Here is a 113,420-nt window from a genome sequence, read left to right as displayed (position 1 = left end):
AGATGTGGTCGAAACGGCACCGGTGTCCACTCCGACCAAAAATCGAAAGAGAAATCAACAGAAGGCGCCTCTTCCGGAGAAGAAACCTCCGTTTATGCCGGCCGCCGACCTGCCGGTGCCGGCACCGGGCGACGACCTGGACGTTTTCCTCGGCTATACCGGGGAGGGAGAGATAGTGCGCTGGTCGCCCGGGAAGCTGAATAACGGGCATATGATCATCCTCGGCGGTTCGGGTGCCGGGAAGACCGAGACGATCCGGTGCATCGCCGGGGAACTGAACGCACGGCAGATGCCGGTTGTGCTGCTCGATTTCCACGGCGATATGGCGGCAACTTCGGGAGCGCTCCGGTCGTACAAGATCAAAGAGGGCAGCGCATACTACTTCAACCCGCTCGAACTCGACACCGATATCGACGAGATCACTCCGCTCCGCGCAACCTCAGACTTCGTCGACGCCATCTCGATCAACTTCCCGACCCTCGGCATCCAGCAGCGGCGCAAGATCAAGAATATCATCAAAGACTGCTACCGGATGGGCGGCATCACCGCAGACCCAGAAACCTGGTCGCGCAGGCTTGACTTCGACGATATCGAACGGGAGATCATGGACTGCGAGGACGAGGCGATACCGGCATACCTTGAGGATATCTTCGATTACAAACTCTTCTCGGGCGACGAGAAGATCTCAATCCCCACCATCCTCTCCGGCGGCGTGACCCATATCAACCTCAACGCCCTCCCCGAGAGCCTCCGGTACCTCTTCGCCGATCTCTTCCTCCGGCGGATCTACTACACCCTCCAGGCCACGGGGGAGATCCCGCGGGGAACGAAAGACGAGAAGGAGAAGTTCCGCCTCTTCGTCATCGTCGATGAGGCAAAACTCCTGGTGAGCCAGAAGAGCGGCTCGAAGACGACGGTCAAGGCCGTCCTGAACAAGTACGCCACCGAGATGCGGAAGTTCGGTGTCTCGCTCATCCTCGCCTCGCAGCTGATAGCACACTTCAACGAGGAGATCCTGGCCAACATTGCCGTGAAATTCTGCATGCGGGCGGAGAATAAGAAACAGGCACAGGAGAACGCCAAGTTCTTCGAGGTGGGCGAGGCCGACCTCATGAACTTCCAGCCGGGAGAAGGGATCCTGATCATCGGCTCCGAGAGGTTGAATGTCCGGATTGTTCCGGCTTCTGAGCGGCACCTGTAGACAGGGCAATACTTATCTGCAGGGATGAACACCCCCCCTGGTACGACCGGAGAGACGATGCCGATGGCAGACGAGGATACACTGAAGGAGTACCACGAGAAGCGAAACTTCGCGCGTACGCCCGAACCCGTTCCCGGAGAGGAAGAGGCAGGCAGGCGCCCCATCTTTGTGATCCAGAAGCATGACGCCAGCACCCTGCATTACGACCTCCGCCTGGAGGTTGAGGGCGTGCTCAAATCCTGGGCGGTTCCGAAGGGGCCGTCGACCGATCCGAAGGAGAAGCACCTGGCCGTTCCCACCGAAGACCACCCACTGGAGTATGCCGGGTTCGAGGGCGTCATCCCGGAAGGGGAATACGGAGGCGGCACCGTCCTCGTCTGGGACACCGGAACATACCGCAACATCACCGAGAAGAGCGGGAAGGAGATACCGGCTGCCGAGGCGATCGCAGGCGGCCATATCGCAGTCCGGCTCGAAGGCGAGAAGCTCCGGGGAGGATACGCCCTCACCCGCTTCAGAACCGGGAAGAGTGAAGCCTGGCTGCTCGTCAAGATAAACGACGAAGCGGCGAATCCGCACAGGAACCCCGTCACCACCGAACCGCGATCCGTCCTGACCGGCCGATCGCTCGAAGAGATCGCGGCGGGCAGGCAGGCATGACGCAAAATAGGTGTCGCCCGGACCGGGACGGGGACAGGGAGCGGTCTCCTGAGATCCCGCCCGAGATGGGGGAGTACATCTGCCCTGTTTGCGGTAGGATCTTCTCCACGCATGCCGAGCTCCACCGGCATGTCCAGAGGGAGCACCGCGACCGGCCGAGACTTGCGTAGCCGTTCGCTGCTGGCACTCCCCGAGGGCTGGATAGTCTACAAGAACCGCGTTGTGTACCAGGATATCCGCTCACCGGACGGTTTGCAACACCAGAGAGTGCGGGAGGGGTTGCGGCACGCCACCGTGTTTCCATATGAGGGTTTCTCCCGCTCCATCCGGCAGAGGGAAATCAACCCAAAAATAGATGCCCGAACCGGAACCGGTAGTCATCGGGCGCATCCGACCGTGCGGGGGAACAAAACCCGGTGCAGTCTTAAGACAAGGATAGAGCCACTCGAAATCGCCGGATTCCAGGGAGACAGGTCACCCGCCGCCGGGATACGGATCGTTTTCACAAGCCGCAGAACACTCGAAAAAGACCGATGAGGTCATCGCTGGCACAGAAAAGGCATAGCTGTAAATTTGCATAATTTGTATGAAATTTTAGATGTATAACGCACACTCAACGGCAAAGAAAACGCGGAAAGTCATTTTTTGTAAAATAGGCCAATATTTAGCCATCAATTCCTCGAGCCAGACGGGATACACAGAGGTATTGCGAAATTACGGGATTAAAATCATTTCCTCAACAAAAAAATTTAAAACCTGAACCGATAACAACTACTTAGATCATTTCGATCGGATGGATTCCTCCTGTAGGTGAAAAGTACTATGGAAAGCAATGTTATGGTAAACAGTGCCGCGGCAAGAAGCTCTCCGGCAACAACGTTGAACGATCAGGAGATCATCGCCGAGTACCGGCAGCGCGGCAGCTGGGGTCTCTACATGAGCGTCGACCTGAAGGACTGCGACCCCGCAGCGATCAGAGATGCAGAGAAGATCCACCAGTTCGTCGTCGAACTCTGCGACTTCATCGACATGAAACGCTTCGGCGAGCCGCAGATCATCCACTTCGGCCCGAACGAGAGGGTGGCCGGGTACTCCATGACCCAGCTGATTGAGACCTCGTGCATCACCGCACACTTCGCAAACGAGACGGATGCGGCATACATCGACATCTTCAGCTGCAAAGAGTACGGACCAGCAAAGACCGCTGAGTTCTGCAAGACCTTTTTCGACGCAAAGTCGGTCACCTACAACGTGTTATTCAGAGACTAGCCGTTCCCGAATTCTCACCCGGATTTAAAAAACAGAATCACTTATTGAGAGCAAAGCCTCTCTCTGTCCGGCGTGAAGGATGGATCCGTCGGATCCGTCCGATCGCATTCTCCTTTCCGGAACAGTACCGATAAGCCGGGACGGATGGCTCCTTGAAAGGAATAAAAAAAGTGTGTATTTAGGGAGTCTCGTACGGGTTCCTGAGTGCCTTCGGAGTCCCGTCCGCCTTGAGACCGAACGATTTGCGCTCGTCGACGTGCTTCTGGTTCTTCGTGATCTTCTCGGTTGCGAGCTTCTTCACGAGGTCGAGACCGGGCTTGACACCTTCCATGTCTTTGGTCTCGAAGAGGCCGGCCGCCATTGCGCCGTCCCAGACCGCGTTACCCTTGTTCGAGCGGACGAAGACGGTGCTCCATCCATCGGGGCTTCCGACGGAACCGGTCGAGATGTCGGCGAGGTTGGCGACGTAGTCGAGGCAGACGTGACACCCGGGCTGTACATACTTGTGGATGTACTTCAGGGGCATCTGGCTGACTGCACCGCGCTCGGTGTAAACCGTGAACTTGCCCTTGCCGATGTCCATCTTCTTCACGGACTCCATCTTCTGGTTGCAGTGGTCCTCGACGATCGCCTCGAGTGCCTGGTAGGAGAGGTTCTCCATACAGTAGATACCGAGGACGAGGGCGATCTTATCGTCGACGTCACGCATCCCGATCGGGTAGAGCTGGGCCTTCCGGGTCGCCTGCACCTGGCAGGGCGTCCCGACGATACCGACACGGTCAAGACCGTAGGAGCGGGTGGCCTCCTTGATCAGCTGCAGGTTCGGGCTGATGGTGTACCGGGTTCCGGCAGCTGCCAGGAGCTCGGCCTTCGTGGTCACGACCATGGGCTCCGGCTTCCAGGGCTCGTCGCTCGGGCCTGCAACGATGGCACCGTCGATGATGCCTTCCTCGAGTGCATAGGCGAAGAGCGTGGTAACAATACCTCCGTCCTGGGCCTTCTTCTGGATGTCCTTGTCTGCCGCACGCGCGGATATGACGGACTTGTAGTTGCCGAGTACGTCCATTTTGGTCACCTCACTTCATAGCTCCGTTGATGGCATCGATGATGCCCTCATAGTTGTTCATGACGTCGAAGTTGAACCAGCTCCGGGGGCACTGCGAGTAGCAGGCGCCGCACTTGATACAGAGGTCCCGGTTCACGTTCGGCTTGCCGTACTCCATCGTGATGGCACGGACGGGGCAGGTACCGGCACAGGTACCGCATCCCATGCAGAGACCCTGGTTGATGACGTCGTACATCAGGTCGCAGCCGCAGGCCTCGTTGCCACGCTGTGCGAGCTGCATCAGCGGCGTCAGGTACGCGGTTGCGAGCGCCTTCTGCTCGTCGTTGCCCTTCAGGAGCAGGTAGGCCATGACGGCGATGTTCCTGATTGCCTGGGGGCACGGGGGACAGGACGGCAGGTACAGGTCGACGTCCACCACTTCGCTGATGGGGACGAAGGCTTCCTGTCCGGGCTGGTTCCACTGACCACCGCGGCAGAACCGGGTGATATTGCCGTATGCCGCACAGGCACCGTAGGCAACCAGGACCGCCGATTTTGCTCTGGCTTCTTTGAGTTCCTCTACCGAGATCTCGTCGTTCAGACAGCACGATCCCTCAACAAGGCACACGTCCATCTCAGGGACGTGGCGCACATCGACCAGCGTCAGGGCATAGACCAGATCCGCATAGTCGTCGAGCAGCTTGAAGAGACCCTCGTAGTTGTCTGCCAACGTCACGAGACATCCCGTACATCCGCTCAGGTGTAATTCACCAATGGTAATCTTATCTGCCACAGGCTTCTCCTCCTTAAGTTCCATTTCCACCTTTTCTTCGACACTTACATCAGAGGGCTTCATTGCAGGTTTCGTCTGCGGCGGACTCGCCGTCTGCACCGGCTCCGGTTTCCCCGGGTCCTTCTGCTCCGGCTCGTCGCTGGATTGCCCCAAGATGATCCTTTTGATGGTTGATAGCAGCCCCATAATTAACCCCAATTTCTTCGAGTACAATACGTACCGTTTTGGGAATGGCCCTTTCAACCTCCTCAGTGAGCCCTAACTCATACTCATGGCTAACGCGCTTCGGCTGGCACCCGACGATCGTGATGTCAATAACGTCCTTTAATCGCTGCAGCGGCTCGGACAGGTCCCACGAATGGGCGTCACGATACGTCCCGGGCGGCAGATGCTCCGGCTTGAGCTTGGTGATGTCACCGGGGTTCGCACCGAAGTCGGTAGTGTCCACGATGATGAGCTTCTTCACCGGAATCTCCGCATCCTCCATCAGAGTAAAAAGGAAATGCGGAGCACCGAGCCCCGCATCGATCACCTTGATATTGTCGGGCAGTTGCAGCTTCTGGAGCTCCTCCACTACAGCAGGTCCGAATCCGTCGTCTCCGAAGAGCGGGTTTCCACACCCTGCAATCACGATCTCGCGGAATAGCATGCGCGTAACACTCACTGAATGAGTTTCTGGGCCACTATCCTCTTGTCCTCGTCGACCACCAGCATGTGTGTGGCACACGACACGCAGGGGTCATATGCACGCATTATGACCTCGGCAAGCCGCCAGGGCGCACCGGTCAGTGCACGGCTGCAGGTGGGGAAGTTCCAGGTCGTCGGGACGAGCAGCGAGAAGTACTCGAGGCGGCCGTCTCTGACCTGGGCAAGGTGAACGTCCGTTCCGCGGGGAGCCTCGTTTGCCGCCCATCCGAGCGAACCGTCACCCTGCGGGATGTTGTCCGCAACGACCTTTCCGGAGGTGTTCAGCGCCTCGCAGGCCTCGATCATGCCATATGCGCAGTCGGGGAGCTCCATCTGCCGGGCGATCTGCAGACCCATGGCACCCTTCTTGTCGTAGTTCCTGAACTGGACCAGACGGGCACGGGGTCCGACCTCGACGGGCTGGCCGTCATAGAGCGGAACGCCGGTGCAGGCCTGCATCTGTGGCCAGGTCTTCGTACCGACTGCCGTGGTACCGCCGATGGGGTAGTTCGGATCCTCCTCACTGACTTCCATCTCTCCCATGTACCAGTCCCAGGGGCGCACTTCGGTGAAGCGCTCGGGGTACCAGGTGGGGTTGTCGTCAAGGCTGGAGCTGCCGTACATCGGGGCGGTGGCCATGTAGCCCTGGTCGTGGTAGCCGAGGTCGTCGGGGACAGGCACCTGGGCACCGCCGACTTCTACGTAGTCGCGGTTCTGGAAATCATTGAAGACCGCGATCATGAACTCCATCTGCTCCTGAGCAAGCACCCGTGCTTCCTTGGCAAGGTCGTAGATCTTGGCCTTGGCGCGGGGGGTGATGTTCATGTACATACCGCCGACGCGGGGGTTGCTCGGGTGGATTGCCTCGCCGCCGACGATCTCGCCGACCGTCTGGCCGATCTCACGGAGCCGCTGGATGCGCAGCGCAACGCTCCTCACGGGCTCTTCCTTGGTGAACGGGTTGATCTTGGTCTCCGTCCCGGGGATGTACATGTCCGGCAGGGACAGGATATTGTGGATCGCGTGGCTGTGCAGCCTGTTGGCACACTGCAGGATGTAGCGCAGCAGTTTCGCGTCCTCAGGGATCTCACACCCGATCGAGGCCTCCATGGCCTCGGTTGCTGCGAGCGTGTGGGCAATCGGACAGATACCACAGACCCGAGATGCAATCTTCGGGACCTGCTCCATCGTCTTGCCGAGCGCGAGCTTCTCAACGCCCCGTACGGGGGTGATACTAAGCCAGTCTCCACGCTCGATGATGCCTTCATCATTGACTTTCAGGACGAGCTTAGAATGGCCCTCGTGTCTTGTAGTTGGGGAAATCTCTACAACTTTCGACAATTATATCGCCTCATTCCGATATTTTGGTGTTCACATTGCTATGCCGGTGTTACCACACAAATCTGTACAGTAAAACGTACGAGGTACGTCAAAAATCATTATGAAGAATACAGAGTTTATACCTTTCGTTTTATGACAAAAGGAAATAGCAAAATAGGCCGGAATAGTGTTACGAATTAGTAAAATACAAATTCGTAATATAAAATATGTTTTATATTTTGAGCGATATTAAACAATATCCCCCAGTTCTCCGACGAGCTCGGCGATCGTGGCCTTGCGCTCTGCGTATGCATCATGCTGGTGAATACTCTCTTCATTCGTCTGTTTTATCGTAACGACGGAGTCCCCGGCGAGGTTGCGGAACTGCGCGATGACCTTCTTGGCCATCTCGCGGACGCAGTCTTCCACGAACCGCGGGTTCTTGTGCGCCTCCATGACGACGTAGCTCTCGTCCCCGCGCTTGAGGAGTTCGTATATCCGCGCGCTCATCGAGTCTTTCAGGATCTTGATGATCTTTTCGAGGCTGACGTGCTGATCGTCGTCGGTCTCGATGGCAAGGAACCCTTTTCCCCGCTGGTTGTGGGACGCCATCGGGACCTCCGCCAGGAACCGCTGGATCGTCTCCTCCTCAACCCCGAGCCCGGCAAGGACATGCGTGGCATGATCCTTCATGATGTTCTGGGCACAGGGGCAGGCGGTCATCCCGGTCACTTCTGCGCCGATACTCTTCCTGATGATGGGAGACTCGTCGTTTCGCTGAGCTACGGCGCTCGCGTGGACGTTCACCACTTCCTGGCAGCTCGTCTCGCTCACCGGAGTCTCACGGCGGACCATAAACTGGCTCACCATCAGCACCTCCGTCCGCTCCGCATACTCATGACGATCAAGCAGCCGCCGGGCAACGACGCTGCAGAGGTTTTCGATCTCCTCTACCTCACCGTCGGTTGCCTGCTGCAACACCTCGTCGATAACCTCGAAGTTCCGTGAGAGGTTCGCACCCTTCAGGCTTCCCGGCAGGTCAACGAAAACATCAAACGTAGATATGAATATGACCGGCCGTTTACCGGGACGTGCAACTTCGACGAGTTTTTTGACGTTTTTCACGCCCACCCGTGTCAGGTTGATCCGCACATCCGGGCAGGTCGATTGAACATCCGGTAATTCCATTGCAAATCCTCAATAGATTATCGATAAACAGGTTCACAACTATGAACCTTAAAATAATCTATTAAGAAAATCGACCCTTGTCTCATATAATATTTATCAACCCTGGCGCCGATATGATTCTGATGTCGTATGGTACAGAAATACTACGAATCTGATGCAGATCCCCGCGTTCTTGAGGGGAAGACCGTAGCCGTCGTCGGCTATGGGTCCCAGGGCAGGGGTCAGGCACTGAACCTGCGCGACTCCGGCCATCGCGTCGTCATCGGCCTCCGGCCGGGTGGCAGCTGGCAGAAGGCATCCGAGGACGGGTTTGACGTCTACACCGTAGCTGAAGCAGTGAAGCTCGCGGATGTCATTCAGATTCTGCTTCCTGACGAGCATCAGGGCGCGGTATATCGTACCGAGATCCTGCCGAACCTCGTCGAGGACAACTGCCTGATGTTCTCCCACGGGTTCAACATCCATTACGGCCAGATCGTGCCCCCGCCGGACGTCGATGTCATCATGGTCGCGCCGAAAGGGCCCGGGCACATGGTCCGGCGGACCTACGAAGAGGGGAAGGGCGTTCCGGCGCTCATCGCCATACACCAGAACTACACCGGCAAAGCCAAGGAGATCGCACTTGCCTATGCGCAGGGGATCGGGGCGACCCGGGCAGTCGTGCTGGAGACGACGTTTGCCGAGGAGACCGAGACCGATCTCTTCGGGGAGCAGGCGGTGCTCTGCGGCGGCGTGACCTCGCTGATCAAGGCAGGATTTGAGACGCTCGTCAACGCCGGCTACGCCCCCGAAATGGCGTACCTGGAGGTTCTGCACGAACTCAAGCTGATCGTCGACCTCATTTATGAGGGTGGGTTCACCGGGATGCGGGAGTCGATCAGCAACACCGCCCAGTACGGTGACCTGACCCGCGGCCCCCGCGTCATCGGCCCCGAGGTCTACATGGCCATGGAGGAGGTGCTCGAGGAGATCCAGAATGGCGAGTTCGCCCGCGAATGGATGCTCGAGAACCTGGTGAACCGTCCGGTCTTCAACGCCCTTACGCGGGCGGACGAGGAGCACCTCATCGAGCAGGTCGGCGAGGAGATCCGCGATCTCATGCCCCAGTTCAGGAAATAACCCCCATCTTTTTCCCGGTCGATACCGGTATATACTCTCCGGGACTACCACAGGACATGTCCGTCTGCATTGTCTACCATTCCGAAACCGGGAACACGCGCACCGTAGCCGCGCGGGTCGCCCGGGAAACCGGCGGCAACCTCATCGAAGTAAAAGACCTCGCAGGCTACTCAAAGGCAGGAATGTACCTCAAAGGTGCTCCGAAGGCCATGCGGGGCGAGAAAGCCGATATCGAGCCTGCCGTCATCGACGTCTCCGGCTACGACACCATCGTCATCGGCAGCCCGGTCTGGGCGTTCAACCCGACACCGGCGATCAACGCCGCCGTCGCCGCCCTGCAGGGTATCGAAGGAAAGAGAACGGTCGTCTTCTGCACCTCCGGCGGGATGCCCGGCAGGACGCTGGAGACGGTGCAGGCGATGCTTACAGAGCGGGGCGCCATCGTGCGCGGAGCGGTCTCGTTTACGGAGCGGGATGTCCAGAAGACCGAGATGGTGAACGCCCTTGTCGACCTCGTCCGGCCGCGGCCGGTCAGCAGCGTATAAACGGCAGAACCATCTTCCTGCAACACAAGATGAGATGAGCATATGAAGGAGAAACTCGTCATCGAATGGAGATACCCGGAAGACCGGCCAGGGACGCTCGCGGTGCGCTGCGGCAATGCCGGAGCGGTGCTCCGCGGCACCCTGGCCGAGATCGCCACGCTTCTCGAGATGGAGGGGATCGCCGTGAGCATCTTCGAGACGCCCGTCCCGGCAGGGGGTAGCCCGGGCGTCCTCTTCAACGGAATCCCGCTCGAAGACCTCACCGCCGGAATGGAGGTTCCCGCAGCCCCCGAATCCCCCTGCGCCTCCTGTGCCGGGTGCGAGGACGAAGGGGCGTGCCTGGAGGCGCTCGAAGGGGCAACGGCGGTGCCGCCCGACCTCATCGGACGGGCTGCGCTCAAGGCGCTTGAGACAGAATAGAATAGAATAGAGAGATACGAAAGACATTTTTTGTGAGCGGCTGAAAACGCCTGCTGCTCATTTTCCAGACACTGCGGAATGTCGATCGGGGCTATCGAGGGATTCTCTGAACAGTGGGCCTTGGGGGCGGGGACAGGGGAGGGGGCCGGCCCCCTCCCCTCAAAACCCCTCCTCCGCATGCGATTGCCCCCACGGCACACTGGATCCGGGTGCCACAACGGTCAAAACTTTCCAACAGGTAGGCGCATGGACCCCATACCAGACCCATGCCCGGCGAGAACCCTCTCTGGCCGAACCAGAGCAAAAAAGAAAACGCGGGATCAGTAACGCATGATCCGGGTCGTGGTCGCGAGCGCGGTCTCGAGCTCCTCCGGCGTGATGGCAAAACTCGTCCCGTCCCAGGCGACGGTGAGGGCATCGCCGCCGACCTTGCCGATGACACGGTGCTGCTCGACGCCGGCGAGGGCGGACTCGTCGCGGCAGGCAACCAGGAACCGGCCGTAGGTCTCGGCGAAGAGCTCCTCCAGCGGATCGCCGGCGAGCTCGACCCGTGACTGCGGTGCGAGTTTCGCCAGCGCCGCCAGGAGACCGCCGCGTGAGAGGTCGGTGGCGGCGGTGACCACCCCGCTCCTGCCGAGGTCGCGGACGACCGCCACGACCGCAGGATCGGCGAGGGCAGGCGCCATGCCGCCGCAACCGGTCACGGCATCGAGCACCGAACCGCCGAATTCGGGTCGCGTAGCGCCGATGAGCATCAGCAGGTCGCCCTCCTCCGCCGGTTTCCAGCGGCGGACCTCGTCGCTCTTCCCCGCCATCCCGATCGAGGGCGTGGGCTTGATCTGCGTATTGAACTCGTCGCTCTCGTTGTAAAGCGAGACATTGCCCCCGACGATCGGGATGCCCATCGTCCGCGCCATATCCCCGAGTCCGAGGACTGACTGCTCGAGCTGCCAGGAGATCTCGGGGTGCACCGGGCTTGCGAAGTTTAAGCAGTTGACGATGCAGAGCGGCTCGGCGCCGACACAGGCAAGATTGCTCGCGTTCTCGATGACCGTGTTCGCGGTGCCCTCGTAGGGTTTCAGGTAGATGTGGCGGGGGTTGCAGCCTGAGGAGAGGACAAGCGCCGCATCCTCCAGGCGGAGCACCGCGGCATCGCGGCTGTGGGAGACCGTCTGGAGCTGCACGTCCTTGTCGTACTGCTCGGTGACCCAGGTCTTCTCCGCCACGTCGGGGTGGGCGAGCACCCGCAGGGCGAGCTCTTTGACCGGGGTCGCCGGACGGACAAACGCCGTCTCCGCCTGGTAAGGGCGCCGCTCCCAGGGACAGAGCGGGGCGCCGGAGACGAGGAGGTCGATCGGGATGTCCGCGACCGTCTCGCCGTGGAAGGTCACGACGTAGCGGGGTTCGGCGATGACCTCACCGATATCACTCCACGAAAGATCGTACTTCTCGGCGATCGCCCCCATCAGAGCAACATCCTCAGGCTCCACCTCAAGCAGCATCCGCTCCTGCGACTCGGCGAGCATGATCTCGCGGGCGGTCATCCCGGTCTCCCGGAGATGCACGCGGTCGGCGTGGATGACGGCGCCGAAAGTGCTCGCCATCTCGCTCGACGCCCCGGCAAGCCCGGCGGCACCGAGGTCGCGGCACGAGAGCACCTTCCCGATCTCCGCCATCTCGAGGATCGCCTCGATCAGCAGTTTCTCGGTGAAGGGATCGCCGACCTGCACGCTCGGCCTATCCTCCGCCTCGGCATCCTCGGCAAGATCGCGGGATGCGAACGACGCTCCGCCAAGGCCGTCACGGCCCGTCGACGACCCGACGAGGACGAGACGGGTGCCCGGCTTCTTTACCCGGGCGGTCAGGAAGCGGTCAGGATGGACGGTGCCGACACAGACGACGTTGACGAGCGGGTTTCCCGCGTAGCAGGGGTCGAACCCGAGATCGCCGCCGACGACCGGGACACCGATGCAGTTGCCGTAGTCACCGATGCCGCTGACCACGTGCTCGAAGAGGTAACGGTTCTTCTCCGCATCGAGTGTCCCGAAGTAGAGCGGATCCATCAGGGCTATCGGACGGGCTCCCATGGAAAGGACGTCGCGGACGATGCCGCCGACGCCCGTGGCGGCTCCGTCGAAGGGATCGACGTAGCTCGGATGGTTGTGGCTCTCCATCCCGATAGCAATGGCACAGGTATCACTGAACCGCACGATGGCAGCATCGTCCCCGGGCCCGAGCAGCACGGCCGGCCCCTCGGTCGGCAGCGTCTTGAGGAGGGGGCGCGTGGAACGGTAACTGCAGTGTTCACTCCAGAGATTGTCGAAGCAGGCGACTTCAACGTCGGTCAGATCGCGCTGAAGGGTTCTTCGCAGCAGTTCAAGGTCCTGAACCGATACCATGTAAAAAAGGTGAGGCTGCTATCTACATAAGCATGTTCACGAGCTCGTGCAGGCAACCATTTATTGTTGCAGCAGCGCCCATGTATACCTATGACCGCCTCATACGAAGACCTTCTGAAGAAGGCATATACCAATATCACCGAACCGACCGAGTCGGAGGAGCGGTTCACCATTCCGACGCCGCGCGTCTTTATCGAGGGCAAAACGACGCTGCTGGAAAACTTCGCCGAGATTGCGAGCACGCTCCGGCGCGACCAGGACCACCTTATGAAGCACCTCCTCTCCGAACTCGGGACTGCAGGCAAGATCGACGGGAACCGTGCAATCTTCAACGGCAAGTTCGAGCAGGAGCAGATCAACACGATCATCAAGGGCTACGTGGACGACTATGTCATCTGCTCCGAGTGCGGCAAGCCCGATACCCGCCTCGTGAAGGACGCCCGGATCCTCATGCTCAGGTGCGACGCCTGCGGCGGCCATAGACCCGTGCGGAAGCGGAAGGCAACCGTCGAGGCATCCGAGTCGTCGAAACTGACCGAAGGCGCCGTTCTCGACGTCACGATCCAGTTCCTCTCAAAGCGCGGCGACGGTGTGGTGAAGATCGATCGCTACACGATGTATGTTGCAAACGCAAAACCGGGCCAGACTGTCAAGGTCAGGATAACGCGGGTCGCAGGCTCGATCGTCTTCACCGAGCGTGCGGACTAAAAAAAACGATACTTTTTTCAGGGATTTTTCCCGTCTTCAGCATTTCCGGATCTCCACCCACCATCCTGCCTCCTCCTCGCGGATGCGGGATGCGGCGACACCGCTCTTTTCGAGTTCCTGGAAAAGAAGGGAATGCGGCAGGCTGCCGCTCCGGCGCTGCACGTCCTCGTCCCAGTGCGGGTTTCGCCTGCGCATCTCCGCAAAGATTTCATCGCGGAGCGGCGCAGATCCGAAGCTCCCACCGACGTAGGCGACGCCGCCGGGGCGGAGCACCCGCTCAATCTCGCGGAACGCGCAGGATCGGTCGCCCCAGAAGAAGACGGAGCCGCGGCTGACGGCAAGCGCGATGCTGTCCGCCTTGAGCGGCATCCGGTGCACATCGGCCAGAACCGGACAGATGCGGGTGGAGAGTCCTTCTTCTGCGGCGTTCCGCCGACAGATCGCCGCCATCGCGGGGTCGCTGTCGAGGGCGATGCAGGAGAGATTGCTTTTCCGTGCAAGAGCGAAGCCGAGCAGGCCCGGGCCGCTCCCTATGTCAAGAGCCAGCCCGTCCCGTGCCCCCGACCACCCAAGCAGACGGTCCGCAATGACCGGGTATATCGGTGCGAAGACCTCCCGTGCGATCCGGTTGAAGCCTTCGGGACTCCCGCCCATCGTCGCTCTTACTCGGTAGCCACGGTCTCGAGCTCGTGGAGCAGCCCGGTGGCGTAGCCGGAGAGGCGTTTTGCGGCGTCGACCACCGCATCGAGCGGCGCACGGTCGCCCTTCGTGGTGACGACGAGCTCGGGGTCGGAGAACTTGAACTGCTGCTTATACTGCGCTACGTCCACGGCAGGATCTTTCAGCAACTCATCGGTCAGAACGTTCATATAGGTATTGCCTTCGCCTTCGAAGAGAATCCGGGTCTTATTCTCCGAAAGTTCCAGTACTTTGATCTTGACGGCCATATCCTCCTAGGTATGGGAGCAGGAATGGCATATAAGTATGGGTGAGCACGCCGGCTACCACCGGAAGCATTCCATATCGTGACCTGCGTTCGGCATCCCGAACGGAACAAGATGGCTCATATGCACGATGCGGTAGTCCCGGGCGCCGGCCGACTCGGCGAGTTCGACGGCGTCGGCATAGTTCATGTGTTTGTGGATGGTGTAGCTTTCAGGAGCGATGCCGTCGACGAGGAGGAGATCTGCACCGCAGAGGAGGTCGAAGCTTTTTTCAGGAATATCCTTGCGGGTGTCGGATGTGTAGGCGATCACGACACCGTCGTGCTCCATCCGGATGCCGCAAGTATACACCGGCGGATGGTTCACGACAAAAAAGGTGCAGGTAACCCCGAAGAGGTCGAAGGGGACGTACGGCTCGACGGGGTGGGGCGTGAGGGGGAGGAAGTGGAGATGCTGCATGCAGTACTCCGCCACCGGCGGGGGGGCGTAGGCAGGCGGCATCTCCTGCACCCGGTAAAACTCGCCGTAACCGATGAAATGGTCATAGTGGCCGTGCGTCCAGACGACCGCGTCGATGTGAGGAGAGCAGCACCGCAGGAGCTGCTGCCGGAGGTCCGGCGAGGAATCAATGAGGATGTGCCTGCCACCAACCTCGAGGAGGAGAGATGTCCGCAGCCTGCTCTCGCCCGACGCCACGGCCTGGCTGCAGGTCTCACAGTCACACCCGATCTTCGGCGTCCCGATGGCATCTCCGGTACCGAGCAGCGTGAGCATCATGCGTACGCCGAACCCGCACCCCTGATGACGTTGCGCTCCTCGACCCGCAGCAGCCCGAGCTCGACATCTTCAGGCTCGATCCGGTGGCGGCCGCTCATCAGCGCCGATATGATGGCCTCCTTCATCATCATACGGAGGTCCGATCCCGAGAAGCCCTCCGTCCGGGCGGCGATGTCCGCAAAGTCGCAGTCGCAGTCGACGGCAGAGCCGACTTTTACCAGGATCTCCCGCCGCATCTCCTCGTCAGGCAGCGGAAACTCGACAATCTCATCGAACCGCCGCCACGCCGCCTCGTCAAGCAGGCGCGGGTGGTTTGTCGCCCCGATGAGAAGGACACCGTTCCTGACGAAACTGATCTGGTCGATGTTCTTGAGGAGCATATTGACCGCCCGCTTCATGGCGCCGTGATCGTCTGATACACGGGTCTTTGCAACGAAGTCGAACTCGTCGATGAAGAGGATGCAGGGCGAGATCTTCTTGGCGAGCTCGAATATCCGGTCGATGTTCTTCGAGGTCTCACCGAGATACTGGGAGGTCACCATGGCGAGCCTGACCTCGAGGACCGGCATGTGGAGTTCACGCGACATGGCAAGCGCAAGGCTCGTCTTCCCGGTGCCGGGGGGGCCGACGAAGAGGAGTCTGCCGAACTCATAGATGCCGCGGGCTTTCAAGAAATCCCGGTGTTCGAGCGCGATACCGATCTTTTCGACGATCTCCGCCTGCCGGTGAGTACAGACCAGCTTCTCGAGCGAGAACTCGACCTCGTCGGGGGCGCTGATGATGATCAGGTCGCGGGCCTCCCGCATCTCTTCGCTCTCGCCGATCACCCGCGACACTTTTGCATCCAGGTATTCCTTGGTATCCTCGAACCGGGGATTGCGTGCCCGCACCTCGGAATACGTGACCGGGACGGAGTCGACGTTCTCAAGGAAGTAGGCGAGGACCGGGTTCTTCCCGACAAGAGGCATTCCCCCTTTCTTGAGGAACCAGGCCGCCGCCGGTTCGAGCGATGTAATGGAGAAGCGCTGCCCGAACTCCTCGTAGCCGACGAACGGATTCTTCCGTACTGCCGGGAAGGCTTCACCGCCGTCGAAGACTCTTCGAAGCGCCCCCTCACTCACGAGCAGGGGACGTTTCACATCCGGATTGCCCCCGCTGCCGGCGCCGAAAAGCGCCCGGCTCTCCGGATTCAGATCATTTATATCGAGATCCTGATGTGCATTGAAGATCTCCGCTGTGAGGAGGAACTCCATGATCTTCAGGACGTCGCTGTTACCCTCTTGTCCGGACATGGCAATGAACGTACCTATAGGGTCGCGGGATCGATAAGCATATCTACCGGGTTGTGACGACGCACCCGTCCCCGGTGACGATCATGGTATGCTCGGCCTGCGAGACGAACGAGGCCGGCATGTCATGCAGGACAGGATACGGCTGCAGCGTCTGCGAACGGAGGAGTGTGGCAAGCCCGATGTCGACCTTGTCCCCCTGCACCCAGCGGCGGGCGAACGGCAGGCCGCGGGACTTCCTTGCCACATCGAGGATGCGTTTTGCCGAGGGGAGCCTCGCGGGCTTCGTCGAGACCTGCCGGAATATCTCGGCCCGTGAACGTTCGGCGACCCGCCCGCTCCCGGTCGTGGCGAACGGCTCGATGGCAAGCACCATCCCCTCCTCGATAACCGCCCCGCCGACGATGCCGACGTTCGGGATGTTGGAGCCGGCGTGCAGGTCGTAACGGCCGAGGCCATGGCCGGTCAGGTTCGAGACAGGCCGGTACCCCCGTACCTCAATCTCGCGCTGGATCGCCGCCCCGATCTCCCCTGCGGTGATCCCCGGACGCACGGTTGCGATCGCCGCCTCAAGAGCGCTGCGCGACGCCGCAACAAGCGAGGCATGATCCCCGAGATCGACCGTCATTGCCGTATCGGCGATATAGCCGTCGAGGTGCACCCCGAGATCGATCTTCACCAGGTCACCGCGGGAGAAGATCCGGTCGTCACCGGGCATGGCGGTATCGTGCGCGGCGTCCTCGTTGAGGGAGACATTGAACGGGAAGGCGAGCTGTCCCCCTTCGTCAACCACCATCGCCTCGATGGTCTCCACGAATTCAAGAATGCTTCCTCCCTCGCGCACCATATCGGCACCGCGGCGGAGCACCTTCGCTGCGAGCGCTCCCGCGCTCATGTACTGGTCATAGATTTCGTCATTCATAGTTGGAGCTCCATTGGATAGCGTGTAAACCGGTCAAAACCGCCTGGGGAGACTGCGCCCATATCCTCGAGGCGGACGCCGCCGATCCCGGTGTAGTAGAGACCCGGCTCGACCGTCACCACGTTGCCGGCTGCAAGCGCCTCGCCCGTCAGCCCGAGGAAGGGCTGCTCGTGGACGTCGAGCCCGACGCCGTGACCGAGGGAGTGGACGAACCCCTGCGTGTCGGTCGCATACCCGCGTTCCCGGAAGAAGTCCACGACCTCCTGGTAGAGGTCGGCACCGCTCACGCCGGGCATGATGCGTTGCGATGCCATCTGCTGGGCGTCCCGCACCGCCTCGTACATCTCGCGGATCTCCGGCGACGGCTCTCCCTTCACGACGGTCCGGGTCATATCGGCGTGATACCCGGTCTGTTCGTCCTGCGGAAAGATATCGATGATGATCGGTTCTCCTGCGGCGAGCGGGCCGCTTCCCACGTGATGGGGAAGTGCGGTGTCGGCGCCGCACGCAACGATAGTGTCCGTCCCCCTGCACCCATGATCCAGCAGCAGCCTGTGCATCCCGGCACGGACGGCCTCGGAGGTGAGCGGGGCGTCACCGTGATAGAGGATGCCGCCTTTCGATCTCGCATTCCGGATCAGTGTCAGGGCGTGGTCCATCGCCGCCTCAGTCGCCCGCTGGACGGAGCGGATTGCTTCGATCTCATCGGCCGATTTGACTGCGCGCATCGACTCGACCGTGCCCGCATCGAGCAGGACAGGCGCGAACGACTCGATCTCGCGTGCCAGCCCCAGTGGGAACTGTTCCGGAACCAGCACCGCCCCTCCTGCCTGGGCGGCGATCATATGGGCGGTCGCCCGCAGCCTGCTCTCCCCCGCCGTGATATACTCAAAGAACCCGGCGGCGGACCGGGTGACGACCGCGGCGGCCGATTCGCGCACCGCCCGCTCGTACTCCATCTGCGGCACAATCAGGCGCCCTCGCTCACCGGGCTTTTTGATGAAGACGACCGGGTCCGTGATCTGCAGCCGTGTCAGGTAGCGCGTGTTCGCATCCGCCGAGGAGCCATACGCCACGTATGCGCACGCCCCTGCTTCTCTGATCGCCATATCCAGCATAGTCATCCCATCCTCTCTCCCGGTAAAACCACAAGTACTTTTACCATCATGCTCAAGTATGAATAATGGATGAGGCAACCAAGCAGGTTTTTAAAGGGAAGTTTGTCGTCCTGACGGTCATTCTGAATATCATCATCCTCTGTGCTGCGATGGCGGCCTTCGTGCTCTTCAGATACTCGTCAAGCACCACAGCCGTTGCCATCGCCGTCGTGCTGATAGCCATCGCACTGGTCTCATCGTTGTCGTTCCGGAAACGCTACGCCGCAACGAAACTCTGGCTGGACGAGCACGCATAAGGATAACAGAATTTTCGGAACAGGAACGAGGAACAGCGAGTATGGAACGGCGAGTATGCTTGAGAAACTGAAGGCCGAGATAGAGCGGGTGACCCGGCACCTCCAGGTGATACGGGCGGTCGCCGAGCACCAGCCCATCGGCATCATGAAACTATCGGACGTCCTTGACCTCCCCTACCACCGCGTCCGCTACTCGCTGCGGATCCTGGAGCAGGAAGGATATATCCGCGCCTCGCCGGCGGGCGCGGTAGCCACGGCACGCGCTGACGAACTGATCCGGGCTCTGGACGGCCAGGTCGACGAGCTGATCGAGCTCCTGCAGACGCTGAAACGGGAAAATTCCCGCAATCTTTAATAGCCTTCATGCCGACCTTGTTAGAGCACTCCGGTGTGCCGCCATAACTCAGTTGGTAGAGTGGCTGGCTGTTAACCAGCATGTCACAGGTTCGAGTCCTGTTGGCGGCGTCTTCCTTTTTTACATTCATACCAGTGACCAATTGTATTTCTGTTGGAGACCCCACGGTATACAGTTTGATACACGTTCCCTGCCCGTAACCCGTCCGGCATGTCGGGGACGAGGGAACGATCCTTGTCTACTTCCAAAATAAGGCTAAACTGCCACCCTTTTCAGGGTTTCCAACGAACTGCCGCGGGATTGGGCACGTAAACATTGCTGAACGGGGGGGCGTGCCAAACGATCTTCCACAGCATCTCCGGCCGGACGACCTGCTCGCCCCTCCCGCCGGCTTTAAAAAATAGGAGATTTATGCCTTCCCGAGCCAGGCGTCGACCTGGTCGTGATTCCCGGCGATCCAGGCAGCAGCGGCCTCATCTTCAGGGATGCCCTGCTCGATGGCGTACATCACTTCGCACATGTCATCGGCGGTCCAGTGGAACCGCTCGAGGATGGCGTAAGCTTCGGGCTTATCCTCCTGCAGGCCCAGGCGTGCGAGGGTTGCGATGTACTCTTCACCGCCGTAGACACCCTTCGGGTCGTCGAGGTACTTCAGGTCCCAGCGGGCGAACTTCCAGTGCGGCGTCCACCCGGTCACGACGACCCACTCCTCCTTGTCGATGGCAGACGAGAGAGTCGTGAGCATGCCGACCTCACTACCGGCGATGACCGTATAGTCGAGACCGTACTCCTCGATTGCGTCCTCGCTCTGCCCCATGATGCCGGCACCCGGCTCGATGCCGATGATCTGTCCGTCGAACTTGTCTTTGACGCTGTTCAGCTCATCGATCGAGTCGATGGTGACGTACGACGGGACAACAAGGCCGCAGCGCGTGCCTTCCATGTTGTAGCGGACGAAATCCATCTGACCCTCGTACTCGTTCATGTAGCTCCCGTGGCATGAGGGGACCCATGCATCGATGAAGCAGTCGACGTTGCCGCCGGCGACAGCCTGGAAGGCGAGACCGACGTCAACCTGCTTGAGCTCGACATCGTACCCGGCCTCCTCAAGGACCTGCTTCATGACGTTCGCGCTGGAGATAGCCGTTCCCCACGGGGTGTAGACCATCTCAATGGTTTTGGGTTCGTCACTTCCGTCTCCAGTCCCAGGACTGGTAGTTCCAGTGCATCCGGCACCGACTGTGCAGAGCACAACCAGAATGCCAACAATGCAAAAAAGACCTATACTCTTCAAATTCATGTAAAACACCGATTATTCCGTTTTCCGGCGTCCGGTGACACGCCAGAGTATGGACATATCTGCGTTTTTATTGAGACTATATATAGATTCGGACTCATGGCTATGCATCAAAATATGTTTCCGGCAAATAGGAGAGATATAGAGATTTGGAAAGAGAAAACAGCTCCAATAGAGAACTTCCTTTCCCAGGGTCGATTTATTCCAGTACCCTGCACAATGCGTCGATTTCGTCCTACGCCACTGCAGAGAAGTTGCAACCGGCCCGCATGATCCAGGTCGGAGCAGGGCACAGGAACCCGGCAGAGCGGAGCACATGCAACCGGGAAACGGAAGTCCGGGCAGACTCGCGGTGCCAGAGATGCCGGGGCCGCGGACGCTCAAAAATTTTTTATCCATTAACAGCAATCTGTATATGCATCGGGATTTTCGGGAAACGCAGAGCGCTTGTGCCGTTTCCACACAGACGTCCGGATTCTATCACATTTGGGCCCGTAGCTTAGTCCGGTCAGAGCGCCCGGCTCATAACCGGGCGGTCGTGGGTTCGAATCCCTCCGGGCCCACTGGCTTTTCCATCCGCATCACCGCTTCATTGTCGGCGACCGTACTCACTGCATCGTTCCACGCAGGCATCCCGGAGACGCATATCCCGGAGCGGAGCGCCGGGGAAGAGACCTACAGGAAATCTTACATACAGCGGCGGCGCATTACAAACATACGTCCATGACCGAGCGGAACCTCTCGCCTCCGGTTCGTTTTATCATCGTCGGAGCGGCAATCGTGATCATCCTGGCCGGCATCCGGGCCGCAACGCCGATCCTCGGCCCGCTCCTCCTGGCCGTCTTTCTTGCCATGATCACCACCCCACTCCTCCGGTGGCTGGTACGCCACGGTGTCCCGCCCCTCGCAGCGCTGGGAGTGATCCTCACGGGGCTCATTGCCGGCTTCCTTCTTGTAAGCGCATTCGTCGGGGCGGCACTCGTCCAGATTGTCAACGCGCTGCCCACCTACCAGGAGCAGCTGAACATCCAGCTCGCGCTCCTCGAATTGTTTCTGGCAGACTACGGGGTCGAACCTGCATCAATCCAGATATTCGACCTCATCGACCGGGGAATGCTGATCCAGCAACTGGCCGCCTTTGCAGGCAGTTTCGGCGGTGCTCTCTTCGATGCCATTCTGATCGTCATCGCCACGGGGTTCCTGCTGCTGGAGGCCTCCCATTTTACCGCCGATATCGAGCGCCGGTTCGGGACGGACAGCAGGATGCTGGAGCGGATCAGGCAGTCGAGCAGGCTCCTCATCGACTATATGATCGTCAGGACGAAGGTGAACCTGATCACCGGTGCGGGCGTCGCGGCGCTGCTCTATGTGCTGGGCGTGGACTTCGCCCTTCTCTGGGGACTTCTCACGTTTATTCTGAGTTATATCCCCTACATCGGCCTTGCCCTGGCGGCACTCCCGGCCACGGTGCTGGCGTGGCTGGAACTCGGGCTCCCCGGGGTTGTGATTGTCCTTGTCGGCGTGACGATCGTCAACGCACTCGCAGAGAATGTCCTCTTCCCCCAGATGGCCGGCCAGGGTCTCGATCTCTCCCCCTTTGTCGTCCTCTTCTCCGTCGTCTTCTGGGGGTTCATACTCGGCGGGGCGGGCGTCTTTCTGGCCGTGCCGCTCACCCTGGCGGTGAAGATGGTGCTCGAGGTCTGGGAAGAAACCCGGTGGCTGGCCGCACTGATGAGCTCCGGGAACAGCAAAGAGAGAGCGTCACAGAACTGACCGTCCGGCGGGACTCCGGTATGCAAGGCCGGTATGACCCGCAACCTATTTCTTCCCGCACTGATAGGGTGAAGAGCATGTTCGAGCGGATGGCCGGAGCCTCCGGGAGGATTGTCGGATATCGGATCAGCGGCGTGCTGACCGGGGAAGAAGCGAAGGCAATACTCATCCCGGAACTCGGCCGGGTTGCCACCACCTACGGCTACGCCCATCTGCTGCTGCACCTTGACCGGCTCGAAGGGGAGACACCCGAAGCATTCATTGAGGAGTTGAAGAACTTGCCCTTGATCAGGAAGATCAGGCGGATTGCCGTCGTCGGGGATTCGACCGCGGAAGCGCTGGCAGCCGCCATCTCCGATATGCTCCTGTCGCGCATCGACACCCGGATCCGGCATTTCCGAACCGGCGAGCTTCAAGAAGCATGGGACTGGCTGCACGAAGGAGGCGTCACTCCCTGATAGTCCGGGAGAGGGATCCGATGGAGCCGGCGGGAGAGAAAACCGTACGAGTCTACTTCCTTCTGGCACTTGTCCTGTTTTTTGCGGGCATCTTCACGCTGGTCGCAGCCTCATCTCCGCAAAAGGCCGATGACCGGTTCGACGACGCGCTCCTCGAACTCGATCAGGCACTCGTCGAGCTGGAGCATCTTGAGCAGAGAAACACGAGTACGGCGCCCTGGGAAGCGCGGGAGAAGGTCTCCGCTGCCGTTGAACACCTGCGGCGCACGGCCGAAGAGAAAGAGGTGGAGATCGATGAGATCGAGACGACCTACGCCGCCCTCGACCGAAGACTCGCGGCTCTCCCCGACGGCGCAAGCGCCCCTGAAGCAGCCGGAGCAATCGCCGATGAGGTTCATGCACTGCGGGTTGCATGGCACCGGCAGTATGCCAGCCCGTCCATACCTATATGACCCTCAGAGCACGAGTGGACGGGTATGATTGAACTGCTGTATGCGAGTGTCGGGAACATCATCGGCTTTCGGATCAGCGATCGCCTCACCGATCACGATTTCTCCGGGATTTTCCTGCCCTCCCTCAGACGGCTGCACGACGAATACGGCACGATTCACCTGCTGATCGAGATTGCGGGCTTTGAAGGCGAATCGCTGTCGCGGGCTCTGCAGGATCCGGCAGCGATGGCAGCCCTCGAATTTGTCCGGAGAGTGGCCGTCGTCGGCGATGAAAGCCGGGCAATCTGGATGAGCAGTCTGGTGCAGTCCTTCATCGGTGGAGGCGACACAGAGATTCGGCTCTTTTCCGACGAACAGGATGAAGAGGCGTGGAAATGGGTGAGTCTGGGAGGAGAGCACACCGTGACGACAGCAGCATCGTCAGGACGGCGTTAAGGGAGGAGAACGCCGGGAGATCCGGATTCCCCGGCAACACCCGAAATGCTTATCCCCCATCGTGCCAGGGTGTCGTCCATGATCGAGGTACTGCCGGAAAGTTCGGACGATGTCATCGGGTTTGCATTCGACGGCAGGATGACCCGGGATGAGTACAACAATGTCCTGCTCCCGCCGCTTGACCGGGCGGTCAGGGAGCACGGCAACGCCCGCATTCTCTTTCAGATCGTCAATTTTCGCGGGTGGATGCCGCATGGCGCGTGGGAAGACCTGAAGAACTGGCCGCATATCACCAGAGTCGACCGTATTGCCGTCGTCGGCGGAGAACGGTGGCAGGAGTGGATGAACCGGCTGCCGGGGCTCTTCGTCGGCTTTATCAGGACCGACGTCCGCTATTTCCCGGAGACACGCCTCGACGATGCATGGACGTGGCTGCGCCGGGAGGCGGGAGGGAGATGAGAGGGACGATCGAACCCTTTTTCTTCCCGGGGGCAGACCGGATGATCCGTGAGACAGCCCGACATCGATCCCTTCCGTGAAGCTATCCTCTTTGAAAAACCCGACCCGGAGCAGATGCGCACTGAAGGGTTTCTGCCTGCCGATCTCCACGTCCACACAAACCACTCGGACTCGCCGACGCGGGTGCGTGACGCGCTCAAGCTCGCTGCCCGACAGGGGATCGGGCTCGCCATCACCGATCACAACCAGATCAGCGGCGTGCTCGAGGCGGAGCGGCTGAAGACCGGCGTCCCCGTCGTACCCGGGATCGAGATCAGCGCCGGGGACGGGCCGCATATCCTCCTCTACTTCTTCTCAATCTCCGATCTCACTGAGTTTTACCGCCGCTATGTGGAGAGGAATAAACAGACGAGTCCGTACATCGGGATCCGCCTGAACACGGAGGAGATCCTCGCGGCGCGCGAGGGCTACCCGTGTGTCGCGGCGGAGGCGCATCCCTGCGGATATGCCTTCCTGAACCGGGGAGTCGGGCGGTGCATCGCAACGGGCTGCACGCAAGAGGATATCTTCTCCCGACTCGACGCACTCGAGGTGATCTGCGGCGGGATGGCCCGAGCCCACAACCTGAGAGCAGCGGCTCTCGCCCGGCGGCACGATCTCGGGCGGACGGGGGGCACCGACAGTCACCTCCTGCACGAACTCGGGGGTGTCGTCACCTGCGCCCGCGCCGGGACGGTCGAGGAGTTTCTCGAGGCCATTCTCGGGCGCAGGACGGTCGTTATCGGGCAGGAAAAGCACTTTTTTGCAAAAGCAGTGATGGGAGCTGCAGTTCTCCCGCAGCACCTCCCCTATACCGCACCCATTCTGCGGGCACGCGCCGAGCAGCACCTCCCGGCAATCCGGCGGCGGTTCCGCCTTTGGTGACACCCCGTCATCCGAGCGGCGAGAAAAGCCGGGATATCGACTCTTTAAACCGTACCCGGCGGGAACGCGCACGGTAGCGTTCGGCCGTAATCTCGGTGCAGACAGTGAGATCCTGCTCGAACCGCCGCTTCATCTCACTGCCGACGGATGAATCGTAAAAGACGGCGTTCGCCTCGAAGTTCAGCCGGAAACTCCGCACGTCCCAGTTCGCACTGCCGACGGAGCCCGCTTTTCCGTCGATCACGATCGTCTTGGCATGGATGAACCCGTTGTCGTAGGTATACGCCCGCACGCCGGAGTCGAGCAGGTCGCCGATGAAGGAGAGGGTCGCCCAGTAGACGAAGGGATGGTCGGGTTTGCAGGGGACCATCACCCGCACGTCGACACCGGAAAGAGCGGAGAGACGCAGGGCGTCGGATACGCTGTCGTCCGGGATGAAGTAGGGTGTCTGGATGTAGACCGACTCGCGGGCGGAGTTGATCAGCTTGAGGTAGCCCTCTTTGATGGGGTTCCACCGCGTGTCGGGGCCGCCGGAGACTATCTGAACCGGAGTGGCGCCGAGCCCTTCGATCTCCGGGAAGTACTGCCCGGTCGCCTCCAGTTCCTCTTCCGTCGCGAAGTGCCAGTCCAGGAAGAACCGGAGCTGCAGCAGGTAGACCGCCGCGCCGGCGATCCGTATCGCGGTATCGCGCCAGTACCCCATCGCCCCTATGCCCAGATACTCGTCGCCGATATTGAACCCGCCGATGAACCCGACCGTTCCGTCGATGATGGCGATCTTGCGGTGGTTGCGGTAGTTGAGCCGGTAGATCGAGGGGAAGAAGACGCCGATCTTCCCGCCGGCATCGGTCAGTTCGTGAAAGGCCTCCTTCGACCCGCCACCTGCCCGCGTCCCCAACGCATCGAAGAGCAGCCGGACCTCGACGCCCTCACGCGCCTTCTCCGCGAGGGCGCCGACGATCGCTCGCCCGAGGTCGTCGTTGTTGATGATGAAATACTCCAGGTGAATGTGATGGCGTGCTCCCCGTATCGCCGCAAAGAGCGCGTCGAACATCTCTCTTCCGTCGGTGTAGAGGTCGACCTGGTTATATTCAGTCAAAAATGCCCGGTTGCTCTGGAGCAGGGCAAAGATGGTGTCACGGTAGGGCTCCGCATCCGGGTTCGAGAACCGGTATGTCCGGTCAACCAGGTCTCGATGCTGCTCTTCGAAGATCGCCCGCAGGATCCGATCGTCCTTCTCCTTGACGGCGAACATCTTCTGCCGGGTGTAGTTCTGGCCGAAGATCAGGTAGAGCAGAAACCCGATCGGTGGCAGGAAGAAGAGCACCATCAGCCACGCAAGCGCTGCCGTGGGATTTTTCCGCTCAACGAAGACGATAATGATGGCAAAGAGTATGTTGAGTACCAGGATGATACCAAGGACGATTTCAAGCTCGATCTCCATACCAACGACTCCTTGCCGCGGCCGTCACGCTCCGGGACGCGAAAAGGGCATTCTTCGAGCATCAGGCTGCATTACAACCTCTCTTCCCCGGGAGATATAGGTATCTTTCGGGCGGCAGGGGTAATTATATATTCCTATGTATGGATTGTGCCAGCATACTCGCGCGTATCCGCCATGTGCCAATCCTCCCGGGGGTTGACCGGATGGGAGGATACCTGCGGGAGGTACTATGAGCGACCTTGTTGTTATTGCGTATGATGATGAATCCACGGCCTATACGGTTCGGGATAAACTAGCAGACCTGACAAAGGAGCACGTTATCGAGCTTGAGGATCTGGTCGTCGTCGTCCACCACAAAGACGGAAAGACCGAGATAAAACAGAGCACCGATCTGGTCGGCCTCGGAGCGCTCTCCGGCGCCTTCTGGGGGCTGCTGATCGGGCTCATCTTCTTCATGCCGATCTTCGGCCTGGCGATAGGGGCGATCGCCGGCGCCATCGGGGCCCGTCTCTCCGACTACGGCATCGACGACAAATTCATCAAGGAAGTGGCCGAGAACGTCCAGCCCGGGAGTTCGGCCATCTTTCTGCTGATCAAGAAGATGACGCCGGACAAGGTGGTCGACGCCATCAAGGAGTACCACGGCACCGTCATCAAGACATCACTCTCGGGCGAGGAGGAGGAGCGCCTCCGGGAGGCGTTCGGCACCGGGCTGCCGGCAAAGGCAGAAGTGCCGCCCCCCTCCCCGTAGTCATTTTTTCGGGCAACAGGGTGGTGGCGGGCTTGCACCGCACCGGGAACCACACCGGCAGGAGGGAATCCACCTCCCTGCCGGAGCGAAAGCTCACGGAATTCGCCGAGGAGGACATCGTCGACTATCTCAGAGAGTGCAGGCTGCAGAGTCTCTTAGAGCTCGGTAGCAGCCTCCCGCAAGCACTCCCCCAGGCAGGTGGCGGGATCCGGGCTCGGACGATGTCAGTCGCCTCCTCGTGAAGCACGGTTCCATTTGCCCGGTCCGTCTGCCCTTCGGGAATTCGGGAGCGGAGGTGTTAATCCCGCACGATCCATGCCGCCACTTCCTTCTCATGGTCGACATAATGCTCACCGCTGACATCGATCACCACCCGATCGATGGTTCCACCCGTAAAGGCGAAGGGTGCGGAGTAGTCCGGCGATACCGGCGATCCGCTATCCCGGCCGACACAGAGACCGTCGCCGGTGAGGGCGAAGAATCCCGGCTGAGTCTTGATCCGTCCCTCTCCCACCTTCTTCATGTCTATGTAGAGCGTAAGGGTGCCTAGAGCGCTCTTCGTCTCCGTATCCTCTCCGTCCCTGGCAAATTCCGCGGTGAAGACGTGCCGGCCGGTTGGCACGGTGCCATTCGAGGAGAACTTCTGGATCGCGTCCCCGAGCCAGTTGTAGACGTAGTGAAGCCGCCCGTCGGCGATGTAGAGGCTGTGGCCGCCGCCGACACCTCCGTGGGCGAACAGCACCCCCTGCGCCTCCGGCCCGTCGATGACGGCACCAGCCGCGATCGTATACGATCGCCCCCGGATACTGACGGCCACCGACTCAGGAACCTCGGCGGTCCCCGGATAGTAGACGTAACGGTTCCTGGGTCCGGACGGCTGGGGACGCGGTGTCGAAATGATCTCCAGTGCGCTGCGGTCATCAAGCGGCATGCCGTTGTAGACCCCTGCATAGTAGAACCAGAGCCCCTTGAGGAGCTCAAGCATGTCTTTCTTCTCGTCTGCAAGGTTCCGCATCTGGGCTCTATCCTCCTTCAGGTTGTAGAGCTCCCAGACGTCATGTGCGTAGTTGCCCCACCCGGAGATGGGCGGGTGGACGGTGTTTGCCAGCCAGCCCTGGTGGTAGACCGCCCTCTGGCCGAGCATCGCGTAGAACTGGATCTCCCTTCCTGGCGCATCGGGATCGCCGAAGCTTGCCTTGAAACTCTCCCCCTCGATCGGGCTCTGGGTATAGCCCTTCAGCACCTTCGGCGGCTCAATGCCCAGCAGGTCGTAGAGCGTCGGGACGATATCGACGGCGTGGATATACTGGTGGCGTAGCTCTCCGCGGGCACCGATGCCGCGGGGCCACGCAACCAGGCACATATCCGCGATCCCGCCCTCGTACCCGGCAAACCGTTTCCAGTACGGGAACGGAGTGTCGAATGCCCACGCCCAGCCGCTGCAGTAGTGGTTGTACGCCCCGGGGCCGCCGAGCTCGTCGATGTGCGGCAGGTTCGCCTCGACCGTATCGGGGACGTTATTGAAGAACTTGCTCTCGTTGAAGGAACCGCTGGGACCGCCCTCGGCACTGCCGCCGTTGTCGGATACAACGACGATTATGGTATTCTCAAGCTGCCCGGACCCTTCGAGATAGTCGAGGATCCGCCCGATCTGGGCATCGGTATACGTGACGAAGCCGGCATACACCTCTGCCATGCGGATAAAAAGCCTCTTTTCATCTTCGTTCAGCGATTCCCAGGGAGGTACGAAATCGAGAGGAGGCCATGGCTGGCCGTCCGGCCCGGTCGTGGCCGGCTCGCCGTGAGGGTTGATGGGCGATAGATCGGTGTTCTCCGGTAATAGTCCCATCTTCTTCTGGTTCTCCAGGATCTGCTCCCGTATCTTCTCGTAGCCCATATCGAACCGGCCTCTGTACCTGTCTGCCCACTCCTTGAAGACGTGGTGCGGCGCATGGGCGCACCCCGGACAGAAGTACATGAACCAGGGCTTCTCGGGAGCGATCACCTTCGAGTCGCGGATAAACTCGACTGCTCTGTCGGCGATATCCTTCGAGAAATGGTAGCCCTCATCCGGGCGGTAAGGCTGATCCATGGGGTGGTTGTCGTAGACGATGTCGGGGTACCACTGGTTGGTCTCCCCGCCGAGGAAACCGTAGTAACGCTCGAATCCCCGCCCGAGCGGCCAGCGCCCCTTCCACGAGGACATATCGGTCTCCTCTCCCGGAGTCAGGTGCCACTTGCCGATGGCGTACGTGTTCCAGCCCCGTTCGTTCAGCACCTCCGAGATAAACCCGTTCTCAAAGGGGATCCGGGCGGAAAGCCCTGGAAAACCCGCTGAAGCCTCAGTGATGCAGGCCATGTTGTTGCTGGTTGCGTTGCGGCCGGTGAGCAGGCTGGAGCGGGTCGGCGAACAGAGCGCCGTGGTATGGAAGTTGCTGTACCGTATGCCCATATCAGCGATACGCTGCATCGTGGGCGTCTCGATAGGTCCGCCGAATACGTCCATTGCCCCGTAGCCCACATCATCCCAGACGATCATCAGGACGTTGGGGGCACCTTCCGGTGCCTGCGGCTGCAGGTAGGGGTCCCAGTCAGGCACCGAATCCCGGATATCGAGATTGACCGTGCCCTTCCATGTATCAGACATCTTAAACCCTCCACTGCGCAGGATTACGAACGCCGTGTTAAGAGGTGTCACGGATAAATTCCTTTCGGTGCCGGAAAACCGCTCCAGAACCGGGGGATGTAGCGACCCTTCGGGGGAGATGGTGTTGCCGGAAGACCCGTCAATGAAATGCGCCGATAGACCGGGAACGACATCAAGAGTAAAAGGCAGAAACTGTGTCCGGGTCTAGTACCCCGGCACCCCGACTGCCGCCGTCGTCGTTTCGGCCGGTATCGTCTCCATCGGTGTCGCTTCGGGGGTCATCACGGAAGTCGTTTCGGCCGGTATCGTTTCGGTCGGCGTTACCGTCGGCGTCTCGTTCCCCGCCGGGGAAACACACCCTGTCACCAGAACCGCCGCTGCCATGATCATCAGCAGGATCACCAGGATCAATCTCTTCACCATCAGTACACCCTCCTGAAGTTGAGGATGAAGGCACCGGCTGTCGGCAGATACTATAAAAGTAACGCCGGAGCCAGACACTCGTCAGAAACCTTCTTTTAAGCCAATTCACCTATTTTCGCACCAGAGAAAGGAATCGTCGGGTATCCTCCACCAGTCGAGGCGCTGCTTGAGAGCCCTGCCCTCAACGGCACCGGCCGTGGCGATGCGGTCATGATCCCGGCAGACAGGGTGAGGTAAACAATCGATACTGCCGGTCACGAGGTACGGCCATTATCTGGAAAGTATTATAAAAACCGATCCCTATGACTGAACCGGTTGAGGCGGGAGAGGCGTGATATCACCGCACAGCCCGCATCACAACCTATGGAGGAGGAATATGTTTCGCATGGGAGCCCGGAGGACCGCACGGAGAACCGCCCGCCGCACATCACGCCGCTTCATGCGCCGTACCATACGGCGGACAGTCCTCGTAGGCGGGATGGTCGCGCTCGCTGTCGGCGGAACCGCCGCCGCGATCAAACTCTCACAGAGGGATGTCGACCGCATCGAGCAGCATACGGGCAAAAAGGCCGAAGACCTCTCCGAGCAGGAGCTCGACACGGCGATGGACGACCTCGGCATTGAGGAGCAGGAGCTGACTGATCGGGACGTGGCCGCAATCGAGGCAGGTATGGCAGAAGAACAGGCGCCGCAGCCTGCCAGAGCGCCCACGGCACCCCCTCCGCCCGGGGCTGTGCCCGCCGAACCGTCCTACATCGACGAACTGGAGCAGCTTGCCGGGCTTCGAGATAAAGGGATCATCACCGAGGAAGAGTTCCGGGCCAAGAAGAAACAGCTCCTTGGATTGTAGATCCGGAGATTGTAGCATGGGTACCCCTCCCCCGAAATCGACCGTATCTCCTGCGAGAAGAAGGTGACCATGCCCGCTCCATCCCATCTTGCATCCCTCACCCGGGTCGTCGTCATCACTGCCGTCGTCGTCACCGGCATGCACCTCGGCGCCGCGATCGCAAGCCCGGTACTCGTCGGATTTATTCTGGCGGTCATCGTTACACCGATAGTGCACCGCCTGGAAGAGCGCGGACTGCCCAGTTTGGCAGCAGTGCTGGCGATGACCGGTGTTATCGCCGGGATCGGTCTGCTGCTGGTCGCCGTCTTTAGCCTGTCGCTGATCGAACTCGACAGCGCCCTGCCCGCCTACCATAACCTGCTGCAGGCGCAGCTGGAGACACTGCAGGCATGGCTTGCGGAGATCGGGCTCATGACCTCTCTGGAGCTGCCCGGTGCAGCTGCAGAGCCTCTGCTCATCCCTTCGCTCGGAGAGATCCTCGCCGGACTCTCCATTCTGGTCATCGATTTTCTGGTCATCCTGATCGTAGCCGTCTTCATGCTCCTCGAGGTGGCCTCCATCCGGGGCAAACTCGAAAAAAGCCTCGGAACGGACGCCAGGACAGAACTCAACAGGTCTGCAATCAATCTGGTCGCATACGCAGCTCTCCGCACGAAAAGCGGCCTTGCAACCGGCATCGGAATCGCGATTCTCCTGCTGCTCCTCGGGATCGACGCCCCGGCGCTCTGGGCGGTGCTGATCGTCGTGCTCGGCTATATTCCCTACTTCGGCCGGCCTATCGCTTCAGTACCCCCGATCGGGCTTGCCTGGCTCCAGCACGGCCTTCCGGGAGCGCTCGCCGTTGCCGGCGGCATCTTCGCCTTCGACTTCGCAGCCCGCCGCCTGCTCCTGCCGTACCCTGCCGAACAGGCGCTCCGAATCTCTCCGCTGGTGATCATCCTCTCGGTCCTCGCCTGGGGGCTGGTGCTCGGCGTCCCGGGACTGTTTCTGGGCGCTCCCCTGGCACTGCTCATAAAGGCGGTACTATCGAGCTCGGAGGAGACACGCTGGCTCGCGATACTGATGGAGCCGTCCGACGATATCGAAGTTACTGGAGAACGATCAGAATGACAGATAGGCAGCATACACCCAAAAATATAATACACTGATAATAACAATGCAACCCGACGAAACCTGCTATCAAATCCAGAATATATCCGATACAGATCGCCTATGAGGTGATTGGACTGCTGATGGAGCGGATCTAATGCATGCCCGGACCGGTTGGCCGGTGCGGGAACAGGGAGCCCGGAACAGCCGGGCCCGTGCAGTAGAAAGAACACTCCTCCTAGCGCTCCTGCTCGGAGTACTGGTGGGCGCGGTGAGTGCCCAGACACAGGAAAATGCCGGAATTCAGGAGCTGACCGGGCGAATAGAACCGGATCAGGTTATCTTTTTTGATCTTCCCGGTCTGCAGGCGGAAGAGACCCTCTTCATCTACGCCAACGGAACCGGCGGAAACCTCGACCCGTTCCTGGCTCTCCCGAACACGAGCCTGACCCGGGGAGAGGCACGCCGGGAGTTCGATCTGGAGGTCAACCGGTCCATCGCCGAAGGACGTGATCCGCTCCTGGTGATCCCGGAAATTGCCGACCGGTACTTCCTTGCATGGGACGACGACTCCGGAGCGGGTTACGACGCAACAGTTCGGTATACGATCCCTGCCGACGGTGATTACCGGCTGCTCCTGTTCAGCTCCCCGGCAAAGGAGAATACGTTCGGCACCTACCGCCTGCTGGTCGGTATCGATGCGCCGCAGGTTCTGAGCGGCCAGGCAGAGCCGACCGGTGCCGCTATCGCCGTACTGGACAGAGGTGCATCAGAGGTAGGCATGGCCGTGCAGGAAGTCGACGGGACGCTGACGGCGAACAGGACGTCGACATTCTACACCGTAAATCCCGTCACCGGGGGCGATACCTTCTACGCCTTCATCGAGGCGACGTCCGGGAACCTTATTCCGGTCATCGTGTTGCGGGACTTTGGCGGTAAACCTCTGAGCGCAGCCGTTCCGGCCGGAGATGGCAGTACCGCCACCCTCGAGTACACCTTCGACGACGACAGCGAAGGCAATGAGATCGAGGTCTTCAGCCGCAGCCTGAACGGCGCCAATACGACGGGCGACTACCGGCTGCTGGTCGGGCTCAACGTGCCTGCCGTGCTGGCGGGCGATGCCGCACCGATGGGCTCCCGGGTCCTAGAGGAGCCCATCCGGGTGATGGTCGGGTTCGAACTCGACCAGATCACGGCGGTCGACCAGCAGGCCGAGAACTTCGGCGTGGTCGGCAACATCTGGATGCGGTGGACCGACCCGGCACTGGCGTTCAGCCCGGACGAATGCAACTGCCAGTTCAAGGTCTACCGGAGCATCGACGAGTTCGTGACTGCAGAAGGGCAACGGTGGCCCGAGTTCACCCTCTTCAACCAGCAGGAACGGCGCTGGACGCAGAATCAATACATCACGGTCCGCCCCGACGGCACCGCCACCTACTACGAGCGTTTCTGGACGCTCCTGCAGGCACCGGACTTCAACTTCAGGAACTACCCGTTCGATACCCAGGACTTCTACGTAAGGGTTGACTCGCTCTACCCCGAAGAGTTCTACGTCTACGTACCCTGGGAGGAGAAGACTGCTGTGGGAGGACAGCTCGGTGAGGAGGAGTGGTACATCACTTCATATGATACCAACATAAGCAGCGTCCAGATAAACACGCAGAACTCCCGTTACTCCTTCCACTTCGAGGCGGCCCGCCACCTGACCTTCTACATCCTCCGGATCCTGGTGCCCATCCTGATCATCATCCTGCTGACGTATATCACGTTCCTCCTCAAGGACTACGGGAAACGGGCCGATATCGCCAGCGCCAACCTGCTCCTCTTCATTGCATTCAACTTCACCATCGCCGACGATCTGCCGCGCCTCGGATACCTCACATTCCTGGACACCATCCTCGTTACCACTTTCACGATTACCGGTGCGACGGTTGCCTATAACCTGTATTTGAGATGGCTGGCTACGGAGAGGCAGAAGGAAATTGCAGAGCGTATCGACCGGTTCATGGTCTGGTCCTATCCGCTCGCCTATATAACCGCCCTCACCGCCATCGCCCTGCTCTTCCCGTAAATGCGCAAGGCGATGCTGCACCCTTTTATGCTTCCGCAGCGCATGCAGTGGCATGTACTGCCCGGTATGCGGAGGGAGCTGCATCGAAGACGCTCCGTCGCTGCTCACAGAGGCACCGCGGATCTTCACCCCCTGCCCCGACTGCATGGGGCTCACCTTTGACAAACGCGCACCTCCACCCGATCTCGCCCCGGCAGAACCGTGCCCCTCGTGCGGGAAACGATTCATCGACGAGGTCTTCGCCCATATCTACCGGATCATGAACGAGGAAGGGGATCTCTCCGGGACCGAACCGCTCGCCGCGGCGGGAACCCCCCTCATCCACCCCGGGTACGCCCTGCAGCAGCCACCATACCTCCCGGTGCGATCGCTGGTGCTCCTCTCTCGTGCTATCACGAAAAAGAGCGCAGACCGGCTCGTCGCCGAGGTGCCGGAGGTGCGGGGCGTGGTACAGACCGGGGACGGCGTGCCCGGCATTACCGACCCTGACCGCGACAGTGCCGGAAGGACACACACACTGCTTGCCGGGTGTGACGTGCGCGCCGACATATTCTCGACGCGCGCAGGGCCGGTCGTGATCTACAAGCAGCAGTCGACCATCCACATTGAGTTTTCCCGCGGCCATGATCCGAAGATCCGTGCCCTGGACGGGGCTATCCGCCAGAAAAACCCCAAAACGCTCGTTGACGCCTGCTCCGGCGCCGGAACGCTCGGAATTGCGGCGGCAGCAGCCGGTGTCCCCCACGTCATCTGCAACGACGCCTGGTATGCAGCCGCTTTCTGGACGGCCTGCAACATCGTAGTAAACCGGGACACGCTCGCGATCGATGCAGTGCGCATCCTGCGAAGATACGACGACCTGCGGCAGCGGCCGGTCGCCGGGGAACCGCTCCTGGTCGCGGAGGCGGCCGGAGCCCGGCAGGTGGAGGTCTACCACGGAGATCTGCGGATGCTCGCCCCCCTGCTGCAGAGACGAGCGGATCTCGCCGTCCTTGACCTCTTCGAGAAGAGCGAGACCGGGAAGGTCAAAGAGATGGCCACGATGTGGACGAAGGTGGTAGGCGGAGAGGTTTTTATCCCGTAGGCCCCATGATATACGGGGACTAGCCCGGGTGGCTCGGCGTCACCTGTAACCCGAAACCGCCGTTACGCGGGAGGCGAAGTCTGAGGAAGGCTGTGGTGGCCTGCCGGAGCCGGTGCGTCCTGACGGAGAAACCTCGTCCTATGAGGTCGGCGGACAGGCACCAACACTCCGGAGGGAGCAGCGACCTGTTGCCACGGGGACCGGTTCAGGCCCGGAAGGGAGCAGACTCACCGTGGACGTTCGGCGCCCATAGGGTTGCGGGGCGGAGGAAGGAAGCCCCGGTAAAAGCAGGTGCGCGCTGTCGACCGAGGACGTGTCCCCAACGGCGATTTCTATGGCAAAGGTTACGATTATCGGAGCGACAGGCAACGTCGGTTCATTTGCGGCACACACTATTTCTGAGATCCCCCACGTCACCGAGATGCTGCTGATGGGACGACCCGGACGGGAAAATTTCCTTGAAGGATGCTGTCGCGATATGTCCGACTCATTCGCAGCGCGGGGCACGCAGATGCGCCTTGCGCACAGCACACGACTTGTGGACGTGGAAGGATCGGACATCATCATCTGTACATCGGGTGCACCGCGGCAGGCTGGACAGGACAGAAACGATCTGGCGGTCGCCAACGCACGGGTGGTGGCAGAAACCGCGGAAATCGTCGGCGAACGGGCACCGGATGCCCTTCTTCTCATGGTGACCAACCCCGTCGACGTCATGACGGCCGTTGCCCTCAAATACTCGGAGCTCGAACCCTGGCAGGTCTTCGGACTCGGCACGCACCTCGATTCGATGCGCCTCAAAGCGCTTATCGCCGGTTACTTCAAGGTGCACGTCAGTGAAGTCCATACCCGTATCATCGGAGAGCATGGCGAGAGTATGGTGCCGCTCTGGTCGGCGACGACAATCGGCGGTATTCAGATCTGCAATCTGCCGACATTTTCGGGAATCCCGCACCGCGAGATGATGGAGACGGTGCGGTCGAGCGGCCAGTTCATCATCAAGAACAAGGGTGCAACGGTGTATGGTCCCGGAGAGGCGATCGCCACTCTGGTCCGGACGATCCTCGGTGATGAGAACCGCATACTGACGGTCTCGGGGTACATCAAGAGCGAAGTCCACGGCATCGGCGATGCCTGTATCGGCGTGCCTGCACGGCTCAACCGAAAAGGCGTATTCCCCGTACCGATCAGGCTTGAAGAGCAGGAGGTTGCAGGCTTTAAGGCATCAGTCGACAAGATCCGCTCGCTCACGGCCGAAGTTCTGGAAAGACTGGAAAACGACTGTTAGCCGCCGTTGCGCAAAAAAAATAGAACGTACAGGCCGCTCTCACATCAGGGTCAGCTCGATGATCTCGGCACTGCCGACGCCATCAAGTTCCCGGAGCGACTTCTCAACCTCGTCGGGCGCCCCTTCCTTATCGGGTACGACCACAACGGCCTTCAGAGCAACGAGACCGAAGCCAATCGGTTCTTCCTTGAGATCTTTTACCGGTACCGCATCGTTGATCGCTGCCTTCAGTGCCTCACGGTCAACCTCGGGCGATTCAGGCATGATTTTGAGAATAATAGCGACGTCTCCCATCTCATGGCCCCCGGAATCCACACTTCCGGCATTCGTACGCGATACTCTGTTCTCTGCAGCGGTAGCACCTGCTGACGACAGATGAACACTCAGGACACTTGAACTGCGTGGCACCGGTCTCTGCCAGCGTGCCGTTGCAGGATGTGCATCGATCTGTTGCTATCATCGTTTCTTCCTCGAACGGTACCCTATCATATTTCCCCCGAACCAATTAAAATCTCGTGTCAATGACGGTTCCCCGTACCGGCAGCCCTGCAAGAGCGTCCCGTATCCGTTCGTCGATCCGCCCGTTCACCACGGTCGTCCGGACGCCGTGCTCGAGGACGAAGGGAATCAGGGTGGGGTCGACCTCGTCACAGGGGCAGGGTGCATCGACCCGTTCGATGAGCGTCCGGTGGCGATGGATCCCGTCCACCGACTTGAGGAGGACAAGCTCGGTGCCAAGGCGTGCGGCAACCCATGCCGCAATGGTGTCGGAGGTGACGTCCCACGAGTGCGGGAGGGGGTCGAGGTCGCGCAGGGCGCAGTAGGGGAGCAGCACCGTCACCATCGCGGGGTGGGCGATCACCGCGGTTGCGGGGATGCCGTGCGAGGCCAGATACCAGCCGTACTGCTCCATGGCGGCTATCGCCATCCAGTGCCCCGCCGTATCCGAGAGGTTGAGGCGGCGCACGAAATCCGCAAACCGCCCGCCACCCGGGATCAGCAGGACAGCCCTTCCTGTCGCCCGGATCGCACCGATGACGGCGTCGGTGCGATCGAAGAGACTCCCGCCGACCTTGACGACGAGAGGCATGGAGAGCGTGGACATATCGCCAGCTTATAAAACGGACAGCAACATAATCTCTCCGCATGGAACGGATCGGCGTCGCTCTCCTCCTCTGCTGCATCCTCGCCATAGCCGGGAGCGCCCTTGAGATCGTCGAGTTCTGCCCCGACCCCTACCAGAAGGGAGACCCGGACGAATACCTGGTGCTCGAGGGGCACGGGCCGCTCGACGGTTTCGTGGTCTCGGACGGCGAAGGCGGGTTCCGGTTCCCGGACGGGTCCAGGATCGACGGCAGGCTGACGGTTGCCCGAAGCGCCGTTGCATACGCCGAAAGCCACGGCGCCCTCCCCGATTATGAGTTCTTTGATTATTCTCCAGACGTTCCCGAGGTGCGCAGGAGCGGTGACCTCCGGATGGCGAACCGTGCCGACGAGCTCTTGCTCTACCAGGGGACCACCCTCCTCCAGCAGGTTGCCTGGCCGGATGACGTCGCATCGCGCGAAGGCCAGATCCACTACCTCGAAGGAGGAGTCTGGGACGCCCGCCCGCTCTTCATCGGCCAGTCACGCTTCCGGCCGGCTGTCTTCGAGGGCGTCCGCATCACGGCGTTCGTCGCACCCGACTGCGCGCGTGAGATCTTCGTGCAGGCCGTCTCATCGGCAGAGAGCGAGATTCTGGTCAACGTCTACGAGTTCACCGACCCGGGTCTTGCAGAAGAGCTCGTCCGCGCACGGCAGGCGGGGGTGAACGTCACGGTTCTCCTCGAAGGCGGACCTGTCGGCGGAATATCTCCGGAAGGCAGATTCGTCGCAGGACTCCTCGCAAGAGGCGGCATTCCGGTTCTCCAGATGACCACCACCGAACGAGCGCACGCAGCCTATCGGTTCGACCATGCGAAGTACATGGTGATCGACGGCGCACGCGTCCTCATCGGGAGCGAGAACTACAAGCCGAGCGGTTTTCCGGCTGCGGGAACGCGAGGCAACCGTGGATGGGGGACGTACCTGGAGGATCCGGCTCTTGCCGCCTATTTCCGCGAGGTCTTCCTGCATGACTCCAGCGGTGGCGACATCGCCCCACTTGCAGGAACTGCTGCGGAGGTCGGGGATCCCAGGCAGGTTCCCTACACCGTTGAGTTCGAACCGGTCCACAGGGGCGGCGTCAGGGTCACACCGGTGCTCTCACCCGACACAAGCTTCCTGATCACCGATCTGCTGGAGGGGGCGACGAGAAACATCGCAATCGAACAGGCGTACATCACGAACGAGACGGCGTACGAGCTCAACCCGTACCTGGCGGCAGCGATCAACGCCTCACGCCGCGGCGTCGAGGTGCGGGTGATCCTCGACTCCGCCTGGTTCAACACGGAAGGCGACGCCGACAACGACGAGATGGTGGGGGTCATCAACCGGATAGCGGCCGCCGAAGGACTGCCGCTCGAAGCACGCCTCGCCGACTGCGACGGCAACAACCTGGAGAAGATTCACACAAAAGGAGTCGTTGTTGACGAACGTGCGGTGCTGATCAGCAGCATCAACTGGAATGCGAACTCACCGGGTTTCAACCGCGAAGCTGGCGTAATCATCGAAGATGCTGCCGTTGCCGCGTACTTTACCAGCATCTTCCGGGACGACTGGGAGGCCGCCACAACGAGAGGCAGGACAGAAAACGGCATAGGATCCGATCCGGCGAAGGCTGCAGCAGCCTTCTGTATCATCATAGGTCTTGCAGCGCTCTACTGGTATCGCCACCGGCGGTGAACGCCGTTATTTTCTCTCGAAACCCGCCATCCGGCAGACATCGCAGATGGTGATCGTACCGGTTCCGGAATCAACGGCGCTCACCCACCTCTCAATGACCGCATCGAGATCCCCGGAGAAATCCGCCTTCGTATTCCCGCGCTTCCGGCTCATATATTGGGATATCGCTGCCCGGCTGATTCCGAGGCGCTTCGAGACTTCGCTCTGGCTGATACCCCGCTCGTGAACGAGGCGATAGACCATCTCAGCCCGCATCTTCGGGAGCAGCCTCCTGACGAGACTGTCACAGCGCATGATATCGCATGACGGTTCACTCATGTCGTCTGCACCATCCGCGAGGTTTTGTATTCGTACAGGATCTGCCGTGCGTCCCGGAAGTTGAACTTCTCCACGATCATACCGTTGTCCTTCAGTTTCTTCAGGGCATAGCGAACGGTTCGGGGAGCCAGATTGCTCAGGCTGACAAGTTCTTTGTGGGTCATGGCGCCTCCATCCGTCAGCAGGACGAGAATCTTCTGTGATGAGGGAGGAAGGTTCACTTCATCCATGGAGTACCCGTTAACAGTGTTAACATATCAAACTGCCGATACTCTATTGTCACGTTCTGCATATACTCTACCATATGCTTGAGCGACAGGAGCGGAAGGCGCTCTTCCTGCTCATAGGCGTGGTTGCAGTCGTGCTGGCAGCACACCTGCTCCTCGATGCATTTGCAAAGCCAATAGCAGCCTCCCCATACTCCGAGGCTGCAGAAGACGGAGCGCTGGTTATTCTCGAGGGGCCGATCGAAACCATGACCGTCACCAAGACCGGCGGACACCTGCTGCTCACGGTTGCGGGTGTTCCGATCTTCGTCCCGGCAGACGTCGCAGGCGGCATCGATGTACGGCAGGGCGATCTGATTACGCTGTATGGGACCCTGCAGACCTATCAGGGGAAAAAAGAGATCGTCGTACATTCACCCGGGGATATCCGCATCCTGGAGTGAATTACTTCTGCTCGGAATAGAAGATGTCGGCTGTGTTGCCCTGTCCAAACCGGGGCTTTCGCGATGGCGGTTTCCCGGTGCTCTGCTCGCGGGGCTGCTCGCTATCGACCGGCGCTTTCTCAGAATGTTCATCTTTTTTTCCCCCCGAGCGGCGCCCCTCAACCCCCGTGCCCCCGGCGAGGTCACCGTCAATGATCTTCTCACGCGGCATACAGGGAGAATCATCGCCGGGAGTATATATGCATGCGCAATCACTCCGTCCTGCGTTTGAACCGCGACACGGTGCAGCATGGAACGAAGGACTGATAGGGCACAAGATTGAACCTGTAATCAGGTGAACCGCGGATGACCGGTTTCTTCGGAGGCGCTTCGGACGACGAACGGATCTTTCTGGTACTTGCCGCCGCCGATCACCTGAAACAGAAGAATACCGATCTCGTTCGGGATCTCACCGCGAAGGGTTTTACGGTTCTCGTCATCACCACCAACCAGCCATCGGCGATTCTCAGGCGGTCTTATGAACAGAACGGCATCGATCCGACACGGGTTTTCTTCATCGACGCGATCACGAAATATGCACTCGGTTCGGTACCGGAGGGTATCGAGCGGACGACCTTCATCAGCAACCCCGCCAATCTGACGGACATGGGCATTGCACTGACCGGCATGCTCCGTGATCTCCAGGGTGAGGAGACCTGCATCCTCTTCGATTCGATCAGCACCATGCTCATCTATCTTCCGTCGGTCAACATCTCAAAATTCATCCACTTTGTTACCAACAAGCTCAGGCTGCTGGACGTGGCCGGGATCTTTCTGGCCGTGGAAGAGGGGCTGGATCCGGTCATGCTCTCCCAGCTTACCACCTTCGCCGATCGGGTCATCCGGTGACAAAAACCCCGAATACAGGAGAGCAACTGATCAAATCCATATTTTGGCGATGTTTTGGAAGATACTTCTTTATTACAGAGTTTCTCACTGAGCAAGTTTTAAATATACGGACATGCAATCTCCATGTGAGACCCACGATGGAGAGAATACCTGATCCCTGCCGAATAATCCAGGCAATCCCTGATCCGATGGTTGTACTGAATGCGCAAGGCATGATACTGTACGCGAACCAGGCGTTCTCATCGCTGTTTCCGGAGCCTTCCGGAAACGATCTCCGGGGACGGTCTATCTTCACCGTAACGGCCGGCCTCTCCGCGGAGGGCTGCATACAGTCTCTCCTGGAGCAGGTATGGAAAACCGGACATGCAGAGAGCAGGCTGCCCCCGATCGGAGCACGGTATGGAAAGGCAACCGGCAGCCTGCTGGTAGGCGGAGAGCGTGCCGCGTTGCTGATGCTCCACGAGTATGCCGATTCCCGGGAGGCAGAGGAGATGGTCTCGTGCCGGGACCGGCAGGTTCAGATCATCAGCCGGATCATCGCCGCCGCCACGTCGTCCATGACGCTCGACGAGATTCTCAGCACCAGTCTTGAAGAAACCCTGACAATGCTCGACTTTGACGCCGGTGCAGTCTACCTCATCAATACGGCTACGGGCATGGCGGATCTCAAAGCGTTCTCAGGCATCCATAACCTGTACTTCACCGGGGTACAGGTGCTTGACCCTGCCGAGCCGCTGATCCGCGACGTGCTGGTCGACGGAAAGGCGCAGTACTTCGAGCAGTATATGGATGTCGACCATGACCATGGAGAGGATGGGATCTTCTCCCTCGCAAAGGTTCCGATCACGATAGGGGATGACGTTCTCGGCGTCATCTGTATCGCAAGCAGTAACCGGTACCGGTTCTCGCCTCTTGAAAAAGAGATTCTCGAAGCGATCGGGAGGAAGATCGGAGGCGCCGTCAGGCGAGGACTCCTCCAGGACCAGATCCATGAGAAGCACAGCGCCCTCATCGGGTATATCACCGAGACGACAAACCGGGTGATCATTCCGGCGGAGCTCCTGCAGGGCAATCTCATTGCGATCCGCCAGCGGTTCGCGGATATCCCGGATCTCCCCGACGATCTGCTCACGGAGCTCTGTATCCAGATCCGGATCGCCGAGCAGATCCTCAGAAACCTTCACGACCTGAACACAGCGATCGTCGAGGAGCGGACGGAGATCCCCTCCATCTTCCGCGATTTTCTCCTGCGAGAGGGGCATGCCGGGTAACGTCAGCGCCCGATGAGTTCTTCCTCGTCTTCACGCCACATGGGGTCTACAAGACAGAGGAAGATGAGATCAGAAGCAGCCGTGCTCTCGATCCACTGCACTGCTCCGGGCGGAATGTAGATCGCCTGTCCCGGGCGGACGGAGGCCGTTTCACCGTCGATATGCATGCACCCCTCCCCGTCAAGGATGTAATAGACCTCCGACGCCGTCTTCAGCCGGTGAGGGAACGTTCTCTCTCCCGCCGGCACTCTGGCGTGGGCAATACTGTAGCGCATGCCAGTAGGCGCCGCCTCCCGGCCGGGGTGCAGCAATTCGCAGAGGAGGGAGTTATCCATCACCCGCTCGTGCACTCCATCGCGGATATCCCGGATCAGCATAGCAGAAATGTCTGCGCCGGGCGGTTAAAAGTGGAACGATACGCATCTTCCCGGATTGCGCCTGCACCGAAAACCAGAAGAGCACCCGATGATATCGTGAAACGGCACACACTCCCACCGGAGGCTCCCGCAGAGGAGGAGTACCTCTCGCTCCCCTCGGTTCCGCTGATGACCGCCCTGATCCTCTAGGGTATCAGCGTCGCCATGGAGGATGCGGGGGGGCGGGGCGCGATCGCAGGCTGCCCGATCGCGTTCCCGCATACCGTCTCGGTAGCCGGGGATGCGATCTCCTCCGGACAGGGCGGCGCAGAACCGCCACCCTGCTTGGGACGCTCATTCCGTCGCTCTTCCTGGCGGTAGATTCCCGGTAGAACCCGGCAGGTATCGGCGCGTATATCATCGGGTCGGCGATCGCCGCACTCAGTCCCGGCATTCCGCCGGTGAACGGGATCGTGGCCGCGTTCGTCACCTACGCCGTCCTCGACCGGGTAGTCCGGCACCGGTCACATGAACCGTTCGAACCGCTCCCGGGGCACCCGGCAGATCGGGCAGATCTCGGGTGGGGCGTTTCTGGCACAGAGATAGCCGCAGACCCGGCAGCGCCAGACCGGATAGGCAAGAGTGGAGGGAGCCGCTGACGTGCTCTCCCGTTCCTCGCGCATCTTCTTCCGTTCAGGCCGCGGCGGCCGGCGTTCCGGCACCGGTTCGGCCTCCCGCTTCCCGGTCTTCACATCCGCCGAGACATAGAGGGCACAGTAGCAGGCACCGTACTCGGCAAGGTCGGGGTCGCGGTAGTCGCATGGACAGATGATATCGAGGTCGTCTTCACGCCTCCCGGTGGCGAGCCGGCACGGGCAGGCGATGTAGCCGTACCGGTCCCGGTTGACGAGCAGACCGCACACCAGCCCGCGGGTGAACTCCCGGTCAGGGTTGAGATGGTATCCGCCCGCCTCCGCCTCGGCATCGAGTTCGGTGTAGAGGCGATCGACTTCTTCATCCGGAATGTCATTTGGCATGGAGCGCCTCCCGGATCGCATCCTCCTGGAACCCCACGATCACGTGTTCATCGTTGATGACCAGGGTCGGAAACGACCCCCGTGGATTCCACCGTTCCACCTCCTCGAGCGCCTGATCGAACTCAGCGGGATCGACCCGGTCGACATACAGGTACGAGAACTCGACACCGAGATCGGTGAGGAGCTGTTTGGTCTTTGCACACCAGCCGCAGGTGCTCAGAGCGTAGAGCACGACCCTGCCGCGGTCTTCTCCGGGAACGTGAACGACATCCATGTCAGCGCTGCCTCCGCACGCTACAGTCATGCCGAAAGTCCATTAACCTTTCCGTAGCGCAGAAGGCCGGGCGTCACCAGGAGACGTGCTGCCCGAGCCCCCGCTCCCGGGCGCACCGGACCGCCCGGTGCGCTGCGGCGGCATCCTGGACGGCGATCCCGACCGATTTGAAGAGGGTGATCTCGTTCGGCCGCGTCCTCGCCGAGATCGGCATGGATCTTCTCCGCAGTCATACGGCCATCACGGATGGGGACGATGAGGTCCCCAGCCTCCGCGAGTGCGGCGGCGCGGCCATCGACGACCACCGTCGCCCGGAGAACGGTCTCCTGCGGGATCTCCTGCATATTCGGCATATAGGAGCCGATCCCGTTGATGTGCACTCCGGGCGCGATATCCCGGTCAGGGAAGACCGGTGTCATCGAGGTCGTCGCCGTGCAGATGATATCCGCTCCCCGCACCGCTTCAGCAGGACGCTCTGCAGCAACAATATCATCAGGAACGAGCCCAAAACCGGCCATATCATCGATGAATGCATCCGTGTGCTCTCAGGCCGGGGCGTAGACCCTGACCTCGTCGATTGCGCGGACGGTGCAGACAGCCTCTGCCTGCGTCCGTGCCTGCACCCCGGCACCGATGATGGCAAGGATGCTGCTCTCGGGACGGGCAAGGTACTCGGTCGCCAGACCCGACGCCGCACCGGTCCGGATGGCGGTGAGAGCGCTCCCCTCGATCAATGCCTGCGGGCGCCCGTCGGTACCGTCCACCAGCAGCACCGCTGCGTGGATGGTAGGCATCCCCGCCTCGCGATTCTGCGGAAAGACCGAGACCGCCTTCAACGCAACCGGTTCGGCCTCGTCGGCATCCAGGTATGCCGGCATGAAGAGGATGACGCCACCGTGACGAGGGATTTCCAGGCGTGTCCTGAGGGGGGCGGTGGCTTTTCCCGACGAGAGTGCGCCGAAAGCCTCCTTCATCGCAGCGATCGCTTCCCGCATGGGCAGGGCTTTTCGGAGATCGTCGGCACTGAGGAGGATCACGCCCTGTCCCACCCGCTACGATCGTTCTCCTGAGACGATATGGCCAAAGCATCAGCCGTATTCAGGGCGATACAAAGCTCCGATACCCCGTTTCCGTCCCGGCTCGCGAGACCGGCTCCACATCGCAGAAACTCCCGCCGGTACAGGCGGAGCCGCTCCCCGGTCTTCGTTCCCGGAAGAGCACAACCCGGATACGCGATGCCGAGCAGGACAGAGCAGCCACTCAGAGAGGTCGTGAGCCTGATATCCGTCACTCCCGCAGAGACCAGATCCTCGAGAACGCCGGTTAGGGCATCGGAGAGACGCTCCGCGTCGGTCATCACCGGCAGAGGGGACTCACACAGCGAGACATCGAGGCAGGTCTCCTCAAAGAGCGGGAGATACGCCAGGCGCGCAACAAGCGCCTCCCGGTAGGCGTCGTCGTCGTCGGCAGCCTCGATGAAGGCTTCATCCGAGAGCGGCGGCACGTGCAGGCCTTTCACCAGATCGGAGATCAGGGTGTTCAGGTCGACAGACCGGCACCGGCCTTCCGACGGGTAGCAGCAGACGGTATCCATGAAGTCGGAGAGCAGCCGGTCGGCACGTCGCAGGAGGGAGGCGTCGACGACATGATCGAGCCGGTCCTGCGCAAAGACCTGGCCGATCCGCTGGATAATCTGCACCGCTTTGAGCACGAGCTGTAACTCGATCTTCTTTCCTTCGGAGAATTCACCGGCGAACCGGCCGAAGTCGACCAGGAACTCATCGATCCGGTCGGCCTCGATCAGGTTCTGGTAGCGCTGCCCCTCTTCTGCTTCGCCGAGTTCTTCAAGCGCGTACGCCAGGGAGTAGAGACGACCGGCGATGACAGAGAACAGTCGGTTCGCCTCAGCAAGCAGGTCGATCGCCTCTTCGCGGGATCTCCGGAGACGTTCCGGATCGAATACTCCGATGCCGGCCATCGCCGCCGCTTCCCGCTGCAGTTTCGGGAGCATCTCCGCCACCGCAGCAGCAGGCACCGCCCTGCCGTGGCCGGAGCAGCAGAGGCAGATCGGTTCGCTTTCGAGCAGCCACCGCACGCCTTCGAGCGAAGCGGAGAGCGCGGACGGATCCCATCCGGCAATCCCGGCAATGCCAGGAGCGGTCGCGAAGAGCAGGTCACCGATGAAGAGACACTCACCGATGCGGATACAGATGCTGTCGGGAGTGTGCCCCGGCACATGATAGACCTCGAGCCTCTCGCCGCTCCCGAGCAGAACCGTCTGGCAGGAGAACGAGAGATCGCCCGCGGTCCCGGGAACCTTCATCGAGAGCACGGCTCTCCCTCCCCCCGCGAGCTCGACGGTGCGGATACCGCCGTGCGCCCTGTCGGCGGCGTTGAGCAGGTGCAGATCAACCGCAAGCGGCTTGATCTCCCAGTGGAAGAGATCGGAGACCGTCAGGGCTTTATCGGCAGACGCAAGCGCCCGGGCGCCGTCCTCCTGAGCGGCTATCGTCAAAGGCGCGACCGCCCGCAGTGCCTCGTCCCGTATAATCGCAAAGCAGTGATCGAGATGGCAGTGGGTAATGACGAGCAGAACCGGCCGCGGCAATGTCACCGTCTCATCCCGCACCCTTTCTACGATCTCTGCCATCTGTGCGGAATCGGCACCGGTGTCGATGATCAGAATCTCGGAGGCTGTCCGGATGATGTATGCATTCGAGCAGGATACGTCGGGTCTGCGCGTCAGAGGGTATATCTCGGCGCCGGCCGCACCCGGGATCGGCTGCCACTGCTGGTCGTGAAGCACTCCTTCTCCTCTCCATGCCTGCCGGAAAGCAGGTTTCAGGGAGAATCTTCGGCGTAGTCTCTTAAAAAGCATGAGGAAGCACCGCCAACAGGTACGTTATGAGCAGCGAGAGTGGTGCGGGGATGTGCAGAAGTGAGAAAGAGATCCAGGACGACAGCCTGATTGATGCCGTACTTGCGGAGGCGCTCGTCTGCAGGCTCGGACTTGTGGACGGGGGGAACCCCTACGTCGTCCCCATGTGCTTTGTCCGCGTGGGAGACGCCATCTACCTGCACGCCGCCCGAGAGGAGAGGAAGATCGATATCCTGAAGCAGAACGATGCCGTCTGCTTCGAGGTCGAAGCGGATGTGGCGCTCGTCCCCGCCGATGCTGCCTGCGGATGGGGGATGCGCTACCGGAGCGTCATCGGATTCGGAAGAGCAGCCTCCGTCGACGACCCACAGAAGAAGGTAGCCGCCCTCGACCGTCTGATGGAGAAGTACTCAGGAAGGGGCGGGTGGACGTATCCTGACAAGACCGTCCGCCAGACGACGATCATCAGGATCGGTATCGAGCGGATGACCGGCAAGCAGTCGGGCTTCTAAGGAGAATTTATATCGAGGCAGGCCGGAAGAGAGCCGCATCGCAGGGAGTGATACCATGAAACCAAACGGAACCGCTATAGCAGCCGGTCTTCTGATCCTCTGCTTCGGCGCGTGCGGCATCGTGGCCGCACAGTCTCTCGCCGTGGAGGAGCCCGGAACGGTCAGCGCCGGAGAGCCGATCACGATCAGCGGGACGACAAACCTCGCACCCGGGAACCAGCTGCTCGTCAGCGTGATACCGACGGAGTTCCTCCCGCTGGAGCAGAACCAGACGACGGAACCGGCCGGAATATCCGGTACGGTGACGGTGGAGCCGGGCGAGCCCGCCAATACCTGGTCGTTCACCATAAACCCCGGACAGCTTGAGCCGGGCAACTACCTTGTGACCGTCGAATGGATCGAAGGTGACGCCACCGCAACGACGACGCTGTTTGTGGAGGCAGCAGGCCCGTCTCCGACGGTCACCACAGCGACGCCGACGCCCACGACAAACGCCACGACGGCCACGCCGTCCCCGACGCCCACGGAAGCGGCTCCGACCGTGCCGGTACTCGCGGTTCTGACAGCCATTCTTGCGGCGGCGCTGCTATTGCGGCGGTAGGAGAAGATTTTTGCGCTAGCGGCGGTCGACGATCCGTTTCGGCCGCCCCGCCGCCCGGTGCAGTTCGAGCCCGCCGGGAGGCGTAAAGTGGAAGAGGATCTGTAGCGCCCCGTCGGCGTAGGCCTCCCGTAGACCCGGCACCCGGGACAGAAAAGTTGCAGTACATCGATCCTCGATCCCCTCCCGGTCGCAGGCCTCAGGATTGCAGCACTCCATGCTCACCCGAAGAACCGTCTCGCCGATCTCCTCACCGCCGTAGATAAACGCTTCGTACTCCCCGGTGAGGTCGTCCATATTCTCCCGCTGGAAGACGGCACCCTCCACGTCTACGCGGTTAAAAGACTGTCCTGCAACCTGAAACGTTTCGGCCTCACGCCGGGGATACCAGATCCGCATATGGGTTCTGCCGCAGCGGCAGCGCTCCCGGGAGAGGACGACGGAGGTGTCCTCGGTATCATAGTTGATGAGGAGCGTCCCCATCCTCCCGCCGACCGGCAGGAGCGTGGTGAAGACGAGTCTGCCCCACTCCCCATCGGCAACGAACCGCTCCAGTGCCGGATCATAGAGATCGAAGTGCACCAGATCTTCCGGGACATGGAGGCCGTCCCGGCAGGCGCACTCGCCGCACATCCCGCCTTCGGTGCTCCCGTAGGTGTTGTAGACGGGAACGCCCCAGACTTCGGCGAGGTACGCCCGCGACTCCTGCGCAAAACTTTCCCCACCGACCACCAGACGGGTGATGCCGGACTCCTGCGGGTCGAGACCGTCGGCCTCCATCCTCCGCGCCAGCCGGAGGAGTTTGAAGACGCTCCCAACGATGGCCGTCGGCCGGTAAACCCGGATCACCCGCACCGGAAACGTGCATCTGCCCTCCGGAATGATTGTCATCCCGAGGTCCCGGGCAGCGAGGGTCATGGTGTTGGCACCGACGTTCATCCCGTAGGAGGCGCAGACGGCCACCCGATCGCCGGCGGAGAAATCCTGTGCTACAAAAAAACGGGCGTATTTCTCGGCGTACCGCTCCCAGTCTTCCCAGGTGAGAAAGAAGGTCTTGGGCATCCCGCTCGTCCCGCTCGTCTCGTGGATTGTGTAGACGCTCTCGCAGGGGACGCTCTTGAAGCCGAACTCTGACGTTGCCGGGGGCTGGTTCTGCCGGAGCGTCTCGGCCGAGACGACCGGGAGATCCAGCAGGTCTTCATGGGTGCGCACCCGCTCCGGCCGGATGCGGTGCTCGCGGAACCACCGCCGGTAGAACGGGGAGTGCCTGGCAGCGTAGGCGACGGTATAGCGCACCCGCTCATCGATGAGGGCGTCGAGGTCGGCACGATCCAGGGTCTCGACCGAGGGACTGTGGTAGTGGTCTTCGCCGGGCATGCTCGCTACCGTATCTCCGGCGTGATCCGGGAAGAAGGTAACGGATCTCTCAGCACCGAACCGGCACCCGCACCAGGAAGACAAGCAGGTTGCAGACGAGTGGCCTTGGATGCAGGCTTTGCATCGTTCCGATCAGCCACCGAAGGCCGAATGACCGACGAACCTGCCGAGATTGCCGACTGCAGCCGTCGCCTGCGAGAGGAAAAGCGCCGGAGGCGTCCAGAAGGGGGCGAAGGTGCTGGAGATGCCGAACGGCGCGACCAGACGACCATAACCGCACACCCGGCGACGTAGGGGACATGGTCACGAGGCTCGACCTCCATGGCGGTCATCGTGGCGGAGAGCAACCTGAGGAAACCAGAACCCGGGGCCGGAGAGCCCGATGACGAGCGTGCAGTAGATCGCCGGGAGGTGCCAGACCCGTCGGTCGGCGAGCATCTCCCCGGCATGTTCGGCGGTCAGAGTTCGCACAGTCGAGGTATGCAACACTCTAGAGGATGAAGAGAGAAGGGAGCAGCCGCCAGGCAACTTTCCGGGTGCATTGCTGCTCTACCGTCGGATTCACGCCGCCGATACCGATCATCTCCCCAAATATCGCATATGGCCACCGTTTCCTTCCCGGCGAACGGAGCAGTGCTCCAGAAAAAGGATCAGGGAGTGAGCGCCCAGGCGGGCAGGTCGACCGAGATGCCGAGCGCCCACATGGCGACAGTGAAGAGGAAGATCGTCCAGATTGCGACTCCCGTAATGTCCAGCACCCAGCCCGAACGTATCAGGTCGTCGGAACCGACGTAGCCGCTACCGTAGGCGATGGCGTTCGGGGGAGTTGCCACCGGGAGCATGAACGCCAGCGACGAACAGACCGCTGCAGTGATCATCAGGATGTAGGGATTTACCCCCATGCTGACGGCGGTCACCGCCATGATCGGCATCAGGACGGCAGCCATCGCGGTATTCGATGCGATCTCGGTCGCAAACGAAACACCGAGAGCTACGATGAGGAGGACGAGGATCAATGGGAGGCCGTGGAAGACGGTGAGCCATCCGACGATCTCGGCGGCAAGCCCACTCTGGATGAAGGCGTTGGAGAGGGCAATACCGCCGCCGAAGAGGATCAGAATGCCCCACGGGATCTTCACCGCCCACTTCCAGTCCATGGTGAAGATCCCCTTCTTCGCGTTGACGGGAAGGACGAAGAGGAGGAACGCACCTGCAATCGCGATGGTGGAATCGTGGATGCCGGGGAAGAGCATGTCAAGACCGGGAATCGTAATATCCCCGATATGTTTCGTCTTCGCAAAGATCCATGCAAGTGCAGTCAGGACGAAGACGATCAGCGTCCAGACTTCGCCCGTCGACATGTTCCCCATCTTTTCGAGCTCGGTCGAGATGATGCCCTTCGCTTCGGGAAGGGTTTTGGTCATCCCCCGGTACGGGACGTAGGTAAGCCAGAGCCAGGCCACGATGAGGAAGACGGCGGCGAAAGGAACACCGAATTTCATCCAGGAGAAGAAGTCGATCGTGGGAGCGTCAGGAAAGAGCGTCTCAACCTGTGCGAGAAAGATGCCGTTTGGCGGCGTGCCGATGAGCGTCGCGATGCCGCCGATGCTCGCTGCATAGGGGATGGAGATGATGAGGCACTTCGCGAGCGAGCCCTGCTCTTCGGTGAGGTTCTCGAGTTTCTTGTTCGTCTCGGGGATGATGGTCAGGATGATGGCGACGGCGATCGGGATCATCATCATGGCGGTGGCGGTATTCGAGATCCACATAGAGAGGAACGCGGTGGCCAGCATGAACCCGAGGATCAACCGTTTCGGACTCGTCCCGACAAGCCTGATGATCTGCAGGGCGATCCGCCGGTGCAGTCCCCAGCGCTGCATGGACATGGCGATGATAAAGCCGCCGAGGAAGAGGAAGATAACCTTATCCCCGTAGGATGTCGCTACCTCGGTGGGTGAGAGAACGCCGAGCAGCGGGAAGAGGGCCAGCGGAAGCAGTGCGGTAGCCTCGAGCGGTATCACCGCCGTTACCCAGAGAAGCACCATCAGGGCGGTTACCGCCGTTACGTAGCGTGCCTCCACCGGCATCACGGACGGATCGATCGGTGCGAGCAATATGACCAAAAAAACCAGTATTGACGCAATCAGGAGGGCTACTTTGTTCATCCGGAGAAATTGCGCTGGAAAATTATTTAAGCATACGGAAACGCAGTAGAGGCCTATAATCCTGATCGGGCGCTTTTTCTGACGACTCTTCAGCGGAAAAAGTGTTTTTGCGCCTGTAAAACAGAATCGGGATCCGACCGGCGCCGGGGCTTCGGGAACATCTCGGAATCCCGCCCCCTTTCACCGTCATTTCTGTCGTTCCAGGAGCGAAAGCAATATTTTCCGATGAGTATATATCAACACAGAATGAATCCTGAACTATGTCTGCAGAGACCGCATGCAGAATACCGGGGCGCAGGATACTGCCGGCGGTGCTTCTTCTATGTGTACTGGCACTCGCCGTCTGTACCGCTCCGGCAGGGGCTCGCAGCCCGACCATCCACGACATCCAGCCCTACGACACGGTATTCGTGTACGAGCAGAACCTCGATCTTACGGCACTCCGGAACGCAACGACCGACAACCCCGTTACGACGCTGCGGAAATACCAGGACGACAACCCAGGCCGCGCACTCGTCAATGATGTCAACGTTCCTGACGATACCGACTTCGACCTCCTCCCCATCGAGGTAGGGGATGAATATGGGGTCTACTTCGCATTCAACCCGACCGACGGCAACACCAAGCAGATCCTGATACGGGAGCCCACGGTCTTCCTTGATGTGGTGCTGGCAAACCCGTACCATGCGGATTCGGTCGACGGACTGACCATCTCCCCAAGTACCATGCTCGCGTTCAAGATCATATCGCCCGATGTCGGCGCTTTTTACCATACCGGCAATACCTATCCCGCAACAGTTGATCTGGTGATCACCTCACCCGGCGGCGGTCAGAGCACAATCATCGGCGGGCGCGACATGAGCGGCCTGAACCTCACCGGATCGCAGGTCTACACCGACGATCCCGGGATGCCGGGGGCCGTCTCCCTGAGTGCGCTGAAGCAGGGTTCCTACTCGGTGCAGGCCCGGTGGAACACACCGCAGGAGTTCGCCGATTTCGCCGAGGACTCAAACAGCATAACCTTCAACGTCGGCAACCGCGTCGGCATCAACACGGGAACACCGACACCGACACCGGCAGAGACCACAGCAACACCGACACCCACGGCAACCGCGACCGCACCGCCGACAACCCTGCCGACGACCGCGGCAACGACGGCTCCGACAACCGTGCCTGCCACGGAGACGACACCTGCGACAACACCGACACAGACACCGCTCTCACTCTTCACGGTTCTCGGAGCCTGTGCCGTCGTGGTCTTCATAGCCGGCAGGCGAGACTGAAAAGAGATCAAAGGTGCGGCAGACAGACCGGCACTCTGCCGTAACCAAGCACCGTTCCTTTTTCCTGTGGTTACCGGCAGCAGCCGCGGCAGCTCCGGCCGGACTGGAGATCATCGATCCGTTCCAGGGCCGCCCGCGCCCACTTCACGACACCGCCGTCGCTCCCGTCTGCAGCTGCGGCGAGAAGAGCATTGCGTGCGGCCGGATCCCCGATCAGCCCGAGCGTGTATGCCGCCCACATCCGCGTTCTGGGATCGGCGTCGCCCAGCGCACGTATTACCTCGCCAACGACCGGCGTTCCGATGCGGGCGAGGGCGGCTGCCGCCGCCATCCGCTCATCGCTTTCCCCGCTCCGCAGAACCGCAATCAGGTCCCGGGCTGCATCCTCACCGTACACGATACGACCTGTCAGTCTGCATCGTTAACGTGGATCCTTCGTCCTTTCCCGGGCTCCGTCTCGACAAAGACCTCCTCCAGGTTCATATAGATCGGAAAGACCTCGTGAACCCCTGCAAGGGTAAAGACCTTATATACGTCGGGATTCGGTGCGCAGAGAGCCATTTCACCGTCTTCCTTCTTCAGCCCCTTGAACTTGCCCAGCAGTACCCGAAGGCCGCTGCTGCTCATGTACACCACCTTTTCGAGATTAACAAAGACTTTCTTCTTGCCCCGGGAGATGGCACCCGCCAGGGCCTCGTCAAGGCCTTCAGCAGAGGAGGCGTCTATCCGCCCTTCAACCGTGACGACCGCGGCATCGTCTTTTTCCTGTACTGTTACGTCCATGCTTCCGCTCCTCCGTATCCGAAACGCTTCTTGCGTGTTCCGGAGAGGTATACCATCACTTGGTATCGAGACGATAAATATACACCTCTCTCCTGACGCTGCGGGCGGAATAGTTTCGAGATACTTCGTAGTTAAAGAAATATACTTACCTGCAAAGCGACAATGTCTCTTCTGTCGATACATATGACAATTCGAAAAAGCGTCTACCTTATCACAGGGCTGCTGGTGGCCGGTGCCATGCTGACGTGCGGCTGCCTCGGCCAGGAGGCGGCGAATCAGGAACAGGAGATCGTCGCAAAGAACGGAACGATAACCTACGTCGACCTCGAAGGCGGATTCTACGGCATCGTCGCCGAAGACGGGACCCGGTACCTCCCGCTGAACCTTTCAGAAGAGTACCGGGTCGATGGCATGAACGTCACCTTCGTAGGCAGTCTCCGTGAGGATACCGTCACCATCCAGCAGTGGGGAACACCGATCGAGATCGCTGCAATCGAGCAGACCGATGAGCGGACGGTCATCGCCGGAAACGGGACGGTCACCTACGTCGACCTTGAGGGCGGATTCTACGGTATCGTCGCCGATGACGGCGCCCGGTACCTGCCGCTGAACCTCGCGGAGGAGTATGCGGCCGATGGGAAGCGGGTTTCCTTCACCGCCGAGGTGCAGCAGGACGTCGTGACCATCCAGCAGTGGGGCGTTCCGGTGAAGATCCTGACGATCGAAGAGACGACCGCCACCGCTCCGGCTATGCCCGGAGCGGGTGTGAGCGGAATTGCGAACCCTGCCGCAGTCTACTGCCAGGAGCAGGGGTATGCCTACGAGATCCGCGCGAACCCTGACGGCAGCGAGTACGGTGTCTGCATCTTCGAGAACGGCACCGAGATGGACGCCTGGGAGTTCTACTACCAGAACCACTAAAACTTTTTTAAAAAAGGATTATCGCCCGCCGGCGCCGCCGCCACCAAAGCCACCGCCGCCGCCGAACGAGCCTCCACCACCGAATCCCCCGCCGCCACCGCCGCCTGGCGGTGCGTAGGTTGCGATCGGGACGAAGATGAACGGCATACGCGAGTAGAGGGGCACCCCGGCGTCGGGCAGCGGGACGTTCAGATTGCGCATCGCCTGCTCAACCCGGTCTCCGACACCGAGAGCAGTGCCGTAGACCAGCCATTCGCCCCACATCGAGAGATCGTCAGGTGAGTACTGCCGCATCAGAGCAAGATCTGAGAGGAAACGGGAAAAAGCGTCCCACTGCAGTTTTTCCCGGTAGTGATCATCCTTCCAGTGCCCAAAGAGCGTCGACGGGAAGAGGCCGGCTATCGCTGCCTGGACGCCTGCGACAAAGTAGAGGGCCGCGGCAGGGACCAGCAGGTACGCTGCATCGGGTGCGATGAGGAGGGCGAGGATCGCAAGGCCGCAGGGGATCGCTCCGAGGAAGATCAGGGGAAGCACGGTCTGCCGGCCGTCGACGATGTAGCGCAGGGCGATACTCATGTCCACATGCCGTGTCAGTGCCGAGAACGTCTGCTGATAGGCCTGCATCCTGTGCTGTGAGCCGGGAACCCGCCGAGCGGTTGCGGCAAAATCGCGGAGAGCATCGGTGTCCACCGTATGATCATCCGCGATGTTCTGCAGGAAGGTGAGCACCCGCTGCTCGTAGCGGTCGCCTGACGTGCCGTCGAGGACCTGAACGGTCACACCCCCGCCCGGCTTTTCCTCAACCCGGATCTTCTGCTGCCGGTGCAGGTCAAGGATGGTCGCGTAAAATCCGTTCTCATCGAACTCAACGGCGTCGCCCTTGAAGAGGAGGGTCACCTGCCAGGGCTTGAGGCTGGAATCGGGCACAAAACTTAGGTACTCGGGCACGACGAACGATTTTTCCCGGCCGTAACGGTAGTAGACGGCGAGAAGGAGGAAGGGCACCACCAGCACCAGCACGAGGGCGACCGTGTGCAGAACCGCTGCCGCGGTGTACTGCAGATGCGCCCACCGGTTGGCATCTGCCGTCTTCTGCTGCACATCCTCAACGAAGACCGGGAAGCCGTCAATACCCTCGAGGAACACCTTATCAACGACCATCTCGACATTGACCGGAACATCCGCCGGAACGCTGCCCGTAATGACGATCCGATTGCCGATGCGCTCCTGCGTCAGCGTGGGGGGGTTCGTGTAGATCTCCTCGACAAAGACGGCAGGAATGTTGATCCGGACGTTTTCGTAGGGGACGTGATCCTCCACGAGCAGCAGGTTCAGGTGTGCCCAATCATCGTCGTACTCGATCGGCGGGTGAACGACAAACCGGTAGGTGGCGGTGTACGTGCCGGCCGGGAAATACCCGGGATCGTAGGCGCCGACCTCGCTTTCAAAGGCGAGATCCCGGATTGCCGCGATCTCTCCGGGGCTGGCCATCCCGTCACCGATCCGCACCTCCCCGTTGTAGTTCTTCACATAGCCGATCGTCCCTTCGGGAACGTCGATACTCCCGAAGGCGATGTAGGGGCGGTTCAGGGGTTCGAACGCAAGCGGGGCCGCCCAGTAGCGAAAGAGCATCCGGTACTCGCCCGACTGCCGGACATCGTAGGTGTACTCCTCGACAAGCGTCCCGTCCGCGGAAAAGACGGCGTCGTATTCCTGCACCACGAGGTCGCCCTCGAAGAGCGCAGGAAGGGCGCTTGCTCCTGCGACCGCCAGGATACCGATCGCCAGGGTGATCCCGAAGAGAAGGATTATCTGCTGCTTTTCACTCAGAGACATGGTCGTTTAGAACTCAATCGTCGGTGGCCGGGAGATCTCCTCTTCAAACTCAAGGTACTGCAGTTTCTGAAAGCCGAGTATCCCGGCAATGAAGTTCGAGGGGATGGTATCGGTCATGGTGTTGTACTGCTGGGAGATGTTGTTGTAGGTGTAACGCTGGCGTCCGATCTCATCTTCAACGCTCCGGACGGCTCTCATCAGTTCCTGCACCGTCTGCGAGGTCTTCAGGTCGGGGTAATTCTCGGCGACGGCGATCAGCCTGCCGAGAATGGAACGCGATTCCCGCTCCACCTCATTCAGGTCTCCGGGGCCCGCGGCCGCCACGCTGCTCCGCATCGCGGTCACCTTCTCGAACGTCTCTTTCTCAAAGGCGGCATAGCTCTTCACCGATCCCAGGAGCTGCTCGATCATGTCCAGCCGCTTCTTCATCGCGACCTTCACCTGGCCGAGCGTCGCCTCCGCCGAGTTCTTGAGCGAGAAGAATCGGTTATAGATGCCGACGAATATAGCCGCGATGCCGATGACGATCAGCACCACGACGACGATGATAATGAGAGTCAGAAAGTCCACCATAGATCTTCACCGTATACAATATCTGCTCTCTGCCTCTATTAAGGGGCACCTCTTCCGGACGTACCAGAGAGAAGGGAAAAATATGTTTGTGTCCGGGATCTTTGGACAATTCTTTCAGATATTTCCCGGTTCAGGATATCCGACTCTTCCAAACGAACCGCGGGGCGCGAATGCCCCGGGGATCAGGTCGGGCCGATACGCCCCGGGCACCCGGCCGGTCGTTGCGTAGAGGTAGAGGGCGGCAACCAAGACGCCGTGCATGCTCGCCGCCGGGATGGCAAGGACGATCACCAGCAGCGCCACGAGGATCCCGACAGCGAGGAACCCGATGAACCCCGTCAGGGCGAGCAGAGCCGTCAGCAGGAACCCGGCAAATCCGACGGCAAGGAAGACGAGGCCGATGCCGGCCTGCCCGAGGACAGTCTCGCCCCAGGTATTCTTAAAGCGGTTCCAGGATCGTCCGATCGCCTCGAGCGGTCCTGCGTCCTCGAAGATCAGCACCGGAACTACGAAGAAGGTAGCCAGGCTCCATGCAGCACCGGCGATGGCAACGGCGATCTGGCCGGAGCAGCCCCTGCCGCCCGGCGATGAGCCGGAGGATCAAGCCCACGGCGGCGGCGATGACCGCCCGGACGAAGATGCTGCCGACGGGGGAGACGGCATTTCCGATGCCGTCTAGCAAATGTCGGGTCGTTCCCCTGGAGCCGCCGGGCGGCGCAGGTGATCCGGCCGGTGTTGAAGAAGATGACGATGAAGCAGGAGAGGGCAATAGTACAGGAAGAGGAGGACGTAAAAGACGTAGCCGGGCACAGCCGCTCCGGTATCGACGATACCTGCCGCAGAGAGCAGGACGGCGAAGAATACAAGCAGGAGAATCGTGACCACGCCGGAGAGTACGGGAAAGAGGAGCGGGAAAGGCTCATCCTGCAGATAAAAGGGAGACCTTCCCGAAAAAGAAGTTCCTGATGCCGCACCGCGAACGGCGGCCGGCCGGGTCGGCTACTCCCGGACCTCTTCGCCGGAACTGACCATCGCCACGACCTTTCCCTCGGCGTCGCGGAGCAGGGTGTTGTGCCAGAGGACCAACCGCTCTTCGCCGCTCTTCGTCAGCACCGGACCCGTCTCGGAGGGTGGGGGTTCGCTGTTTCCGGCCATCAGCCGTGCAAAGTTCTCCGCGAGCCTTTTGCGGAGCCGCTCGGGAACGATCAGATCGAACCATCCCTTCCCGACTATCTCGTCTTCAGCGTAGCCGAGGATCCGGCAGCCCTTCCGATTTATCATATCGATCCTGCCGTCGGCGTTGATCACGGCAATCATCACGCCCGCTACATCGAGGTAGCCCTGCGCCCGGTCACGCTGCGCGACAAGGAGATCTTCGGCGGTCTTCCGTTCGGTGACGTCGTCGGCGATCCCAAGGATGTACTTCGGATCTGCACGGGAATTGAAGATGGGAACCTTTCTCACCCGAAGAATACGATCGCTTCCGTCGTCCAGACGGATTACCTTCTCGGAGAACTTTCTCAAGGGTGCGTTCTTGATGGCCTCGAGGTCGTCGTTCGCGAGGAATTCCGCCATCTCTTTCGGGAAGATCTCGGCGGCCTGCCTGCCGGTCATTGCATCATCCGCCCTGCCGAGCAGCTCCTCCGCCGAACGGTTGAAGAAGATGAAGGTCTGATTTTTGGTTTCTTTGACGAAGACCATGCTGGGGATGTTGTTCACCATGGAATAGAGGAACGATTTCCACTGCTTCACCCGCTTCAGAGCGCGTTTCCGGTCGGTGATATCACGGCATACGAACCGGTAGCCGGCATACTCGCCGATCATATCGACCACCGGTGTTCCGTTCGCCTCGAGAAGGACCCTATTACCGTCTTTGTGAAGCATGGCACACTCAAAGAGGGTCGCGGACGGATGCGCAGCGTTCAGCGACCGGAGATGCGCCCGCATACGCTCCGCTTCATCCACCTCCATAAAGTCGCAGATCGTTCGCCCCACCATCTCCTCGGGTGCATGCCCGAGGAGGTCCCTGCTCCTGGGGCTGACATAGGTAAAAACGCCCTCGTCGTTCACGTTCCAGATGAGGTCGTTGATATTCTCCACAAGCGCGCGGAACATATTTTCGCTCTCCCGCAGCGCTTCTTCCGCCCGTTTCTTCTCGGTAATATCTTCAAGAATGATGGTGACTCCGGGCGAACCGTCGTTGAAGACGGTCGGGAGGATCTTGATCCTGAAGAAGAAGACGGCAGTCTGACGCACGAAACGGAGTTCTTCCACAAAGTCCGCGCCGTTCATGGCATCGGCAATCCGGGTCCGGATCAGCGGGTGGTCGAATGCTGCGAGCGGGGAACCCGCCATCTCTCTCCCGAGGAGATCCACGCAGGCCACCCCTGCAAATGCGCATGCGGCATCGTTCGCCTGTACAATCCGGAGATCACGGTCAAGTACGATCACCATATCCGATGAAAAATTGAGCATGGCGGAGATGGGCACCCTCTGCGAGAGAAAGAAGACTTTCGCTTTTCCGTAGATCCGCATCTCCACCTGACCCGATATCAGCAGAATGTCAAGGTAGCGGGAGACGGTATTTCTATTGGTGCCGACAGCCGCGGCGATGTCGGTCACCGACATACCCCGTGGATTCGCCTTGAGGGCATCGATGATCGGAGAGAACTCGTCAGAATAGGGATCCATCCAATAATGTACTTTCACGTGGAGATTTATTAGTGCTTTGCTCATTGCATGCAAAGGTGATAGCGACCATGATGCCGACATTGCAGTGCTTATTGCCATGCAATAAACGAAACGTATATATATCGATCTGATCAATACTTGATCCCCAGAGTCAGAAGAGATATGGGGAATCTCTACCGACACAACATCCGCGGCATGACCGCGGTCTGGTCTGGTACGACGGATTGGAACGGCACGCCGTCCGTCGTAGAATACAATCACATCCATGTCAGGCTTCTGCCCCATCCGCTCCACAGCCTCATGGCGGAGGCGGGGCAGTAACACCTCTCAAAACCCTCTACCAGCATGCGTATGCAGACCCGGGGAAGGGCGGGCGGCACAACCGTCCTTCCCCGTGCATCCATGGTTATTACACACCTGTCACAAAACGTCCTCGGAGACCGCCGCACCCGACGGGGTGCGGCAGGCCTATTTTTCCTCTCCGTTTTTCATGCAACGAGTGCATCCATCGATATCTTGCCCGCCCCATACTATAATCGTTCAATTTAATCCACAATTTCCGATATTCAAGAAGAAGATAGGCCTGCTCTTTTAGGTATATTTATCCCATGGAAACGGCAAGTCCTAATTACTGACCCCCGCCGTCACAGGGACCTACCCATGATCACCGTACTGCATGTTGACGACGAGCCCGCACTCCTGGACATCACCCGGCTGTTTCTGGAGCGCAAAAGCGATATCTCCGTTACTATCGTGACGTCTGCCGAAGAGGCACTCACGACGCTGCAGCATCAGCGGTTCGACGCCATCGTTTCGGACTATGAGATGCCCCGGATGAACGGCATCGAGTTTCTCAAACGCCTCAAAGCAGAAGGAAACGATACGCCGTTCATCATCTTCACCGGAAGGGGACGCGAGCACGTCATTATCGAAGCGCTCAACAACGGCGCATCGTTTTACCTCCAGAAGGGAGGAGATCCGAAGTCTCAGTTTGCCGAACTGAAGCATATGATCGAGCAGGCCGTCGAACGCAAAAGGATGGACGAAGCTTTGCGGGCGAGCGAAGAACGGTACCGCGCCGTTGTGGAGAGCCAGACCGAACTGATCTGCAGGTTCCGCCCCGACGGGATGCTCGTCTTTGCAAACGATGCCTTCTGCCATTATTACGGCAGGCCGAAATGCAGCGAGCTCGTCGGAACCCGGTTCTTTCCCGCGATCCCGAAGGACGAGCACGATCTCATCAGGGAACACTTTTCGTCACTGACCCCGGCAAACCCGGTCGGAAACGTGGAGCACCGGGTTATCATGCCGGACGGCACAATCCGCTGGCAGCAATGGAGCGACCGGGCGCTCTTCGATGACGAAAGACGGGTCATCGAGTACCAGTCGGTCGGACGGGACGTCACCGACCGGAAACGTGCCGAAGAGGCGCTGAAAGACTCCGAGACCAGGTTCAAGGTTCTTGCGGAAAAATCGCTCGTCGGCGTGTATATCGTCAGAAACGGGATATTCACCTATGTCAACCCCCGGTTTGCACATATCTTCGGATACCGGGTGGACGAGATGGTAGGCGTGAGGGGTTTCGACGACCTCGCACTTGCGGACGATCTTGCAGTCGTCCGGGACATGCTGCAGAAGATGCGAACGGGAGCGGAGGGGTTCCCTCACTTCGAGTTCCGTGGCGTCAGGAAAGACGGGGAGACGATAACGGCAGAGGTATACGGATCGGAGACAGCCATTCAGGGCTCGCAGGATATCATCGGCACGCTTCTCGACATCTCGGACCGCAAGAAGATGGAGGTCTCCCTCAAGGAGAAGGTCAACTACGTCCAGGCGCTGATGGACACCATCCCCGCCCCCGTCTTCTACCGCGACACAGACGGCATCTACCAGGACTGCAACCGGGCGTTCGAGGAACTCGTCGGCCTGCCGAAAGAGGAGATCCTCGGCAAGACCATCTGGGACTTCTTCCCGAGGTTCTACGCAGACCACTACAAGTACAAGGACGACCTGATCATCGAGCAGCCGCACGTCCAGCGCTACGAGTTCGAACTCCAGAACACCAGGGGAGAAAAATACGATGTTCTCTTCTCAAAGACCGCGCTCTTCCGGGCGGACGGAAGCGTCGCCGGCATCGTCGGCGTGATCGTGGACATCTCAGACCGCAAGAAGATGGAGGTCTCTCTCAAGGAGAAGGTCAACTACGTCCAGGCACTGATGGACACCATCCCCGCCCCCGTCTTCTACCGCGACACGGACGGCATATACCAGGACTGCAACCGGGCGTTCGAGGAACTCGTCGGGCTTCGGAAAGATGAGATCCTCGGCAAGACGATCCACTACTTCTTCCCGAAGGAGTACGCCGACGTCTACAAGGAGAAAGACGACCTCATCATCCACCATCCGCACATTCAGCGCTATGAGTTCGGGATCACCGATGCACACGGCAGCGTGCACGACGTCCTCTTCTCAAAGACCGCACTCTTCAAGGCGGACGGGGCAATCGCCGGGATCGTCGGCGCCATCCTCGACATCTCGGACCGCAAGAAGATGGAGGTCTCCCTCAAGGAGAAGGTCAACTACGTCCAGGCGCTGATGGACACCATCCCCGCCCCCGTCTTCTACCGCGACACGGACGGCATCTACCAGGACTGCAACCGGGCGTTCGAGGAACTCGTCGGCCTGCCGAAAGAGGAGATCCTCGGCAAGACCATCTGGGACTTCTTCCCGAGGTTCTACGCAGACCACTACAAGTACAAGGACGACCTGATCATCGAGCAGCCGCACGTCCAGCGCTACGAGTACGAACTCCAGAACACCAGGGGAGAAAAATACGATGTTCTCTTCTCAAAGACCGCGCTCTTCCGGGCGGACGGAAGCGTCGCCGGCATCGTCGGCGTGATCCTGGACATCTCGGACCGCAAGAAGATGGAGAAAGCACTTCGGGAGAGTGAAGAAAACTTCCGGATGCTCGCCGATTTTACCTACGACTGGGAGGCGTGGCTCGGGCCCGAGGGCAGCTACCTCTACGTCTCCCCCTCCTGCGAACGGATCACCGGGTATGCCGCCGAAGCGTTCCTCGCCGATCCCCATCTGACCGAGAAGATCTGCCACCCGGCAGACCGGGAGGCGGTCGCGCATCACTACGCCGAGACCTGGAGAAGCAGCAGCGGGGTGCACCACCTGGACTTCCGGATCGTCACCCGGGGAGGTGAACTGCGGTGGATCAGTCACTACTGCCAACCGGTCTACCGTGAAGACGGTACCTGGATCGGCCGTCGGGAGAACCGCCGCGACATCACCGAGCGCAAACGCGTGGAGGAGGCGCTGCAGCAGGCGAACCGGAAACTCAATCTCCTCTCCAGCGTCACCCGGCACGACGTCCTCAACCAGCTCACCGCCCTTGCAGGCTATCTGGAGCTCTCCAGGGACTGCGCCGGCGGTCCGCTCTTCTTTGAGATGATCCAGAAAGCGGAGCAGGCCGCCGACACCATCCGGCACCAGATCATGTTCACCAAGGACTACCAGGACATCGGTGTTCACACGCCGACCTGGCAGAACCTGAATGAGGTCATCGGGCAGACAGCCGCGGTCAGGAACGCCGGGGACAATGTCGCACTCACAACCAGCAACGCAGATGTTGAAGTCTATGCCGACCCGCTCCTCCAGAAAGTCTTCTTCAATCTGCTGGACAACTCGCTCCGGCACGGCGGCGACATCAGCCGAATCACCTTTTCCTGCGCCGAAACGGGAGACGGCCTCACGGTCGTCTGCGAGGACGACGGGTCAGGGATCCCCGAAACCGAAAAGAACAGGATCTTCGAGCGGGGCAGAGGACGCAACACCGGCTACGGCCTCTTTCTGGCGCAGGAGATCCTCTCCATCACCGGGCTTTCCATCAGGGAGACCGGCACGCCGGGAAACGGTGCCCGGTTCGAGATCCATGTTCCGCGGGGGGCATACCGGTTCATTGCCGGACGGGACGCAGAATAACCATGCACTTCCGGCAGTATCCGGATGTGCCGGAGAGACAGAGCCGGACGTGGCTTCGACCGGCAACGCTCCTTACGGCGTTCAGTACCGGCTGGAGAACGCCGAATACCATTTCAGAACGTTGGTATAGGAGGGGCTGACAAACCACTTCATACGCACATCCGGTGAACCGTTCATGCCGCAGAAACCCCCTAACCTCGTCTACGGGCTCGAAGATACGCTCCCGCTCCCGACCGCGCTGCTCCTCGGGCTGCAGCACGTCTTCGTGATGTCCACGGCGTTCATCTTTCCGGTCGTCATCGTCAGGAGTTTCGGCGGCAGCGCCGAACAGGCCGCTTTCATGGTCACCATGTCCATCCTTGCGGGCGGTGTCGGAACGATTCTCCAGGCGCTCCGAAAGCAGGGCATGGGTTCGGGGTATCTCTGCCCGGCGGTCTGCGGGCCGTCGTATCTCTCCGCATCGCTCCTGGCGGCACAGACCGGGGGACTCTCGCTCGTCTACGGCATGACGGCGTTCGCCGGTCTCTTTGAGGTCTTCTTCTCCCGGCTCATGCATCGTCTCCGCATCCTGTTCCCGGCGGAGGTCACCGGGGTCGTCGTCACCCTCGTCGGCGTCGCCGTCATCCCGGTGGCAATCCCGAACTTCCTCGGGATCAGCCCGGGAGACGCCGTAACCGAGGCGCTCGAACTGTTTGTCGCGGCGATCACCCTCGGAACGATGGTCGCAATAAGCGTCTGGAGCAGAGGAAAACTGCGCCTCTACTCGGTTCTTGTCGGCATCACCATCGGGTATATCCTCGCTGCCGCGACCGGCATCCTGGGCGGGCCGGAGATCGCGAGAATACTGGACGCGCCCCTGCTCGCCCTCCCGGATCTCAGCCACCCCGGATGGTCGTTCGATCTCGCCCTGCTCATTCCCTTCACCATCGCCGTCCTCTGCTCGTCCTTAAAGTCCATCGGCGATCTGACAACCTGCCAGAAGATCAATGACGCCGAATGGAAACGGCCGGATATGCGGAACATCGGCGGCGGCATCCTGGCGGACGGTTCCTCAGCACTTCTTTCCGGGTTCATCGGCGGGATGGGGCAGTCGACCTCGTCGAGCAACGTCGGCCTCTCCATCGGCACCGGCGCCACCAGCAGGATCATCGCCTTTGCCGCAGGAGTTATCCTCATCCTGCTGACATTCTTCCCGAAACTGGCATCGGTCTTTGTCGTCATGCCCGGCCCCGTCATGGGGGCGGGGCTGGTCTTCGTCGCCGCATTCATGATTGTCAACGGACTGCAGATCATCACATCGCGGATGATGGATACGCGAAAGACCTTCGTCGTCGGGTTCGCGTTCATCTTCGGTCTCTCGATCGACATCTTCCCGGACTTCTTCACCGGCCTTCCGGGATCGGTGCAGTCCGTCTTCAGCTCCTCGCTCGCTCTTGGAACCGCCACGGCACTCATCTTAAACCTCATCTTCCGGATCGGGATTGCCCGGCGAAAGACACTGCTCCTCGAACCCGGAACCGATTTCTCCGATACAATCTTCACATTCTTTGAGACGATGGGAGGAACCTGGGGTGCCCGCAAAGAGGTGATCCAGCGCGCCGAGTCGGCGGTCAACGAACTCGTGGAGTCGATCGTCTTTCTGGATGCGACCCGGGAGGCGATCCGGGCGGACATCAGGTTCGAAGAGGATTCCCTGGATATCGATATCAGGTACACAGGCAAACCGCTTGACCTCTCACCGGGGGGGCCTCCTTCCGATGCCGACCTCCTTGAAGACGACACCGCCCTAGCCCGGCTCTCTGCGTTCCTGGTCTGGAAGTACGCGGATTCGGTCACTGCGGACGACAAGGACGGAGAGTGCCGGATCAGGCTGCACTTCGACCACTGAAAAACCGTGAGCCGGCACCGGCCTCTCCTGCCGGGGCGCCGGAGAGTGATGAAAGTAAAAGCCTATCTAGCCATAGAGCAAACGATCAGCACAATGAGCGGGAACCTGGAGATCAACGAACGGCATGAGGCGGGCGTGGCGATCGTCTCCCTGAAGGGACGGCTGGACGCTGCATCAAGCCAGGAAGCAGAGCAGCGGATGAACAGCCTCATCGATGCCGGAGACAGATCGATCCTGGTCAATCTCGGCGACCTTGACTATATCAGCAGTTCCGGTCTGCGCGTGCTGCTTGCCTCACTGAAGCGACTGAAGAAGACCGGGGGCGACCTGCACATCGCCTGCCCGAAACCAGCGGTCCGGGACGTCTTCACCATGGCGGGCTTTCACCGGATCTTCACCATCGATGACGACGAAGCGTCGGCTCTGAGCAGTTTCACCGAAAAAGCCTGAACCGACCGCCGCCAACCGGAACATCCGAAATGGCATCGACACTCACCGGGATCTCGTTCGTCCTGCTCCAGATGATCTGCGTCATCGTCGTGATAGCGTACCTGATCACCCGGAGCGGGGCGTTCACCGAGATCCTCGACAAGACCTTCACCTGGAAGAACCAGGCGATACTCATTCTGGTCTTCGGTGCCGTTTCGATCTACGGGACCGAGAGCGGGATTGAGATCATGGGCGCCGTCGTCAACGTCCGCGATCTCGGCCCCATGGTCGGCGGCCTTGCCGCAGGCCCGATCGTCGGCCTCGGCGCAGGGCTTATCGGTGGTGCCTACCGGGCGACGCTGGGCGGGTTTACGGTTGTTCCCTGTGTGCTTGCCACCATCCTTGCCGGGATCTTCGGCGGCAGCATCTACCTCCTGAATAAACGCAATTTTGTCGGAGCACAGAGCGCCGTCCTCTTTGCCGTCGGGATGGAGTCGCTCCACATGGCGCTCGTCCTCCTTATCTGCAGGCCGTTTGACCAGGCACTGGCGATCGTCGAGCAGGTGGCCATCCCGATGATCCTGGCCAACGCCGCAGGCGTGTTCATCTTCGCCTTCATCATCGGGAACCTGATCACCGAACGGCAGACACGGGCGGAACGGGACTCATACCTCTCCGAGCTCGAGCGGAAACGTGCCGAACTGCAGATCGCCCGCGATATTCAGATGAGCTTTCTGCCCGAAAAACTTCCCCGCATCCCCACGTACGACCTTGCGGCCATGAGCCTTCCGGCAAAAGAGGTCGGTGGAGACTTCTACGATGCCATCCCCCTCCCGGATAACCGTCTCGGCCTCGTAATGGCGGACGTCTCCGGCAAGGGCGTTCCCGCGGCACTCTTCATGGCACTCTCCCGGACGGTCGTGCGCGCCCACGCCCGGCACAGCGGGGCACAGGACGCCATCCGGGACGCGAACATCCTTATCGCAGAGGATTCGAAGTCCGGGATGTTCGTCACGCTCTTCTACGGTGTCGTCGATGCCGCGCAGCTGACGATGACCTACGTCAATGCCGGACATAACCCTCCGCTGCTCTTCCGGGGGGACGGCGAGCCCCGGGAACTGAAGGCGACCGGGATCATCCTCGGGGTGATGGACGATGCCGAGTACCAGGAACGGACGGTCGACCTGTCGCACGGCGATCTGCTGCTCCTCTACACCGACGGCGTGACCGAGGCGATCAACCCGGACGAAGAGCAGTTCGGTGAAGAGCGGCTCATCGCCACCGTGCAGGCATGCCGGCATCTTCCCTCGGACGAGATCGTTGAACGGATACAGCAGGCGGTCTTCGACTTCTGCGGACGTGAACCGCAGTTCGATGACCTGACACTGATGGTGCTGAAGGTGAACGAATCATGACCAAACCCGCAACGCTCACAGTCGGTGCGACGGTCGAGAACCTCGCCCGCATCGCTGAGTTCCTCGAAAAGACTCTGCACGACGCCGGGTGTCCGGAAGAGACGATCTTCTCGGTCCAGCTCGCCGTCGATGAAGCCGGCAGCAACGTGATGCTCTACGGCTATCCGGACGGGGATGCAGGGACGCTCACAGTCACCTGCGAGGTACGCGAAGGGACGATCCGGCTGACGCTCACCGACGACGGGAGGCCGTTTGACCCCCTCACCATCGAGCCGCCGGATCTCGACGCCGACCTCGAGCACCGCAAAATCGGCGGCCTTGGCATTCATTTCATGCGGAGCGTGATGGACGACGTCGGGTACGACTATATCGACGGAAAGAACGTCCTCTGCATGATAAAACGGGAGGGCGGCACATAGCCGATGCCGCCGTTCAGTTCCCCGCAGCCACGAGCAGAACCCTGACGGACGTTCCCGCCCCGGGGTCGCCCGCGTCCCTGTCTTCCACCCATATCCTGCCGCCGTATCGCTCCACAAGTCTCCGGCTGATGTAGAGGCCGAGACCCATCCCCGGCCTTCTGCCGCCGCCCCGCTCCAGCCGGTTGAAGATCGTCTCCTTCAGGGTGTCGGGGATACCGGGGCCGGTATCCGCGACCGTCACCAGCATGTCATCGCCCCGCTCCGCCACGCTGACGGTGACCCGGGTGTCCGCCCCTCCAAACTTGACGGCATTCCCGACGATATTCGCAAACACCTCCGTGAGAAGATCGTCTGCCCTGACCTTCGCCGCGGTTCCCGCATACACGATCTTCGCGTCAGGAAAGAGACGGATGGCGTTCCGGATGACGGCGTCCAGGTTCACGGCCTCGGGCGCATGCATCGGTTCGGTAAGCGAGCGCAGCCGTGAAACACCCGCAATTATCTCCGAACTCGCACAAAGGCCGTTCTCCACCTTCCGGATCTCTTCGGCAAAGGAGCCGTCGAGGCGGCTCTCGAGAACACCGAGGTTGCCGAGGGCGATGGTATTGGCATTGTTGATATCATGCACCATAAGGTCGAGATAGAAGTCCGCCTCCCGGTGCGCCGATTCCAGGTCTTCCGCAAGCACGGCTCGCGCGATTGCGCCGCCGATCTCCTCTCCGATCGCTTCGAGGATATCCTTTTCAAGGCTGGTAAACCGGTGAAAACTGCTGCTGGCGATATTGACCGAGCCGATGACCCCGGAAGGACCGGTGATCGGAATGCTCGCCAGGGAGAAGACACCGAGCTCCCCGGTCTCGTGCTCGACGCTGCAGTACTTCTCGGCGTAGCACGCCCTGCCCTCACCGAAGACCTCACGGTAGCGTGCCCTGCAGATCTCAATGGTCAGTACGTCAGGGAAGTAGAGGTCGTACATGCCGTAGAACGCCCTGATATCCGCACGCCTCCGGTGCCGGTCGACGAGATAGACGGCGCCGGCGTCAAAGTCCATCAGTTCAACGGTCTGCCGGATCACAGCCTGTAAGATCTCCTCAAGGGTCATCGGCGAAGCGCTCGCATGGATGATCCGGTTGATGATCTCCAGCCGGCGGTTGCAGAACTGGAGATCCGCCTCGGAAGAGACCCTGTCGGCCGCATCGGCAGCGGTGACGAGACACAGCGGATCCCCCCGCCCCGCGGTGTGAAGGCGGACGTCGACCTCGAGCGTGCGGTAGTTGGCACGGGCGGGAAAGGTGAATGTTCCCGGCCGGAAACCTCCGGCACGCACAATCCGGATAACCTCCTGCACACCGGCGCTCCCGAATAGCGCTTCAAAGGACCGATTGGCAAAGAGAACCTCACCCGTGCCGTCGAGGATGAGTACCGGCACCTGAAGTTCCCTGAGAATGTCAAGAGGTTCAAACGGCGCCATGCGATCAGGCATACTGCATTTCTGGTTGTCTTCGATGCGCAAAATGCCTGCCTATGCTGCACTGCCGGCAACCGCTCTTCCGGCGCTGAAAAGTGAAGCAGTACCGGGGAACTGTACGGTGCTCGGCCGTCCTGAAGGAAGAGAACGGCAAGAGATACTATGGACACATTCATACCTCTGAAACACCAGATCCTCAGCTATGAGAGTCAGAACCACCCTCTTCATCCTCTGTATCCTGGTCGGCATGCTCCTCTCCGCCGGATGCACCCAGTCGGTGCAGCAGCAGCAGGCACCGACGCCCACCCCCGCACCGGAAGCGACCACCGAGGCGACGACCGTCGCCACTCCCACACCGGAACCGGAACCGTTCCCCGAATCCCTCGCAGTCGGCGAATCCTTCCGATACGGCACGGACGAGACCGGCCGCGAGGTCACGGTCGCCCGCACCATGCTCCTGGATTCGTACAACATTGTTCACCCAGACTGGGGCATGGCTCAGACGGAGATCTCCCCCGCTGAAGGCGCCCGGTTCCTCTTCGTCTTCGTTGAGGTAGCCCATGCGGGAACCGCAAAAGAACTCTGGACGCCGTATCCCGGCACCATTAACGTCTACTACAAGGGTATTGTCTATCCGTACCGCTCGGACCGCAGCGACACCGTCACGACGGTGGTGGACGCCCGCGGCGTCGATGACTATGCGTTCGAGAAGATCTACAAGACGCAGACGAAAAAAGGGTTCCTGATCTATGAGGTGCCGGCATCGCTGGAACTCGATGAGACCTACATCGTGATGGACCCCGGCAACGACGTACGGGCAACCTGGAAGCTGGCTTAAACCAGCGGGGATTCCAGGACTCCCGGCAGCTCCTCTTTTTTCAGCACGACGATTGCAGACTCCTCCAGCATCAGGTTCACGCATTCGTGATGGCCCGCCATCCGGAAGTCGGTGCGGAGGGCAACCAGCCGTTTCCCGTGCGCATACGCATATCCCATCTCCCATGACGTCCCCGAATCGGCATCTGCACCGTCGCAGACCGCAACAACGATATCGGCCTCGTCAAGAGCCCGAACGTGCTGCGTGAAGATAATGCGGTGCTCGGCCTTCCCCCGGCAGTGGCTGGTATCGCCGACCTCCTGGGGAAGATAGACCTCGAAGAGATTGCGGACCAGCAGGTCGCGGATGACCAGGTTGTAGGCCGTCTCCGCTTCGGTGAAGAGCGGGCCTGCGAGGTAGATGCGGTACTTCCCGAAGATTTTCACGTCAAGCGCCCGGATCTCAGGGAAACGTGCCAGAAAAACACCCCGCCCGGGCTGTTTCTCAGCGGTGTAGTAGGTGGCCGCAACGCCGCAGGTCGGGGATGAGTCAGCCCCGATGATGCAGAGCGGCGGCTCTCCCCGCTCCCGGATGATCTCCCGTACCTGCTCCTCCAGCGTATCGAGAAGACGCTCGAACGCCGGCGTGGCGAGGCGGTCGAGGTAGGACGCCGGCGGGCGGTCGGCCCCGAGGTAGATCGATTCGGGGCAGGGAAGCGGTAGAATCTCGATATCGAACGTTTTGCACCGCTCTATCGCGCGATTGAACCAAAAGATATCCTCGTCCGTCGTGATGCCGCGGGCGCGGCAGGAAGGGTCCAGAATGCAGGGAGCCGCAAGCACGTACATTGATAGTACCTGGGATGTCAGATCATAACAAGTTAGATGATACCCCTCTACGCCTACCGCGACAACACCTGCGATCCCCGGAAATGCACCATGAAGAGGCTGGCGCAGCGCGGTCTCGTCACCATCGTCACACGCCTTTCGCAGATACCACGCTCGACCCTGCTCCTCGACCCCACGGCAGAGCAGGCGGTCTCTCCTGCGGACCGCCGCCTCCCGTCCATCACCGCACTGGACTGTTCCTGGGACGTGCTCGACACCGGGGCGGTGACCGCCTGGCGGAACCGGCGGGCGCTTCCGTTTCTGGTGGCGGCAAACCCCGTCAACTTCGGCCGGCCGTTCCAGCTCACCTCGGTGGAGGCGATGGCCGCCGCCCTGTACATTATGGGTGAGCAGGAACAAGCGGCAGAGATCCTGGGGCGGTTCCGGTGGGGCATCCGGTTCCTGGAGGTAAACCGCGACCCCCTTGAGGAGTATGCACAGGCGCGGGATAGCACTGAAGTCATTGCGATCCAGGCGCTGTACATGGAAGAGTAAAAAGCAGAGGCATTCCCTGCTCTCAGCGTAGAACCTCAAATCCCGGCACGCCGAGGAGATGCTTTGCCAGGTACATGGCGTCCGCGAGGGTGAGGACGCCGTCTCCCGTGACGTCGCCGACGGCGGGCGTGCTCACGGTATACCCCGGCAGGCCGACCAGGGAACGGCCGATGTATGTGGCATCGTAGAGCGTCACCCGTCCGTCCTCATTGACGTCGCCGTTCCGGACGGCGACCAGGGAGGCGGCGACCGATGCGGTCGCTCCGCTGCCCCTGTCGGTGGCGGTCACGACGAGGTCGACGGGGCTGTATGCACCGCCGGCGTGAGGTGACGGCTGCCCGGCGGATACGGACGTCGTCCAGCGATCACCGCCCTCCCACACCATCGGCACTGCAACAGAACCGCCGAGGGGTGAGAGATCAACGGCGACGTCCGCATCACCGCTGCCGCCGGTAAGGTTCACGGAGAGGGTTGCCGTCTCTCCGACTCCCGGGACGCCGTCCGAATCGGTGGGGATCCGGGCAGGGGTGAGTGCCGGCGCGGAGAGGAAGAGCGGTGGAGCGGCGACGGTGATATAATTACTCCGGGTCGTGCTGTTGCTGCCGCCGGCGTTGCTCGCTGCAAGGGAGATGGTGTAGGTTCCCTGTGCGGTATAGGTATGCACCGGGTGCTGCTCGGACGAACCCGTTCCGTCGCCAAAGTCCCAGATCCACGACGTCGGGCTGCCGGTGGAGGTGTCGGTGAACGAGACCGTCAGGGGAGCGGTGCCGTTCTCGGGCGATGCACAGAACGCTGCAGCCGGCGCTTCGGGAAAAACAGGCGCTCCGTCGCCGATGATGATCTCCTGGCTGCCGATCTCGCTCCCGTTCACCGAAACCCGGAGGACGGCACTGCCGTTTGCGACACCTTCGAGCCCGAAAGAGAGCGAGGAGTCTTCTGCGCCGTACTTCACGCCGCTGATATCCAGAAAGAGATCGACGCTTTCAGCCCCCGGAACCGCCGTGCCGAAGACCGAGAGGAGACTGATGGTAGTTCCCGACGATATATCGCCGGTGCCCTGGGTAAGTCTGGCGACGCCGTCGTCGCCGTCGGTCTTCAGGCTGATCGGCAGCCACCCGATCCTGGCCTGGATCCCGGCTTCGGTGACGGGCTCCGCCTGAATGCTTACGCGGGATGAATCGAGGGAGAACGGCACCCGGAGGTTCGTTGCTTTCAGGGCGAATGTCTCTTCCCCGCAGAGGGCGACGGTCGACGAGATCCGGATGGCGAGCTGGCTGGCATCCGGAAGATTTTCGAGAGAAATCGTGACCGTCTCTCCCGCCGTTATCTGCTCGGGACTGACGGTGACAGAGGGCGGGTCCAAGACAGGTGTCGGGGTGGGTTCCACCGCCAGAGCACCCTGCGTGAGTAAACCCATACAGAGCATAAGAGCAAAAACGCCTGTCAGGCGAGTGATTTTCACACACGCGTTCGCAATCCCTCTCATAATGGGGGCGTTCTGCCCCCGATCAATTAAAAGGAACATCAAGTATTTATGCCAATCCTTTTTTATTAACCGTTTATTTCGGCGATTATTGCGTTTTAAATGAATAATTTCCCATTTGAACCACGTCCTCCCGCAAATCGAGGGAAACGATCGACCAGGGCAGGAAACAATCGTGCCATTTTCGGGAAAAATTGCACACAGGTATTTTCCAGCCTCACAGACTCCGCGGAGCGCCACATGCCTCCCGATACCTTTCCGGGGTGCGCCGAAAGCCGCACCTATTTATACGAGGCGGACAAGGATTCAAATATCCACACAGGAGGTGCTTGCAATGACGGAAGAGAGAGAGAAGATGCTGCTCGCTACGGTGAGCGCCACAACTTTCAAGCCCGATTATATGACGAACGATAAACTGGAGGCGGCAACCCGGGGACACGGTGCACTCGTCATCCCCGTATTCTGCGCAGCAAACTCCCTTGCGGAGGATATCTTCTGCAGTATCGGGGCGCCGGAGATGCACCTCCTCGACCGGATGGCGGTGCTCGACGCCGCGGCGCCGCACCTGCCGCTCGACATGGTGATCGAAAAAGCCGTCCGCGAGGCGAAACGGGCAGGCGCCGCACCCGAGAACGCCGCCCTCATCGTCGCAGCGCTCGCCTACTTCAGCGGCAGCTGCGCCCGGTCCGGGGTGCCGCTCGGGAACCGGAAACTCGGCGCTATCGCCAGGATGCACGCAGGAGCAGGGCGAACAAGCGCGATCGCCCTGACCACGAACAAGTTCACCCACCGGGTGCCCGCCTTCCCGGCGTACCTCGCGATATACCAGGAGCTGATGGACAAAAAACTGACCCGCGTGGACGGTTTGGTGCTCCCACCGTTTGTGGCGGGCGGCGGCGTCTACGGCCACGCCGCCCTCGGCGAGGACTACAACATCCCTGAGCTCGCCCGGAACGCGGCGAAGGTCGGCACCGAGGCGATGATGAAGGCCATGATCGGTGCCGGGATCACGCCCTACCCGCTCTGGCCCGCCCTCATCGCATCGGCGGTCACCATGGAGCTCGTCCACCCCGATGCGCTCCTCGGTGAAGAGTTCGGTTCGTTCGGCAAGGTCGACTCCGCTTACCTCGCAGGGAAGGGTGCCGTCGAAGCCGCCGGCCTCCCGGAAAAGCTCCACATGCGGGGGACGGGCGAGGAGTACGACACCGCCCAGATCGTCGGCGACTTCGGGCTGATCCTGAAAGACATCGGCGGCCCCTCCGTCATCGGGTCGATGGCCATGAACGAGATCTTTGCAGGCTTTGCGGAATCGGCGATGATCGGTGCAGGGTTCTCGGGAGGTCCCGTGAACGTGCCGCTCGGCCACCTCGCAGGCGACACGCTCCCGGCGCTGCGGCTCATGGTGAAGAACAACGGCGACGTCGACAAGACGGCGGAGACCATTAAAACCTACAAGAAAGAGTCGTTCATCGACCCGGAGATCGCCCTGACCGCCCTCAACACCATCGCGCGGAAGGCCGAACAGGTCACCCGGGGTTCGGTCACCGCGGCCTGTATCCTGGCAAGCGAGCCGGCCCGCGACCGGGCGATCTACCGCCGGGCGGTGCGGACCTACGAGATGATGAAGGCGGGCAAGTCGGTCGAGGACGTCGCCCACGCCCTCGACGCCGAACGCCTCGCCTACGTCGAGAAGCGCGGTTCTGCTATCCTCTCCGCGTTCACCGGCAAATCGATCGAATTCAAGTTCACCGAGGTCGCCCCCCAGGCGCGGCGGACGGACAAGTTCACCGCAAAATTCTGGGGATTCGATGCGAAAGCGTCGTATGACATCACCATCGACGGGAAGCAGTACCATATCGAGAACCTGACCGCAAAAGTCGTCCCCGACTACGTTCTTGAAGGTAAGGGGCGTGACGACCCGAACATGGGAACGGCGATCTTCGCCGGCGCCGTCCTCCTGCAGGAGCTCCAGTACATCGGGCACACGATCATTAACCTCACCGTTCCGGCCGCCATGGCAGCCCTGGTCGGCATGGACGCTGCGGAGGCAGGGAAACGGGCGGCTTCGGGAGCGTACCTGACGAACGCCATCCCCGGCGGACGGGAGACGGCAACGGAGGTCGCCGGTCTCGCGCAGAAGGTCTACGCACGCCTGAACGAACCGATGCCTGAGGCGTAACATCACGTTCCGGATACCATGAAGGCGCTGGTCATCGACCCGAAGATCGCAGGAATAGCGGGAGATATGCTCCTCTCCTCCCTCATCGACCTAACGGACTCTGCCGATCTCCTTGACCCGCTGGCCGGAGCCATCGCCGGGCTCGGCCACTGCCGGGATTTCTCGTTCATCGCGGAGGAGGTCGATGCCGGCGGGATCACGGCCGTCCGCCTCGATATCAGGATAGAAGAGGAGCGCTCCGGCAACGGCGACGATCTCAGGCAGTCGCTCCTCGAGGTGGCCGACGCCGCCGGGCTGCCGGAACGCGCACGCAGCCGGGGGCTTGCGGTGCTGGACGATCTCATCGCCGCAGAGGCAAAACTCCACCGCACCGGGTTTCACCTCCACGAAATCGCCTCCGTCGACACGATCTTCGATATCCTCGGCTCACTGCTCATCCTCGAAGACCATGGGTTCCTCGACGGCGTCATCTATGCAACGCCGCCCGCTCTCGGCGGCGGGGTTATCAGGATGGCGCACGGGGAGATTGCAGCCCCCGCTCCGGCGACGCTGGAGGTACTCTGCCGGCACCGCCTCCCCTACACCTCCCTCCCGGCGGAGACAGAGCTGACGACGCCGACCGGAGCGGCAATGCTCGCTGCGATCGCAGAGAAGGTCGTCGATCCCTACCCGGCCATGACCCCGGTCCGGGTCGGCTACGGTGCAGGCACGAGGGGAACGCCGGGGAAGCCGAACGTCCTGCGGGTCGTCGAAGGAGAGGCCGCACCGGTGCCGCGGCGCCGGGTAGTGATGCTGGAGACGAACCTCGACGACATCTCCGGCGAGCTGATCGGGTATACGATCGAGCGGATGATGGCCGAGGGGGCGATCGACGTCTTTGTCACCCAGGCGATCGGGAAGAAGAACCGGCCGGTCTCGATTATTTCGGTCATGGTGCATGAACCCGACGTCAACCGGATGATCGCCGCACTGATGGACGAGACCGGCACTCTCGGCGTGCGCATCTGCAACGTGCCGAAGGTCGTGGCGCACCGGTCAAAGGAACGTATCCCCGTCACCATCGGCGGCCGCACCTTCCCGGTGCAGATAAAGACATCGACGCTGGACGGCAGGGTCGTTGCGCGAAAACCCGAGTACGACGACCTCGCCGCCATCGCGCGGGAACTGCACCTGCCGCTTCGCGCCGTCGACGAGGCGGTCAGACGGTGCCTGCCGGGCGGCGGATGACCGCCCGCATTACGTGAAGAGTTTTCGCATCGCCTGTGCGTTCTTGAGCATGGCGTGGTTGTTGTTGAAGAATATATAGGCGCTCTGCGGGGCGGTGTCCCGGATCCTGTCACGGATTCCGGCGAGCTCGCCCTCCGTATAGTCATGGTGGTACCAGGCGGTTCGCCCGTGCATCCGGAGGTACAGCCGATCGCCCGGGAAGATCCGCTCCTGAAAATCGGGAGAGTCGACCGAGACGAGCGTGGCGACCTCGCCGAGCGCCCGGCACGCCGCATCGTCGCCGAGGAGATCGGGGTTGCGGACTTCGAGGGCGAAACGTTTGTCGAGATCCGTCTCCTCGGCAAACGCGATGAACCGATCGGGATCGCTCATCATCGGCGGCGCCTGGAAGAGATAAAAATCGATGAGGTCGTCCATCTGCCGGTATCGGTCTTCGAACCGGTTCCATACATCGAGGGCTTTTTCGTTGAATTTGTGCCGGTGCGTCACCGACCGGTTCACCTTGACGCTCCAGCGGAGATCCGATCCGGCATCCGCCCATCCGGCAACGGTCTCTTCTTCAGGAAAACGGTAGAAACTGGCGTTCAGTTCAATGGCGTTCAGCCCCGACTTCCCGGAGACCCATTCGAGGCTCTCGTCCGGGTTCCACTCGTATGCCCATCCGCTCGTCCCGACGTAGACGTCCATGCCGGGTATCCAGGTACACCGGCGGTATAATGATTATGGTGGCGTCCGGTATCAGCCGGCTGCGGGCACGAGCACGTACATCGCCCAGCCCATATGCTCGCGCCCGTACCCGAAGTATTCGTCCTGGATCTGCCGGAGATAGCCGGCAAGTTCGTCCCGGTCCGGATGGTCGGGGTGTGCGGCGAGCCATGCGAGGAGCGACTGCCAGATCCCTGATTCGTAGCGGTCCCAATCGTCTTCGCTCGCCCGCACGACGGCGGCGAGGTCGAGCCCGGCATCCCTGACCGTCCGGAGGACCTCGTACTCGGTCAGGACTTCCGTCCATTCCCGTGCAAACTCCGGCGGTGCCCCGTCATGCCGCCAGTAGCGCTCACCCATGACGATCGTCCCCGCATCGTGGACCAGGTCAAGCATCGCGTGGAGCGCAGGCTCAAAACCGTTCCAGATATGCGATGCCCCAATGCAGACAGCGCAGTCGAAGAGCTCGTCCGCCACGAAATCGCGCCCGTCCATGCAGAGCACGGAGATCCTCGTATCAAGCCCGGCCTCCGCGAAGAGCTGCTCCGCCGTCTCGCACGCCGGCCGCCGCTGCTCGATCCCGATCCCCGATATGCCGAACCCCTCACCCCAGAGGGCGAGGATCGTGCCGTTGCCGCACCCGACCTCAACGACCCGCGAGACGGGAGAAAGACCGGCAGCCTCTCCTGCGGCAAGCACCTTCTCCGGGGTGGTCGGGTTCATGATCGGAAGCGCTCCCTGGGCAATGGTGACGATATCGTGGATCTCCATAGACCTGATCTCCGGAGGAGATGGAACCGATGAGATGATGAATGGTTCCTTTCCGCTCTGCCGTCACCTCCAGAAGCAAGATATAAATACAGTTAAGCTATCATCGCTTCACAATGCTATGCAGGAAGAGCACGATATCCAGACGCGGATCCTTCGTGCTCTCCGGTTCCGGCCGAAGGGCATGACGATCACGGACGTGGCGAAGCAGATCGGGGCGACCAGAGGTTCAGCCGCCAAGCGCCTTGAGATCCTGCAGATCGCCGGCAGGGTCGACGTCCGGAGCATCGGCAACGCCAAGGTCTACTCGCTCGCCCAGCGCGTGCCGATGTCCGCCTTTCTCTGCTTCACGAAGAACCTGATCCTCATCCTGGACGAAACAGGGCGGATCGTTCAGGTCAACGACCAGTGCCTTCGGGCTCTCCGCCGCTCGAAGGACGACCTGATCGGACTGACGCTCGAGGAGGCGGCGCTCCCGGTCATCTCCAGCCCTGAGGCGATCGCCGTCATCGAGGGGCTCGAGCGCGAGCAGGTTGTCACCGACCTTCGCTACCGGAGTGACGGGAAGGACTTCTTCTACCAGATGCAGGCAATTCCGACGACCTTCGACGACGGGGAGACGGGCGCAACGCTCGTCCTCGAAGATATTACCGAGCGCAAGCAGTATGTCCGGAATATGGAGTTTCTCGCCAGAACCGGCAGGGATTTCAGAGACATGGGAGAAGGAGACGACATCTACGAATACGTCGCACTACAGGTATACTCCCTTGCTCCCGGATTCCTGGTGTGGGTCGGCATCCTCGACGAATCGAACCAGAACCTCGTTCTTAAAAGTGTTGTCGGGAACCCTATCGCCCTGGATACTATGCACCGGCTCATGGGAGTGAAGCTAGAGGGTATGACCTTTCCCATCAGCACGGCTGATACCGCAGCCCTCATTCAGTATCAGACGCTGGTCAGGACTCCGCCGCTGTATCGGCTCCTGCACATGCAGGTTCCCGAAGAGATCTGCCGGCAGATCAAGGAGATTGCAGGGGGCATCGACTCCTGCCTGATGGGGCTGGTCTCCAAGGCGAGGATCGTCGGCGACGTCGTAATCTCCCTTTCCAGCGGCGCAAATCTCCCGAACAGGGATCTCATCGAGGCATTCATACGGCAGGCTGCAATTGCAATCGACAGGAAGATCGCCGACGACAGCCTCAGGCAGAGCCTCGAACGCGAACAGGAACAGGTCAGGAATCTGCTGTTCCTCTCCCGGACCGCGATGGAACTCGTCGATATGCCGGCGGAAGCGGATCTCTACCAGTACGTTGCCGATCGGATCGACGAACTCATTCCTGATGCCCGGGTCTTCGTCGTCTCCTACGACGAGGGCAACTGGCAGTTCTTCATGCAGGCGATCGCCGATGAAAACTTCCGGGAAGGGCTGAAACAGTCACTGGGGTTTGATATCGTCGGCATGGCCTTTCCCATCGGGGATCTCTTCGGCGCCCCGTACGGTGAAGCCCTTCCAGCACTCTTCACATCGCGGGAGCACATCTTCCGCCCCACATCGGAGGCGAGTGGCTGGCCGATTTATGATGTCTGCTTCCGGCAGATCCCGGAGGAGATCTGCGATGCCATCCTCTCAAGGTTCAACATCGGGAAGCTGAGCAGCATCCGGCTGGCCTGGGCGAACCGGCTCTTCGGGATAGCCGGCATCTTCCTCCCGCCCGGGGAGGTGCTCGAGCACCGGCAGGTGATCGAACTCTTCCTCCAGCAGGCCTCCATCGCCCTCGCCCGGCGGCAGACCGAGAACCGGCTCCGCCGCAGCGAGGCGCGGTTCCGGGACGTGATCGACTCCTCCCCCGTCGCCGCCGCCATCATCGAGAGCGACGGCCGCTACTCCTTCCTCAACCGGGCATTCACCGACCTTTTCGGCTACACACTCGCGGATATCCCCACCGGGCGGGAGTGGTTCCGGCAGGCGTTCCCGGACGCGGCATACCGCCGCGAGGCGATCGCCGCCTGGAAGGCAGACCGGGAGGAGAACAGCAGGGGCGCACCCCGTCCCCGGACCTTCTCGGTCCGGTGCAAGAGCGGCGAAGAGAAAGCGATCCTCTTCCGTCCGGTGGAACTCTGCGACGGCACAGAGCACGTCACCTACGAGGATGTCACCGAAGACCGCCGGGCATACCGGGTGCTGGTCGAAGAGATAGCCAGGCTGCAAAGGCAGGTGCCCCCTTCACCGGGATAATAAAACTATGCACGGCAGTACCATTTGCCGGTACCGCCCGGCACTGCCGGGCGGCAACATCGTTTGGCGGCTTCGATTCGCAAAAATTGATTATAAAACCGGGATATGAGGTCGATCGTCACAGGAGGTGGAAAGACGATGCCTGTTGTTCAAGAGCTGAGGGTGCGCAAAGAGACTGCACCCCCTCAAGCAGGTCGAACCGAACCGACCCAAACCGAAGAAGAGCAGAAGGTGCGCCAGGATGTTGCGGCCCTTCTGGATACCCTGCTGCACGGAGATACGTACAGCAGACTCCAGGCGGCCGGGGCTCTCGGAAGAATCGGCGAACCTGCAGTCGACCCGCTGGTACAGACCCTCACGGACAAGGAGACGAAAGCACGCTGGAATGTTGCCATGGCGCTCGCCCGGGTCGGTGAACCTGCCGTCGGCAGCCTGATCACCATCACGACGACCGCCGATGACCAGGTCCGGAACGCTGCCGTCTGGGCGCTCGCCGAGATCGGGGACGCCAGGGCAGTGGAGCCGCTTACGGCCATACTCAGGGGAGAACATTCCGAATGCTGCAGGGCACTGACCGCCGCCGCCCTGCTGAAGATCGGCGATCCTGCCGGCGTCGCAGCCGTCGGTGAAGAGCTGGCTGCGGGAGGGGGAGCCTTCGAAGGTCTTGTTATGGAGGCATACGAGGGGACGTGATCGTCTCTTCGACCCCTATTTTCGACCCTTTCCCGGGAGCCGCACCGTATTTCCCCGCACCTGCCCGGGCTGCAAAGTTTTATTGCTCCTGTCGATGCGATGCACCATCGTCATGCATTCGAGCCAGGAGGCAGCTTCCCGGATCCTGAACACTCTTCGATTCAGGCCGAAAGGGATGACGATATCGGAGATATCCCATAAAACCGGCATGAACAGGAACTCAGTTGCAAAGTACCTGGAAATCCTCCTCATCTCCGGGCAGGTGACGATGGATGAGATCGGCAACGCAAAGGTCTACACGCTCTCCCGCCGGGTTCCGATCTCGGCATGGATGGATACCACCAGTGACGGCATTCTCATCCTGGATACCGATCTTGGCGTCATTCGGGCGAACGACCGATTCCTCCATCTGGCCGGTGCGAAGAGAGACGATGTCATCAACCAACCTCTTCCAGAGATCGCCGCAGAGGTGCCGGTGATCTCGGCCATCTACGACATTCTTGCGGAAGGAGACGATCGCGAGGTGACGGTGGAAGCCGTCCCTGTCCGGTGCGGTGACGAACGGCGGTACTACCGGACGAAATGTATCCCGACGGTCTTTGAGGACGGACGGCGCGGCGCAACCGTGATCCTTGAGGACACAACCATACAGACGAAGACCCACGCGCTGGAGGCACTCCTCGCCTGCATCGTCGATTCCTCCGACGACGCCATCATCGGTGAGGATCTGGACGGCACCATCGTCAGCTGGAATCCCGGGGCGTACCGGCTCTACGGCTATCCGGCAGAGGAGGCCATCGGCAGACCGATCTCTCTCCTCTTCCCCCCAGAGCGGGAGGGAGAACTCCTTTATCTGCGAGACCGTGTCCGCCGGGGAGAACGGGTCGAACACTTTGAGACGGTCAGAATTGCAAAGGACGGGTCGGCGATCAATGTATCGGTCACACTCTCACCGATCCTCGATCAGCACAGCGAAATCATCGGAGTATCGACGATCACCCGGAACATCTCCACGCAGAAAGCAGCAGAAGCGAAGATCGACAGAGCGAACTGGCTGCTCTCCGGCATCATCGACTCGCTTCCTGATGCTACGTTTGTCGTCGATACGGAAGGCCGCATCATCGCCTGGAACCGGGAGATGGAGGCGTTGACCAGTCTTGTGAAGCGCGACGCGCTCGGGAAAGACAAACTGGTCGACGCCGTCCCCTTCTACAGGGAGTTGCTGGGTATCATGAACGGATGCGCCGGTGCCCCGGAGGGCGCGGCCATCCAGACAGGTTTCAGACGGACCGGTGACACCGTTGTGAGCACGGGACACTGCCCCGGTGCCTATGGCGGGAAGGGAGCGTATCTCTGGGCGAAAGTGTCATCTATCCTCGACCAGAACGGGGATCGGATCGGCTCCATCGCCTCGATCCGCGACATCACCGATCTTAGCGCTGCTGAGGAACGTCTCCGGCAGAGCGAGAGGCGGCTCCGGCTCGCGGTTACTCATGCCCCGTTCGCCCTCTCCGTCATCGACCGGGCGGGACATTTCATCTGCTGCAACAAAACATTCGCAGACGTGTTCGGATACACCCCCGACGACCTCCCTCCAGGGAAGGAACTGCTCTATCAGGCATTCCCGGATCCCCCATACCGTCGCGAAGTACATGCCGCCTGGAAAGAATTCGTTTGCCAGGCAGAGAAGGGTCTGACCGAATCAAGAACATGCAGGGTCAGGTGCAGGGACGGCGAACTGAAGATCGTCATCTTCCGGGCAGCACCGCTCACCGAAGGAACCTATCTGCTCACCTGCGAAGACCTCTCCGAAGCCCGCCGGATCTTCTCCCTCCTCCTCTCCGAGATGCTGGAGATGCGGCGCGCCGGGGGTGGTCAGGAAATTAGCGAGCAGACCGGCGCAGCCGTCGCCCTCACCGATCCTGCCGGGTATATCTCTTTCATCAACCCGGTACTCCTGGGGTTATGGGGTTACACCGTACAGGAAGAGCTCCTGAACCGGCATGCGACAGAGCTCTGGGACGACCCGGGCGAAGCCTCCGACATCTTCGCCCGGGTCAGGCAGGGGGCGGACTGGTGCGGGATGATGAGAGGGCGAGCCCGGGACGGCACGGCATTCCCCGTGCTGGTCACTGCCGATCCGATCGGCGATGAAACCGGCAGGGTCACCGCACTGGTGCTGGCGGCGGTGCCCCTGAACCATTCACGGAATAGGCCGGTGTGATAGCACGCGCACCGAAGATTGGAGTACTCTTCGGCACCGGCAGAGGGGAAGAGAGGACAGAACTATTATTCCTGCAGTTCAATAGAGTAGCCGGAACAAAATACATTTCACTATATACATATTCGCCTGCTGCCTGTTCGGGCAGCAGGGGGAGAGACCAATGTCATCCGATCCCGATACCATCCCCATTCATGCCCCAAAAAAGCATCCTGAAGTCCCCCTGGAGGAACCCCGGCTCTACATCAACCGCGAGCTCTCCTGGATCCAGTTCAACCGGCGTGTCCTCGAAGAGGCACAGGAAGAACGACATCCGCTGCTTGAGCGGGTGAAGTTTCTCGCCATATTCGCCAGCAACCTTGACGAGTTCATGATGATCCGCGTCTCGGGGCTGCGGCGGCAGCGTGCGCGCGGGGTTCTTGAGGCGCCGCCCGACGGGATGACGCCATCGGAGCAGCTCGCGGCGATCCGGCAGGAGCTGATGCCTCTCGTCGAAGATGCCTCCAGCTGCTGGCAGGACGATATCCTCCCGAAGCTGAACGAAGCGGGAATCCATATCCGCCGCCACGCGGACCTTGCAGAGGGAGAGAAGCGGAGACTTCGCGACTTCTTTGAGCGGAGGGTCTTCCCGGTGCTCACTCCCATGGCCTTCGACGTCAGCCATCCGTTTCCGTTCATCTCCAATCTGAGCCTGAACCTCGCGGTGGTCATCAACGACCCCCAGCGCGGGGTAGTCTTCTCGCGCGTCAAGGTACCGATCGATGTCCTTCCCCGGCTTGTCAGGATCCCCGAGGAAACGACCGAAGGCGGCACGAAACCGGAGCAGGCGCTGGAGTACAACTTCGTCTTCCTTGAGGACCTCGTTGCCTCCAACCTCGACCTCCTCTTCCCCGGGATGGAGGTGGCGGCCACCTACCCGTTCCGGGTAACACGGGATGCAGATCTCGAGATCGAGGAGGATGAGGCGTCCGATCTCCTCACCGCCATTGAAGAGGGAGTGGAACTTCGGCGGATCGGCACGCCGATCCGCCTCGAGCTCTCCCATACCGTCCCGGCGTGGGTGCGCGAGATCCTCACCACCAAGTTCCAGCTCCCGGCGAGCCAGGTCTATACCCCGATAGGTCCCGTCGGCATCGCCGATCTGATGGAACTGACCGCCATCGACAGGCCTGACCTGAAGGACCAGCCCTTCCTCCCGGCCGTCCCCCCGAGCATCACCGATGCAGGCAGCATCTTCGATGCGATACGGCAGCACGACATCCTTCTCTACCACCCCTACGACAGCTTCGCACCGGTGATCACCTTCCTGCAGCAGGCGGCCGCCGACCCGGACGTCCTTGCCATCAAGATGACTCTCTACCGGGCTGGGTTGAACTCCCCCGTCGTCGAGGCCCTGATGGACGCCCGGATGGCCGGGAAACAGGTGGCGGTGCTCGTCGAACTGAAGGCCAGGTTCGATGAGGAGAACAATATCCTCTGGGCGCGTGCACTCGAACGAGCCGGCGTACATGTCGTCTATGGCCTCGTCGGCCTGAAGGTGCATGCCAAGATGTGCATGGTGGTGCGGCGAGAAAAGGACGGGCTCGTCACCTACACTCATATGGGGACCGGCAACTACAACGCAGGCACCGCCCGCATCTACACCGACCTTGGGCTCTTCTCCGCCGACCCAAAGATCGGTGCGGACGTCGCCGACCTCTTCAACGCCCTGACCGGCTACTCGCGGAAGATCGACTACCGCCAGCTCCTCGTCTCCCACGGATCGATGGGAACCATGCGACAGGAGGTTATCAACCTCATCGAGGGGGAGATCCGGCGGCAGGAGGAGCACGGCGACGGCTACATCGCTCTGAAGATGAACGCTCTCGTGGATAAACGGTGCATCCAGGCGCTCTACCGGGCATCCCGGCAGGGGGTGACGGTCGATCTGCAGGTGCGGGGCATCTGCTGCCTCCGTCCCGGCATCCCCGAAGTATCCGAGAATATCACCGTCACGTCGATCGTCGGCCGGTTCCTGGAGCACTCGCGGATCTATTACTTCCATAACGGGGGCGACCCGATCGTCTTCTCGGGCAGCGCCGACCTGATGCCCCGGAACCTCAACCGCAGGGTGGAGATCCTCTTCCCCATCCGAGACGCCCGCATCAAAGAGACGGTTATCAGGGATATCCTCATGGTGCACCTGCGGGACACGGAAAAATCCCGGCGGCTTCTGAACGACGGCACCTACGAGAGAGTCGTGCCAAAAGCCGGTGAAGAACCCCTGCACTCGCAGCAGTGGATGCTCGCGCACCGGGGCATCTGGCATACCGACGGAGAGTGAGACCAATGGCACGATCTCGAAAAGACCGCGGTCCCGACCCCGGATACTGCCTCTTCGGGGCAAAAAACCTCATAAAACAGGTACAGGCACTCAACGCAGAGATCGACGGGGTACGGCAGGCAGAGGATATCGAGTATATCCACCGCATGCGGGTGGCATCCCGCCGGATACGGGCAGCGCTTCCTCTTTTTGAAGACTGCTTTGCTCCTGGCGATTACAAACGCTGGAGGAGGGAGATCCGACAGATCACCCGGGCGCTGGGCGCTGCACGGGACGCCGACGTTCAGATAGACTTTCTTCAGGAGTACCGCGATTCCCTCGGCGTCGAGCAGACACCACCGTGGGGTGAACCGGCCTTCCTGCTTCACAACGGCGGGAACGAACCCGGCGAGGTCTCCCCGCTTCCATCACCGGCGGATGCAGGCAGGGTGGCGATCGTTCCCGGGCAGCAATACCTCCGTCCCGGTGCCGAATGTCTCCTCCTGCGGCTCCAACAGCACCGGCGGCGCCTTCAGCCCGACGTCATCGCCGCCCTCGACCACCTGATCGAGAGTGAAACAGTTCCACAGATGCAGGAAGCGTGCCGCCGTATCATCGTCGAAGCACGGATCCGCCACACCGACGTCCACACACCCCGCTCGTACGAACGCGCTTTCTTTCACATATCGATGCGTCTTGAGGAGCTCTTCTCTCACGAACCCTTCGTCACGATGCCCGACCAGATCGAGGAGCACCATGAGATGCGGATTGCGGCGAAAAGACTCCGCTATACCATGGAGATATTCGCCGATCTCTACGGCGACGGGCTGAAAACGCCGATCAAGGCGGTCAAGAAGCTCCAGGATCTGCTCGGCGATATGCATGACTGTGACGTCTGGGTCGATGACCTTCTCCGGTTCCGTGACGCGGAGCGGGAACGGACGGTGCAGTACTTCGGGCATGCCGGACCCTTCCGGTTCCTGGAACCCGGCATCTCCCATCTCCATGACGAGAGGAAGAAGAAACGAGACGAACTCTACACGGCGTTCGTTGCATACTGGGCAGAGCTCGCACAGGAGGGGCTCTGGGAGCGTCTCCGCGAGACCATCAGTGTACCGCTTCAGGCATCCTATCAGGGCGCTCTGCAGGGGCTTGCAGACGGGCGGGACGACCCTGGTGCCCTCCTTGCCCTGATCGGCGATGTCCACGCCAACCTGCCCGCACTTGAGGCGGTGCTTGAGGACGCCCGCAGGCGGGGTGCAACGGCGATCCTCAATACCGGAGATTTCGTCGGCTATGGAGCGTTTCCGGACGAGGTGGTCGACCTGGTGCGGCGGGAGCATGTCATCAGCGTCGTCGGCAACTACGATCTGCGCGTCCTCGCGTGGAGACGCCTGAAAAACGGGCAGAAACCAAAAAAACCGGCTAAACGCACGGCGATGAAGTGGGCACACAAACGTCTCTCCGAGGAGAACAGAACGTATCTTTCAGCGCTGCCACAGGAGGTGCGTCTCACCCTCGGCGGGAAACGGATCCTCGTCACGCACGGCAGTCCGGCATCCATCACCGAGTACATCACCGCCGAGACGCCGGTCACCCGCCTGCGGGAACTTGCCCACATGGCGCATGCGGATGTCGTCGTAACCGGCCACGCCCACCGCCCCTTCGTCCGTGAAGTCGACGGCGTCTGGTTCATCAACACCGGGAGTGTCGGACGCCCCGACGACGGCGACTCCCGCGCCTGCTATGCCCTGCTCGACCTCGACCCGGTTTCGGTCTGCCACCTCCGCGTCCCCTACGATGTCGAAGCGGCAGCAACCGCCCTCGCACGCGAAGGGCTTCCTGAAACCTTCGGCCGGATGATCAGAGCCGGAAGAAGTTTCGACGATATTGCCGACGGCAAGCAGGGAGCAGAGGCAACCGCATACGGCGTGACGCCTGCACCGGAGGTGAAGAGAGACGGACAGAACGACCAGGCGTGAAGAGCGGCAGGCAGCAGAAACTCTCGCAGAGGCGTATGACCCCGATCCCGGTCACGCCCGGCAGGTAGCGTTTCTCGCGCTCCGCCTCTTCGACGAACTTGCACCACTGCACCGGCTCGGCGAACGGGAGCGCCGGTGGCTCGAGTATGCCGCCCTCCTCCACGATATCGGATGGTCGGCAGGGGGAAAGAGTCATCATAAATACTCGTGCCGCCTTATTATGGAAAATAGTCGGCTTCCCTTCGACCCTGCAACCCGCCGGATCGTTGCCGCAGTCGCCCGGTACCACCGCAAGGCGCTCCCGTCAATGCGTCACCCGCACTTTGCCGCACTCGAACCCGGCGAGCGTGCATGCGTCAGAGCCCTCGCCGCACTGCTCCGGATCGCCGACGGGCTCGATGCCAGTCATACTTCGGCGGTTCGGGATATCAGGTGCCGCAGCGACGGCAAAATGACCGTCCTCACCTGCACCGGGGCACGGACGGCAGTGCCGGAGCGGGACGCGGCAGTGAAGAAAGGCGACCTCTTCCGCGAGACCTTTTCGCAGGAGATCGTGATCGAATGGCAGATCGTGCAGTAGAAAAGATCGTGGCGTTCATCGACCTCGGCACAAACTCGATCCGCATCCTCGTCGTGCGGCTGAACCCGAACAGCTCGTACACGATCCTGACAAAGCAAAAAGAGCTTGTGCGGCTCGGTGACGGTGAGTTCGAACACGGGAAACTTCTTCCCGAGGCGATCGAGAGAACGGTGACTGTCTGCAGGAAGTTTGCAGAGCTCGCCCGCAGCTTCGGTGCCAGCGAGATCGTCGCGTTCGCCACCTCGGCAACCCGTGAGGCGAAGAACCGATCCGAACTGCTCCGGCGCCTCGTAGAAGAGGCAGGTATCGAGTTCGGCGTGATCTCAGGACGTGAAGAGGCGCGGCTGATCTATCTCGGCGTTTCGAGCGGCATCGATCTCGGTGATCAATCGATGCTCTTCATCGACATCGGGGGCGGGAGCACCGAGGTGGGCGTCGGCGACCGGCACCGCTACCGGATCCTCGAGAGCCTGAAGGCGGGTGCCATCCGAATGACCAACCTCTTTACTTCCGGCAGCGAATCGGGTGTCGTGCCGCCCGAGAACTACCAGGAAATCCAGAGGCACATCAGAAGCGAAGGCATCCATGCCATGGGCCGTCTGAAAGGTGCAAGGTTCGATCTCGCGTATGGGTGTTCCGGGACGATTCAGACGCTTGCCGATACTACGCGACTGCTCTATCATCCGGAGAAGGCGGAGGACAATTTCGTCCTCACGCACACCGACCTACAGCAGACCGTGGCATATCTCTGCTCCCTGCCGCTCGAAAAAAGGCGGCGTGTACCCGGTATGGTAGCCGAAAGGGCCGATATCATCATCGGCGGTGCGGCCATTCTCGATGTGCTGATGGAAGAGCTCGCAATTCCCGGGATCCGTATCAGCGATCGCAGTCTCCGTGACGGTATGCTCGTCGACTACCTCTCCCGGATGGACGGGTTCCCGCACGCGGAGCCCCTCTCAGTCAGGAAGCGGAGCGTCATCCAGCTCGGCCGATCGTGCGGGATCGATGAGGCGCACGCGCTGACGGTAACCCGGCTCGCCCTGGAGCTCTTCGACAGCGCCGCCGACCAGAAACTCCACACATGCGGAGCCTGGGAGCGTGAGATGCTTGAGTATGCCGCATATCTCCACGATATCGGGTCGTTCATCTCCTTTAAGGGGCACCAGATCCACTCCCAGTACATCATCCGGAATGCGGACCTCCTCGGGTTCGATCAGCGGGAGACCGGGGTGCTTGCCCTCATCGCCCGATACCACCGGAAGAGAGTGCCCGGGAAAAAGGACGTTCTGATCACTTCGTTTGGCAACCGGGCGCGGCGTGCCGTCAGGGTTCTCTCGGCACTGCTGCGCTACGCGGAACACCTGGACAGGACGCATGCAGGACTCGTGCAGCACGCCCGTTTCGTCAACGCGCAGAACGGCGTGGTCTGTCTGCAGATCCAGTGCCGCGGCGACTGTGCACTTGAATACTGGGCGGTACAGTCCGACACAGGTGCGTTCAAAAAGACGTTCGGAAAAAGCCTGACCGTTGAGTGCATCCAATCCCGGGAACCATGACGGAGAGGGTTATCCCCTCCGGCTATCCGTCCAGGCTCTGACTGCTGCGAGAAGAGACTCGGGCCGCTCATGGAGAATGCCTGCCCGTCCGCGGTAGATCAGACCAGTATCTCCGTCCAGCGTTATGACGTCACCTTCCCGCAGTTCATGGCCGCCGAGCGTGCACCGCCGGCGGCGCTCGTCAATGGCAAGCCCTGTGCAGTTCACAATACAGATTTTTCCCATCTGCCGGGCAACCACTGCGGCATGAGACGTTCTGGCACCACGAGCAACAAGGATGCCGTCCGATGCGCTGATGCCGCGAAGATCGTCCGTGGATGCCGTCTCCCTGACCAGAATCACCGGGCCGCCGGCCGACGCCTGCTGCGCCCGGTCGCTCGAAAACACGATGCTTCCCGTCGCGACACCTGTGGAGGCGGAGGTGCCGGCGCCCAGCGATGGCTCATCCGCTACCACCTTCTGCAGCGTGATCGCATCGAGATCGAGACCCTCGAGGAGTGCAAGCGCCTGATCCCGGGACAGGAGCCCCTCGTTGCATGCCTCCACAGCGATCCGTAGTGCAGCGAGCGGCGTTCGCTTTCCGGCGCGGCTCTGGAGAATATACAGCACGCCCTTCTGCACGGTGAACTCAATATCCTGCATATCCCCAAAGTGCATCTCCAGTGTCCTTCCAATCCGGCTAAGGTTCTCGTAGACAGCAGGCATTCTCCCGGAAAACTCCCGGCAGCTCACCGCAGCCTGCTCTCCTGAGACCACGTCTTCTCCCTGGGCTCCGAACTTAAAGTCAAGCAGGAATTCATTCTCACCCGACCACGGATTCCTGGTAAACGCCACTCCCGCTCCGGAGTCCGCTCCCATGTTTCCAAAGACCATCGCCTGCACCACTACCGCCGTCCCGCGGAGATCTCCCATCGGATGTAGCCGGCGGAACGCCTCGGCGCGGGGGCTCATCCAGGATCGGATAACGGCCGCAACCGCCATCAATATCTGGGCCCGGACGTCTACCGGGAACGCAGCACCACCGGTCGACTCCAGGTAGTGACGCTCGTATTCGCCGCAGAGGTTCCGGAGGCTGGCCGCATCCAGCTCAGCCTCGTCCGGCACACCCTCCTCTGCCAGCGTATCCGCAAGCAAAGACCGGTAAGGAGCCGGATCCTGGCCACAGGCAACCGTCCCGAAGTTTTCAAGCAGCCGCCGGTAGGAGTCCCAGGCAAAGCGGGGGTTTCCTGTCTGCAGGATGAGGCCTCGGATGGTCCTGCGCGAGAGACCCACATTGAGGAGCGTCTCCATCATACCCGGCATAGAGACCGGCGCACCCGATCTGACCGAGACCAGAAGCGGCCGCCTGAGACTCCCGAGGCTCTGCCCCGTCGCACGTTCGAGGAAGGCGACTCCTTCATCAAGAATCCGGGGGATGTCGGATGGGAATGTCTCGCCGTTCCGGAAATAGTCCTCGCATATCGAGACGTTCAGGGAAAATCCCGGCGGCACCGGGATGCCAAGAGCGGCCATACGGGCAAGATTGGCAGCTTTATTCCCGAAAACAGATGCAGGAAGATCTTCCTGCACGCCGTAGCCGAAGGTTGCCAGTCGTTGTGTATCGTCTTCCATCGCCATCCTACCTCCCCATCCCTTCCAGGATATTGTCCCGGAGAATATACGCGGCCTTCATGGAGGCGTTGGTGGACTCTTCAATGGTGCGAGCAAGCTCAAAAGCCACCCGCATCTCGCGATAATCCGTGCTCTCCAGAAGGATTCTCTTCTCCGCCTGCCGGAGCGCCTCGTCGCACTCCTGCTCCAGGCCGACCATCCGATCGACCGCTTCGAGGAAGACCTGCATATCCTCGCGATCGCCTCCCCGATGGACACATTGTACCGCAATGAGCGCCTTCACAAACTCCTGCCCCTGCATCAGGGCAATCTCCGCCAGATTTCCGAGCTCCCCGTAGACACCCGGCGATCGGGTGAAGGAGGGCACCAGGGTTACAAAGAAACAGGCCTCTTCCAGGCAGTCCACCACGTCGTCCGCCACGCCGATCAGTTCAAAGAAGAACTCGGCAGCCTCGATCCGCCGGGAGAGGGATCTGACCGTCGTCACGTACTCATCGGCTCTTCGTTCCCAGCGTTTCGCCCGCTGTGCACTCCGGCAGATGAAATCGATCTCACCGCCGCGCTGCAGCACGAGCAGCGAGTCGCGGAGAACCGTCGCCACTTCCACTGCGAGGACTGCATGCTCCTCGCAGACTTCCAAAAGTTTTTCACGCGCCGATCGGAAGTATCCGAGCAGCTCGGCTTTAATCTCATCCTGAACGAGGAGAAGAGAACGGTTGGTGCAGAGGCCGACAGATGCTGTTCTGAGCACCCACTGGAGGTATTCCACCGTCTTTTCACGCCCGAGGATCTGGTGCAGGGGTTCGCCGTAGCGCAGGGGCATCCCGGCCGCGAGCTCGAGCGCATCGTAGATCAGCCGTTCACCGCCGAGCTTCAGGAACGCCATATGCCCGTATTCATTATCCGCTGCCCGCTTCAGCACAGTCACGGCGTCCTTGTTCCGGAGGAAGTTGCCCAGCCTTTTTCGAGCGCGGTTCCAGTCGATCAGAAAGACGAGCCGGGAGCCGAGGTGCATCAGGAACGCCCGGAGATCGGACTCGTCCCGTGCCGTATATCTGCCGACCGAGAGGTGGTAGAGGTTCTCCTCCAGCCGCGTGCTCCCCCTGCGGGAGAGCGTGTCCTCCCAGGCTACATCCCACGCCTCAAAGAGGCTGTGGAAGAACTGCAGGCGGGGCATATGCACGTCGGTATAGGTGATGGTGACCGTCATCTCCTCGACGGTGATCACCAGCACGTGCGCGTCGGTGAGACCGATGTCGTTCTGGAGCACGAGTTTCCTGCCGGTGCGGGTGGCGGTCGTTCCGAGCCCGGGATGGTCGAACTTTAAGGGAGCGGTGCGGTTGAGGCCGGCCATGAACACCGCCACGCGATCCGCGTCACCGTCGCCCAGGAGGTACGTCTGCGCCCCGTCGATGTTCTCCCGCGAAATGCTTCGCTGCAAGGCATTGAGTTCCTTGTGCAGATCCATGACCAGGAGGTGAAGGCTGTCTCCCGCACTCCGGTCGCCGGACGTAATACTCCAGATCACGCTCCCGGCGACCGGTTCTGCATCGGATTTTGGCAGCTCTGCGAGCAGGGCGGAAAGCCTGCTTTCAAACGCCTCCACACCCTGTCCGCCCCGGGAGATAACCGGAAGCGCCATCTCCTGCATGTACCCGCGGACGGCAGCAAAGATCTCGCCGGCGCAAGGGACGGAGTACACCCCGATGCCGCTTACCCGTGTCCCTGCGACCACATCGTCAAGTGCTGCGTTCTCAACCCCGGCGCTCTCCCGCTCCATCCGGAGGGTGGGGAACTCGCGGTTCGGATGGTCCGCCCGGTCGCAGGCGGTCTGGAGCAGAGTGAAGTAGTATTTGATGCGGTCATTTGCTACAAGGGCGGTGTTCACCAATCCAGGGAGCAGGAGATCGCCTTCGCCCAGTTCTTCTATGATGCACTTCTTCTCAGCAGGCATGAGAACACCCCTCAGCACCCGGCGCCGGCAAGCACACCGGACGCAGCCGAACCGATGCCAGCAGCCCCCTATAGCCGGACAACGACGTACATACCTGCAGAGAGATCCTCCCGGTATGCCCCGAGCTCCTCGCAGACGGTTCGAGTTTGATCAGAGCTTCTCCATGCACCCATATAGAACCTGCCGATGCAGCCTGCGTCCGTTCCAGTGGTGCTCACAGAAAGCCGGATACCTGAAGCCGGGGCACCCCGCATCAAAGATCCTGAACGCCTTCAGGAGGAGGGGGGGTTTCACCCGCAGGGGAGGGACTGCCCGCATTCAATACTGTTTCAATGCCCCTGTCGCGCAGGATAGCAAAGAAGACGACAAGCCCGACGGCATTCGCCAGGATCATCGGGATCAGCATCGTTCCGGCGATCTCGAGGAACCCACCCGCAGACGGTGCGAGGACGAAGACAGAGAAGCACGCTGCAAGACCTCCAAGGAAGATTAGCCGGAGATACGTCTGCCTGCCCCTCCAGCGGCGGGAGAGGTATCCGGCCAGAAGCCCGGCGATGAGTGGCGTGATCCCGGAGGCGATGGTCGTGGAATCATCAAAGAAGAGGGCGTAGGTGCCGCCGAGCAGGCCGGCCAGCAGACCGGCGGCCGGGCCGCCGAGCAGCCCTGCAAGCAGGGGCCCAAGATCGCGGAAAGTGACGATGAACTCCCCGATCTGAACATCACTCATCGTCCCGTATACCGAGACAAGACCGAAGATCGTCGCCATCCAGAGAATGTCCTGCGTCACCGGCCTCCCCAGCGCGAGGCGCCGGAACAGACCTGTCTGCGCCAGGAGAAACGCGACGAAGCCTATCACGGCGATATGTTCGAACAAGACGATGCCGATGGTGATACGTTCCTGATCCGATACGGCCGACACCAGAAAGGCCAGAGCCAGACCAATGAGGATGACAACGCCTCCCGTCTCGCTCCAGGTAAAGCTGCCGGCCTTGAGATGCTGAACCGTCCTTCTGAGGCTTCCGGCAGGATCGAGCGCCCTGAACGGACCTGCCGCATCCTGGTTTCGTATCATCATAAGGAAAAAGATGAGCCCGAGCGTGTTGGTGACGGTCATCGGGAGATAGACCATCCTGATGACCTCGATGACCTCGGCAGTGGGTGCCGGATAGGTGAGGAGCGGCACGAGGATTAGCAGGTGCACCGCTTCCACCAGGATACCGAGAGAGATGAACCGGAGGTAGGTGAAGGCGCCCCAGCGGTTCGAGAAGTACCCGGCTATCAGGCCTGCAGCAACGGTGCCGGCAAAGCAGGCCAGCGCTGTCCACCCGCCGAGGGAGTAGCGGTAGGCTCCACCGATCAGACCGGTGAGAAGCCCGGCGATGGGGCCGCCGAGCAGACCGGCGATCACGGGGCCGAGGTCGCGGAAGTTGATGATGACATCGCCGAACGGAATCCCGCGGACCGTTCCATAGATCGAGAAGAGGGAGAAGATCACCACGACCATCGCGGTGTCGACGGGCGTCAGGTATCCGGCTATCGCCCGCTGGACAAGGTTCGTCTTGAGGAGGAAATAGAGGACGCACCCCAGGACGGCAAGCCGCTCCAGCAGGGGTATGCCGAAGGTCAGGTACATCTCCTCCTGCAGGAGGGCGACCCCAAGAAAGCCGATGCTCCCGATACCCATGACCGCAAGCCACCTGCTCGAGCCGCGGGCGTAGGCAGGCAGCCGGGAGTCGAGGTAGATGATCAGAAACCCGAGGACCGCGAACATGATCGATGCCGCGGCCGCGACGTGATGGATCACATCCACCGGGTGCCCGAAGAAGACAACGCAGAGCATGATTGCGGCAAAGGCGAGCAGGATGATCCGGTACAGGGTCTTCTCGTCGAGGCCGACGGTGGTGGTCGACCGGAGGATCGCGGCGATCGCGCGGGCACGGCCGTCCATGCCGCTCATTGTGGCACCAAAGAGGGTGAAGAAACCGGTAATCAGAAAGACGCTGGCACCGTACGGGAGGTCGTCTAAAATATGGAGGATCCCGCCGAGAATCTCCTCGAGGCTGTGGTGATCCGCGCCGTGGCCGTGCAGCCCGGCATACCCCATCGCGATGAACGCGAATGCAAAGATCCCGACGATGATGAAGACCAGGACGAGATTGAGATTGACGCTCCGCATATGCGCCCTGAAGTACGATTCTCCATGCCGGTCGCCGATCTTCTCGTGCAGCCAGACCGAATAGAGCAGCAGGTTGAGACCCGATCCCACGGCTCCCATCAGCGCCATGATGGTGATCAGCGACTGATGCTCGAGGATGCATGCAAAGCCGTGGACAACCTCTCCACTGTTCGGAAGATCGATGGCAAAAAGGCTGTAGAGGATACCGAAGATGAGCACGCACCCCATTATGGTGAGGATGTGCTCGAACCTCTCGTACGAGTCTTTCCAGAGGAGAAAGACAATCAGAACGACACCAAAGACCGCGACTACTTCCCGCGTCGGGAGCCCTGGCATGAGCCCGGTCAGCATCGCCGCCGCGACGAGGGCGATGCCGCCGAAGGCTATCGTCTCCATCAGGTAGATGAACATGATGAAGATGACTTCCCAGTTCTTCGGGCCCGGAATCTCCCGGAGGCCGTCGAAGATATGCCTGCCCTGCGATATCGTATACCTGGCGATCCCGCTCGTGAACGCGTACTTAAAGATCAGGGTCAGGACGATGACCGCGATCAGCCCGTAGCCGTAGGCTGCACCTGCTCCGAGCAGTTCGGTAATGCCCGTCTCACCGCTCACTTCGACGGCAAGTACAAGAGCGGGCCCGAGGAAGAAGAGCCGTTCATTCAGCCATGGAGGGAGACGATCACGAATTGCCCGGGATGTCAGGCAGAATCACCTTATCCGGTAGCGTTTGGCCGTATCGGAAAAAAGGTTAGTCATTTTTACCGGCGCTTCTCCGCCCGCGTACCTACGGCAGCGCAACGCCGAAATACTCTGCAATAAACCGGATCGCCGCGTATGCGAAGTAGAGCCCGAAGATCAGCTTCAGGATTTCAGGGGAGAAGCGCCTGATGGTGGCCGCACCGATCTGCGCCCCGAGGACCGAACCCAGGGCCAGGATCAGCCCCGCGCCGACCGCCACAAAACCCTGCACCACTTTTATCCCGCCGCCGATGACCGCCATCGGAATCAGTGCAGCAAGACTCGTCCCCATCGTGACGTAGACCGGAACGCCGAAGATATAGATGAGCCCCGGTACCAGGGCATACCCGCCCCCGAGGCCGGTCACCCCGGTGAGCACGCCGACCACGAGCCCGAATCCGGGAACCGCCCACGCCGGCCGGTCGGCACCGACCGCATATCCCCGCGCGGGCTCCCTCTGAAAGAGCCCTTCCCGGATCATCTGTATCGCCGGCACGAGGAAGACGATGCCCAGGATAAGTCCGAGGAGTCCGGTCTCTCCCGCAAGCAGGGTGAAGAGCCACGAACCGGCGATCACCCCGGCGATGCCGCCGAGGGCAAGCCACTTAGCGACCGCGAGGTCGGCATTTCTCCGGGAAACGTGACCGTACGCTCCGGAAAGCGAAGTAAAGATGACCACGAAGAGCCCGGTCCCGATCGCGATTGTCTCAGGAAATCCGAGATAAAAGTACATGATCGGCAGCATGATGGTCGCTCCGCCAACCCCGAGGAGACCGCCGAGCACTCCCGCAAAGACCCCGACGGCAAACAGAATGAGTACCCGGGGGGCGTCGAGGGGCGGGAGGCCGCCGGCCTCCCCTGCACCGGCCAGGAGATACGCGATCAGCAGAAGGAACAGTACGACGAGCAGTCCCGCCACAGGCCCGTATCGCCGAAAAACCGATTCTATCAGGATCACCTCGCGTGCCTGGATCCCGGCCGGATCTGCCGGGGAGAGAGCCGGGGGCTACGGCCTGCAGACCTGCACCACACCGGTGGTGGGTTCCCCTGCATACATACAGACCGACGGATAGTAGCGCGTGATATACTCCTTCACCATCCGGCGCGCCGAGTACTGCCAGACACAACTCTTGATCGACTCTTTCATGACTTTCACCCACCCAAGGGGCACCTCGTCCATGGAGCGGGTGTAGTAGAGCGGAGCCACTTGCTTCTCGATGATATCGTAGATGGTGTTTGCATCCGCCATCCGGTTCTTACCGTAAGGCTGATGCCCCTCGAACGCCCAGCCGTTTCTCCCGTTGTAGCCCTCGACCCACCAACCGTCCAGGATGGAGAGGTTCGGCACGCCGTTGATGGCGGCCTTCATACCGCTCGTCCCGCTCGCCTCCATCAGCGGCACCGGATTGTTGAGCCAGATGTCGACGCCCTGCACCAGGTGGTGGGCAACTTCTTCCCCGTAGTTCTCGACGAAGGCTATCCGGCCGGCAAAGTCCGGCAGCCCCGCGAACTTGTAGATCCGCCGGAGGATCTCTTTTCCGAAGTCGTCCACCGGGTGCGCCTTCCCGGCGAAGACGAACTGAACCGGGCGCCAGCGATCGGTGACGATACTCTCGAGCCGTTCGAAGTCTTCGAAGATGAGGTCGGCACGCTTGTACTCGGCGAACCGGCGGGCAAATCCGATCGTCAGGACGTTTGCATCGAGCAGCAGCCCTTCCGAAACGAGGTTGCGGGGTTCGTTCCGGAACTCCGCCCATTTTAATCGTTTCCGCTCCCGGATCCGGGCAAAGAACTTCACCTTCAGCCAGAGGTGCAGGTCCCAGAGCTCCTTGTCCGGGATCTCGTCGATGAGATTCCAGATAAGCCGGTTATCGTAATCCTCCCGCCAGGTCGGGTAGACGGGATCAAGGTATTTATCGAAGAGCGCCTCCATCCAGGGGTTCAGCCAGGTCGGTATGTGCACCCCGTTGGTGATGTGGTCGATCGGAACCTGCTCGACCGGCGTTCCCGGCCAGAGACCCTGCCACATCCGGCGTGCAACCTCACCATGCTTTGCTGAAACCCCATTGTGGTGCCGCGTCATCCGGAGGGCAAAAGCGGCCATGTTGAAACCCGCTTCAGGGGCATGCGCCGATCTCCCGAAACCAAGGAATGTATCCCAGTCGATCCCGAGCGAGGGAGCGTAGTTCCTGAAATACCGGTCCATCAGGTCGAACGGGAAGACATCGTGCCCTGCAGGAACCGGTGTATGCGTGGTGAATATCGAGGTGTTGCGCACCTGCTCTTTCGCCTCCTCAAACGACATCCCGCTCGATACCCGTTCCCGAAGCCGTTCGAGCAGGGCGAATGCCGAATGGCCTTCGTTGAGGTGCATGGCCGAGTACTCGATCCCGAGGACGGAGAGCACCTTTCGTCCGCCGATACCGAGCACCAGCTCCTGCCGGAGCCGCATCTCAAGGTCGTGTTCATACAGCCGGTGAGAGATGCTTCGGTTCTCCGGCAGGTTCTCATCGATATGGGTGTCCAGAAGAATGAGCGGAACTTTCCCGACCTGAACTTTCCAGACCGCCACATAGATCGGCGGTTCGATGATGGGCACCTGTACGACGAGGTGTTTCCCGTTCTCGTCCATCACCCGGGTTATCGGAGCGGAATCGCGATTAAAGACCTCCACGACATTCTTCTGCCATCCGTCGGCCTGAAGGTGCTGATGTGCGTAGCCTTCCGCGTACAGGAAACCGACGGCGACCATGGGCACACCGAGATCGCTGGACTCCTTGATATGGTCTCCCGCAAGGATGCCGAGCCCTCCGGCATAGAGGGGGAGAGAATGGTGCACCCCGAACTCCGAGGAGAAGTAGGCGATGGTAAGCGGCATCCGCTCCGGGTAGTTCTCCGAGAACCAGCTGTTCCTCCTATCCATGTCGTGCCGAAACCGAAAGAAGAGGAGATCGTAGCGCCGGAGATAGTCCGGATCTTCGGCGGCACGCTCCAGGAACCGGGGAGGGATCTCAAGGAGCATCTTCACCGGGTTCTGGCGGCAGTTCTTCCATTCCGCACGGTTGAGCTGCTTGAAGAGTCCTGCTGCCGAGGAGTGCCAGCTCCACCAGAGATTATATGCGAGTTCCACGAGCCCGTAGATGCGCTCAGGGACGTGGGAGAAACGGTCTGCCGGTATGTTCTGATTTACTGGTATGTCCATCATCTCGATCCCACCGGAAGTTTTCCCGATGGCTCAATAGGTACACCAGTACATAAGGTCTTCCCCGCATGCCGGCTGCAGCAGGCGAACACCCCGGGAATCTACACACCGCATCTCTGCGGCAGGCCAGACTATACGGGCATCATACTTCATATAGTCTTCCTTTTTTCCAGGTGACCGGACACGACAATCCATACGGCCGGGCGCCGCTGTCCCGCGGGTGATCCCCTGCCGGGCGGTACCCGCGAAACCATTATAGTCTTGCACCGCCAGTGCAGACTCAATGACCCGCTGGCTTGGATTCTCGAGTGGCCAGAACGCCAGGATTATTCTTCAAAAGAACGTCTGGGGCGTTCCTATGCGTTTTTTCAACTGGATAGTACGGACTGAGATCGGGGATACCCTGCTCATCTACGTCGACCAGCAGGGAGCCGGAAGAGCGGCATCGCCACCGACGGTTGCCGCCTGCTTTGAGATTGTCTCGGATGTCTACAGAGACACGGCACGTATCTTCCCCGGACCGGTGAATTTTGGCGACGGAGTACTGCCTTATCGGGTTGCATTGAGACCGATCGCAGTATTCGATCCTCCCATCTCGTTAGAGCCGCTTATCCCGAAACTCAGTTTCGTTGCGGATAAGCAGCAGTGGTCCGACTATATCCGCGGCCAGGCCATGCGTGCGATCCCCGAGGATGATTTCCGGATGATCATGGACGCACAACGCCGGGCGATGCCGGTCCCACCCATGGCGTGAGGGGCACCGGACGGCGGCGCAGATCTCTGCGGGTCAGGCGATGCCGGCGAGGGTCCGCTGCCGGGTCGAATCGGCGTGGGGAGGGCGGGGTGCTATCTCGATGACGGATGCGTAGGCGCGTCTCCTGTCGAGCACCTCCCGCAGGCTTTCGGCGGAGACGGAGAAACATGTCCCGGTCGCGAGTTCTATGACCAGCCCCCGGGCATTCCCCGAGCGGCGTGCATGCCCCACGGTCCCGTCCAGATACTGCCGCCAGTCCTGCCGGAGAGCCTCGACACGAGCGGCTCCCCTGCCTGCGAGTGCCCGGCGGACCTCGCCGTCCCGGATTCCGTAGCGGACGCCGTGGAGGGTGAGCTCCACAATCTGGCAGGGGTACCCCCGCCGGTCGTATACATAGCAGCGATACCGCTGAACAAATCCTGCTTTCTGCACCATATCACCCATCCTGATAGGGGGATCGGCACGTGATCCCATAAACCCGGGCTCTGCGGGGTGCGAAAGTGTAATTCCAGCGGAAACGGATCCCATCTCTTTATATCGACCTGCGACAACGATACGTTGATGGCAGCGGATGAGGAGGAACGGTATCGCCGGGCGAGGAAGCACGTCGAAGATGTTCGGGGCTTTTACACCCACCTCGGGATCTATATTACCATCAATCTCCTGCTCGTGGCGATCAACCTCCTCACGAGTCCGGGAGCCCTCTGGTTCTACTGGGTAACACTCTTCTGGGGTGTCGGTCTCGTATTTCATGCGCTCGACGTCTTTGTCGGGAACCGGATCTTCGGCAAGGAGTGGGAAGAGCGCAAGATCCGTGAGGTGATGGAGCGGGAGGAGCCGAAACGCTGAGCCGATCCCGATCCAGGAAGGGGAACGTCCGTCAGGCGGGCCGGATGACGACAACGGCAACCCCCTGGTCGCCGACGAGGACGGACGGGGGATACCGGAGCAGCCAGCAGGACGCAATAAGATCTCCGACCGATCCGGCCGCGTTCAGGATCAGGAGAAGCAGGAGCGGCGGCAGGGCGATGAGGGGAACCGCAGGGAGCAGGAGAAGCCCGGCGAGGGTGACGACGAGCAGCGGTGCAAGCGCAATTCCCAGGTACCGGTTCCGCGTGATTGCGACGCCGGGCGGTGCGCCGACGTATGCGTAAAACCCGGTAACCCCGAAATAAGGACGTTTCCCCGTAACAAGCCAGAAGAACAGGGCATGCACCCCTTCGTGCACCGCCACCAGAACCGTCGTCGCCCCGATAAGGACGGCAAGCGCGGCGGCGATGGCGGCCAGTCCTTCGGAGCCGGAGAGGGTAAACGAAGCCTCGGCGGGAATATCGGGCCGGAGCAGGATCGCCGCCTGCAGAGCAAGGAATCCCGCGGCCAGAAGGACGATGAACCCCGCCACCTGGAGAAGAATCAGGTTTCTCTTCGTCGAGAGATCGAGCCTGCCGATCTCCTGCATCGCCGGCTGCACCATCAGATATGATGACAACGGGGGATATTAACGTTCCCGCTCTGCCGCCGCCGCCAGCTCACCCGCGTCCCGGAACGCCCGGGCAACACCGCCCGGGCCGAGTTTGACGCCCCCGAAGATCCGCGAGACGACCAGCGCATGCCGGTCGAGGGCATGCCGCCGGAGCACGTCCAGGAGCACACGGCCGGGCTGGCCGACCTCGCGATCGCTCCGGAACTCCTCCATGCCGGCGATACGGAGAGCAGCGCAGTGGTGGGTTGCCTTCCGGTAGCACCGCCGGTGCTGCTCAAGAATGATTTTGAGATCGTCCGTACCCTCGATCTCGTAGAGATGGGCATAGAACCGGGAGCGGCGCTTCTCGACGGCTGCCGCCGCAGACTCCCGCATCAGAGGCGCTCCCGTGCGTACGCTGCAGCACCGAGGAGCGGCGCCCGGCCGGCGAGGCTGCTGATGACCAGGCGGGGCAGTGCCAGGTATCGGTCGACGAACGGTAGCAGGTGCTCCATCACGAGATCGCCGTTGTGGCGGGCGATAGGCCCGTCTAAGACGATTATCTCGGGATTATAGGCGGCGATGACGTTCGAGATTCCCCGGGCATTCACCCGGCCGAGCGCCTCCATGAACGCGAGGGCGACAGGTTCTCCTGCCCGGGCGGCGGCGAAGATCGCCGCGGGGGTGTCTGCCGCAAACCCGGCATCACCGATCCCCTCGCTCTCCTGCCAGACAGTGAAGAACCGGGGCATGAACCGACCGGAGCCGTACGCCTCCCAGTGGCCGTGGTACCCGCACCCGCAGAGCTGATCGTAGCGGTTGTCGACGAAGAGGTGCCCGACCTCGCCGGCGTTGCCGTTTCTTCCCAAGAGCAGGCGGCCGCCGACGATCGCACCCCCGCCGATACCGGTGGACATGGTGATGTAGACGATGTTCGCATACCCCCGGGCGGCACCGACCCATCGCTCGCCGAGCAGACCCGCCCGGGCGTCGTTGACGAGGAAGACCGGCAGCCCGAACTGCTCGGTGAGCGGTTCTACGAGATCCACTTCAGGAAAGGCAATGTTCGGCGAACGGATCACCGCTCCCCGCTCAGGGTCGAGAGGACCTGCCGAACTGATACCGATGGCCGCTACTGCCGCAGCTGCGGGACTCCCCTGCAGATCATCGATGAGCCGGGCGATCGCATCGGTGATAACCGCCCCCGACCGCCCGGTGACGGGTGTCGGGGCGGCTGTGTGTTCCAGAACAGTCCCCGCATCCGTGACGATGCCGGCACGGATGTTCGTCCCCCCGAGATCGACCGCTATGAAATTCGGCATTTCTTCCTCCCCGTTCACCGGCGTTCCTGTCGATAAGCCTGGTTCGCCCAATACCTAAAGGTTACCCCATCTCCCCCATTCCGGTACGCGGGCGGTCGATCGGCCGGTCCGGTCCCGGCGGCGATCCGTGCATCTTCTGCGCTCCATCAATGACGGCCTTCGGGAGGGTAAAAAACCGGCATGCCGGCGTCACGGATTTTTAGGTATACCGAAATCATTAATCCCTCCGCCGCCGACCGATCATTTAGGCAAACCTAAAAGGATGCATATGACAACCGAACTGATCACCCTGCAGGCAGGCACACGAGCGGCAGTCGCCGGATTTACCGGATCCCAGGGCTTCGCCTGGAAACTCCGAACCATCGGCATCCGCGAAGGAAAGATACTGACAGTAGTTGCCCGCCACCCCTTCGGCGGCCCGGTCGTCGTGAGCGTAGACGGCCGTGCAGTGACACTCGGGCGAGGAATGGCTCGCAGGGTTCTGGTGGACGTGCAGGCATGAAGCGCATCGTCCTGATGGGTAACCCGAACGTCGGCAAGAGCGGGATGTTTTCACGGCTGACCGGGGCACACGTCATCACCTCGAACTATCCGGGCACCACCGTGGATTATTCCCGGGGCACCATGCACATCGGCGGGGCGGCCACCGAGCTCGTCGACGCTCCCGGAACCTACTCTCTTCAGCCCTCCAACGCCGCCGAGGAGATAGCAGCCGAGATGGTCGGGACGGCCGACCTGGTGATCAACGTCGTCGACGCGACCAACCTGGAACGGAACCTCTTCCTGACGCTCGAGGTGCTTGAGACCGGGAAACCGACCATCGTCGCACTCAATCTCTGGGACGAGGCGGTTCACCAGGGGATCGACATTGACGTCGGGAGCCTCGAGCGCCTGCTGGGTGTGCCGGTCGTACCAACGGTCGGGCTCTCCGGGCAGGGGATCAGCGACCTCATCGGCAGGCTCGACGAGGCGCGGCCGACCAGCACCGTCGCACCCATGGACGCGGAGGAGCGCTGGAAGACCGTCGGCCGGATCACGGATGCGGTGCAGACGATCACCCACCGGCACCCCACCTTCCGCGACCGGCTCGCGGAGGCGAGTGTCAGGCCGGTGAGCGGCCTGATCATTGCCATAGGAGTGATTGCCGCCGCTTTCTGGGTGGTGCGGCTGATCGGCGAGAGCCTTATCCAGTACATCTTCGAACCGCTCTTCGAACTCTACACCCCTTTCGTCCTGTACCTCTCCGATATGCTGGGGCCGGGCCTCCTGCACGACATCCTGATCGGGCAGATCACGGACGGCGGGATCGACTACGTCGAATCGATGGGGCTGCTGACGACCGGCCTCTACGTCCCCTTTGCGATGGTGCTGCCATACATCGTCGCATTTTATCTCACGCTCTCGATCATGGAGGACTCCGGCTACCTCCCGAGGCTCGCGACGCTGACCGACACCTTCTTCCACCGGCTCGGGATGCACGGCTACGGGATCATCCCGCTCTTCCTCGGGCTCGGGTGCAACGTCCCGGGCGTCCTCGCGACGCGGGTGCTCGAGACGCGGAAGCAGCGGTTCATCGCCGCGACCCTGCTTGGGATCTCCATCCCGTGCATGGCCCAGATCGCGATGATCGTCGGAGTGCTCGGATCCTTCGGGATGCAGTACGTGGCGGCGGTCTTCCTCACGCTCGCGATCGTCTACCTGACGGCGGGCCTTGTGCTGAACCGGTTCATCGGCGGTGAATGCCCGGAGATCTTCCTCGAGATCCCGCCGTACCGGATGCCGGGCGCCCGGTTTACCCTGAAGAAGACCTGGATGCGGGTGCGCGGGTTTATCATGGAAGCCGTCCCGTACCTCTTTCTCGGCATCCTGATCGTCAACCTGCTCTACACCGCAGGCATTCTGGATGCGCTGGGCACCCTGCTTGCCCCGCTGATGGAAGGATGGCTCGGGCTGCCGGCAGAGGCGACGACCGCGCTCCTGGTCGGCATCCTGCGCAAAGACCTGGCGGTCGGAATGCTCGTCCCCCTGGGCATGACGCCGGTCCAGCTTGTGATCGCGGTGACGATGCTGACAATGTACTTCCCCTGCATTGCCACGTTCGCGGTGCTCCTCCGCGAGCTCGGCCTGAGAGACATGCTCCTTTCGGCTGCCGTCATGACCGGAACGGCATTGCTCGTCGGCGGGCTGATGCACATGGTGCTGGCAGGGTTTTTCGGAGGCGGACTGTGAGAAAAAAAACCGTTGAAGAGTATATCGAGACGATCGATGCGCTCGAGAGAAGAGAGGGACGGGCGCAGACCGGGATGATCGCCCAGGAGATCGCTGTCAGACCGCCTTCAGTCACCGAGATGCTCCGGAAACTGGAGAAGGGCGGTCTTATCGAGTACAAATCCTACTCGGGCGCTATCCTGACTCCTACCGGGCGACGGATGGCCTGCGACCTGCAGAAAAAGCACAGAATCGTGGCATCGTTCCTGGAGATGCTCGGCGTGGATCACGATATTGCAGAGGCAGACGCCTGCCAGATCGAGCACCATGTGAGCAGCGAAACCGCAGAACGTCTCAGGCTCTTTGTGGAGTATCTCAGAAATTCGCCGCCTGGCAGGGGATGCACGGAACACTTCGAGAGGTACTGCAGGGAGCGGGAGAGGTGAGAGGCGCGGGCAAACTCTGCGGTAATGCGCCCGGCGGCCACCCCCTTACGGTGCTGCAAGGATTTATGCTGTGGTGCGGCATACGGCGCATCCGATGGTCGATCCGGTCCTCTTTATCCTGCTCATCAATACCGTCTTCGCCGTCGTCATCGTCTTTTCAGAGCGGGAAGACCCGACCGCCGCACTGGCATGGCTGCTGATCCTCTTTCTCCTGCCTACTGCCGGATTCGTGCTCTACATCATCTTCGGCCGGGGTTACTTCCGACGGCGGGAGTTTTCGGCAAAGGCAAAGAGCGACCGCACCCTCAAACAGCGCCTCCGCGACTGGCACACGCCAAAGATCGACCATACCGGGCCTCTGCTCGATGAGGAACTCGCCGCCTTCCAGGGTCTCATCGCCATGCTGATCAGGAGCAGCAACGCGTTCCTGAGCGAGGGGAACCGGATAGAGGCCTTCGCCGGCGGCAAGGAGATGTTCGAGTCGTTCTTTGCGGCGATAGCGGGCGCCCGCCACCACATTCACATCGAGGTCTACATCATCCGGAACGACGACCTCGGCAGACGGTTCGTTGAGGCTCTGGCAGCGAAAGCACGCGAAGGGGTAGAAGTCCGCCTCCTCTACGATACTGTCGGCTCCATCTGCCTCCCCCGTGACTTCTTCGACCCGCTCATCGCTGCCGGCGGGAAGGCCGCCCCCTTCTACTCGTCCTTCTTCCTCCTTCTCCCGCTCCGGATCAACTACCGCAACCACCGCAAGATCACGGTTATCGACGGCGCATTCGGGTACATCGGCGGCCTGAACGTCGGGGAGGAGTACCTCGGCAGAGACCCGTACTTCGGGTACTGGCGCGATACGCACCTGAAGATCGCCGGCCCTGCCGCACGACTGCTCCAGCTCCGGTTCTCCCTGGACTGGAAGTACGCAACAGGCGAAGACCTCAATCTCGCCACGGAGTACTTCCCGGAGGTGGCGGCACCCGGGAATGCTGCCGTCCAGATCGTCTCAAGCGGCCCCGACACCCGGGGAACCGAGATCAAAGAGGCCTTCCTGAATCTGATCGGCAGCGCCCGCGAGACGATTGCCATCCAGACGCCCTACTTTATTCCCGACGTGAGCATCATCGATGCCCTCCGGATCGCCGCGCTCTCCGGCGTCGACGTGCAGGTGATGATACCCGACAAACCCGACCACCCCTTCGTTTACTGGGCGACCTACTCGTACATCGGAAACCTGATCGATGCCGGCGTCCGGTTCTTCACCTACAACACCGGATTTCTGCACAGCAAGGCGATCGTCGTCGACGGCCGGGCAGTCTCGGTCGGGAGCACGAACTGGGATGTCCGGAGTTTCCGGCTGAACTTCGAGACGAACGCATTCATCTACGGCCGGGAAACCGCCACCGAGCTGCTACGGCTCTTCGAGGAGGATGTCGCCCACGCAACCGAGATCACGCCCGACCACTACGCCGCACGGCCGATGTGGGTGAAGGTCAAAGAGTCAGTCTCCCGCCTCCTCTCACCGATCCTCTGACCGCTGCCGGCGGGAACGGTCGACGAACCGGCGAAGCCGGGGGATGTTCTGCTCGTAGTGGATGCGGAGCGACGGGACCGTGTGCGGCAGGTACTTCGGGAGGATTGCGGCGCCCATCACCCCTTTGTGCAGGAAGTTCTTCTCCCGCCCGACGATGCAGGCACGCTTTCGCACGATTGCATCCAGAAACCCGTCCGCATCCTCGGCCTCCGCTGCCGTAACCACACCCCCAATGTCGGGGAGGATGTGCCCATCCGTTCCCCCGGTAGCGGGCAGCCGCCGCTGCAGCGCGAGAGAGACAGCCTTCTCATTCAGGGGATGCGCCATATTTCCGCATATCGCCTCAATCCCGTCGAACCGGTCGAGGACGGACGGGTCGAGGTAGCCCCGGTCGATGCATTTGCAGACACCCTTGTTGAAGAAGGCGTAGCCGAACGGGTGGGCGGCGACGACGACGGCGCCCGTACCCTCGGCGGCATCCAGGATCTCTTCCGTGGTCCGGCGGATCGCAAGAAAGGGGCTTTCCTGCTTGTACTCCCGGACGTGACGGTCGTAAAACTCCCGGAGTTCTGCAGTATCGGAGAAGTAGAGAAGGATATGCGGCCCATCGGCGGCACTGACCTCCATTCCCGGAATGACGACGACGCCCAGGTAGTCCCGGGAAAGCCGCACCGCCTCCTCGACGCCGCCCACCTGGTTGTGGTCGGTGATCGCAACGCCGATGCCGAGGCGACTGCAGGCCCGGAGCAGGGCGGCCACCCGTGGCCTGCCGTCGGAGTGCTCCGTATGGATGTGCATATCCACGGGCAGGCAACCCTCCGCCCGGAGCGCCGGAATGTCGGGGCAGGCGAAACGGATACAGGGGCATCGATCTTCGGGCGGCATGGCGCAGACTCCGATAGACGTATGGAGACCTTTCGCCGGGAGAGGTCTTGCCGGTTTCGGTGCCCGCCGCGACTACCGGTACGCCTCCTTCACCGGTGCCGAAGGGAAGCTCCCTTCGATCACCTCGTGGAAGAACGCCTCCGGCGTCGCTGCCTCGATCCGGTTCCGGTAGACCGCGGAGTCGACGTTGTAGTACTGGACGACCCTCCCGTCCGCAAACTCGATCTCAAGCGCTCTGCTGCCCCGGTCGTAGCCTGCCGACCGGAGAAGCCCGGACTGTAGCGGTCTGCGATCCATGGCGCGGATAATACTCCCGGGGGCGATACGAGTTGCGCCGTTCTCCGCCGTCACCGCGTGATCCGGGTGAAGGAGTACCGCCCCTCGATGGCATCCCCGAAGTACCCCATCGGCGACGCTGCCTCCATCAGGTCTTTGTAAACAACCGGCGGAACACCATAGTAGCGGAAGATCTCCCCGTTTCCGAAGTGGATGTCAAGCGAACAGCTGTCCCGGTCGTACGCGGCCGAGACGATCTTTCCCGATGTGACGGCTGTGGTCTGCATGCCTGCCGGCAGGGTTCCGGGAGAGTATATGTGTTACGGTTCCCCGATCAGCGGATCTTTTCGGAGGGGTACCGCTCGCGGATGAACTCGCGGAAGAACCAGCCCGGCGATTCCGCTGAGAGCAGCCCCTCATAGACCTCGGGCGGCACCCCGACGTACTCGTAGACACCCCCGCCCGCAAACTCAATCCGGAGAATTTCGGTCTCCCGGTCGTAGCCGACCGACGCAAAGCCGGCGGACTCGATCGTTTCCCTCTGCATGGGCGCCGGGTAGGAGGGGAGACGGATAAGGAGGTCGTCCTAAAATTATAAGGCGTCTAAGATAAAAATCAGGATCATGGTCTTCCGTGAAATCGACGATGATCTCTGGGAAATCATCCGGAAATACCTTCCTCCAACAAAGCCGCACATCGGCCGTCCTCGGTGTGACCCCCGCGGGTTGTTCAACGGCATCCTGTACGTCCTGACCACCGGATGCACCTGGCACGACGTTCCGGAGAAATATGGCACGAAATCGACGGTACATCGGTATCACCTCGAACTCTGTGAGAAGGGAGTATACCAAGCGATCTTTCTCGACCTTCTTCAGTCCGGGTATGAGATCCGGAAAATCGATCTCACGCATTGTTCTACCGATACCAAGGACATATCGGCTAAAAAAGGGGATCCATCGGCTATGATGGCTATAAGAAAGTAAAAGGAAACAAACTGATTGCTCTGGTCGATCGGAATGGCCTCCCGCTCGCCTGCACTGTTTACCCGGCAAATGTCCATGATTCCCAGCTCTACGAACCAACCCTTAATGCATTTACAATTCCGGATGTTCGGGATCACCCGGCGATCATCTCTGCAGATCCAGCCTATGATTCCCGCGAGATCCGTCAGTACAACCGGAATAGAAGGATCAAGAGCAACATCCCGGTCAATCGCAGATCCCGGAAACACTCGAAACGAGGAAGGCCGCGAAGGTTCGATCCGGAACTCTATAAGAAGCGCAGCGCCATTGAGCGGTTCTTTAGCTGGATAGAGGCATTCAAGAAAGTTACTCCAAGATATGAACGCTATGAACACTCATTCCTTGGCTTGATCCATCTGGCATGTGTAATGATGATCTGGAAAATATTGGGATGAGCTCAAGGGTTGCGGACGAACCCATCGCGGGTCACACCATCCCCTGCAGCCCCATCGCCACCAGCATCATCGCTGCCGCCGCCGAGAACCCGAAGATGACCACCGCCCAGACAATCACAAACACGATGATCGTCAGCATGCTCGTCGCCCGATAGGGAACGGTGCCCTCGTTCATTCCCTTCGCCGTCCGGTAGGCATCGTAGCCGCCCCAGAGCCAGACCACAACGCCGGGGACGATCAGAACAAAGAGGCCGAGGAGACTGCCGAGCAGCACCAGCACGCCTTTTCCGAACTGGCCGTTGTACGCCTGCCCAAGACCGTTGAAGAGGAGGGAGAGGCCTGCAGCCATCGCCGGGTTCTTCCTCCCCTCCTTCCGCGAGACCTCCGCCGCCGCCATGGCGTCTCTGAGAGAGACCGATTCAGCCATTTGCATCAACCTCGATTAGGGATATGCAAAGCGACCACATCAGGTTTCCCAAACACCCCGCCGATCGCTTCCGGTAATATCATATGCTCCGGAGCCATGGGGCGATCGGAGGAGAACGACCCATGGCACACCGAGAGATCACCGCAGAAGAGGCACAGGAGGTCGGCGAAGAGCTCGGCCTGACCTGGGAGAAGTTCGATGTCGAGCAGCTCCGGCGGGGCATGGAGGTCGAGCTCGAGCACGGTCTCCACGACCCGGCGACGAACGTCACGGACGACGATCTGCCGATCACCGGCAAGACTGCTCTTGCTCACCTCAACGAGTTTCCTGACTACTATGACCGGCTCGAAGAGATGGAAGAGAAGGCACGGCAGTACTGGAGCAGAAAGTGAGCGAGGCTGCAGATCCCGGCACGGGAGGGGCATCAATGATCTTCACTTTTTAGGATAAATTCAGCAGATTTTTTCTTTTTGCCGGCCAGGAGCCGGAAATTCATTTCGGTTTTTTTAAATACGGTGACGCATCATGTTTCGCATAGAGCTCACCAGAACCGGTGATTTTTATGAACTGCACACTGAAAAAGGAATTTTCACCCATACATCTCCTTGTATGGTCGCTTTTCACCCTGATCCTCCTCGGACTGCTGACAGCGCCTGCGGCAGCGGCGGAAGGGGCGCTCCCGGACACCGTCCGGGTGAATGCAACGTATGACGAAACGACGCCCGACTACGGCGTCCTGAACTTCTCGAGTATTCAACCGGCGCTCGAAGCCATCGCCGAAGGCGGCACGGTCATCGTCGACGGTGGGACGTACAACGGCCACCTGAACGTCAGCCAGGCCGTCTCACTCGTGACCGACGACGACGCCGTCATCGACGCTATGTACTGGGGCGTCGGGATTCTCATCTGTGCGGACGACGTCTCCATCGAAGGTTTCACCGTGACCAATGCCACGACCTACGGGATTGCCAGCAATCTGGTCGACGGTGTGGAGATCCGGGATACCACCGTCACCGTCGTCTCCGGCATAACCACAGCCGCGCCCCCGGCCGGCATCTACCTCAACGGAGGCGCCGATCACGTCGTAGCGGAGAACACCGTCACCGTGGAGAGCGATCTTCCCGCAGAGGCGGGCATTGTCGTCTGGAACGTGGATTACGCCGAAGTCTCGGATAACACGGTCATTGTCGATGCCGAATACGTCCCGGCCATGGATGCCGGGGCTTTGAACGCTCTCCAGACCGTCCCGTGGGGCGCAGGCGCCCGGCAGGACGAAGTCAGTGCTCTTGATGAGGAGACAGACTACGAGTATCTCGATCCCACCGGTATCGTCGTGAACGGAACCGATGTGCTGGTTGATGGGAACGTGATCGGGGTCGCTGCGAGGTGTCTCGGCGAGCCCGGCGAGGACGTCTTCTACGACGCATACCCCCTCGGCATCAAGGCCAGTGGCGAATCCGTCGGGATCCTGGACAACATCATTGACGTCGAGGCCAACGCCACCGACTACGCCTACGGCGACGGAATATGGGTGGGGGGTGCGCTTGCCCTCGTCGAAGGCAACACCATCACATCGATTGTGACCGCAGAGGATGCGGAACCATGGGGTATCGAACTCTACGACGCCCTGAAAGGCCGGGTTCTTGAGAACACGGTGAAGATCGCCATCGCCGCCAACTGTACCGAAGAAACCTACGGCATCCTTGCGTACGACTCCGAAAAGGCGCAGATACTCGACAACAACGTCACCTATACTGCGAGGATCGGTGGCGAAGGTGTCAGCGAGGTTGATGCCGGTATCGAGGGCATTCTCGTCGATGAATGCTACCAGTCGCAGGTCGCCGGGAACGACGTTACCATCGACGTTGAGGTCCTGACCGCGGAGAGCGGGCTTATCTTCAGGCTGGAAGACTCCGGAATCTCCGCGACCGCCGCAGCGGTGTATGCCGACATCGCCGGCGAAATCGTCGAGGGATGGGCCGGAGCGACCGGTCTCCACATCGATGAGAGCGACGAAGTATGGATCCTCGAGAACGATATCGCCGTCGAAATGCTCCTCATGTCGGTGGACGGCACCGAGAACGTGAGCGAGGTCTATGGCGGCATCTGGTCGGTGGGCATGCTGATCGAGGATTCAGACGATGCCATCGCCTCCGAAAACGTCATCGATGCCGGTTTAGGCACAGGAGCGGTGGCGATCGGGATCGGCGAGAACGCCAGCGTCGCCTACACCGGCCTCTTCAGTGAAGTCTTCGGCATAGTGCTCTGTGACGCAGAGGATACGGAGATCTCCGGGAACTGCGTCGCGGTCGAGAGCGCTCAGGAAACGATCGCAGTCGCCATTGCGTCAGGTGCTGAGGGTGGCGGCCTGATTGGCCTCCTCGACGACGAGACGGCCGAGGACGAAACGGAGATGAACGCGTTTGCGGCATCCCTCGACGAGGAGGGCACGTACGCGGAGGCAGTCTGGGTCGGCCTGAACGAGACCGCATTCGCCCGCACGCGCACGACCGCGGCAGCGGCCGGTATCTATGCCGACACCGATGGTGATGCCGAGATCTACGACAACACCGTCGATGTGGAGATTGCCTCCATGATCGCGGGTATCGCGATGTACGAGGTCATCAGCGAGGATGCGATGGCATCCGCGGCCGGCGTTGCACAGGGCTTCGGTATCATCGGCCCCGGCGGTTACTCCGCAGATATCTGCGGGAATACCGTCACGGTGGAATCAGCCGGTTTCATTGGGGCAATCTCCGGTGAGGGAGAGGTGCACGCCGAAAGTGCAATGAGCAGCTCGCAGTTCCGGATCACCGCACGGGGTATCGTCGGCCTCGCCGATGAGAACGATATCTCCGATAACACCGTCGACGTCTATGCGGTCGGCGAATCCGAAACCGTCGCTGTCGGGGAGATCCCGGGCGAGGCTAACTTTGCTCTCTCGCGCATGGTCACCCGTGCGGTCGGGATCATAGCGCTCGATGCGGAGAAAAATGGCGATAACGATATCTCCGGCAACACCGTGAAGGCTCTCTCTCTCCTGGCACCGACTGCAGAAGCAGAAGGAATCGCCGGTGATGTCGGAACGCTCGTGAACGGCAGGGCTGCCGGCATCGGCATCCGCGCACCCCGGGCATCGATCGCCGACAACAGCGTCGACGTCCTCGCCCGGGTGGATAATGCCACCGCCGTCGCGACTGAGATGGGCGCTCTGGAAGTGATGAGCCAGACTATAGCAATTGCAAATGCTCAAGGAATCGTGACCAACCACGCCACTGTCGAGAACAACGTCGTCTTCGCGGAGGGTATTGCCACCGGCACGGTCGTCGCCGAGACCGAGGAACTCCTCGAGAACGCCGAAGCCATGATTCTTATCGGAGCCACCGGCCTCGGCATCCATGACCGCGCCCTCTCCACGATGACGCAGAACAACGTCTCCGGAAGCGCTCTGGCCTCCGGCTTCGGCTACATCGAGGGCTACCGCCCTGAAGGGCTCGGCATTGGGTTCTCT

At 60.9% G+C, this 113,420-nt stretch carries 113 protein-coding genes, 2 tRNA genes, 1 other RNA gene and 2 pseudogenes (1 of these 118 running past the window's edge); 62 read left to right on the top strand and 56 right to left on the bottom strand.

All coding sequences use genetic code 11. The features are described from left to right. The 3 genes from FGU65_RS08885 to speD all read left to right on the top strand — a co-directional run. Window positions 1-1,201, top strand: partial view of an ATP-binding protein gene (locus FGU65_RS08885; protein ID WP_301664092.1) — the 3' portion only. It extends 1,142 nt beyond the left edge of the window; only the last 1,201 of its 2,343 coding nucleotides appear in the window; its start codon lies beyond the left edge, outside the window; it ends in the stop codon at window positions 1,199-1,201. A gap of 63 nt (window positions 1,202-1,264) precedes the next feature. Continuing rightward, window positions 1,265-1,861 carry a DNA polymerase ligase N-terminal domain-containing protein gene (locus FGU65_RS08880; protein WP_301664091.1) on the top strand — a complete coding sequence of 199 codons (597 nt, stop codon included), beginning with the start codon at window positions 1,265-1,267 and terminating at the stop codon, window positions 1,859-1,861. Between the two features lie 822 nt (window positions 1,862-2,683). Continuing rightward, entirely contained in the window at window positions 2,684-3,130 is a 447-nt protein-coding gene (speD, locus tag FGU65_RS08875; RefSeq protein WP_301664090.1) for an S-adenosylmethionine decarboxylase, read from the top strand. A 178-nt stretch (window positions 3,131-3,308) separates the two neighbouring features. On the opposite strand, the gene frhB is transcribed toward speD, so the two are convergent. The 5 genes from frhB to mptA all read right to left on the bottom strand — a co-directional run bounded on the left by frhB (window position 3,309) and on the right by mptA (window position 8,163). Next, entirely contained in the window at window positions 3,309-4,196 is an 888-nt protein-coding gene (gene frhB / locus FGU65_RS08870; protein WP_301664089.1) for a coenzyme F420 hydrogenase subunit beta, read from the bottom strand. Window positions 4,197-4,206: 10 nt separating this feature from the next. After that, window positions 4,207-4,968, bottom strand: coding sequence for a coenzyme F420 hydrogenase subunit gamma (frhG, locus tag FGU65_RS08865; protein ID WP_301664088.1), 762 nt, complete (start codon window positions 4,966-4,968; stop codon window positions 4,207-4,209). Window positions 4,969-5,017: 49 nt separating this feature from the next. Further along, window positions 5,018-5,617: a coenzyme F420-reducing hydrogenase, FrhD protein gene (gene frhD / locus FGU65_RS08860; RefSeq protein ID WP_301664087.1), complete on the bottom strand. Its 600-nt coding sequence runs from the start codon at window positions 5,615-5,617 to the stop codon at window positions 5,018-5,020. 11 nt (window positions 5,618-5,628) lie between these two features. Further along, window positions 5,629-6,996 (bottom strand): coenzyme F420 hydrogenase subunit alpha, encoded by a 1,368-nt coding sequence (gene frhA / locus FGU65_RS08855; RefSeq protein WP_301664086.1) that lies wholly within the window; start codon window positions 6,994-6,996, stop codon window positions 5,629-5,631. A gap of 228 nt (window positions 6,997-7,224) precedes the next feature. Continuing rightward, a complete protein-coding gene (mptA, locus tag FGU65_RS08850) occupies window positions 7,225-8,163 on the bottom strand; it encodes a GTP cyclohydrolase MptA (protein ID WP_301664085.1) in 939 nt (312 codons plus the stop codon). Between the two features lie 129 nt (window positions 8,164-8,292). Here mptA and ilvC point away from each other — a divergent pair, with 129 nt between their 5' ends. Genes ilvC through FGU65_RS08835 form a run of 3 tightly spaced genes read left to right on the top strand, consistent with a single transcriptional unit; the run spans window position 8,293 to window position 10,247 of the window. Then, the gene (gene ilvC / locus FGU65_RS08845) at window positions 8,293-9,282 is read left to right on the top strand and encodes a ketol-acid reductoisomerase (protein ID WP_301664084.1); all 990 of its coding nucleotides are present in this window, start codon (window positions 8,293-8,295) and stop codon (window positions 9,280-9,282) included. Between the two features lie 56 nt (window positions 9,283-9,338). Further along, complete coding sequence (locus FGU65_RS08840; RefSeq protein ID WP_301664083.1) at window positions 9,339-9,827, top strand: flavodoxin family protein; 489 nt, start codon at window positions 9,339-9,341, stop codon at window positions 9,825-9,827. 42 nt (window positions 9,828-9,869) lie between these two features. Then, complete coding sequence (locus FGU65_RS08835) at window positions 9,870-10,247, top strand: DUF2703 domain-containing protein (protein WP_301664082.1); 378 nt, start codon at window positions 9,870-9,872, stop codon at window positions 10,245-10,247. A 320-nt stretch (window positions 10,248-10,567) separates the two neighbouring features. On the opposite strand, the gene purL is transcribed toward FGU65_RS08835, so the two are convergent. Further along, on the bottom strand, window positions 10,568-12,646 hold the full coding sequence (purL, locus tag FGU65_RS08830) for a phosphoribosylformylglycinamidine synthase subunit PurL (protein WP_301664081.1): 2,079 nt from the start codon (window positions 12,644-12,646) through the stop codon (window positions 10,568-10,570). A gap of 90 nt (window positions 12,647-12,736) precedes the next feature. On the opposite strand from purL, the gene FGU65_RS08825 reads away from it, so the two are divergent. Then, entirely contained in the window at window positions 12,737-13,354 is a 618-nt protein-coding gene (locus FGU65_RS08825) for a translation initiation factor IF-2 subunit beta (protein ID WP_301664080.1), read from the top strand. A gap of 36 nt (window positions 13,355-13,390) precedes the next feature. Here the strand turns inward: FGU65_RS08825 and FGU65_RS08820 are convergent, their stop codons facing one another. Genes FGU65_RS08820 through FGU65_RS08795 form a run of 6 tightly spaced genes read right to left on the bottom strand, consistent with a single transcriptional unit; the run spans window position 13,391 to window position 18,410 of the window. Then, window positions 13,391-14,008, bottom strand: a complete 618-nt coding sequence (locus tag FGU65_RS08820; RefSeq protein ID WP_301664079.1) for a class I SAM-dependent methyltransferase — start codon at window positions 14,006-14,008, stop codon at window positions 13,391-13,393. A gap of 8 nt (window positions 14,009-14,016) precedes the next feature. Further along, a complete protein-coding gene (locus FGU65_RS08815; RefSeq protein ID WP_301664078.1) occupies window positions 14,017-14,301 on the bottom strand; it encodes a DNA-directed RNA polymerase subunit L in 285 nt (94 codons plus the stop codon). Window positions 14,302-14,355: 54 nt separating this feature from the next. After that, window positions 14,356-15,075: an MBL fold metallo-hydrolase gene (locus FGU65_RS08810; RefSeq protein WP_301664077.1), complete on the bottom strand. Its 720-nt coding sequence runs from the start codon at window positions 15,073-15,075 to the stop codon at window positions 14,356-14,358. Further along, window positions 15,072-16,367 (bottom strand): ATP-binding protein, encoded by a 1,296-nt coding sequence (locus FGU65_RS08805; RefSeq protein WP_301664076.1) that lies wholly within the window; start codon window positions 16,365-16,367, stop codon window positions 15,072-15,074. The genes FGU65_RS08810 and FGU65_RS08805 overlap by 4 nt, the downstream gene beginning before the upstream one ends. 43 nt (window positions 16,368-16,410) lie before the next feature. Continuing rightward, the gene (gene map / locus FGU65_RS08800; protein WP_301664074.1) at window positions 16,411-17,286 is read right to left on the bottom strand and encodes a type II methionyl aminopeptidase; all 876 of its coding nucleotides are present in this window, start codon (window positions 17,284-17,286) and stop codon (window positions 16,411-16,413) included. Beyond that, complete coding sequence (locus FGU65_RS08795) at window positions 17,283-18,410, bottom strand: M24 family metallopeptidase (protein WP_301664073.1); 1,128 nt, start codon at window positions 18,408-18,410, stop codon at window positions 17,283-17,285. Before FGU65_RS08795 ends, map begins: the two co-directional genes overlap by 4 nt. A gap of 59 nt (window positions 18,411-18,469) precedes the next feature. Between FGU65_RS08795 and FGU65_RS08790 the strand changes: the two genes are divergently transcribed. The 3 genes from FGU65_RS08790 (at window position 18,470) to FGU65_RS08780 (ending at window position 19,165) form a co-directional block, all read left to right on the top strand. After that, window positions 18,470-18,700, top strand: a complete 231-nt coding sequence (locus tag FGU65_RS08790; RefSeq protein ID WP_301664072.1) for a hypothetical protein — start codon at window positions 18,470-18,472, stop codon at window positions 18,698-18,700. A 55-nt stretch (window positions 18,701-18,755) separates the two neighbouring features. Beyond that, complete coding sequence (locus tag FGU65_RS08785; protein ID WP_301664071.1) at window positions 18,756-19,055, top strand: hypothetical protein; 300 nt, start codon at window positions 18,756-18,758, stop codon at window positions 19,053-19,055. Window positions 19,056-19,092: 37 nt separating this feature from the next. Beyond that, a tRNA-Asn gene (locus tag FGU65_RS08780) sits at window positions 19,093-19,165 on the top strand. 299 nt (window positions 19,166-19,464) lie between these two features. Here the strand turns inward: FGU65_RS08780 and FGU65_RS08775 are convergent. Continuing rightward, on the bottom strand, window positions 19,465-20,223 hold the full coding sequence (locus FGU65_RS08775) for a glycine betaine ABC transporter substrate-binding protein (protein ID WP_301664070.1): 759 nt from the start codon (window positions 20,221-20,223) through the stop codon (window positions 19,465-19,467). 617 nt (window positions 20,224-20,840) lie between these two features. Between FGU65_RS08775 and FGU65_RS08770 the strand changes: the two genes are divergently transcribed. The 7 genes from FGU65_RS08770 to FGU65_RS08740 all read left to right on the top strand — a co-directional run bounded on the left by FGU65_RS08770 (window position 20,841) and on the right by FGU65_RS08740 (window position 24,853). Continuing rightward, window positions 20,841-20,915: transfer RNA gene (locus FGU65_RS08770), tRNA-Ile, on the top strand. Window positions 20,916-21,075: 160 nt separating this feature from the next. Further along, complete coding sequence (locus tag FGU65_RS08765) at window positions 21,076-22,125, top strand: AI-2E family transporter (protein ID WP_301664069.1); 1,050 nt, start codon at window positions 21,076-21,078, stop codon at window positions 22,123-22,125. A 77-nt stretch (window positions 22,126-22,202) separates the two neighbouring features. Beyond that, window positions 22,203-22,583, top strand: coding sequence for a SpoIIAA family protein (locus FGU65_RS08760; protein ID WP_301664068.1), 381 nt, complete (start codon window positions 22,203-22,205; stop codon window positions 22,581-22,583). 20 nt (window positions 22,584-22,603) lie between these two features. After that, window positions 22,604-23,035: a hypothetical protein gene (locus FGU65_RS08755; RefSeq protein ID WP_301664067.1), complete on the top strand. Its 432-nt coding sequence runs from the start codon at window positions 22,604-22,606 to the stop codon at window positions 23,033-23,035. A gap of 24 nt (window positions 23,036-23,059) precedes the next feature. Next, a complete protein-coding gene (locus tag FGU65_RS08750; protein WP_301664066.1) occupies window positions 23,060-23,470 on the top strand; it encodes a SpoIIAA family protein in 411 nt (136 codons plus the stop codon). 78 nt (window positions 23,471-23,548) lie between these two features. After that, window positions 23,549-23,929: a SpoIIAA family protein gene (locus FGU65_RS08745; RefSeq protein ID WP_301664065.1), complete on the top strand. Its 381-nt coding sequence runs from the start codon at window positions 23,549-23,551 to the stop codon at window positions 23,927-23,929. Between the two features lie 48 nt (window positions 23,930-23,977). Then, window positions 23,978-24,853 carry a PHP domain-containing protein gene (locus FGU65_RS08740; RefSeq protein WP_301664064.1) on the top strand — a complete coding sequence of 292 codons (876 nt, stop codon included), beginning with the start codon at window positions 23,978-23,980 and terminating at the stop codon, window positions 24,851-24,853. Window positions 24,854-24,860: 7 nt separating this feature from the next. On the opposite strand, the gene cls (FGU65_RS08735) is transcribed toward FGU65_RS08740, so the two are convergent. Further along, window positions 24,861-26,297, bottom strand: coding sequence for a cardiolipin synthase (cls, locus tag FGU65_RS08735; RefSeq protein ID WP_301664063.1), 1,437 nt, complete (start codon window positions 26,295-26,297; stop codon window positions 24,861-24,863). Between the two features lie 229 nt (window positions 26,298-26,526). On the opposite strand from cls (FGU65_RS08735), the gene FGU65_RS08730 reads away from it, so the two are divergent. Beyond that, entirely contained in the window at window positions 26,527-27,048 is a 522-nt protein-coding gene (locus FGU65_RS08730) for a DUF1269 domain-containing protein (RefSeq protein WP_301664062.1), read from the top strand. Between the two features lie 298 nt (window positions 27,049-27,346). On the opposite strand, the gene FGU65_RS08725 is transcribed toward FGU65_RS08730, so the two are convergent. Both FGU65_RS08725 and FGU65_RS08720 read right to left on the bottom strand, forming a co-directional pair. After that, complete coding sequence (locus tag FGU65_RS08725; RefSeq protein ID WP_301664061.1) at window positions 27,347-29,695, bottom strand: arylsulfatase; 2,349 nt, start codon at window positions 29,693-29,695, stop codon at window positions 27,347-27,349. 204 nt (window positions 29,696-29,899) lie between these two features. Continuing rightward, window positions 29,900-30,118 carry a hypothetical protein gene (locus FGU65_RS08720; protein ID WP_301664060.1) on the bottom strand — a complete coding sequence of 73 codons (219 nt, stop codon included), beginning with the start codon at window positions 30,116-30,118 and terminating at the stop codon, window positions 29,900-29,902. Window positions 30,119-30,494: 376 nt separating this feature from the next. On the opposite strand from FGU65_RS08720, the gene FGU65_RS08715 reads away from it, so the two are divergent. From FGU65_RS08715 to FGU65_RS08690, 6 genes are all read left to right on the top strand, one after another. Continuing rightward, window positions 30,495-30,968: an SHOCT domain-containing protein gene (locus FGU65_RS08715; RefSeq protein WP_301664059.1), complete on the top strand. Its 474-nt coding sequence runs from the start codon at window positions 30,495-30,497 to the stop codon at window positions 30,966-30,968. A 69-nt stretch (window positions 30,969-31,037) separates the two neighbouring features. Continuing rightward, the gene (locus FGU65_RS08710) at window positions 31,038-32,078 is read left to right on the top strand and encodes an AI-2E family transporter (protein ID WP_301664058.1); all 1,041 of its coding nucleotides are present in this window, start codon (window positions 31,038-31,040) and stop codon (window positions 32,076-32,078) included. Window positions 32,079-32,328: 250 nt separating this feature from the next. Then, complete coding sequence (locus tag FGU65_RS08705) at window positions 32,329-34,128, top strand: ligand-gated ion channel (RefSeq protein WP_301664057.1); 1,800 nt, start codon at window positions 32,329-32,331, stop codon at window positions 34,126-34,128. A gap of 52 nt (window positions 34,129-34,180) precedes the next feature. Next, window positions 34,181-35,212, top strand: a complete 1,032-nt coding sequence (locus FGU65_RS08700; protein ID WP_301664056.1) for a hypothetical protein — start codon at window positions 34,181-34,183, stop codon at window positions 35,210-35,212. Window positions 35,213-35,224: 12 nt separating this feature from the next. Next, an RNA gene (gene ffs, locus FGU65_RS08695) (signal recognition particle sRNA) lies at window positions 35,225-35,535 on the top strand. An 11-nt stretch (window positions 35,536-35,546) separates the two neighbouring features. After that, a complete protein-coding gene (locus FGU65_RS08690) occupies window positions 35,547-36,500 on the top strand; it encodes a malate dehydrogenase (RefSeq protein WP_301664055.1) in 954 nt (317 codons plus the stop codon). Window positions 36,501-36,539: 39 nt separating this feature from the next. Here the strand turns inward: FGU65_RS08690 and FGU65_RS08685 are convergent, their stop codons facing one another. The 3 genes from FGU65_RS08685 to FGU65_RS08675 are packed head-to-tail and all read right to left on the bottom strand — an operon-like array spanning window position 36,540 to window position 37,605. Further along, on the bottom strand, window positions 36,540-36,794 hold the full coding sequence (locus FGU65_RS08685; protein ID WP_301664054.1) for an elongation factor 1-beta: 255 nt from the start codon (window positions 36,792-36,794) through the stop codon (window positions 36,540-36,542). Window position 36,795: 1 nt separating this feature from the next. Further along, entirely contained in the window at window positions 36,796-36,960 is a 165-nt protein-coding gene (locus FGU65_RS08680) for a zinc finger domain-containing protein (RefSeq protein WP_367652372.1), read from the bottom strand. Window positions 36,961-37,005: 45 nt separating this feature from the next. Then, a complete protein-coding gene (locus FGU65_RS08675; RefSeq protein WP_301664052.1) occupies window positions 37,006-37,605 on the bottom strand; it encodes an amino acid kinase family protein in 600 nt (199 codons plus the stop codon). Window positions 37,606-37,646: 41 nt separating this feature from the next. Between FGU65_RS08675 and FGU65_RS08670 the strand changes: the two genes are divergently transcribed. Further along, entirely contained in the window at window positions 37,647-39,323 is a 1,677-nt protein-coding gene (locus tag FGU65_RS08670; RefSeq protein WP_301664051.1) for a phospholipase D-like domain-containing protein, read from the top strand. A 6-nt stretch (window positions 39,324-39,329) separates the two neighbouring features. On the opposite strand, the gene FGU65_RS08665 is transcribed toward FGU65_RS08670, so the two are convergent. After that, entirely contained in the window at window positions 39,330-39,641 is a 312-nt protein-coding gene (locus FGU65_RS08665; RefSeq protein ID WP_301664050.1) for a transcriptional regulator, read from the bottom strand. Then, window positions 39,638-39,871 carry a winged helix-turn-helix domain-containing protein gene (locus tag FGU65_RS08660; RefSeq protein WP_301664049.1) on the bottom strand — a complete coding sequence of 78 codons (234 nt, stop codon included), beginning with the start codon at window positions 39,869-39,871 and terminating at the stop codon, window positions 39,638-39,640. The genes FGU65_RS08665 and FGU65_RS08660 overlap by 4 nt, the downstream gene beginning before the upstream one ends. Window positions 39,872-39,945: 74 nt before the next feature. Here FGU65_RS08660 and FGU65_RS08655 point away from each other — a divergent pair, with 74 nt between their 5' ends. Then, the gene (locus FGU65_RS08655) at window positions 39,946-40,311 is read left to right on the top strand and encodes a hypothetical protein (protein ID WP_301664048.1); all 366 of its coding nucleotides are present in this window, start codon (window positions 39,946-39,948) and stop codon (window positions 40,309-40,311) included. 1 nt (window position 40,312) lies between these two features. On the opposite strand, the gene FGU65_RS08650 is transcribed toward FGU65_RS08655, so the two are convergent. After that, window positions 40,313-40,522 carry a hypothetical protein gene (locus tag FGU65_RS08650; protein WP_301664047.1) on the bottom strand — a complete coding sequence of 70 codons (210 nt, stop codon included), beginning with the start codon at window positions 40,520-40,522 and terminating at the stop codon, window positions 40,313-40,315. Window positions 40,523-40,656: 134 nt separating this feature from the next. Here FGU65_RS08650 and FGU65_RS08645 point away from each other — a divergent pair, with 134 nt between their 5' ends. Both FGU65_RS08645 and FGU65_RS08640 read left to right on the top strand, forming a co-directional pair. After that, the gene (locus FGU65_RS08645; RefSeq protein ID WP_301664046.1) at window positions 40,657-41,199 is read left to right on the top strand and encodes a DUF7504 family protein; all 543 of its coding nucleotides are present in this window, start codon (window positions 40,657-40,659) and stop codon (window positions 41,197-41,199) included. Window positions 41,200-41,336: 137 nt separating this feature from the next. Continuing rightward, window positions 41,337-42,470 (top strand): GAF domain-containing protein, encoded by a 1,134-nt coding sequence (locus tag FGU65_RS08640; RefSeq protein WP_301664045.1) that lies wholly within the window; start codon window positions 41,337-41,339, stop codon window positions 42,468-42,470. A gap of 2 nt (window positions 42,471-42,472) precedes the next feature. On the opposite strand, the gene FGU65_RS08635 is transcribed toward FGU65_RS08640, so the two are convergent. The 6 genes and pseudogenes from FGU65_RS08635 to FGU65_RS08610 all read right to left on the bottom strand — a co-directional run bounded on the left by FGU65_RS08635 (window position 42,473) and on the right by FGU65_RS08610 (window position 46,943). Next, window positions 42,473-42,847 carry a cupin domain-containing protein gene (locus FGU65_RS08635; RefSeq protein ID WP_301664044.1) on the bottom strand — a complete coding sequence of 125 codons (375 nt, stop codon included), beginning with the start codon at window positions 42,845-42,847 and terminating at the stop codon, window positions 42,473-42,475. A gap of 185 nt (window positions 42,848-43,032) precedes the next feature. Further along, window positions 43,033-43,347 (bottom strand): hypothetical protein, encoded by a 315-nt coding sequence (locus FGU65_RS08630; RefSeq protein ID WP_301664043.1) that lies wholly within the window; start codon window positions 43,345-43,347, stop codon window positions 43,033-43,035. Window positions 43,348-43,350: 3 nt separating this feature from the next. After that, a complete protein-coding gene (locus tag FGU65_RS08625; protein ID WP_301664042.1) occupies window positions 43,351-43,863 on the bottom strand; it encodes a ferredoxin-thioredoxin reductase catalytic domain-containing protein in 513 nt (170 codons plus the stop codon). Next, window positions 43,853-44,137 carry a glutaredoxin family protein gene (locus FGU65_RS08620; RefSeq protein ID WP_301664041.1) on the bottom strand — a complete coding sequence of 95 codons (285 nt, stop codon included), beginning with the start codon at window positions 44,135-44,137 and terminating at the stop codon, window positions 43,853-43,855. Before FGU65_RS08620 ends, FGU65_RS08625 begins: the two co-directional genes overlap by 11 nt. A 26-nt stretch (window positions 44,138-44,163) precedes the next feature. Further along, window positions 44,164-45,174, bottom strand: a pseudogene (locus FGU65_RS08615) (ornithine cyclodeaminase family protein). Next, window positions 45,171-46,943, bottom strand: a complete 1,773-nt coding sequence (locus FGU65_RS08610) for an MBL fold metallo-hydrolase (RefSeq protein ID WP_301664040.1) — start codon at window positions 46,941-46,943, stop codon at window positions 45,171-45,173. The pseudogene FGU65_RS08615 and the gene FGU65_RS08610 overlap by 4 nt, the downstream one beginning before the upstream one ends. 98 nt (window positions 46,944-47,041) lie before the next feature. Between FGU65_RS08610 and FGU65_RS08605 the strand changes: the two genes are divergently transcribed. Then, a complete protein-coding gene (locus tag FGU65_RS08605) occupies window positions 47,042-47,527 on the top strand; it encodes a pyridoxamine 5'-phosphate oxidase family protein (RefSeq protein WP_301664039.1) in 486 nt (161 codons plus the stop codon). Between the two features lie 55 nt (window positions 47,528-47,582). Then, window positions 47,583-48,128: a hypothetical protein gene (locus FGU65_RS08600; protein WP_301664038.1), complete on the top strand. Its 546-nt coding sequence runs from the start codon at window positions 47,583-47,585 to the stop codon at window positions 48,126-48,128. A 15-nt stretch (window positions 48,129-48,143) separates the two neighbouring features. On the opposite strand, the gene ftsA is transcribed toward FGU65_RS08600, so the two are convergent. Beyond that, on the bottom strand, window positions 48,144-49,502 hold the full coding sequence (gene ftsA / locus FGU65_RS08595) for a coenzyme F390 synthetase (protein WP_301664037.1): 1,359 nt from the start codon (window positions 49,500-49,502) through the stop codon (window positions 48,144-48,146). A gap of 150 nt (window positions 49,503-49,652) precedes the next feature. On the opposite strand from ftsA, the gene FGU65_RS08590 reads away from it, so the two are divergent. Further along, on the top strand, window positions 49,653-49,796 hold the full coding sequence (locus FGU65_RS08590; RefSeq protein ID WP_301664036.1) for a hypothetical protein: 144 nt from the start codon (window positions 49,653-49,655) through the stop codon (window positions 49,794-49,796). A gap of 9 nt (window positions 49,797-49,805) precedes the next feature. Here the strand turns inward: FGU65_RS08590 and FGU65_RS08585 are convergent, their stop codons facing one another. After that, entirely contained in the window at window positions 49,806-49,973 is a 168-nt protein-coding gene (locus tag FGU65_RS08585) for a hypothetical protein (protein WP_301664035.1), read from the bottom strand. A gap of 179 nt (window positions 49,974-50,152) precedes the next feature. Then, window positions 50,153-51,667, bottom strand: coding sequence for an SLC13 family permease (locus FGU65_RS08580; RefSeq protein ID WP_301664034.1), 1,515 nt, complete (start codon window positions 51,665-51,667; stop codon window positions 50,153-50,155). 260 nt (window positions 51,668-51,927) lie between these two features. Between FGU65_RS08580 and FGU65_RS08575 the strand changes: the two genes are divergently transcribed. Beyond that, window positions 51,928-52,950, top strand: coding sequence for a DUF3821 domain-containing protein (locus FGU65_RS08575; RefSeq protein WP_301664033.1), 1,023 nt, complete (start codon window positions 51,928-51,930; stop codon window positions 52,948-52,950). Between the two features lie 70 nt (window positions 52,951-53,020). On the opposite strand, the gene FGU65_RS08570 is transcribed toward FGU65_RS08575, so the two are convergent. Together FGU65_RS08570 and FGU65_RS08565 are read right to left on the bottom strand one after the other, a co-directional pair. Then, a complete protein-coding gene (locus FGU65_RS08570) occupies window positions 53,021-53,347 on the bottom strand; it encodes a HEAT repeat domain-containing protein (protein WP_301664031.1) in 327 nt (108 codons plus the stop codon). Window positions 53,348-53,358: 11 nt separating this feature from the next. Next, the gene (locus FGU65_RS08565; RefSeq protein WP_301664030.1) at window positions 53,359-53,733 is read right to left on the bottom strand and encodes an STAS domain-containing protein; all 375 of its coding nucleotides are present in this window, start codon (window positions 53,731-53,733) and stop codon (window positions 53,359-53,361) included. Window positions 53,734-53,916: 183 nt separating this feature from the next. Here FGU65_RS08565 and FGU65_RS08560 point away from each other — a divergent pair, with 183 nt between their 5' ends. Beyond that, window positions 53,917-54,654, top strand: a complete 738-nt coding sequence (locus FGU65_RS08560; RefSeq protein WP_301664029.1) for a putative hemolysin — start codon at window positions 53,917-53,919, stop codon at window positions 54,652-54,654. A gap of 18 nt (window positions 54,655-54,672) precedes the next feature. Here the strand turns inward: FGU65_RS08560 and FGU65_RS08555 are convergent, their stop codons facing one another. From FGU65_RS08555 to FGU65_RS08545, 3 genes are all read right to left on the bottom strand, one after another. Continuing rightward, a complete protein-coding gene (locus tag FGU65_RS08555; protein ID WP_301664028.1) occupies window positions 54,673-56,490 on the bottom strand; it encodes a DUF2207 domain-containing protein in 1,818 nt (605 codons plus the stop codon). A 6-nt stretch (window positions 56,491-56,496) separates the two neighbouring features. Next, window positions 56,497-57,063 carry a LemA family protein gene (locus FGU65_RS08550; RefSeq protein WP_301664027.1) on the bottom strand — a complete coding sequence of 189 codons (567 nt, stop codon included), beginning with the start codon at window positions 57,061-57,063 and terminating at the stop codon, window positions 56,497-56,499. 114 nt (window positions 57,064-57,177) lie between these two features. After that, the gene (locus FGU65_RS08545; RefSeq protein WP_301664253.1) at window positions 57,178-57,588 is read right to left on the bottom strand and encodes a DUF6159 family protein; all 411 of its coding nucleotides are present in this window, start codon (window positions 57,586-57,588) and stop codon (window positions 57,178-57,180) included. 19 nt (window positions 57,589-57,607) lie between these two features. Between FGU65_RS08545 and FGU65_RS08540 the strand changes: the two genes are divergently transcribed. Beyond that, window positions 57,608-57,742, top strand: a complete 135-nt coding sequence (locus FGU65_RS08540; RefSeq protein WP_301664026.1) for a hypothetical protein — start codon at window positions 57,608-57,610, stop codon at window positions 57,740-57,742. A gap of 53 nt (window positions 57,743-57,795) precedes the next feature. Further along, window positions 57,796-58,029: a hypothetical protein gene (locus tag FGU65_RS08535; protein ID WP_301664025.1), complete on the top strand. Its 234-nt coding sequence runs from the start codon at window positions 57,796-57,798 to the stop codon at window positions 58,027-58,029. 33 nt (window positions 58,030-58,062) lie between these two features. On the opposite strand, the gene FGU65_RS08530 is transcribed toward FGU65_RS08535, so the two are convergent. Further along, complete coding sequence (locus tag FGU65_RS08530) at window positions 58,063-59,754, bottom strand: PAS domain S-box protein (protein ID WP_301664024.1); 1,692 nt, start codon at window positions 59,752-59,754, stop codon at window positions 58,063-58,065. Between the two features lie 138 nt (window positions 59,755-59,892). Here FGU65_RS08530 and FGU65_RS08525 point away from each other — a divergent pair, with 138 nt between their 5' ends. From FGU65_RS08525 to FGU65_RS08500, 6 genes are all read left to right on the top strand, one after another. After that, window positions 59,893-60,075: a hypothetical protein gene (locus FGU65_RS08525; RefSeq protein WP_301664023.1), complete on the top strand. Its 183-nt coding sequence runs from the start codon at window positions 59,893-59,895 to the stop codon at window positions 60,073-60,075. A gap of 339 nt (window positions 60,076-60,414) precedes the next feature. Beyond that, window positions 60,415-63,747, top strand: a complete 3,333-nt coding sequence (locus tag FGU65_RS08520) for a PAS domain S-box protein (protein WP_301664022.1) — start codon at window positions 60,415-60,417, stop codon at window positions 63,745-63,747. Between the two features lie 175 nt (window positions 63,748-63,922). Next, window positions 63,923-65,635, top strand: a complete 1,713-nt coding sequence (locus tag FGU65_RS08515) for a uracil-xanthine permease family protein (RefSeq protein WP_301664021.1) — start codon at window positions 63,923-63,925, stop codon at window positions 65,633-65,635. Between the two features lie 93 nt (window positions 65,636-65,728). Beyond that, window positions 65,729-66,085 carry an STAS domain-containing protein gene (locus tag FGU65_RS08510; RefSeq protein WP_301664020.1) on the top strand — a complete coding sequence of 119 codons (357 nt, stop codon included), beginning with the start codon at window positions 65,729-65,731 and terminating at the stop codon, window positions 66,083-66,085. A gap of 29 nt (window positions 66,086-66,114) precedes the next feature. Beyond that, entirely contained in the window at window positions 66,115-67,479 is a 1,365-nt protein-coding gene (locus tag FGU65_RS08505) for a PP2C family protein-serine/threonine phosphatase (RefSeq protein WP_301664019.1), read from the top strand. Beyond that, on the top strand, window positions 67,476-67,898 hold the full coding sequence (locus FGU65_RS08500; RefSeq protein ID WP_301664018.1) for an ATP-binding protein: 423 nt from the start codon (window positions 67,476-67,478) through the stop codon (window positions 67,896-67,898). The genes FGU65_RS08505 and FGU65_RS08500 overlap by 4 nt, the downstream gene beginning before the upstream one ends. 13 nt (window positions 67,899-67,911) lie before the next feature. Here the strand turns inward: FGU65_RS08500 and FGU65_RS08495 are convergent, their stop codons facing one another. Then, window positions 67,912-69,381, bottom strand: a complete 1,470-nt coding sequence (locus FGU65_RS08495; RefSeq protein WP_301664017.1) for a sensor histidine kinase — start codon at window positions 69,379-69,381, stop codon at window positions 67,912-67,914. A gap of 187 nt (window positions 69,382-69,568) precedes the next feature. On the opposite strand from FGU65_RS08495, the gene FGU65_RS08490 reads away from it, so the two are divergent. Beyond that, window positions 69,569-70,204, top strand: coding sequence for a hypothetical protein (locus FGU65_RS08490; protein ID WP_301664016.1), 636 nt, complete (start codon window positions 69,569-69,571; stop codon window positions 70,202-70,204). On the opposite strand, the gene FGU65_RS08485 is transcribed toward FGU65_RS08490, so the two are convergent. After that, on the bottom strand, window positions 70,201-71,031 hold the full coding sequence (locus FGU65_RS08485) for a nucleoside 2-deoxyribosyltransferase (RefSeq protein WP_301664015.1): 831 nt from the start codon (window positions 71,029-71,031) through the stop codon (window positions 70,201-70,203). The genes FGU65_RS08490 and FGU65_RS08485 overlap by 4 nt on opposite strands. 36 nt (window positions 71,032-71,067) lie before the next feature. On the opposite strand from FGU65_RS08485, the gene FGU65_RS08480 reads away from it, so the two are divergent. Continuing rightward, window positions 71,068-71,565: a DUF367 family protein gene (locus FGU65_RS08480; RefSeq protein WP_301664014.1), complete on the top strand. Its 498-nt coding sequence runs from the start codon at window positions 71,068-71,070 to the stop codon at window positions 71,563-71,565. A gap of 22 nt (window positions 71,566-71,587) precedes the next feature. On the opposite strand, the gene FGU65_RS08475 is transcribed toward FGU65_RS08480, so the two are convergent. After that, the gene (locus FGU65_RS08475; RefSeq protein WP_301664013.1) at window positions 71,588-72,982 is read right to left on the bottom strand and encodes a PKD domain-containing protein; all 1,395 of its coding nucleotides are present in this window, start codon (window positions 72,980-72,982) and stop codon (window positions 71,588-71,590) included. Between the two features lie 400 nt (window positions 72,983-73,382). Here FGU65_RS08475 and FGU65_RS08470 point away from each other — a divergent pair, with 400 nt between their 5' ends. Continuing rightward, a complete protein-coding gene (locus FGU65_RS08470) occupies window positions 73,383-75,227 on the top strand; it encodes a hypothetical protein (RefSeq protein ID WP_301664012.1) in 1,845 nt (614 codons plus the stop codon). Between the two features lie 18 nt (window positions 75,228-75,245). Beyond that, the gene (gene larC, locus FGU65_RS08465) at window positions 75,246-76,454 is read left to right on the top strand and encodes a nickel pincer cofactor biosynthesis protein LarC (RefSeq protein ID WP_301664011.1); all 1,209 of its coding nucleotides are present in this window, start codon (window positions 75,246-75,248) and stop codon (window positions 76,452-76,454) included. 9 nt (window positions 76,455-76,463) lie between these two features. Here the strand turns inward: larC and FGU65_RS08460 are convergent, their stop codons facing one another. Further along, complete coding sequence (locus FGU65_RS08460) at window positions 76,464-77,141, bottom strand: DUF72 domain-containing protein (RefSeq protein WP_301664010.1); 678 nt, start codon at window positions 77,139-77,141, stop codon at window positions 76,464-76,466. A 51-nt stretch (window positions 77,142-77,192) separates the two neighbouring features. Continuing rightward, window positions 77,193-77,930, bottom strand: a complete 738-nt coding sequence (locus tag FGU65_RS08455; RefSeq protein ID WP_301664009.1) for an SAM-dependent methyltransferase — start codon at window positions 77,928-77,930, stop codon at window positions 77,193-77,195. 118 nt (window positions 77,931-78,048) lie between these two features. On the opposite strand from FGU65_RS08455, the gene FGU65_RS08450 reads away from it, so the two are divergent. The 7 genes and pseudogenes from FGU65_RS08450 (at window position 78,049) to FGU65_RS08420 (ending at window position 89,497) form a co-directional block, all read left to right on the top strand. Then, the gene (locus FGU65_RS08450; protein WP_301664008.1) at window positions 78,049-80,163 is read left to right on the top strand and encodes a PAS domain S-box protein; all 2,115 of its coding nucleotides are present in this window, start codon (window positions 78,049-78,051) and stop codon (window positions 80,161-80,163) included. Between the two features lie 138 nt (window positions 80,164-80,301). After that, a complete protein-coding gene (locus FGU65_RS08445; RefSeq protein WP_301664007.1) occupies window positions 80,302-80,856 on the top strand; it encodes a HEAT repeat domain-containing protein in 555 nt (184 codons plus the stop codon). Between the two features lie 208 nt (window positions 80,857-81,064). Continuing rightward, a complete protein-coding gene (locus tag FGU65_RS08440) occupies window positions 81,065-83,080 on the top strand; it encodes a PAS domain S-box protein (RefSeq protein WP_301664006.1) in 2,016 nt (671 codons plus the stop codon). A 160-nt stretch (window positions 83,081-83,240) separates the two neighbouring features. Then, a complete protein-coding gene (gene ppk1 / locus FGU65_RS08435) occupies window positions 83,241-85,400 on the top strand; it encodes a polyphosphate kinase 1 (protein ID WP_301664005.1) in 2,160 nt (719 codons plus the stop codon). Between the two features lie 5 nt (window positions 85,401-85,405). Next, the gene (locus FGU65_RS08430) at window positions 85,406-87,361 is read left to right on the top strand and encodes a CHAD domain-containing protein (protein ID WP_301664004.1); all 1,956 of its coding nucleotides are present in this window, start codon (window positions 85,406-85,408) and stop codon (window positions 87,359-87,361) included. Between the two features lie 22 nt (window positions 87,362-87,383). Beyond that, window positions 87,384-87,941, top strand: a pseudogene (locus tag FGU65_RS08425) (HD domain-containing protein); the annotation flags it as partial. After that, a complete protein-coding gene (locus FGU65_RS08420) occupies window positions 87,923-89,497 on the top strand; it encodes a Ppx/GppA phosphatase family protein (RefSeq protein ID WP_301664003.1) in 1,575 nt (524 codons plus the stop codon). The pseudogene FGU65_RS08425 and the gene FGU65_RS08420, both read left to right, overlap by 19 nt. Window positions 89,498-89,506: 9 nt before the next feature. On the opposite strand, the gene FGU65_RS08415 is transcribed toward FGU65_RS08420, so the two are convergent. From FGU65_RS08415 to glgP, 5 genes are all read right to left on the bottom strand, one after another. Then, complete coding sequence (locus FGU65_RS08415) at window positions 89,507-91,108, bottom strand: PEP/pyruvate-binding domain-containing protein (RefSeq protein ID WP_301664002.1); 1,602 nt, start codon at window positions 91,106-91,108, stop codon at window positions 89,507-89,509. A 7-nt stretch (window positions 91,109-91,115) separates the two neighbouring features. After that, window positions 91,116-93,062, bottom strand: coding sequence for a hypothetical protein (locus FGU65_RS08410; protein ID WP_301664001.1), 1,947 nt, complete (start codon window positions 93,060-93,062; stop codon window positions 91,116-91,118). 253 nt (window positions 93,063-93,315) lie between these two features. Further along, window positions 93,316-95,904 (bottom strand): Nramp family divalent metal transporter, encoded by a 2,589-nt coding sequence (locus FGU65_RS08405; RefSeq protein ID WP_301664252.1) that lies wholly within the window; start codon window positions 95,902-95,904, stop codon window positions 93,316-93,318. 121 nt (window positions 95,905-96,025) lie between these two features. Beyond that, entirely contained in the window at window positions 96,026-96,898 is an 873-nt protein-coding gene (locus FGU65_RS08400; protein WP_301664000.1) for a sulfite exporter TauE/SafE family protein, read from the bottom strand. Window positions 96,899-96,985: 87 nt separating this feature from the next. Beyond that, window positions 96,986-99,184 (bottom strand): alpha-glucan family phosphorylase, encoded by a 2,199-nt coding sequence (gene glgP / locus FGU65_RS08395; protein ID WP_301663999.1) that lies wholly within the window; start codon window positions 99,182-99,184, stop codon window positions 96,986-96,988. Window positions 99,185-99,464: 280 nt separating this feature from the next. Here glgP and FGU65_RS08390 point away from each other — a divergent pair, with 280 nt between their 5' ends. After that, window positions 99,465-99,935 carry an EVE domain-containing protein gene (locus FGU65_RS08390; RefSeq protein WP_301663998.1) on the top strand — a complete coding sequence of 157 codons (471 nt, stop codon included), beginning with the start codon at window positions 99,465-99,467 and terminating at the stop codon, window positions 99,933-99,935. 33 nt (window positions 99,936-99,968) lie between these two features. Here FGU65_RS08390 and FGU65_RS08385 read toward each other — a convergent pair whose 3' ends face one another. After that, window positions 99,969-100,370, bottom strand: coding sequence for a hypothetical protein (locus FGU65_RS08385; protein WP_301663997.1), 402 nt, complete (start codon window positions 100,368-100,370; stop codon window positions 99,969-99,971). 126 nt (window positions 100,371-100,496) lie between these two features. On the opposite strand from FGU65_RS08385, the gene FGU65_RS08380 reads away from it, so the two are divergent. Continuing rightward, a complete protein-coding gene (locus tag FGU65_RS08380) occupies window positions 100,497-100,784 on the top strand; it encodes a 2TM domain-containing protein (protein ID WP_301663996.1) in 288 nt (95 codons plus the stop codon). A 31-nt stretch (window positions 100,785-100,815) separates the two neighbouring features. Here FGU65_RS08380 and FGU65_RS08375 read toward each other — a convergent pair whose 3' ends face one another. The 3 genes from FGU65_RS08375 to FGU65_RS08365 are packed head-to-tail and all read right to left on the bottom strand — an operon-like array spanning window position 100,816 to window position 102,719. After that, window positions 100,816-101,409 carry a DUF3267 domain-containing protein gene (locus FGU65_RS08375; RefSeq protein WP_301663995.1) on the bottom strand — a complete coding sequence of 198 codons (594 nt, stop codon included), beginning with the start codon at window positions 101,407-101,409 and terminating at the stop codon, window positions 100,816-100,818. A gap of 24 nt (window positions 101,410-101,433) precedes the next feature. Next, window positions 101,434-101,793, bottom strand: a complete 360-nt coding sequence (locus tag FGU65_RS08370) for a YigZ family protein (RefSeq protein ID WP_301663994.1) — start codon at window positions 101,791-101,793, stop codon at window positions 101,434-101,436. After that, window positions 101,793-102,719, bottom strand: a complete 927-nt coding sequence (locus FGU65_RS08365) for an ROK family protein (protein WP_301663993.1) — start codon at window positions 102,717-102,719, stop codon at window positions 101,793-101,795. Before FGU65_RS08365 ends, FGU65_RS08370 begins: the two co-directional genes overlap by 1 nt. Before the next feature lie 268 nt (window positions 102,720-102,987). Here FGU65_RS08365 and FGU65_RS08360 point away from each other — a divergent pair, with 268 nt between their 5' ends. From FGU65_RS08360 to cls (FGU65_RS08345), 4 genes are all read left to right on the top strand, one after another. After that, on the top strand, window positions 102,988-103,221 hold the full coding sequence (locus FGU65_RS08360; protein ID WP_301663992.1) for a FeoA family protein: 234 nt from the start codon (window positions 102,988-102,990) through the stop codon (window positions 103,219-103,221). Next, window positions 103,218-104,948: a ferrous iron transporter B gene (locus FGU65_RS08355; protein ID WP_301663991.1), complete on the top strand. Its 1,731-nt coding sequence runs from the start codon at window positions 103,218-103,220 to the stop codon at window positions 104,946-104,948. Before FGU65_RS08360 ends, FGU65_RS08355 begins: the two co-directional genes overlap by 4 nt. Continuing rightward, the gene (locus FGU65_RS08350) at window positions 104,945-105,373 is read left to right on the top strand and encodes a metal-dependent transcriptional regulator (protein WP_301663990.1); all 429 of its coding nucleotides are present in this window, start codon (window positions 104,945-104,947) and stop codon (window positions 105,371-105,373) included. The genes FGU65_RS08355 and FGU65_RS08350 overlap by 4 nt, the downstream gene beginning before the upstream one ends. 94 nt (window positions 105,374-105,467) lie before the next feature. Then, complete coding sequence (gene cls / locus FGU65_RS08345) at window positions 105,468-106,904, top strand: cardiolipin synthase (RefSeq protein WP_301663989.1); 1,437 nt, start codon at window positions 105,468-105,470, stop codon at window positions 106,902-106,904. Here the strand turns inward: cls (FGU65_RS08345) and FGU65_RS08340 are convergent. From FGU65_RS08340 to FGU65_RS08325, 4 genes are all read right to left on the bottom strand, one after another. Beyond that, on the bottom strand, window positions 106,890-107,789 hold the full coding sequence (locus tag FGU65_RS08340) for a PHP-associated domain-containing protein (RefSeq protein ID WP_301663988.1): 900 nt from the start codon (window positions 107,787-107,789) through the stop codon (window positions 106,890-106,892). The genes cls (FGU65_RS08345) and FGU65_RS08340 overlap by 15 nt on opposite strands. Before the next feature lie 72 nt (window positions 107,790-107,861). Further along, window positions 107,862-108,086, bottom strand: a complete 225-nt coding sequence (locus FGU65_RS08335) for a KTSC domain-containing protein (protein ID WP_301663987.1) — start codon at window positions 108,084-108,086, stop codon at window positions 107,862-107,864. Window positions 108,087-108,136: 50 nt separating this feature from the next. After that, on the bottom strand, window positions 108,137-108,352 hold the full coding sequence (locus tag FGU65_RS08330; protein ID WP_301663986.1) for a KTSC domain-containing protein: 216 nt from the start codon (window positions 108,350-108,352) through the stop codon (window positions 108,137-108,139). A gap of 47 nt (window positions 108,353-108,399) precedes the next feature. Then, complete coding sequence (locus FGU65_RS08325) at window positions 108,400-108,612, bottom strand: KTSC domain-containing protein (RefSeq protein ID WP_301663985.1); 213 nt, start codon at window positions 108,610-108,612, stop codon at window positions 108,400-108,402. A gap of 76 nt (window positions 108,613-108,688) precedes the next feature. On the opposite strand from FGU65_RS08325, the gene FGU65_RS08320 reads away from it, so the two are divergent. Together FGU65_RS08320 and FGU65_RS15900 are read left to right on the top strand one after the other, a co-directional pair. After that, the gene (locus FGU65_RS08320) at window positions 108,689-109,048 is read left to right on the top strand and encodes a transposase (protein ID WP_301663984.1); all 360 of its coding nucleotides are present in this window, start codon (window positions 108,689-108,691) and stop codon (window positions 109,046-109,048) included. Beyond that, window positions 109,021-109,482 carry an IS5 family transposase gene (locus tag FGU65_RS15900; protein WP_367652375.1) on the top strand — a complete coding sequence of 154 codons (462 nt, stop codon included), beginning with the start codon at window positions 109,021-109,023 and terminating at the stop codon, window positions 109,480-109,482. Before FGU65_RS08320 ends, FGU65_RS15900 begins: the two co-directional genes overlap by 28 nt. A gap of 31 nt (window positions 109,483-109,513) precedes the next feature. Here FGU65_RS15900 and FGU65_RS08315 read toward each other — a convergent pair whose 3' ends face one another. Next, complete coding sequence (locus FGU65_RS08315; RefSeq protein ID WP_301663983.1) at window positions 109,514-109,909, bottom strand: DUF5683 domain-containing protein; 396 nt, start codon at window positions 109,907-109,909, stop codon at window positions 109,514-109,516. A 122-nt stretch (window positions 109,910-110,031) separates the two neighbouring features. On the opposite strand from FGU65_RS08315, the gene FGU65_RS08310 reads away from it, so the two are divergent. Both FGU65_RS08310 and FGU65_RS08305 read left to right on the top strand, forming a co-directional pair. Beyond that, entirely contained in the window at window positions 110,032-110,301 is a 270-nt protein-coding gene (locus FGU65_RS08310) for a DUF5661 family protein (protein ID WP_301663982.1), read from the top strand. 170 nt (window positions 110,302-110,471) lie between these two features. Next, the coding region (locus FGU65_RS08305) for a right-handed parallel beta-helix repeat-containing protein (RefSeq protein ID WP_301663981.1) at window positions 110,472-113,420 on the top strand (2,949 nt) is incomplete at its 3' end.

This window comes from Methanoculleus frigidifontis, assembly GCF_030464345.1.
Lineage (GTDB): Archaea > Halobacteriota > Methanomicrobia > Methanomicrobiales > Methanoculleaceae > Methanoculleus_A > Methanoculleus_A frigidifontis.
This window is presented reverse-complemented; position numbering and strand designations above follow the sequence as displayed.

Coding starts and splice junctions, on each gene's coding strand:
- FGU65_RS08880 (WP_301664091.1), top strand. CDS start 1,265: ATGGCAGACGAGGATACACTGAAGGAGTACCACGAGAAGCGAAACTTC.
- speD (WP_301664090.1), top strand. CDS start 2,684: ATGGAAAGCAATGTTATGGTAAACAGTGCCGCGGCAAGAAGCTCTCCG.
- frhB (WP_301664089.1), bottom strand. CDS start 4,196: ATGGACGTACTCGGCAACTACAAGTCCGTCATATCCGCGCGTGCGGCA.
- frhD (WP_301664087.1), bottom strand. CDS start 5,617: ATGCTATTCCGCGAGATCGTGATTGCAGGGTGTGGAAACCCGCTCTTC.
- mptA (WP_301664085.1), bottom strand. CDS start 8,163: ATGGAATTACCGGATGTTCAATCGACCTGCCCGGATGTGCGGATCAAC.
- ilvC (WP_301664084.1), top strand. CDS start 8,293: ATGGTACAGAAATACTACGAATCTGATGCAGATCCCCGCGTTCTTGAG.
- FGU65_RS08840 (WP_301664083.1), top strand. CDS start 9,339: ATGTCCGTCTGCATTGTCTACCATTCCGAAACCGGGAACACGCGCACC.
- FGU65_RS08835 (WP_301664082.1), top strand. CDS start 9,870: ATGAAGGAGAAACTCGTCATCGAATGGAGATACCCGGAAGACCGGCCA.
- purL (WP_301664081.1), bottom strand. CDS start 12,646: ATGGTATCGGTTCAGGACCTTGAACTGCTGCGAAGAACCCTTCAGCGC.
- FGU65_RS08825 (WP_301664080.1), top strand. CDS start 12,737: ATGACCGCCTCATACGAAGACCTTCTGAAGAAGGCATATACCAATATC.
- FGU65_RS08820 (WP_301664079.1), bottom strand. CDS start 14,008: ATGGGCGGGAGTCCCGAAGGCTTCAACCGGATCGCACGGGAGGTCTTC.
- FGU65_RS08815 (WP_301664078.1), bottom strand. CDS start 14,301: ATGGCCGTCAAGATCAAAGTACTGGAACTTTCGGAGAATAAGACCCGG.
- FGU65_RS08810 (WP_301664077.1), bottom strand. CDS start 15,075: ATGATGCTCACGCTGCTCGGTACCGGAGATGCCATCGGGACGCCGAAG.
- FGU65_RS08805 (WP_301664076.1), bottom strand. CDS start 16,367: ATGTCCGGACAAGAGGGTAACAGCGACGTCCTGAAGATCATGGAGTTC.
- map (WP_301664074.1), bottom strand. CDS start 17,286: ATGAATGACGAAATCTATGACCAGTACATGAGCGCGGGAGCGCTCGCA.
- FGU65_RS08795 (WP_301664073.1), bottom strand. CDS start 18,410: ATGACTATGCTGGATATGGCGATCAGAGAAGCAGGGGCGTGCGCATAC.
- FGU65_RS08790 (WP_301664072.1), top strand. CDS start 18,470: ATGGATGAGGCAACCAAGCAGGTTTTTAAAGGGAAGTTTGTCGTCCTG.
- FGU65_RS08785 (WP_301664071.1), top strand. CDS start 18,756: ATGCTTGAGAAACTGAAGGCCGAGATAGAGCGGGTGACCCGGCACCTC.
- FGU65_RS08775 (WP_301664070.1), bottom strand. CDS start 20,223: ATGGTCTACACCCCGTGGGGAACGGCTATCTCCAGCGCGAACGTCATG.
- FGU65_RS08765 (WP_301664069.1), top strand. CDS start 21,076: ATGACCGAGCGGAACCTCTCGCCTCCGGTTCGTTTTATCATCGTCGGA.
- FGU65_RS08760 (WP_301664068.1), top strand. CDS start 22,203: ATGTTCGAGCGGATGGCCGGAGCCTCCGGGAGGATTGTCGGATATCGG.
- FGU65_RS08755 (WP_301664067.1), top strand. CDS start 22,604: ATGGAGCCGGCGGGAGAGAAAACCGTACGAGTCTACTTCCTTCTGGCA.
- FGU65_RS08750 (WP_301664066.1), top strand. CDS start 23,060: ATGATTGAACTGCTGTATGCGAGTGTCGGGAACATCATCGGCTTTCGG.
- FGU65_RS08745 (WP_301664065.1), top strand. CDS start 23,549: ATGATCGAGGTACTGCCGGAAAGTTCGGACGATGTCATCGGGTTTGCA.
- cls (WP_301664063.1), bottom strand. CDS start 26,297: ATGGAGATCGAGCTTGAAATCGTCCTTGGTATCATCCTGGTACTCAAC.
- FGU65_RS08730 (WP_301664062.1), top strand. CDS start 26,527: ATGAGCGACCTTGTTGTTATTGCGTATGATGATGAATCCACGGCCTAT.
- FGU65_RS08725 (WP_301664061.1), bottom strand. CDS start 29,695: ATGTCTGATACATGGAAGGGCACGGTCAATCTCGATATCCGGGATTCG.
- FGU65_RS08720 (WP_301664060.1), bottom strand. CDS start 30,118: ATGGTGAAGAGATTGATCCTGGTGATCCTGCTGATGATCATGGCAGCG.
- FGU65_RS08715 (WP_301664059.1), top strand. CDS start 30,495: ATGTTTCGCATGGGAGCCCGGAGGACCGCACGGAGAACCGCCCGCCGC.
- FGU65_RS08710 (WP_301664058.1), top strand. CDS start 31,038: ATGCCCGCTCCATCCCATCTTGCATCCCTCACCCGGGTCGTCGTCATC.
- FGU65_RS08700 (WP_301664056.1), top strand. CDS start 34,181: ATGTACTGCCCGGTATGCGGAGGGAGCTGCATCGAAGACGCTCCGTCG.
- FGU65_RS08690 (WP_301664055.1), top strand. CDS start 35,547: ATGGCAAAGGTTACGATTATCGGAGCGACAGGCAACGTCGGTTCATTT.
- FGU65_RS08685 (WP_301664054.1), bottom strand. CDS start 36,794: ATGGGAGACGTCGCTATTATTCTCAAAATCATGCCTGAATCGCCCGAG.
- FGU65_RS08680 (WP_367652372.1), bottom strand. CDS start 36,960: ATGATAGCAACAGATCGATGCACATCCTGCAACGGCACGCTGGCAGAG.
- FGU65_RS08675 (WP_301664052.1), bottom strand. CDS start 37,605: ATGTCCACGCTCTCCATGCCTCTCGTCGTCAAGGTCGGCGGGAGTCTC.
- FGU65_RS08670 (WP_301664051.1), top strand. CDS start 37,647: ATGGAACGGATCGGCGTCGCTCTCCTCCTCTGCTGCATCCTCGCCATA.
- FGU65_RS08665 (WP_301664050.1), bottom strand. CDS start 39,641: ATGAGTGAACCGTCATGCGATATCATGCGCTGTGACAGTCTCGTCAGG.
- FGU65_RS08660 (WP_301664049.1), bottom strand. CDS start 39,871: ATGGATGAAGTGAACCTTCCTCCCTCATCACAGAAGATTCTCGTCCTG.
- FGU65_RS08655 (WP_301664048.1), top strand. CDS start 39,946: ATGCTTGAGCGACAGGAGCGGAAGGCGCTCTTCCTGCTCATAGGCGTG.
- FGU65_RS08650 (WP_301664047.1), bottom strand. CDS start 40,522: ATGCCGCGTGAGAAGATCATTGACGGTGACCTCGCCGGGGGCACGGGG.
- FGU65_RS08645 (WP_301664046.1), top strand. CDS start 40,657: ATGACCGGTTTCTTCGGAGGCGCTTCGGACGACGAACGGATCTTTCTG.
- FGU65_RS08640 (WP_301664045.1), top strand. CDS start 41,337: ATGGAGAGAATACCTGATCCCTGCCGAATAATCCAGGCAATCCCTGAT.
- FGU65_RS08635 (WP_301664044.1), bottom strand. CDS start 42,847: ATGCTGATCCGGGATATCCGCGATGGAGTGCACGAGCGGGTGATGGAT.
- FGU65_RS08625 (WP_301664042.1), bottom strand. CDS start 43,863: ATGCCAAATGACATTCCGGATGAAGAAGTCGATCGCCTCTACACCGAA.
- FGU65_RS08620 (WP_301664041.1), bottom strand. CDS start 44,137: ATGGATGTCGTTCACGTTCCCGGAGAAGACCGCGGCAGGGTCGTGCTC.
- FGU65_RS08605 (WP_301664039.1), top strand. CDS start 47,042: ATGAGCAGCGAGAGTGGTGCGGGGATGTGCAGAAGTGAGAAAGAGATC.
- FGU65_RS08600 (WP_301664038.1), top strand. CDS start 47,583: ATGAAACCAAACGGAACCGCTATAGCAGCCGGTCTTCTGATCCTCTGC.
- ftsA (WP_301664037.1), bottom strand. CDS start 49,502: ATGCCCGGCGAAGACCACTACCACAGTCCCTCGGTCGAGACCCTGGAT.
- FGU65_RS08590 (WP_301664036.1), top strand. CDS start 49,653: ATGACCGACGAACCTGCCGAGATTGCCGACTGCAGCCGTCGCCTGCGA.
- FGU65_RS08580 (WP_301664034.1), bottom strand. CDS start 51,667: ATGAACAAAGTAGCCCTCCTGATTGCGTCAATACTGGTTTTTTTGGTC.
- FGU65_RS08575 (WP_301664033.1), top strand. CDS start 51,928: ATGTCTGCAGAGACCGCATGCAGAATACCGGGGCGCAGGATACTGCCG.
- FGU65_RS08565 (WP_301664030.1), bottom strand. CDS start 53,733: ATGGACGTAACAGTACAGGAAAAAGACGATGCCGCGGTCGTCACGGTT.
- FGU65_RS08560 (WP_301664029.1), top strand. CDS start 53,917: ATGACAATTCGAAAAAGCGTCTACCTTATCACAGGGCTGCTGGTGGCC.
- FGU65_RS08555 (WP_301664028.1), bottom strand. CDS start 56,490: ATGTCTCTGAGTGAAAAGCAGCAGATAATCCTTCTCTTCGGGATCACC.
- FGU65_RS08550 (WP_301664027.1), bottom strand. CDS start 57,063: ATGGTGGACTTTCTGACTCTCATTATCATCGTCGTCGTGGTGCTGATC.
- FGU65_RS08540 (WP_301664026.1), top strand. CDS start 57,608: ATGGCAACGGCGATCTGGCCGGAGCAGCCCCTGCCGCCCGGCGATGAG.
- FGU65_RS08530 (WP_301664024.1), bottom strand. CDS start 59,754: ATGGATCCCTATTCTGACGAGTTCTCTCCGATCATCGATGCCCTCAAG.
- FGU65_RS08520 (WP_301664022.1), top strand. CDS start 60,415: ATGATCACCGTACTGCATGTTGACGACGAGCCCGCACTCCTGGACATC.
- FGU65_RS08515 (WP_301664021.1), top strand. CDS start 63,923: ATGCCGCAGAAACCCCCTAACCTCGTCTACGGGCTCGAAGATACGCTC.
- FGU65_RS08510 (WP_301664020.1), top strand. CDS start 65,729: ATGAGCGGGAACCTGGAGATCAACGAACGGCATGAGGCGGGCGTGGCG.
- FGU65_RS08505 (WP_301664019.1), top strand. CDS start 66,115: ATGGCATCGACACTCACCGGGATCTCGTTCGTCCTGCTCCAGATGATC.
- FGU65_RS08500 (WP_301664018.1), top strand. CDS start 67,476: ATGACCAAACCCGCAACGCTCACAGTCGGTGCGACGGTCGAGAACCTC.
- FGU65_RS08495 (WP_301664017.1), bottom strand. CDS start 69,381: ATGCCTGATCGCATGGCGCCGTTTGAACCTCTTGACATTCTCAGGGAA.
- FGU65_RS08490 (WP_301664016.1), top strand. CDS start 69,569: ATGAGAGTCAGAACCACCCTCTTCATCCTCTGTATCCTGGTCGGCATG.
- FGU65_RS08485 (WP_301664015.1), bottom strand. CDS start 71,031: ATGTACGTGCTTGCGGCTCCCTGCATTCTGGACCCTTCCTGCCGCGCC.
- FGU65_RS08480 (WP_301664014.1), top strand. CDS start 71,068: ATGATACCCCTCTACGCCTACCGCGACAACACCTGCGATCCCCGGAAA.
- FGU65_RS08475 (WP_301664013.1), bottom strand. CDS start 72,982: ATGGGTTTACTCACGCAGGGTGCTCTGGCGGTGGAACCCACCCCGACA.
- FGU65_RS08470 (WP_301664012.1), top strand. CDS start 73,383: ATGACGGAAGAGAGAGAGAAGATGCTGCTCGCTACGGTGAGCGCCACA.
- larC (WP_301664011.1), top strand. CDS start 75,246: ATGAAGGCGCTGGTCATCGACCCGAAGATCGCAGGAATAGCGGGAGAT.
- FGU65_RS08460 (WP_301664010.1), bottom strand. CDS start 77,141: ATGGACGTCTACGTCGGGACGAGCGGATGGGCATACGAGTGGAACCCG.
- FGU65_RS08455 (WP_301664009.1), bottom strand. CDS start 77,930: ATGGAGATCCACGATATCGTCACCATTGCCCAGGGAGCGCTTCCGATC.
- FGU65_RS08450 (WP_301664008.1), top strand. CDS start 78,049: ATGCAGGAAGAGCACGATATCCAGACGCGGATCCTTCGTGCTCTCCGG.
- FGU65_RS08445 (WP_301664007.1), top strand. CDS start 80,302: ATGCCTGTTGTTCAAGAGCTGAGGGTGCGCAAAGAGACTGCACCCCCT.
- FGU65_RS08440 (WP_301664006.1), top strand. CDS start 81,065: ATGAACAGGAACTCAGTTGCAAAGTACCTGGAAATCCTCCTCATCTCC.
- ppk1 (WP_301664005.1), top strand. CDS start 83,241: ATGTCATCCGATCCCGATACCATCCCCATTCATGCCCCAAAAAAGCAT.
- FGU65_RS08430 (WP_301664004.1), top strand. CDS start 85,406: ATGGCACGATCTCGAAAAGACCGCGGTCCCGACCCCGGATACTGCCTC.
- FGU65_RS08420 (WP_301664003.1), top strand. CDS start 87,923: ATGGCAGATCGTGCAGTAGAAAAGATCGTGGCGTTCATCGACCTCGGC.
- FGU65_RS08415 (WP_301664002.1), bottom strand. CDS start 91,108: ATGGAAGACGATACACAACGACTGGCAACCTTCGGCTACGGCGTGCAG.
- FGU65_RS08410 (WP_301664001.1), bottom strand. CDS start 93,062: ATGCCTGCTGAGAAGAAGTGCATCATAGAAGAACTGGGCGAAGGCGAT.
- glgP (WP_301663999.1), bottom strand. CDS start 99,184: ATGATGGACATACCAGTAAATCAGAACATACCGGCAGACCGTTTCTCC.
- FGU65_RS08390 (WP_301663998.1), top strand. CDS start 99,465: ATGACCCGCTGGCTTGGATTCTCGAGTGGCCAGAACGCCAGGATTATT.
- FGU65_RS08385 (WP_301663997.1), bottom strand. CDS start 100,370: ATGGTGCAGAAAGCAGGATTTGTTCAGCGGTATCGCTGCTATGTATAC.
- FGU65_RS08380 (WP_301663996.1), top strand. CDS start 100,497: ATGGCAGCGGATGAGGAGGAACGGTATCGCCGGGCGAGGAAGCACGTC.
- FGU65_RS08375 (WP_301663995.1), bottom strand. CDS start 101,409: ATGGTGCAGCCGGCGATGCAGGAGATCGGCAGGCTCGATCTCTCGACG.
- FGU65_RS08370 (WP_301663994.1), bottom strand. CDS start 101,793: ATGCGGGAGTCTGCGGCGGCAGCCGTCGAGAAGCGCCGCTCCCGGTTC.
- FGU65_RS08365 (WP_301663993.1), bottom strand. CDS start 102,719: ATGCCGAATTTCATAGCGGTCGATCTCGGGGGGACGAACATCCGTGCC.
- FGU65_RS08360 (WP_301663992.1), top strand. CDS start 102,988: ATGACAACCGAACTGATCACCCTGCAGGCAGGCACACGAGCGGCAGTC.
- FGU65_RS08355 (WP_301663991.1), top strand. CDS start 103,218: ATGAAGCGCATCGTCCTGATGGGTAACCCGAACGTCGGCAAGAGCGGG.
- cls (WP_301663989.1), top strand. CDS start 105,468: ATGGTCGATCCGGTCCTCTTTATCCTGCTCATCAATACCGTCTTCGCC.
- FGU65_RS08340 (WP_301663988.1), bottom strand. CDS start 107,789: ATGCCGCCCGAAGATCGATGCCCCTGTATCCGTTTCGCCTGCCCCGAC.
- FGU65_RS08335 (WP_301663987.1), bottom strand. CDS start 108,086: ATGGATCGCAGACCGCTACAGTCCGGGCTTCTCCGGTCGGCAGGCTAC.
- FGU65_RS08330 (WP_301663986.1), bottom strand. CDS start 108,352: ATGCAGACCACAGCCGTCACATCGGGAAAGATCGTCTCGGCCGCGTAC.
- FGU65_RS08325 (WP_301663985.1), bottom strand. CDS start 108,612: ATGCAGAGGGAAACGATCGAGTCCGCCGGCTTTGCGTCGGTCGGCTAC.
- FGU65_RS08320 (WP_301663984.1), top strand. CDS start 108,689: ATGGTCTTCCGTGAAATCGACGATGATCTCTGGGAAATCATCCGGAAA.
- FGU65_RS08315 (WP_301663983.1), bottom strand. CDS start 109,909: ATGGCTGAATCGGTCTCTCTCAGAGACGCCATGGCGGCGGCGGAGGTC.
- FGU65_RS08310 (WP_301663982.1), top strand. CDS start 110,032: ATGGCACACCGAGAGATCACCGCAGAAGAGGCACAGGAGGTCGGCGAA.